Origin of the sequence: Lysinibacillus sp. G4S2 (assembly GCF_030348505.1) — a bacterium.
GTDB lineage: Bacteria > Bacillota > Bacilli > Bacillales_A > Planococcaceae > Lysinibacillus.
On record NZ_JAUCFJ010000002.1, the window covers coordinates 519,043 to 634,385 of the forward strand.

The following is a 115,343-nucleotide window of genomic DNA, read 5'->3' on the forward strand; positions in this document are numbered from 1 at the left end:
GGCAGAAAACGGTTGGAAATACAACTTCGGTAACTTAGACCAATACACAGTAGACGGTAAAAAAATTAATTATGCTGTGAAAGAGCAACCAGTAGCGGGATATGAGTCTAAAGTAGATGGTTATGATATTTTAAATACAAAAATAGAAAAACCAGTAGAACCAACTGAAAAACCAGTGGAACCAACTGAAAAACCAGTGGAACCAACTGAAAAACCAGTGGAACCAACTGAAAAACCAGTGGAACCAAGTGAAAAACCGGTAGAACCAAGTGAAAAACCAGTGGAACCAAGTGAAAAACCGGTAGAACCAAGTGAAAAACCAGTGGAACCGAGTGAAAAACCAGTGGAACCGAGTGAAAAACCAGTGGAACCAAGTGAAAAACCGGTAGAACCAAGTGAAAAACCAGTGGAACCAAGTGAAAAACCAGTGGAACCAAGTGAAAAACCGGTAGAACCAAGTGAAAAACCAGTGGAACCGAGTGAAAAACCAGTGGAACCAAGTGAAAAACCGGTAGAACCAAGTGAAAAACCAGTAGTTCCAACAGAAAAACCAGCGGAGCCAACTGAAAAGCCAGTAGTTCCAACAGAAAAACCAGCGGAGCCAACTGAAAAACCAGTAGTTCCAACAGAAAAACCAGCGGAGCCAACTGAAAAACCAGTAGCCCCAACAGAAAAACCAGCGGAGCCAACTGAAAAACCAGTAGCCCCAACAGAAAAACCAGCGGAGCCAACTGAAAAACCAGTAGCCCCAACAGAAAAACCAGCGGAGCCAACTGAAAAGCCGGTAGCTCCAACAGAAAAGCCAGCGGAGCCAACAGAAAAACCAGTAGTTCCAACAGAAAAACCAGCGGAGCCAACAGAAAAACCGGTAGCTCCAACAGAAAAACCAGCGGAGCCAACAGAAAAACCGGTAGCTCCAACAGAAAAACCAGCGGAGCCAACTGAAAAGCCGGTAGCTCCAACAGAAAAACCAGTGGAGCCAACTGAAAAGCCGGTAGCTCCAACAGAAAAACCAGTAGTTCCAACTGAAAAACCGGTGGAACAGGGTGAAAAAACATATGACCCAAAAAATGCGGGTAATGAAGTAGAGGAACCAAAGCCAGAACAACCGGTGGAACAGAGTGAAACGAAAGACTCTGAAGATGCAGGTAATGTAGAGGAACAAAAAATTCCAGAGAAACAAGAAGAACAACTGGCGGAACCGATTGAAAAAACATATGACCCAAAAGATGAGGGTAATGTAGTAGAGATGCCATCAGTAGAAAAGCATATCGACAAAGCTGTTCAAAATCAAAAAGTCGACCAAGAGGAGCAACAATCTCCAAATAAAGCTGAACGCTTACCTCAAACAGGAGAAAGTAACACAACTTTATACCAAGTATTTGGTTTAGTCTTAGTAGCTTTATCATGCTTGTTATTACGACGTAACAGAAAAGAAATTTAAAATATAACCCCCTTGTTCACAAACGAACAGGGGGTTTATTTTGTCGAAAATGTTTCTTAGTATTACGTTCGTTTGGAATAAAATTTAAATTTTTTAGCAGCGTTTATAATTTCAATAAGAAATAGAATGAAAGCTTACTCTATAAAGTAAAAATATTTGCTCATCGCTATAACATGGAGTTATTTCTGTTAGAGGGATGTTTAGGGCTGAAGCAGAGGGAGATACTGCTTAAAAAAATCTAAATTTTATCCCGCATTAACGAGGCAGTAATTTAGCTGTCCTGAAAGAAAAAAGTAAGGAGGGAGAATAACTGCCGTAAAAGCCCGATTGTGAAGACTAATAATCAGTGGGGAATGAAGAGAACCTCGTTGATTAAAGATTTACTTTAAGTCAGATAGTTTAATTGAATACTATTTTAAATAAAGTAAAAAAGTTGTGAAAGAGGCGTAGTGAGTAGCTTTCGTTGGGATAAGAAGTATAGTAATAAAACAATTTTTACGAATATTACAAGTGAAAGCATTTAAGCTTACACGATTGTAATGTAATTGAAAGCCAATACGATAGAGTGTAATACATTATTTTGCGAGAATGTGTATAGAAGCAAGAACAAGAAGCGGAGGAATACACAATGAATGAAAAATTAGAAGGCGTATATGAGGAATACAATCGCTATATATACCACTTATGTTTAAAACTTACTCGCAATAATGTAGAAGCTGAAGATTTGATGCAAGAAGTATGGGTAAAAGTTGTACGCTATGAGGATAGCGTTGCCGAGGTGGAGCATATTAAAGCTTGGCTTACAACAATTACAATGAATACATTTAGAGATCGCTATCGTAAAAAAGTACGACGTAGTAAATACATGATGAACCAACCTGAAACATTAGACGTACCTATTTTAGATTTGGTTCCCAATAATGATATTTCGACTGAAGAAAAAATTGAAAAAGATATTGTTACTAAATTAGTGCAGGATAAAATGGGTCAATTAGATGCGATTTATCGTAAAACATTATGGTATTTCTACATAGACCAATATTCACTTGCTGAAATCTCTTCAATTATGAAAGTTTCAATTGGTACTGTGAAATCTCGTTTATTCCGTGCAAAAGCACGTTTGAAAGAAATGCTTATGGCCGATGTATCAATAGTAGAGTCTGTGCTACCAGCATGATAACATGCATTGGTCGCACTAAATAATTACTTAGACGGAAGTATTCGTTCGGCCAATCCGATAAAAGATGCACTGCAAATTTACTTTGCGATGCATCTTTTTTTAACGCCGGTAAACTAGAGAACACCGCCGCCGGTAAAAGAGCCAGAAACGCCGGTAACCCATCGAACATCGCCGGTAAAAGAGCCAGAAACGCCGGTAACTCTTCGAACATCGCCGGTAAAAGAGCCAGAAACGCTGGTAACCCTTCGAACATCGCTGATAAAATGCCAAAATCGCTGATAAACTCCCGAACATCGCTGATAAAAGAGGCGGAATCGCTGATAAACCCTGAACATCGCTGATAAAATGCCAGAATCGCTGATAAACCCCCGAACATCGCTGATAAAATGCTGGAATCGCTGATAAACTCCCGAACATCGCTGATAAAAGGGCCGAAATCGCTGATAACCCCCCGAACATCGCTGATAAAATGCCAGAATCGCTGATAAACCCCTGAACATCGCTGATAAAATGCTGGAATCGCTGATAAACCCCTGAACATCGCTGATAAAATGCCCGAATCGCTGATAAAAGAGCCAAAATCGCTGATAACCCACCAAAATCCCCGGTAGAACCTCGAACTTCACTCACTCACTCAAATGCAGGGCTAAATGAATCTCTAAATAATGTGTTGGATTGTGTAAATCACGATCTAATAATTCCTTAATTTTCTCGAGTCGGTGGTAGAGCGTATTTTGATGAATGTGTAAGGTGGAAGCCGTTTTTGAAATAGAACGATTTTGATGAATGTAACAACGAAGTGTTTTAAGTAAAGTTTCATCTTTTTGCTTGTATAACGGAGCTAATATATCATGAACAAATTGTCCAAGCTCTTCTTCGCTTTGCTTGTTGAACAATCGATTGATTCCTAGCTCTTCATAACAAATAATGGTTACTGCTTCTTCTTTTTTTGCTTGGCGCAAAGCTTGTCGGAGTGCTTGGTGACTTTCTTCTGCACTCTGAGCAACATTTAATAAGTGATTCTGTACAGCTCCTATGCCGATTGCCACCTGTTGATGATAAAACTGAATCCAACTAATAATAGCTTGCGTTAATTGTTGTTTTATTTTGTGACGAAATGCTGTATCTCCTTGTAGAATCCAAACGATCGTTTCTCGCTGTGTAAATATAAAATGCTGCCCTTTAAAATATTGCTGTACATGTTGAATGAATTGCATACTATTTTTGTGAGAAAATTGTTTCAGCCTAAATTTTACGACGAATGTTGGTTTCTTAATATCGAGTTCTAATTCATCATAACGAGAATCGATGAGAGGGGCGCGTCCAGAGATAAGCTGTTGGAAAAGCTCAAAACGTTCTTTAAAATTCGTTTGTCCTGTCGCTTGTTTTTGTAGTGATTTTAACGTTAAGCTTATCGCTGCATTTTCGATAATCATACGTTGTTGGCTCGTCAATTTCTCCAACTGCTGAATAATTAAGTAACCGAAAATTTCCCTTTCATTTCGGATGGGGAAAACATAGCCTATATCTATTAATTGTTCCTCTTGAATTGTTGCTAGCTTGTTCATTGTTTCTAACGGTAAAAATGTTTTACGATCGGCTAAATTTACATATTGTATGTCTAATTGTAATAATTCTTTCATTGTTTGAATGATTTTGGTTTCTTGTACATTTTGCAAGGATAGTTTAATAAAGATTTGATGAATTTCATGTTGCTTTACAAAATATGCATTTAACCGTTCTATTTCTTCATATGCCTCCGCATTTCTAATAGCAACTGCCGCCTGCGATGCGAAGCTTTCTAGAAGTCTTAAATCACTTTGATGAAAAGCTCGTTTATTTGTATATTGATGGACAATCATTACACCGAGTTTTCTTTCATTAAAAGTAATCGGAACAGCCATCGATGTATTATTCTCGATTCTTCCTAAATGTACGGCTTCCATTAATGCGTCTAGATTGAATTTTGTAACGTTGCTCATAATCTCTAATGTTTCTTGATAGTTGTAAATGGCTGATACACCTGTTTGGAACGTATAACCTGCCATTCCCTCGCCTAATTGGGGAGCATAATCAAAGATGCGCTCTGTCACACCTGCACTAGCAACTGTATATAAACGTTTCATTTCAGGCTTGAATAGCATTAAAAATCCACGATCAATTACTGGAATAGCAAGAATGGCAAAATCCATGATGGTCTGCAACAGCGTTTTTATTTTCAAAGTTGAATTCATTACGCCCATAAGCTCAATAATTGCTAATTTTTGCTCGCGCTGCTGTATGAGGATTTTCTGATAAAAGGTCTTTTCTAACTGCCAAACTAAAAATTGCTCATCATAGCCAGTAAAGTCCCCAAAGATGATACCTTGTACCATATACTCATTTGGTTCTGGTATGTATAACGTTGCACTAAAGCGTTGCTGTTGTTTATCCCAATGTACTCCTTTAAGATCGGGGTTTATATCACAAGCCCACCCAGAAAATAAAGACCATTCCTTTGTTGCGCTATAAATATAAAAACTACAATTGTCATCATTCAATACAATTTCTTCATGTTCCCCTAGAGACATCGTTATTTCAACTCCATTCTCTGAATTTCGGAATATATTCTAATGAACGTTTAAAAACATTGTAAGATATTCTAATGATTTCGTCTTTTATTTTTCTTAATATTTAGATAATTTAACGAAAGGGGTGGAGTTATGAATGTTGAACTAAAAAAACGCAGTAATTTAATTTTAGGCGTTTTATTCTTCGGATGGATGGTTTCATATATTGACAGAACTGCTATCAGCTTAGCTTTAATTAATATTGGTAATGACCTAGCCTTAACAGCCACTGAACTAGGATTTGTTTTAAGTTCGTTCTTCTTTGGTTATGCTGTGATGCAAATTCCTGGTGGATGGCTAACGGATAAGTACGGAACGATTAAATTATTAGTTGGTGCCGTTATTTTTTGGTCCGTTTTCACTGCATTTACGGGATTGGCTTGGTCACTCACTTCACTACTCTTCATTCGATTTTTATTTGGTATTGGGGAAGGTGGATATCCTGCCGCAAGTACAAAAGCGATATCTATTTATTTTCATAAAGAACAACGTACAAATGCTCAAACGACGATGATGTCATCCAATATGATAGGAGGTGCTATCGCTCCTATTATTTGTGCACCTTTATTATTGGTAATGGATTGGCGCAATGTATTTTTCTTAATTTCTGGTCTAGGACTTATTTTTATAATCGCTCTTTTGTGGAGTACTAAAAATGTACAAACATTTACATCAGAGGAGCGGGAGGAAAAAGAAGAGAAGGGCTCTTTTAGGGAAATATTGAAAAATACTTATTTAATGCGTGTGCTTCTTATTTTCTTCTTTATTAATATTGCAAACTGGGGATTAAATACATGGATGCCAACATATTTAATGAAAGTGCATGGTCTTGATTTAAAAAATGTCGGATTCATCGCCGCTATACCAGCAGTGTTTGGAATGATTGGAATGATTATAAGTGGACGTATCATCTCAAAGCTAGGAGGGCGCTCAAAATATGGTGTGATTTTCGGAGCAGTTGTGCTAGCTGTTTGTTTATTTCTCATGTCTACAGCCGCTTCTGCAGCACTTGCTATTACGTATCAATCAATCGCCTTTATATTTGTCTCTTTTATGGCCTCTTTTATATTTACAACGCCACACCGTGTTGTCAATCAACAAAATGTTGGGACAGCTTTTGGCGTAGTAAATTTTGGTGGTCAAGCGGCCGGGATTATTTCACCAACAATTATGGGCTACTTAATTAATGTATCAGGTGGTTCTTTTAAAACATCATTTATATTTTTAGCCATTATGTGTGTAATCGCTGCTGTGATCGCTGTTACTTTACCAGTTAATCATCAGCGACAAACAAATATAAAATCTGTGGAGGGATACGAACTATGAAACAGCAATTATTTGAGTGGATGCAACTACATGAAGACACTTTCAGTCAGATGGCAAAGCAAATTTGGGACAATCCTCAGCTGGGGTATGAAGAAACATTTGCGTCCTCACTACAACAAGATTTTCTGAAAAAAGAAGGTTTTGATATCGTTACTCCGATTGGCGATGTACAAACGGCCTTTTATGCACAGTGGGGATCTGGTAGTCCAATTATTGGGTTTTTAGGAGAGTTTGACGCGCTTCCAGGTTTATCACAGCAAGTCAGTTCATTATATTCGCCTGTGGAGGAGGGGGCTCCAGGGCATGGCTGTGGTCACAATTTATTAGGAACGGCTGGAGTTGAAGCGGTAGTTGCCTTAAAAGAAGTGATGACGCTTAACAATTTGCAAGGTACGATTCGTTATTATGGGTGTCCAGCAGAGGAATTGTTATCTGGAAAATCGTATATGGCACGCGCCGGTGTTTTTGATGATTTAGATGTAGTTTATACGTGGCATCCATGGACGTTTAACATGACAGCGAACTTCTCTATGCAAGCGCTCGCTGCCATTGAATTTTGTTTTTCAGGTCGGACAGCACATGCTGCTGGTGCGCCACATCTAGGGAGAAGTGCCCTTGACGCTGTTGAATTGACGAATGTCGGAGCCAATTATTTACGAGAGCATGTGCCAGACGGATCTCGAATTCATTATCAAATTACAAATGGCGGCTTAGCACCGAATATTGTTCCAGATAGAGCAAGTGTCTATTATTTCCTACGAGGAGCAAACCGTGACGCTGTCAAAGATTTAGAACGCAGACTGATTAAAGTGGCAAAAGGGGCAGCGATGATGACAGAAACAGAAGTGCATTGGGGGATTAAGGCAGGGTGTTACGATACTTTACCGAATCTCACATTAAATGAGCAAATGTTGGCACAGTGGAACGAACTACCGCCATTATCCTTTACAGAGGATGAGCTTGCTTTTGCAAAGTCGTTACAGGCTTCATTAGATCCTTCTGTTCTTGCAGGTGCTACCCAACAATCTTTTGTACCAAATGAAATAAGTAAGGAAGTATTGGTGGAGCAGGTACTTCATATTCCACAATCTTTTCGCCAATCTATGCAAGGTTCAAGTGATTTAGGGGACGTTTCGTGGATTGTGCCCCTTGGTCAGGTATTTACAACTTGTGCTCCATTTGGGGTCCAAGTGCATACTTGGCAAGCAACTGCTGCCTTTGGATCTTCGCTTGGCATGAAGGGGATGCATTATGCGGCAAAAGTGATGGCAGGAGCTGCGCTTGATTCCTTACTAAAGCCTGCTGTTATTCAAAAAGCGAAAGAAGAATTTGTGAATTTAAGAGCTGGGAAACAGTATGAATGTGGTATTCCGGAAGAAGTGAAAGCACCAAAGCCGGTTTAAAACTAAGCGTCTAGAAACAGCGGGGTGGGGAGAAGTCGGCCAAATGAAAAGCACCTTTAAAAGTTAGATGTATGTCTAACTTTTAAAGGTGTAAAATGGAGTTTTTACTTTTACCGAGTAGATTCATTGTTGAGTAATTTTGCAAAAATATCACGTAATGTTTGTATTTCCTCAGCTGAGAGCATACCAAACATATTGTTGAGAATTTCGCTAACTTGTTGACGAGATTTTTCCAAAATGTCTTCGCCATCAGGTGTAATGATCAATTGAAATGCTCGTCGATCTGTGGCATGTTGTGTTTTTTCAATAAAGCCAGCATTAATGAGCTTACTCGTTAAAACAGTGACACCACCTGTTGTCACCTTTAACCGATCAGCAATGGCAGAAGGGCGCTTTGGTCCCTCCTGCGATAAGTAGTCTAAAATTAAAATATGGGATTTTGAAAAGCCGAGTACATTTTGATTATTCCACTCGTTTGCCCACTTACGCTCAATAGAGGAAACTACTTCAAACAATGAGGTAAGGGTTATTCGTTTTTCTTGATCCATATAAGGTCATCTCCAAAATTGTTTTAACTTTCTTGTGCCAATCTTGTCATAGCATCTAATTCAAAAGCACGAACTTTACGTGGAATAAAACGGCGGATGTCCATCTCGTTGTACCCAACTTGAATACGTTTTTCATCAATTAAGATAGGGCTGCGTAACATTCTAGGATGAGCTTGGATTATTGCAAACAACTCTTGAATAGAAAGCTGATCAATATCAACATTTAGATTTTTAAAATCGTTTGAGTTTGTCGCAATAATTTCATCTGTTCCATCTTCTGTCATGCTTAAAATTTCTTTAAATTCTGCAAGTGTAAGTGGGTGTGAAGTAATACGTTTTTCTTTATATCCGATGTTGTGATCTTTTAACCATTTTAATGCTTTTCTGGATGAAGAACAGCTCGCTTGTGAATAAATTATAACTGTCATTCTTCATTCCCCGCTTTCTTTTTTAGGATTATATTTTACAAATATCTTATTAGTAAGTCAAATAGGTTATACGTATATCTTACTGGTAAGATATATATAAATCAAGAGGTAATTTTAAAATTTTTCAAATCGAAATGATATTTTTTTCTATACTAAAATATACGCACAAAGAAGCAAAAAGTTTCGTAAATTCAGCTTACAATGATGTAAGTTTACTCAATGTTAATAATAGATGCTTAAAGAATATGAGAGCTTTCCTAATATGAGAGAAATAGTTTGTTTTAATAGCAGTAGATATAGTTGTTAATCCACTGATTATTATTATGATTAAATGCAGATTTTTATGCGTAGATAAAAAAAATTTTATTTGAGGTCAAGGAGAAGAGCGTTTTCCAGAAGCTTGAGTGGGTTGGAGAATTGCTCAGGTCCGAGTGAAAACCGCTCGGGTAAGTCGAGAAACCGCTCAGGCCCAAGTGAAAAACGCTCGGGTAAGGTGTGAAACCGCTCAGGCCCAAGTGAAAATCGCTCGGGTATGCCCAAGAATCGCTCAGGTCCCGCGAAAACAGCTCGGGTAAGCCAGAGAACCGCTCAGGTCCCGCGAAAACAGCTCGGGTAAGCCATAAAACCGCTCAGGTCCCGCGAAAAGCGCTCGGGTAAGCCAGAGAACCGTTCAGGTCCCGCAAAAAAACCACTCATGCCCCGCGAACCCCTTAAATTAATGTTCCTCACGCTCAATTTCCAGCCACTAAAAAGAGGGCAGCCCCGAGTGATCCAAGAATCACATTGGTAGCTGCCCACATTAAAATATTTCTAGCTTTGTTGTCCTGAAGTAAACCAGTCTTGGACATTCCAAACTTTTGTTGCTAAACCTTCATAGAAATCAGGTTCATGGCTTACTAGTACGATTGTGCCTTTAAATTCTTTCATGGCACGCTTTAGCTCTTCTTTTGCATCGACATCCAAGTGGTTTGTCGGTTCGTCAAATACTAGCCAGTTTGCTTCTTCCATCATTAATTTACATAAACGTACCTTTGCTTGTTCACCACCGGATAAAGAATTCAGTGGGCGAGTAATATGGTCCGTTTTTAGTCCCGCACGTGCTAATGCTGCGCGTACTTGTGCTTGCTCCATAGAAGGGAAGGCATTCCATACATCATCGATTGGTGTAATTTTGTCTGCCTTTACTTCTTGTTCGAAGTAAGATGGGTAAAGATAGTCACCACGAAAAACTTTTCCGTCCAGTGGGTTTATTTTGCCTAGCATCGTTTTTAATAATGTTGATTTACCGACACCGTTCATACCGACTAGAGCAATTTTTTCCCCGCGTTCAATTTCAAAGGTAAGTGGGGGAAGTAACGGCTTGTCCTTATCATATCCAATGACTAAGTTTTCAGCCTCCACTACATAACGACCTGAAGAGCGTGCTTCTTTAAAGCCGAATTCAGGCTTTACAGCTGTTTCAGGACGATCGATACGCTCTAAACGGTCAAGCTGCTTGGCACGAGATTTTGCACGACCAGTAGTTGAGTAGCGAGCTTTATTTTTCGCGATGAAATCCTCTTGTTTTTTAATGAACTCCTGTTGTTTTTCGTAAGCATCGATATGCTGACGTTTATTGATTTCAGCAAGCTCTAAAAACTTTTCATATGTCGCTGTATAGCGAGTTAATTTTGAAAATTCTAGTTGGAAGATAACATCCACGGTTTCATTCATAAACTCCGTATCATGCGAAATTAATAAGAACGCGTGTGGATAGTTCTTTAAATAGTTTTTCAACCATGTAATATGCTCTTCATCCAGATAGTTTGTCGGCTCATCAAGTAATAATACTTTTGGTTTTTCAAGTAATAGCTTTGCTAATAAAACCTTTGTACGTTGACCACCAGAAAGGGCAGCAACATCACGTTCTAAGCCGATTGCATCGAGCCCAAGACCGCGTGCAACCTCTTCAATTTTCATATCGAGAGTATAGAAATCTCCTGCATCCAGAGCATCTTGCACCTCAGCCATTTGCTCTAGTAAAACCTCTAATTCTTCAGGTGTTGCTTCAGCCATTTTCCCTGTAATTTCATTGAGCTCTTCTTCTTTTTTATATAAAGGAAGAAAGGCATCACGTAATGCATCACGCATCGTACGACCAGCTGTCAATGCTGTATGCTGATCTAAATAGCCGTAATGCGTTCCAGGAAGCCATTCAACCTTCCCAGTATCGTGGATTGTTTGCCCCGTAATGATGCCCATTAATGTGGATTTACCAACACCATTTGCACCAACAAGACCAATATGATCACCTTCAACTAAACGAAAGGATACATCTTTAAAAAGTGTGCGGTCACCGAATGAATGACCTAAATTTTCAACTGTTAATATTGCCATATATGTTCCTCCAAATTCAATCAATACAATTATGTGAAATAATAGCTATCTTCCTACAGAGTGTTTTTATTTCAATAAGCTTTTCATTATTAAAGTTCTGCTAATTGTTTATTTAACTCCGCTAGCGTTGCTTCCATATTCGCAAGGCGTTGCTCTGCTTTTGCCACTTGATCATTATGACCTGTAGATTCAAGTTTTTCGATGTCGCCTTGTAAATTCATATAATCCATTTTTAGCTCTTTAATTTGATATTCAATATCACTTTTTAATGGCACGATGATTGCTCCTTTATGTGTAAATTTGTATAACGAAAGCGTGTAAAAGCGATGGAGGTTTGTTTTATCCCCCACCGCTTATTAGTTAAAATCAATCGGGTACTTATTTGGTTTGAATTTTTCGATACTCCACGTATGGGTGAAAATTCTACTATATTGTATCATATTCACCTTCAAAGAATCACTAAGTAGAAGCGATATTATGTCGATCATAAGCGAAATCTAAAAGCATTGACTGTAGTGCTTCATTGTTACTTGTAAGATTGAGTTGACGTTGTTTTTTTACAGCTCGTTCACTACGAGCCTCGTGTAACAGAAACTCCATAACAGCATTTTGAATTTGCGATTGTTTCATTTTGCGCCCAAGCCCAAGGTGAATAAAGCCATTCTGTTCACGAGGAAAGGCGTGTAATAGTTCAGCCTCTGTTTGGGCAAGTGTAATACAAGGCACACCATAAGAGGCGATTTTATAAGGTGTATAATTTGCATTACAAATAATAACATCCGCTTTTGGTAATAGTTTTAGGAGTGCGTTTTTATCTCGAAGAATGGCAGTGTTACGACGACTGAGCACCATCATTTGCAAGTCATCGGTCGCATGTCGATAGCTATCATCAATCATCACTGTAATTTGTAGTGGAATTTGTAGCTGCGTTAAGTGTCGAAGAGTACGGTAGGTTAGGTTATGCTCGTCCCCATCCTCAAAGGCAACAACTATATGAGGCGGATTTTCAGGTGTTTTATTGACGGGTCTATCATTAAAGTTTTGGTAAGCTTTCGGTAATGCAAAGTTGAAACTACCACCAATATAATGAGATGGTAAATAATCTTTAACTTCTTGATAGAGTGCTAGCAAAACACAGTCACAGGCTTGACCACCCTCACCAAAATCATCAAAATGAATGATTGTTTTGCAGAACGGTCGTAAATTTTGTACTTGCCAGCTTTCAGAGTTACGACCATCTCTTGCAATTAAATCAGGCTGAATATTTTTCATATGCTTCGGTAATTCATCGAAATGTTCAAATAAGATTGGCGAGAGATTTTCATTCATTAAAATTTGAATCCCATCATTTGAAGGGGTCTTTACAAATATGAAAACATTTTCATTTTCAAGTAGCTTTGCCAGCGTTGCAACCCGTTCAAAAGGATACAGCCCTTTATCAATACAGCTTTCAATAATGAAAACAATCGTTTTTTTCGGTTCAGTTGCTTGAGTTTCGTTTTGCAAATGTATCCCATCCTTTCATCTGTCTATTTAAACTATGGTGAATAATGGTCAAGTATGTGTAAAAAATTAGGATTATTAAATTATGACATAATGTAAAAGGTAGGCTCTTTAAATAGGTAGCCACCTCTAAATAGTTTTTTGAAACTCCTAATAAGAGTTCCTTCATTGTCCGATAAATAAAGTAGAGCTATCGGGAATATACATACGATTGTTTTAGTTCATCACCAAAAATAAAATGCGATGTTCTTCCAGCGGTGCGACTTCTGGAACGAACCGAGCTTAGAAAGGGGTACAACCAATGGGAATGCGAGCAGCGATTGTTGTAGGGGCTACTGGATTAACAGGTACCTCTCTTGTCAAACAATTATGTGAAAATGATGAATATATTTCAGTTACGGTAATTGCACGAAGAGAGCTAGCATTTACGGATCCAAAGCTAGAAGTGAAAATTCGTAATTTCGATACTTTAGAAGAAAAAGATATCGAATTTGCACATGAGCTCTATTGTTGTTTAGGAACAACGATTAAAAAAGCTGGATCACGCGAGGAATTTGAGAAAGTTGATTTTGAATATCCGCTAACTATAGCTTCGTTAGCAAAAAAACGAGGAATCCCACATATGCTGGTTATCACAGCAATGGGGGCAAATGAAAATTCTCCATTTTACTATAATCGAGTAAAAGGAAAGCTTGAACATGATCTTACGGAGCTAGGTTTACAGAGACTTTCTATTATTCGGCCATCTTTATTAGTTGGGGAGAGGGAGGAATTTCGCTTAGGTGAAAAGGCGGGAGAGAAAGTTTTAAAACTGGCAAAGCCGCTATTAGTTGGACCATTAAAGCGTTCGAGGTCTATAGAAGCCTCACAGGTTGCGAAAGCGATGATTGTTATTGCACTGAACGGTAATAAACAACCAGTTACCATTTATCCATCTCAGGAACTGGCTAAGTTAGATTTCCCTGAAGTGAAGAATAAGGATGTTTCAAGGGAAAAATTATTTAATTGGGATAAGCACAAAATATCGGGCTATAGCGATGAAGGACATAAAGTAAATAGAGAAGTCGTTATTAATCGTGATAAGTATAAAATAGAGGAAACTGTCGTAGATAAGGAAGTAAATTTTCATCATCGTGAGGATAAATAAGGTTCATCACCAAAGTTGGGGAATATATTTGTTATAACATATTCCATGTATATAAGTTGATCTTCGTTACGACTGGGAGACTCCTTGGGGATTAGCATCACAGTGGAGACCCTGCTGCGAAGCGAAGCTGGACGCCCCCAGGAATCTTTGCTCTGTGCGAAAGCGAAGCGGCAGCGACAAAGCCCCCAGTCGGAATGGAAATCAACCCCACTCTATGGAGATGAGCCAAATAATAAAGAAAGTAACAAGTAATCGACATACCAAGTCCACAATCTGTAGTGATATTTCTTATGTAGACTACGTTCCGCCTAAAGACTGAATTTACGCTTTTGATCACTCCCATTCTTTTCGTGCCTCTTTTCATTTGTTACAATATTATTGTAGAAGATGAATGTGGAGGCAAAATGAAAATGAAAATTTTACTCGTTGATGGCACAATGTTTGGTCGTAAAACTGGTGCTATTTTAGAGCAAGTAGAGCAATATGTTAAAGAATTAGATGCTAGTTTCGAGTTGGAAATTATGCATTTTAGTCAATATAAGCATCAAATTGTAGACGGTTCACCGTTAAACGATGATATGAAGGAAATGATTCAAAAATTTGAGGAAGCGGATGCGTATATTATCGCAACACCGATTTTCCAAGCATCGATCCCAGGTGTTTTGAAAAATGCATTTGATTTCTTACATCCGAAAACAATGCGCTATAAGCCAGTATCTATCGTGGCCAATGGTGGCACATACCAGCACCATTTAGTAGTAGAAAATCAGTTGAAACCAATTTTAGACTACTTCCGTGCACTTGTAACGCCGAACTATGTATACACGCATACATCTCATTTTGATGCAGATAATAATATTGTAGACGAAGATGTGCATAATCGTTTACGTGAATTGGCTCGTGTTTTTGTACAGTATTGTGAAATGAGCAAAACATTGCCAAAAGAAACGATTGATCAACATTAAGAAAAATTTTGATCCCTTGTACAGTGGAAGGAAATCACTGTGCAGGGGATCTTTCTTTTTAACTTCTAGCGGATGTCCAAACACCCGCTGAAATAGAGGAACTCAGTCTAAGAACGCCACGTCCTGTGGCAACGACTGAGTGACCAACATCACGTTGGTTCAAAGCCTCTGGACGCATTTATGCCGAGGCATAATTGATGTATCCTTTTACGATGTGATAAAATTGAACTTTAGTGAATCGGAAGGGAGGGCTGCTCATGCAGGACATAGCTTTACTAGAAAAACAACGCTGTAATCTGATTTTGACAAATAAAGCGAAGGAAGCGGTAGAGGAATGCTCAGCAAATGAGCATGCCTTTTTTGCGTTACAAAAAACTCTCACTGTTTACATCGAAAAACGCAAGGCAAAAACACTTGGTGAAACGTTTTTATCGATTTATTTTAATGCCGAACAAAATGACAAGTTAACCGACGTCCTTGCAGAGAAAACAGCCATTATGGATTGCGTGCTAAAGGTTGAAGGATTGCTAGCTACAAATCTTCGTTTTGTACATATGCGAGGACCGATTAATACAAACCGCCGCCTACCAGCAGCGTTACAATTTGTCACAAAACCTAATAATGGAGCAGGGATTCCGCTTGAACTTCATACAAAAATTAGAGAGTTGCCAATAGCCGAGGAGCGCACAGAATATGTGAAAAAGCGTATCGGGAGCTGGGAAGGCTATTTAAAAATTCAAGAACGTGATGCGACCATTGATGATATTCATACAGAATTCAAGCAAAGCTATTTTAATGAAGATTTTACTCGGCTTACTATTGTCTGCCCTTATATAAAGTCGAAGGAATGGAAGAAACTTGAAGGTCTAAGTGTGAGCATTCAAGGGGTACGCGGTGAAATTGGACAAGTATTAAAGGCTAATGCTGGGAAGCAGACAGTAGAAATTGACTTGAAGCCTTTTGTGCAGAGTTTAGCACGTAAAGATCAGCTTAACCTTCGCTCTAAGCAAGCGAGCTTTAGTAATTTTGCGACATTGAGTCAAATTAGACGATTACGCAATGGCTTTACAAAGCTAGAAAAGGGTGAGGCAGTTAACCCTAATTTAGAGACAATACTTTTTGAAAAACGTCCAACTGTCCGAACAGCAAAGCTCCGAGAGGATATAGTTTTTCACAATAATTTAAATGAATATCAGCGACGAGCTGTTTTAGGCGCATTGTCTGTTGAAGATTTGTATGTAATTCAAGGACCTCCTGGCACAGGGAAGACAACTGTTATTTCTGAAATTTGTCAGCAAAATGTCAAGGCTGGCTTAAAAACACTTGTAGCTTCTCAATCAAATCTAGCCGTCGATAATGCATTAGGACGACTTCTCTCCAATCAAGAAATTCGAATTTTACGCTATGGTAGAACGGAAAGCATTGAAGAAGAGGGTAAAAAATTTATAGAAGAAAATGTTGCGCTTCATTGGCGTGAGCAAACTCTCATAGCGATTGAAGAGGAAATCACGGCCTTTACGGAACGTGAGCAAGAACTGAAATCAAGTATGATCAAGGCTGAGGAAGAGCTAGAAAAGCTTGAGGCATGGCTTGAGGAATTAACAAAAGAAATAGCCGCAAAAGAACAGGCTGCAATAGACGAGCCTATTTTACAGCAGGAAATACAAGCGTTAAAAAAAGAATTAAAGACTGCAAAAGCTGAGCAGCAGGAGTGCGAGGCGCAAAAAGAGCATTACGAAAAACAACTGGCGCAAATCGAGCCTGCTGTAAAGACAATGGAGCAGACCATTGCCGAAAACCCATCAATAGAGCAACTAAAGCTTACTATAGAGGAAACTTCCCGAAAGGTGGAGCAATTGGAAGCGGCTGCTCAATATAAGGAGCTGCAAGAGCAAAAGCAACATCTGACACTGCAGTTCAAAGATATTCAATTGAAATATGAAGAGGAAAGTAACCGTCTTCGATTAATGAAGGAAGCGGAAAAATATATCGGTAATTTAACATCCTATGAGCGAATTCAACGATTTTTACAGCACTATCACATTCGTCCATCCTATGTGCTGTCACAGCAAATTAGTCGTTTACAGCATTTAGAGGATGCCAAAGATTTAGATGCATGGGCAACCATTAATTCACGTCTACAAAAGGCAATCGCAAAGCTTGAAGCATTGGTAGTAGATGAAGAAAAAGAACGTGCCCTTGCTAAAAGTAGATTACAGCAAGTTCAATCGTTTTCATTGCAAAATCTCACAGGTGTTTTTGCGCAGCTTAATAAAGCCTTTGAGAATGATCAAACCCCATCTGCCGAACAAATTGAGAGTTTCTTACTTGGACTATATATGCGTCGTGATTTTGTTTGGCAAAAAGGGGTAGCTCTCAAACAACAACAAGATCATAAAGATCAGGAATTTGAGTCCTTACGTAAAAATGTTGGTGGATTAATACATCAAGAATGTGCAATTACGAGCTTCGACGTCCAAAGCATACAGCGACAATTACAACCATTTTTACAGCATACAGAACGACTTCAGCAGCTAGCTGAGACATTCCAAATCGATGCTGAGCCAGAGGAATCTGTAGAACATTTAAAAATGCTTGTATCGCAATCAAAATCTTCGCTTCAAACTGCACATCAACAACTTGAAGCAGTTGAACAGGCTCATACACAGCTTCTACCAAAGAAAGCGGCCCTTCAAACAGTGCAAACTAGCTTACAAGAGATTGAACAACAGTTAACACAATTAGAAGAAAATATTAAAGAAATTAATATAACTGGATTGAAGAAGGAGAAGCAGCTCACAGCTTGTACAAGTCTCCTACAATCAACACCAGAGCGTACTTTCGAGGAAGTAGAGGAGGCGATTACCTCCTCCAAAACAGCGATTGAGGAATTACAGCGCAAGGAACAGCAGCTACCTCTTCGAAAAAAATTACAAGAGCAATGGCGTGACAAGCTGCAAAACGCTACGGAATATGATTTAGATGAAATTCGTAAATTATATGTGCGTCACGCTAATGTTATCGGTACAACATGTGTTGCTTCAGCAAGTAAGGAATTTATGGAAAACTACCCGACATTTGATGTTGTTATTATCGATGAAGTATCTAAAGCAACACCGCCAGAGCTATTATTACCGATGCTTAAGGGGAAAAAAGTTATTTTAGTGGGCGATCATCATCAGCTACCTCCGTTACTTGGAGATGATACGTTAGAGGAAACGTTAAAGGCGATGTTAGATGAAAATCCGAACTTTGATGGCGCACAGGAATTAAAAAATTTACTGCGTGAATCACTATTTGAACGCTTATTTAATAATTTGCCGCAAACACATAAGCAAATGCTGGCATTGCAATACCGTATGCATGAAAAAATTATGCATAGTATTACACCATTTTACGCAAAAGAGGAAAATGGTCTGCAATGTGGTTTACCAGATTCCGATGCAGCACGAGACCATTGCTTAGAGGGGCAATTTGTGAGCCGTGAAGATCATTTAATGTGGATTGACATTCCTACCGAAAAACCTTATCTAGAGGAGCAGGTAAAGGGAGGAACAAGTCGATTTAATGAGGGTGAATTACAAACAATTCGACGTATTCTAATAGACTTAAACGAGGCTGTTATCGCAGCAAAAGAAGCGGGTCGTATGCCACAGGATGCACAAAAAAGCGTTGGAGTTATTAGCTTCTACGGGGAGCAGGTTAAGAAAATTAATCGCCTTCTGCAGCAGGAATTACAGCTGCCACATCTTCAATTTAGAACAGGGACAGTCGATAAGTTCCAAGGTATGGAGATGGACGTCATTTTAGTCAGTATGGTACGTAATACGCCTAAAGGGGGAGACGTTGGCTTTGCAAGAGATTATCGCCGCTTAAACGTTGCCTTATCTCGTGCCCGAGAGCTATTACTACTTGTCGGAAGTGCTGAGATGTTTGCCAAACGTGCGAAGCATCAAGATACGCGAGAGATGTACAGCGATCTGTTAGATACAGTGAAATCCTATAACGGCTTGCGCAATCATGAAGGTCAGGTGATGTAGAGTGTCAAAATTACAGCAGCGCTTAATGCGTGAACTTCAGCAAAATCGAAATATTAAAATCGTCAAAACCGATGAATGGTGTATTCCGATTCGCACAGTAGAAGTGACCTATGAGCCCGTTCGTCGTTCCACTATGGATGTCTTGATGACGATGTTGTTAATTAGCATACAGGAAGCGGATTTTGCAAGTACACAAGATTTAAGTGAGTTATTGCTAGTCGATCCATTATTTATTGAGGATCTAGTATCTTTAATGTCTCGAGTAAGTCTTATTGAGCAACAGGAAAACTTCTATAGATTAACATTTAAAGGGCAGCAGCAACTGGAACGTGGCATCTTTGAAGAGGAGCTAGATGTTGAAATGGCCAACCTTTACTATAGTCCATGCCATCTTGCATTTCTTGCTGTCGACGAGGACAATATGGAAGAATATGACGATCTACCAAAGCTATATCGCTATGTGGATCAAGAGGCTGAGAAGCAGGAGCAATTCGAAGAGGCGATGTTAATAGACGCATTGCAGCAAGGTGATGACGAAGAAGCTGGAGCTGGAGCGTCTCAAAAAATCATTTCAAAAATTGTGCAAACAGACGCTAAACAAATTAACGATATCCCGTGCCTTGAATTTGTCCTTCACGACAAAGAGCAGGATATTGTCTTTGTTCGTGTATGGAATGCCCTGTTAAATCAATGGGATCCTAATTTAGAACAACAGCTCACAGAAAAAGAACAACTACAATGGCGTGAAAAATATTTATAAGACAAAAAAACGAACGTGTATCGCGTTCGTTTTTTTGTGCTTTTTGAGGTGGCTGTCGATAAAACGGAAAAGTTGGGTGATAAATATAAAAAGTTAGGTGATAAATTCAAAAAGTTGAGCGATAAATTAAAAAATAGGACGATAAAATGGAAAAATGCCTTGATAAATTTTCAAGCTTGCATATATTAATACAAAAAAAGGAGGGGACAGATGCTAACGATTAGTTTATGTATGATTGTCAAAAATGAAGAATGTATTATTGAAAGATGCCTAGATTCTGTTCAACATTTAGTGGATGAAATCAATATTATTGATACAGGCTCAACTGATCGTACAAAAGATATCGTCCAAAACTATACCTCTAGAATTTTTGACTTTACATGGTGTGATGATTTTTCCAAAGCCCGAAACTTTTCCTTCCAGCAAGCAACGAAAGATTATATTTTATGGCTTGATGCAGATGATGTAATCACAACAGAACATCAGCGCAAGTTACTTCAGCTTAAGCAATCTCTCTATCCTAACGTCGATGTTGTTTCAATGGAATATTATGTAACGCTTGATACAGATGGCTGTGTAGAGTCTAGTGAAAAAAGATTTCGTCTTGTCAAACGTGCAAGTAATTTTCAGTGGCAGGGTGCCGTCCATGAGTATTTAGATGTATCAGGCAAGCTCTATCATAGCGATATAGCGGTTACGCATTTGCCAAGAAAAAGCGATGTTCATCGCAATATTCTTATTTATGAGCGTTTAAAGAAAGAAGGGCACCCATTTTCAGCTAGAGAAACATTTCATTTCGCAAATGAGCTCAAAAATCATCAGCGATTTTTAGAAGCTATAAATCACTATCATATTTTCCTAGATTCCAAACTAGGCTCTACTGATGACAATATTCAGGCTTGCTTAAATTTAGCAGATTGCCACCAACAGCTACATGATTCAAAACAAGCAACCCAAGCTATTTTACAATCATTACTATATGATCGACCAAGACCAGAAACATGCTGTCGAATTGGTCATTTTTTTATGGAGCAATTGAAAAATAAAGAAGCGATTTATTGGTATTCACAAGCACTGCAGCAACCTATAGAACAGACAATGGCTATTCACAAGCACGCTTATTCTACATGGCTTCCACATTTACAGCTAAGCCTGTTATACAATCGGTTGCGACTCTATGAAAATGCACACCAACATAATGAGGAAGCACGGAAATATAAGCCAAATGATCAGCGCATACTAGACAACCGAAAATACTTGTTAAGTCAGTTAAAGAAGTAAAGCCGTCATGGAAAGGGAACATCAATAAAATTAATATATATACCGTAACCAATTAACACCGATACAAAAACAACAATCGTCATAAAAATCACATTCCGAGGTCTGAAAGTTCGAGCATCCATTCATCCATCCCCTTTCGAATTTGTGAACATTCTGTTAACTCAACATATGTTTTGACAGTTAGAGTATGCAGTTCATCGTAAACATTTTTTTGAAGCATAGAAAAAGAGCAAATTTACAATTAGCGTGAATTTGCTTTTTAAATTTCGTCTGGCCTGATCAGTTTTCTGGCATACCTGATCAGTTCTATGATGTACCTGATCAGTTTTCGGGCGTACCTGATCAGTTCTTTGGCATACCCGATCATTTTTCCGGTCAACCCGATCAGTTCTTTGGCATACCCGATCATTTTTCCGCTCAACCCGATCAGTTCTCCCACAATGACTATTATGAAGACTAAGTAGTGGCCCTACTCAATTTCCACCCTGAACTTATGGTATATTAGACAGTACATAGTTAGTAAAGGAGTACGAATATATGGTTAAAAGTGTAGTTATTGCTGAAAAACCTTCAGTTGCACGTGATATAGCAAATGTATTGAAATGCAATAAAAAGGGGAACGGATTTTTAGAGGGTGACAAATATATTGTTACTTGGGCATTAGGGCATTTAGTAACATTAGCCGATCCAGAAGCCTACGATAATAAATATAAAACATGGAATTTAGAAGATCTTCCAATGTTGCCAGAACGCATGAAGCTAGTAGTTATGAAGCAAACGGGTAAGCAATTTAATGCAGTCAAATCACAGTTAACTCGTAATGATGTAAATGAAATCATTGTAGCTACTGATGCTGGTCGTGAAGGGGAATTAGTTGCACGTTGGATTATAGAAAAGGCCAATGTGAAAAAGCCGCTTAAACGTTTATGGATTTCATCTGTTACAGATAAAGCTATCAAAGAGGGATTTGCTAATTTAAAACCAGGTAAAAACTACGATAATTTATATGCTGCTGCGGTCGCACGTTCTGAGGCGGACTGGTATATCGGATTAAACGCGACACGTGCATTAACAACAAGATTTAATGCACAGCTGAACTGTGGACGTGTGCAAACTCCAACTGTTGCGATTATTGCTGCACGCGAAGATGAAATTAAAAACTTCAAACCACAAACGTATTACGGAATTGAAGCGCAAACAGATTCTTTAAAGCTGACATGGCAAGATGCAAACGGAAATTCACGTAGCTTTAATAAAGAAAAGACCGACGTTATTGTCAAAGCATTGGGCAACCAAGATGCAAAAATTGTTTCAATTGACCGCAAGCCTAAAAAATCATTTGCCCCAGGTCTTTATGATTTAACAGAATTACAACGTGATGCCAATAAACTATTTGGCTATTCTGCAAAAGAAACATTAAATATTATGCAAAAGCTATATGAATCTCATAAAGTGCTAACATACCCTCGTACGGATTCACGTTATTTATCATCTGATATTGTAGGTACATTGCCTGAGCGCCTAAAAGCATGTGGCATTGGCGAATATCGTACATTAACAAATAAAATCTTAACAAAGCCGATTAAAGCGAATAAATCATTTGTAGATGATAATAAAGTATCCGATCACCATGCGATCATTCCAACTGAAGGCTATGTGAATTTATCTGCATTCAATGATAAAGAGCGTAAAATTTATGATTTAGTAGTAAAACGATTTTTAGCTGTATTATTCCCAGCGCAAGAATATGAGCAATTAACAGTACAAGCTCAAATCGGTAATGAGAAATTTATTGCCAAGGGGAAAACCGTGACAAATGCTGGATGGAAGGAAGTATATCAAAATCATTTTGATGATGAAGAATCAACGGATGATGTAAAAGAGCAACTGCTTCCTCGTTTAGAACAAGGACAAATGTTAAAAACAAAGCTAATTGCTCAAACATCTGGTCAAACAAAACCACCAGCACGTTTTACAGAGGCAACTTTGTTATCAGCTATGGAAAATCCTACGAAGTATATGGAAACGAACGACAAGAAGCTTGTAGATACATTAAAATCAACAGGTGGACTAGGGACAGTCGCAACACGGGCTGATATTATCGAAAAGCTATTTAATTCATTCTTAATTGAAAAACGTAGTGGCGGCAAAGAAATTTATATTACTTCAAAAGGTCGTCAATTACTTGATTTAGTACCTGAAGAATTACGTTCCCCAATGACAACAGCCGAGTGGGAGCAAAAGCTTGAGCTAATTTCAAAAGGTAAGTTGAAAAAAGACGTGTTTATCAATGAAATGAAAAAGCACACGAAAGAAATAGTCGCTGAAATTAAATCGAGCGATAAAAAATATAAACATGACAATATCTCAACAAAGTCTTGTCCAGATTGTGGTAAGCCAATGCTTGAGGTAAACGGTAAAAAAGGCAAAATGCTTGTTTGCCAAGATCGTGAATGTGGTCACCGTAAAAACGTATCACGCGTCACAAATGCACGATGCCCACAATGTAAGAAAAAGCTAGAACTACGTGGTGAAGGTGATGGCCAAATCTTCGTATGTAAATGTGGATATCGTGAAAAATTGTCTGCATTTGAAGCCCGTCGTAAAAAAGAAGGCGGTGGCAAAGTAGATAAGCGTAGTGTACAAAAATACATGAAGCAGCAAGAAAAAGAAGCGGAACCGATGAATAATGCATTTGCGGATTTATTAAAAGGGATGAAGTTTGATGAATAGGAAAAAAATGTGCAAATCTGATTTTAGATTTGCACATTTTTTCGATTTTATAAGCTGTTTGATTTCACTATAAAAGGTTAGGTTGTTTAGCTAACCACCTAATGTAATCCTTTATTTTTCAAATTCCTCGATGACAATGTCGGGACAGTTTATTTCGGAGAACAATTCATCTATATCTGTTATTTCAAAAGGATACACTACACCTTTCACATTTTTTTGTTGAGCTATTTTTGCTAAGGAAGCAGTTGCCATTGCTGTCGTGTGATAATCAGAAAATGTAGATAGGGCTAATATTTTTACCTTTTCTTTATTATCGATTATTCCTTTTACCTCAACGGTAAGAAAAGCATTTTCATTTTTATGAGGTTTATGTTTTACTACCTTTGAAAGAAAATCCTTGTACTTATGAACATTTTTTATGAAGCCAACTTGTCTTAAAAAAGATACCAGCTTATTGAAGGCATTATCATTCCAAGAAGTCCAATAATTTATAGAGTTAATGTCTAACGTTTCTTTTAAGATAGCTTTTTCTGAATGGTCTATACATCTTACCTCTTTTTCTTTAAGGTGATGAAGGAAATCCATTTTTCTTTTATTAGTAAATCCAGATATTACTTTGTTTTCAAACTTTACTGGTTTAGCAATTATATTTAACATATCTAAAATTCCGGAAATCCCAGCTTTAGCATTTGTATTTTGTAATAAACCAACATTTATCTCTGTCACTTCTGAAAAATTTGAAATAGCCTTTTTTACCATTAAGCCTGATAATCCAGGGAAAAATCCAGACATTACAACTGAACCTACATCATTATTTTCTGCATCTTCATTAAGTTCGTTAACTTTCTCTACAAAGTCATAATATGGTGTAACATCTAGACATAATATTTTATTTTTTATACATGCTTTTTGAATATATGGATGTTTTTGTTTCAACACTACAACTACAATATCAATATTTTTTATTACTTGCTTTACATTTTCCTCTTCATTTGCATCTAAATATTGGAATTGAACATCGGTTTTAAAAGAATTCGCTAATGTTTCTCCTCGTTCAGTTTTATAGTCTGTCACTATTAACCTTATTTGATTATCAAATATTCTTAATAATTCACTACAAACTAATTGACCAAGAACTCCAGATGCCCCGACAACCATAATCTTTTTCATTTTAATCACCCGTTTTACACTTTACTGAATATCGTAATATTCTTTCTTTTTATTATACAACCTAGATTATTCATCAACATATAAAAAACCCCACAGAAAAACTGACCTATCAGCTTTTCTGTGGGATTCTCTTTTTCACTTAATAAAAAGAAAGAATCCATTTCTGTTAAGGTTGTTGCGACCAAACAAACACCAAAGAAAGGATTCTTATGATGACTACTTTATCGCAAATTTCCTTACATTAATCGTTCTATCAAATTATCTAATGATGGAGGTGCGCTTTCTTCGGATAGCGGTCATCTTGTTTTTCGTGAATTTGGACGCTCACGGTACTTTAAATTGTCTTCTAGCTTCGTGTATGCATATTTCTTTTGGGACGTACTGACCCAAGTGCAACAATTAGAAATCAAATAACCTTTTTTTAAAATCGACATCGCACAAAGGGTGGAGTTTATCCCAAATCGGATTGTGGGCTTCACTAAAAAACTTATGAAAATCCACAAACTTTAGATTGCTATGAGGGATTCAGGTATAATTTTTTTGCAAACATTATAATAGGAAGTTTTTCAATGAAATGATAAAGTATAAATTTTTTTCAGGAAAAGTGTTGACCTTTTTAAATTAAGGGTGTAGTATTATACAAGTCGTCAAGACAACTACTGAAAAACAATCAAATTTAAATAAATTAGTTGTTGACAGAAAGTTTGAGGCGTGATATTATATAAGAGTTGCTGTTGCGAAACGGTAACGAAATGAACCTTGAAAACTGAACAAGCAAAACGTAATCAATAAAGTTTTTAGTAGCTAACCTTGAGTTGGTGAACGAAACAAAATTTTGGACATCAAACATGATGCCAGCAAAACAATTTGAGCTAATCAAATTTCTTTTTATGGAGAGTTTGATCCTGGCTCAGGACGAACGCTGGCGGCGTGCCTAATACATGCAAGTCGAGCGAACAGAGAAGGAGCTTGCTCCTTTGACGTTAGCGGCGGACGGGTGAGTAACACGTGGGCAACCTACCTTATAGTTTGGGATAACTCCGGGAAACCGGGGCTAATACCGAATAATCTATTTTACCTCATGGTGAAATACTGAAAGACGGTTTCGGCTGTCGCTATAAGATGGGCCCGCGGCGCATTAGCTAGTTGGTGAGGTAACGGCTCACCAAGGCGACGATGCGTAGCCGACCTGAGAGGGTGATCGGCCACACTGGGACTGAGACACGGCCCAGACTCCTACGGGAGGCAGCAGTAGGGAATCTTCCACAATGGGCGAAAGCCTGATGGAGCAACGCCGCGTGAGTGAAGAAGGTTTTCGGATCGTAAAACTCTGTTGTAAGGGAAGAACAAGTACAGTAGTAACTGGCTGTACCTTGACGGTACCTTATTAGAAAGCCACGGCTAACTACGTGCCAGCAGCCGCGGTAATACGTAGGTGGCAAGCGTTGTCCGGAATTATTGGGCGTAAAGCGCGCGCAGGCGGTCCTTTAAGTCTGATGTGAAAGCCCACGGCTCAACCGTGGAGGGTCATTGGAAACTGGGGGACTTGAGTGCAGAAGAGGAAAGTGGAATTCCAAGTGTAGCGGTGAAATGCGTAGAGATTTGGAGGAACACCAGTGGCGAAGGCGACTTTCTGGTCTGTAACTGACGCTGAGGCGCGAAAGCGTGGGGAGCAAACAGGATTAGATACCCTGGTAGTCCACGCCGTAAACGATGAGTGCTAAGTGTTAGGGGGTTTCCGCCCCTTAGTGCTGCAGCTAACGCATTAAGCACTCCGCCTGGGGAGTACGGTCGCAAGACTGAAACTCAAAGGAATTGACGGGGGCCCGCACAAGCGGTGGAGCATGTGGTTTAATTCGAAGCAACGCGAAGAACCTTACCAGGTCTTGACATCCCGTTGACCACTGTAGAGATATGGTTTTCCCTTCGGGGACAACGGTGACAGGTGGTGCATGGTTGTCGTCAGCTCGTGTCGTGAGATGTTGGGTTAAGTCCCGCAACGAGCGCAACCCTTGATCTTAGTTGCCATCATTTAGTTGGGCACTCTAAGGTGACTGCCGGTGACAAACCGGAGGAAGGTGGGGATGACGTCAAATCATCATGCCCCTTATGACCTGGGCTACACACGTGCTACAATGGACGATACAAACGGTTGCCAACTCGCGAGAGGGAGCTAATCCGATAAAGTCGTTCTCAGTTCGGATTGTAGGCTGCAACTCGCCTACATGAAGCCGGAATCGCTAGTAATCGCGGATCAGCATGCCGCGGTGAATACGTTCCCGGGCCTTGTACACACCGCCCGTCACACCACGAGAGTTTGTAACACCCGAAGTCGGTGGGGTAACCTTTTGGAGCCAGCCGCCGAAGGTGGGATAGATGATTGGGGTGAAGTCGTAACAAGGTAGCCGTATCGGAAGGTGCGGCTGGATCACCTCCTTTCTAAGGATATTTTCGGAATACAAACCTAGGGTTTGTAAGATTACGTTTTGCGTTCAGTTTTGAAGGTTCATTCTTACGAATGAAATACTTCAAAACTTGTTCTTTGAAAACTGGATAAAACGACATTGAAATTGTAACAAACACATTTATTTTTTAAGTTTTTTTATAGGCTTAATAACTTGGTTAAGTTATTAAGGGCGCACGGCGAATGCCTTGGCACTAGGAGCCGAAGAAGGACGGCACTAACACCGATATGCTTCGGGGAGCTGTAAGTGAGCTTTGATCCGGAGATTTCCGAATGGGGGAACCCACTACGTTTAATCGCGTAGTATCTTGACGTGAATTCATAGCGTCTTGAAGGCAGACCCAGGGAACTGAAACATCTAAGTACCTGGAGGAAGAGAAAGAAAAATCGATTCCCTGAGTAGCGGCGAGCGAAACGGGAAGAGCCCAAACCAAGAGGCTTGCCTCTTGGGGTTGTAGGACACTCTATACGGAGTTACAAAAGAGCGAGTTAGATGAAGCGACTTGGAAAGGTCCGCCAGAGCAGGTAAAAGCCCTGTAGTCGAAAGTTCGTTCTCTCCTGAGTGGATCCTGAGTACGGCGGAACACGTGAAATTCCGTCGGAATCCGGGAGGACCATCTCCCAAGGCTAAATACTACCTAGTGACCGATAGTGAACCAGTACCGTGAGGGAAAGGTGAAAAGCACCCCGGAAGGGGAGTGAAAGAGATCCTGAAACCGTGTGCCTACAAGTAGTTAGAGCCCGTTAATGGGTGATAGCGTGCCTTTTGTAGAATGAACCGGCGAGTTACGATTACGTGCGAGGTTAAGCTTTAGAAGGCGGAGCCGCAGCGAAAGCGAGTCTGAATAGGGCGAATTAGTACGTGGTCGTAGACCCGAAACCAGGTGATCTACCCATGTCCAGGGTGAAGGTGAGGTAACACTTACTGGAGGCCCGAACCCACGCACGTTGAAAAGTGCGGGGATGAGGTGTGGGTAGCGGAGAAATTCCAATCGAACTTGGAGATAGCTGGTTCTCTCCGAAATAGCTTTAGGGCTAGCCTCGTGATGAGAATACTGGAGGTAGAGCACTGTTTGGACTAGGGGGCCATCCCGGTTTACCGAATTCAGACAAACTCCGAATGCCAGATATTTATACACGGGAGTCAGACTGCGAGTGATAAGATCCGTAGTCAAAAGGGAAACAGCCCAGACCACCAGCTAAGGTCCCAAAGTAATCGTTAAGTGGAAAAGGATGTGGCGTTGCACAGACAACCAGGATGTTGGCTTAGAAGCAGCCATCATTTAAAGAGTGCGTAATAGCTCACTGGTCGAGTGACGCTGCGCCGAAAATGTATCGGGGCTAAACGATTCACCGAAGCTGTGGATTGACATCTATGATGTCAGTGGTAGGAGAGCGTTCTAAGTGCGTTGAAGTCAGATCGGAAGGACTGGTGGAGCGCTTAGAAGTGAGAATGCCGGTATGAGTAGCGAAAGACGGGTGAGAATCCCGTCCACCGTATGACTAAGGTTTCCTGAGGAAGGCTCGTCCGCTCAGGGTTAGTCGGGACCTAAGCCGAGGCCGATAGGCGTAGGCGATGGACAACAGGTTGATATTCCTGTACCACCTCCTCACCGTTTGAGAAATGGGGGGACGCAGTAGGATAGGGTAAGCGCGCCGTTGGTTGTGCGCGTCCAAGCAGTAAGGCGTGTGTGTAGGCAAATCCGCACACTGTAACGTTGAGCTGTGATGGCGAGTCCGTATGGACGAAGTTCCTGATTTCACACTGCCAAGAAAAGCCTCTATCGAGGTGAGAGGTGCCCGTACCGCAAACCGACACAGGTAGTCGAGGAGAGAATCCTAAGGTGTGCGAGAGAACTCTCGTTAAGGAACTCGGCAAAATGACCCCGTAACTTCGGGAGAAGGGGTGCTCTTGAGCGTGCAAGCGCATGAGAGCCGCAGTGAATAGGCCCAGGCGACTGTTTAGCAAAAACACAGGTCTCTGCAAAACCGTAAGGTGACGTATAGGGGCTGACGCCTGCCCGGTGCTGGAAGGTTAAGAGGAGTGGTTAGCGCAAGCGAAGCTGCGAATTGAAGCCCCAGTAAACGGCGGCCGTAACTATAACGGTCCTAAGGTAGCGAAATTCCTTGTCGGGTAAGTTCCGACCCGCACGAAAGGCGTAACGATCTGGGCACTGTCTCAACGAGAGACTCGGTGAAATTATAGTACCTGTGAAGATGCAGGTTACCCGCGACAGGACGGAAAGACCCCGTGGAGCTTTACTGTAGCCTGATATTGAATTTTGGTACAACTTGTACAGGATAGGTAGGAGCCAGAGATCTCGGAGCGCCAGCTTCGAAGGAGGCGTCGGTGGGATACTACCCTGGTTGTATTGAAATTCTAACCCATGCCCCTTAGCGGGGTAGGAGACAGTGTCAGGCGGACAGTTTGACTGGGGCGGTCGCCTCCTAAAAGGTAACGGAGGCGCCCAAAGGTTCCCTCAGAATGGTTGGAAATCATTCGTAGAGTGTAAAGGCACAAGGGAGCTTGACTGCGAGACCTACAAGTCGAGCAGGGTCGAAAGACGGGCTTAGTGATCCGGTGGTTCCGCATGGAAGGGCCATCGCTCAACGGATAAAAGCTACCCCGGGGATAACAGGCTTATCTCCCCCAAGAGTCCACATCGACGGGGAGGTTTGGCACCTCGATGTCGGCTCATCGCATCCTGGGGCTGTAGTCGGTCCCAAGGGTTGGGCTGTTCGCCCATTAAAGCGGTACGCGAGCTGGGTTCAGAACGTCGTGAGACAGTTCGGTCCCTATCCGTCGTGGGCGTAGGAAATTTGAGAGGAGCTGTCCTTAGTACGAGAGGACCGGGATGGACACACCGCTGGTGTACCAGTTGTCTTGCCAAAGGCATCGCTGGGTAGCTATGTGTGGACGGGATAAGTGCTGAAAGCATCTAAGCATGAAGCCCCCCTCAAGATGAGATTTCCCATTACGCAAGTAAGTAAGATCCCTCAAAGACGATGAGGTAGATAGGTTCGAGGTGGAAGTGTGGTGACACATGGAGCTGACGAATACTAATCGATCGAGGACTTAACCACAATGTTTGAAACATTCAATGCACGTTTATCCAGTTTTGAAAGAATAATTTCTTTCATATGTCTAGTGATGATGGCAAAGAGGTCACACCCGTTCCCATACCGAACACGGAAGTTAAGCTCTTTAGCGCCGATGGTAGTTGGGGGCTTCCCCCTGTGAGAGTAGGACGTCGCTAGGCACCTAAAAAGTCGAGGATTTATTCCTTGGCTTTTTTTATGTGCGCCCGGCATGCGTATGAACTATAGGGTGCAAGTCCCGAACCCCGAAGACAGAAGTAGAGGTTAGCCAAGAGCAAGGGTGTCCGTGGCGACGCGGAATCTGAAGGAAGCTGGAGGCAAAACACCGGTCCGAGGAACACGAATCTCATATAAGGCTAGGTATGATTGGATGAGTGTGCATAACAACACAAAGTCCTTTCTGTCGAAGGTCATATCGAGTAAATGAGGCGGATAGATGGTGTGAAAGTGCATGCGCTTACCCGGGGAGGTCTGATGGAAACGCAAAGTACACTTTGTAACCTACTTAGCGATAGGTAGCTGAACCATCAGAAGTCAGCAGAGGTCATAGTACCATTCACTTCTAGAATGAATGGGAAGGACCGAACAATTCGGAGAGAATAGCCCTTGGCATGCAGTTTTCTATGGTAAACACAGAAAATCCAGAAGGACCGACTTAATGGAGGTAATGGTGAATCCCATGAGGGACATTGAGCGGGTGCAGTAGAAACTGTTATAAGAAGACAAGCTATTCACGGAGGAGTCGAACGAGATGCTAATGAATCAAATATTATCACGGGAGAATCTGCTTCTCGCACTCAAACGGGTGGAACGAAACAAAGGGAGTCATGGAGTAGACAAAATGCCCGTAAAATTCCTACGACAGCATGTAGTCGAAAACTGGCTAACGATTAAGAAGCAAATTCTTGAGGGAACCTACCAACCACAACCAGTTCGCAGAATCGAAATCCCGAAACCTGACGGCGGTGTGCGACTATTAGGAATCCCAACCGTGACAGACCGACTCATTCAACAGGCGATTGCCCAAGTGCTATCCAACCTATATGACCCGAACTTCTCGAATCATAGTTACGGATTTCGACCAAAACGAAGTGCTCACGATGCAATCCGAGAAGCCAAAGGTCATATAAAAGAAGGATACCGCTGGGTAGTAGATATGGACTTAGAGAAATTCTTCGACAAAGTAAACCATGACCGTCTAATGAGTACATTAGCGAAGAAAATTTCTGATAAACCTCTACTCAAGCTGATTCGTAGATACTTACAATCGGGTGTCATGATAAATGGTGTCGTTTATGATACAGATGAAGGAACACCCCAAGGGGGCCCACTGAGTCCACTTCTCTCAAATATTGTGCTGGATGAATTAGACAAAGAATTAGAGAAACGTGGTCATAAATTTGTCCGTTACGCCGATGACTGCAATATTTATGTGAAAACAAAACGAGCAGGAGAACGAGTGATGGCAAGTATCAAAACCTTTATTGAGAAGACGCTACGATTGAAAATAAATGAGAAGAAATCCGCAGTGGCTCGTCCTTGGCAACGTAAATTCCTAGGATTTAGCTTTACCTCCCGCAAAGAACCACAAGTTCGAATTGCGAAAGAGAGCATAAAGCGAATGAAGAACAAAATTCGGGAATTAACAGCTAGAAAGAAGCCATTTCCAATGGAGTACCGAATTCAACAATTGAATCAATATTTAATTGGGTGGTGTGGCTACTTTGCATTAGCGGATACGAAATCAATATTTGAATCACTGGATGGATGGATTAGAAGAAGACTTCGCATGTGTTTATGGAAGAATTGGAAAAAGCCTCGTACGAAAGTGTGCAACCTCATTCGTTTAGGAGTTCCAGACTGGAAGGCTTACGAATGGGGCAATACTCGCAAGAGTTACTGGCGTATCTCGAAAAGTCCAATATTACACAGAACCCTTGATAACTCTTATTGGAGTAACCAAGGGCTCAAAAGTCTGCAAGCTCGTTATGAAATCTTGCGTTATTCATCTTAATTGAACCGCCGTATACGGATCCGTACGTACGGTGGTTGGAGAGGTCGGGAGTTAATCACTCCCTCCTACTCGATTTGCATTTTTTTAGTAAGTCGCCCCAAAATAAATCAGGAATCTTATCGTAAAAGCCCTAGATGACGGAGCAAAATATTTACTTGAAGGAGTCTCAACTTTGTAAATAAAATTACAAGAAATGTGGCTTATCACCAAAATCCGGGGATGACAAAATCAATGACCTGTTTCCAAACGTAAACGGAGGAAAAGATGGGCATCATTTCGGTAGCCAAAACCACGTCTTTTGATGAGCTTAATTTTATTATTTGTGCCTTCCATAATGCCGTTGGAGAAAGGTGAGTTTATGGTATCTATCATGGCTTTCTCACGAACAATCACGGTTTTAGCTATCTTTGAAACTACAGCACTTGTGTGAAATTGATACGCAATCGAGCGACCATGACAACGCTTCGTAATTTCACGACGAAACGATTCCGTCGAGGAATGAACAAGCCCTAATCCATAGTCAAATGTGAAGGTAAATCCACAATTTTTACAGCGTTGGCGAGGCACAAATAATTCAATCCAAAGCACACCAATATGCCAGGCATAGCCATGCCGAAAACGGCGTAGGGCACGATCATGACAAACAGTCCGACCTTGGCAATTTGGACAAGCTATTGATTGTGGCGCAATGTCCACGTGAAAAATATTTGGCTCCTCCTCAGATGGCAGAACGATTTCAAAAAAGGATGGCAACGGTAGAATTAATTTGATAAACTTAGAACACAAAGTGAAAACTCCTCTCGTGGTTTGTCTCAGCAACAATTACGATACGTGAGTTTTCACTTTTTTTCTATACTTCAATGGAAATTTATTGAATTTTTTATATAGTCAACCCCAAGTTATGGTGATGAGCCAGAAATGTCTACAATTAATGCTATGCTGGTTCTCGTCTCATTTTCAAATACACTAATTGCAAGTATAACGGCACAAAATCACGACTATTATGAAAATTAGCGCGTAAAATATGGTGATTCCCAAAATAGCTTTTTAGCAAATTGATGGAGTTGAATAAAATGAACCAAGTTTTACAAAACTTACAGTCAAGATTAATGGAGATTTTTACACATCTACATGAGCATCCAGAAATTAGCTGGCAGGAGCAGAAAACAACTCAATACATTGCACATCTATTAAAGGATGCGCATATGAAGCCTCAGTTGTTCGATGATATGACTGGACTTTATGTAGATATTGGGGAGGGAACACCGAGAGTCGGATTTCGTACGGATATAGATGCACTATGGCAGGAAATAGACGGTGAATTTAAGGCTAATCATTCTTGCGGTCATGATGGTCATATGACGATGGCTATAGGGACAGCACTAGTGTTAAAGGATATGGAGCATTTACTTCCTGGTGCAGTGCGTATTCTTTTTCAGCCTGCAGAAGAAAAAGGACAGGGAGCTCTGGCATTCGCTAAGAAGGGGCTGATTGATAATCTAGAGTACTTATTTGGTGTCCATGTACGTCCGTTAATGGAATTACAGGACGGCACATATGCCCCAGCCATATATCATGGTACGGCAAAGCTTTTTACGGGGACAATTATTGGGGAAGAAGCGCATGCCGCACGACCTGAACTCGCTATTAATGCTATTGAGATAGGGGCAGCGATTGTCGAAGGTCTACAAAAAATTTGGACGGACCCGAATGTTTCTGCGTCAGTTAAAATGACGCAATTTAATACAGGAAGTACTTCCACAAATATTATTCCTGGGAAAGCAACATTTAGCATTGATGCACGAGCACAAACAAATGAAGCAATGCAAGCTATTACAGAAGGTATTGAGCGGGTAAAGGCATCGGTAGAAGCGATGTATGGTGCAAAAATTACCTTGCAGGTAGATGCATATGTTGTTGCAGCATTAGTAAATGACGAGGCATTACAGCATATGAATGCGGCGATTGTAGACGTTGTTGGTGAAAAAGCTTGTGCTTCACCAGTCATCACACCTGGTGGAGAGGATTTTCATTTTTATACGTTTGAGCGTCCCAACCTGAAAGCAACAATGCTTGGCTTAGGTTGTGGTGTAACACCTGGATTACATCATCCGAAAATGACGTTTAATCGAGAGAGGCTTATTACAGGTGTGAACATTATTACGAGAGCTATTTTACGAGCTTTATAAAGAATAGCAAGTTTAGTAGAACTCACAACATTTGTTGGAAGAGTATATTCTACAGAGGATATTTAAGATTTAACTTAGTTATTGCTATCATCATCTAGGCTACGAAAAATATTGAGAGCCTTGTAAAAATGTCCTTAGAAATTCCCTCGTGTCATTGCATAACGCTAGGGAATTTTTTTTGTGAATTTTAGTAATGAAAACAAGGTGTAAATCATACAGTAAATGTGTGTTTATTTATTTGTGTTATGAAGTAAATTCTGTTTTATGTAAAATAAATTCTCGTAATTTTGCATAAAATCTTATTTGTTGCTAGACACCAATTTTTGTGAATGCTATATTAATATTGTCATAGTATTTTTATAATTTGGAAAAAACTATTTTTCACAAAGAGTTAGATTAATACTAAGTTGATGATGAATCGAATTAAGTAATAAAGTTTTTTCTTGATTATAAAGAGTGATGGAGTAAAGAGCTATATGAAGGATGATAGATGCCTATGGTAAAGAAAACGTTAAAACAAAGAATTGTAGACGCTTCAGTTGTACTGTTTCAGCAGGATGGCTATCACAATGTAACTGTTGATCGCATTGTTGAATATATTGGTGCATCAAAGGGTGGATTTTATCATAATTTTAAATCGAAAGATGAACTGTTATATGAAATTCATGATGTATTTATTTCTTATGTTATTAAACAGTCACAGGAGGCATATGACAAATACGATACACCGATTACACGTTTATGTGCAATGCTGCAAACACTGACACAAGTATTTGATATGTATCAAGCCCATATAACGGTTTTTTATGAGGAAAGTCGTTCATTGCCGGAAGAATATAGTGAGATTATTCATAAAAAACGCGATCAATATCGGGATATTTTACAAAAAGTCATAGAGGAAGGCCAGCAAACGAAGGATTTTCGTACAGAACTACCTTGTACTATTGTAACGATGGCTATTGTTGGGATGATTAATTGGACATATAAATGGTTTAAACAAACAGGTCCATTGACAATGGAGGAAATTACAGAGGTATTTACGGATATGGTATTGCGTGCGATTGTCACTGAACAGGCAATGGAAGAAGCAGTTCAATTTATGGTAAAGGGGTAGCCAGCAACAATGACTGGTTTTATTAATCGTTCAGACAAACCGACTAGTCGGTATTAATTTCATTCAACGGCGTTAAATGTAGTTAAAGCCTCCGGCGGATGTCATGGAATCGGAAAAGAGTTCTTTGTGCAGGCACAAAGACGATTCCGGACGCAATTATGCCGAGGCAACATTGATTTATTGCAACTGTCATCTGAACGAAATCTGCTATGGCAAATTAGACATTAGGGGGAATTGGGATGAACTTTGAACTAACGAAAGAGCAAATGATGATTCGAGACATGGTGCGTGATTTTGCTGAAAATGAAATTAAACCGTATGCTCGTGAGGTTGACGAGACATCGACAATGAGAATAGAGAGCTTCGAAAAAATGGCAGAGCTAGGCTTATTAGGGATCCCGTTTCCTGAAGAGTACGGCGGTTCAGGCGGAGATACTGTTTCCTACGCGCTCGCTGTTGAAGAAATTGGCCGTGCCTGTGGCGGTACAGGATTAAGCTATGCAGCAGCAGTTAGCTTAGGTGCTTCACCTATTTATAACTTCGGTACAGAGGAGCAAAAGCAGGAATGGCTTGTTCCGTTAGCGAAGGGTGAAACGTTAGGCTCATTTGGCTTAACTGAGCCTAATGCAGGTTCAGATGCTGGTGGGACACGTACAACAGCCGTAATTGATGGTGATGATTACATCATTAATGGTGAAAAATGCTGGATTACAAATGCTGGTCATGCACGCCAAATTATTGTGACAGCAGTGACAGGTAAACGTGAAGATGGTAAAAAGATTATCTCATCTATCATAGTACCAACCAATACTCCTGGCGTAACGATCAACTGCAATTACGACAAAATGGGAGTGCGTGGGTCCAATACGTGTGAGATTGTTTTGCAAAATGTTCGTGTACCAAGAGCCAATCTTTTAGGAGATGAAAAACGAGGATTTAGTCAATTTTTAAACACTTTAGATGGAGGACGTATTTCCATTGCTGCATTATCCGTAGGGATTGCACAAGCTGCCTACGAGAAGGCATTAAAATACGCAAAAGAACGTGAACAATTTGGTGCACCCATATCAAAGCTACAGGCTATACAATTTAAATTAGCCGATATGGCAATGGAAATAGAGCTTGCGCGTACGTTAGTACATAAGGCGGCATGGCTTAAGGATCAAAAGAAACCATTTGGGAAGGAAGCGGCAATGGCAAAATTATTTGCTTCTGAAATGGGCTTCCGTACGTGTAATCAAGCAATTCAAATTCACGGCGGTTCAGGGTATATGAAAGAATACGATGTAGAGCGTCATCTGCGTGACATTAAGTTAATGGAAATCGGTGAGGGAACATCTGAAATTCAACGTCTCGTTATTTCTCGTCTAATTGGCTGTTAAACATCCGCTAGAGACTTCTGTACCTGTCGCTTTGCTTTCGGTACAGAAAACATTTTGCTGAAAGAAGTTAAATAGCGTAAAAATAAGGGGGATATTCATGGCGGAACTTGTGTATCAAACTATTGGTCGATTGCTAGATGAACAATCAACAAAGTATCCACAGCGCGAAGCATTAGTGTATGCAGATAGAGATTTACGTATGACATATGAGGAGCTAAATCGTCAAAGTCGCATAGTAGCGAGGGGATTAATGGCTCTTGGAATAGAGAAGGGTGAACATATTGCAGTATGGACGACAAATGTGCCTGAATGGGTACAGCTGCAATTTGGGACAGGAAAAATGGGTGCCCCAATCGTTACCGTAAATACTAATTATCGTGCAAGTGAGTTGGAATATTTACTAAAGCAATCCGATGCTACAACGATATTTTTAATTGAAAATTATCGCGACCATTCATTTATGAATACACTTCAAGAGTTATGTCCAGAGCTTAAACATTGTGAACCAGGTAATTTGCAATCAGAGCGACTACCTTTATTGAAAAATGTTATTTTAATTGGCGAGACGAAATATCCCGGAGTGCTTAATTGGTCGGATGTTTTATCTGCCGCTGAGCAAGTAACAGAGGAGCAATTAGATCAGAGACAGCAAGCACTTCATTATGATGATGTTATTAATATTCAATATACTTCGGGAACGACAGGTTTTCCGAAAGGGGTTATGTTAACGCATTACAACTTAGTTAATAATGCGATAAATATTGCAGAATGTATGCGTTTAACGTCTGAGGATCGTTTATGTATACCTGTACCATTTTTCCACTGTTTTGGCTGTGTGATTGGAACATTAGCGATTACAACTAGTGGTGGGATGATGGTGCCAGTGCAGGAATTTTCACCTGCCGAGGTGCTACGGACGGTTGAAAAAGAGAAGTGTACCGCATTACACGGTGTGCCAACGATGTTTATTAGTGAGCTTAATTTACCGAATTTTTCGTCTTTCGACCTATCAACATTGCGTACCGGAGTAATGGCTGGTTCTAACTGTCCTATTGAGGTTATGAAGGCTGTTATCGAGCAAATGGGGATGAAGGATATTACGATCTGTTACGGGCAAACAGAATCCTCACCTGTTATTACACAAACGAGAACAGATGACCCGTTATCTTTAAAAGTGGAAACAGTCGGCCGTGCATTGCCAAATCTAGAAGTTAAAATCGTCATTCCTGGTACAAACGAAGAAGCTGCGACGAATGAGCAAGGAGAGCTATGTACGAGAGGCTATCACGTCATGAAAGGTTATTATAAAAATCCTGAAGAAACGCTTCTTGCAATTGATGAGGACGACTGGCTGCATACCGGGGATTTGGCAACGATGGATGAAGCGGGCTATGTGCGTGTCACAGGGCGTTTAAAAGACATGATTATTCGTGGTGGTGAAAATTTATATCCACGAGAGATTGAAGAATTCCTTTACTCCCATCCAAAAATATCAGATGTGCAGGTTGCAGGTGTACCTGATCCTGTTTATGGAGAAGAAGCGGCAGCTTGGATTATTTTACGAGAAGGAGAGCAGGCAACAGAGGTAGAGATTCGGGATTATTGTCGGGATAAAATCTCCAGACATAAAATCCCAAGGCATATTTTCTTTATCGACAACTATCCGATGACTGCATCAGGGAAGGTTCAAAAATATAGATTACGTGAGAATTTTGCAGCAACAGTGAAGTAAGAAGGGGGCCGGTGTTATGTTCAAGAAGGTTTTAATTGCAAATCGTGGAGAGATAGCTAGACGTGTTATAAGAACATGCAAACGACTAAATGTTCAAACAGTTGCGGTGTATTCCGAGGCAGATGCTGGAAGCTTACATGTTAAGGATGCTGATGAGGCGTTCTGTATTGGAAAGCCACCTGTTGCACAAAGCTATTTAAATATTGATCGTATTCTTGAAGTGGCGAAGGAAAGCGGTGCTGACGCTGTTCATCCTGGCTACGGCTTATTATCGGAAAACGCTGAATTTGCTAAACGTTGTACTGAGGCAGGCTTAGTATTTATAGGGCCAAGCGCAGACGTTATTGCTTCGATGGGTAGTAAATTAGAAGCCCGGAAAACAATGAAGGCAGCCGGTGTTCCAATTGTTGAAGGTGTAGAGACATCAGTGAAAGATGTAACAGAAGCTATTGAAATTGCTTCCCATCTAGGCTATCCGATTATGTTAAAAGCCTCTGCTGGCGGTGGGGGTATCGGGATGCAGCTAGTAGAAAATGCAGAGCAACTGGCAAAAGCATTCGAGGGGAATCAAAAGCGTGCACAGTCATTCTTCGGTGATGGCACGATGTATATGGAACGATTTATTGCTAATCCTCATCACGTCGAGGTACAAATTATTGCGGATCATGATGGCAATGTCGTACCACTATTTGAACGTGAATGCTCGATTCAGCGTAGAAATCAAAAAGTGGTTGAGGAAGCACCTTCTCCATTTATTTCTGAAGAAACAAGAACACGTATGCTAGATGCGTCAGTCAAGGCAGTTCAACATATTGGGTATGTTAATGCAGGAACGATTGAGTATTTAGTAGATGAAGAGCAAAACTTTTATTTCTTAGAGATGAATACGCGTCTACAGGTGGAGCATCCAGTGACTGAGGAAATTACGAAGCTGGATCTTGTGGAGGAGCAATTAAAGATTGCTGCAAAACAATCATTAGCATTTACACGTGACAGCATTCAAAGAGATGGGCATGCGATTGAAGTACGCATATATGCTGAAAATCCTTCGACATTTTTCCCTTCTCCAGGCACAATCACGACTTTTGAATTACCTACAGGTGAGGGGATTCGCCATGAATGTGGCGTAGAGGCAGGCACTGCGGTAACACCTTTTTATGATCCGATGATTAGCAAATTAGTAGTGTGGGGAGAAACACGTGCAATTGCGTGTGAAAGACTTATTGAAGCATTGAATGCGTATAAAGTAGAAGGAATTCAAACGAATATTCCAATGCTTTTAAAAACAGTCACACATGAACAATTTTTAAAGGGCTATACAACAACTAAATTTGTGGATGACTATTATCTACCTCAATTAGCAGAGACAAAATAAAGACTCGGGCTGTCCATATAACTTCTGTTTGGAGGAATATTTCAGACAGCCCAGTTACTAAATATGTGGAGGGATTACAATGGCAACAGTTAAAGCGAGCATGGCAGGAACAGTATGGAAAATCGTAGTAGCAGAAGGCGAGAAAGTGACAGCAGGACAAGATGTGGCAATTTTAGAGTCGATGAAAATGGAAATTCCTATTGCAGCAGAAGAAGATGGCGTTGTAACAAAAATCATTGCCAATGAAGGGGATTTCATAAACGTTGATGATGATATTTTAGAAATCGAATAAGGAGGCTTCTTGATGCAGCTACCAAAGCATGTAACGTTAAAGGAAGTAGGTCCCCGTGACGGTTTACAAAATGAGAAGACGCATATGACAACTGCCGATAAAGTACAGCTAGTGAATTTACTTAGTCAAACTGGATTGAATTATATCGAGGTAACGTCCTTTGTGCATCCCAAATGGATTCCGCAGCTGGCAGATGCAGTGGAAGTACTACAAGCCATTAAACGCCAAAAAGATATAACGTATGCAGCACTAGTCCCGAATATGCGTGGCTTAGAACGTGCATTGCAGGCTGATGTAGATGAAGTGAGCGTTTTTATGTCGGCGAGTGAAAGTCATAATGAAAGCAATATTAATAAAACAATTAATGAAACATTTCCTATATTAGAGGAAGTAGTTGTAGGGGCAAAGGCAGCACATAAAAAAGTGCGAGGTTATATCTCAACAGTGATTGGATGCCCGTATGAAGGCTACATACAACCAGAAAAGGTTTTGCGAGTAACAGAAAAATTATTAGAAATGGGCATCGATGAAATTTCACTTGGTGACACGATTGGTGTTGGCGTACCAACACAGGTGGAAAGTCTTTTAGAGGAATTACTAAAAAGATATCCGGCAGAAAATTTTGCGATGCATTTTCATGATACACGTGGCACGGCATTGGCAAATATTGTGAAATCCTTAGAAATGGGGATGACCAAATTTGATAGTGCACTTGGTGGGCTTGGGGGCTGTCCATATGCCAAGGGAGCATCAGGCAATGTAGCCACAGAGGATTTATTGTATTTATTAGATGAAATGGGTATTAAAACAGGTGTAGAACTAAATAAAGTGCTAGAGGCGACTCAATTTATTGAACAGAAACTAGGGAAGACAGTTGCCTCTAAACAAATGGCAATTGCCCGTAATGAAAGGAGTGCCAGTCAATTATGACGCAACTCGTTCGTTTTGAATTATTAGACGGTAGCATTGGGCTTATTACACTTTCAAGACCCGAAGCTGCGAATGCCATGTCTGTACAATTACTCCAAGAACTTAGTGCAGTACTCGACAAAATTAATGGCGATCCGGCAGTGCGAGTTGTTTTACTGACAGGAGCAGGAGAAAAAGCTTTTTGCGCAGGAGCAGATTTAAAAGAACGTAAAGGGATGCCAGACCGACAAGTCAAGCAAATTGTGCAATTAATCGGTGCAACAGTAGCAAAAGTAGAAGCGCTCGCTCAGCCAGTGATTGCTGTATTAAATGGCGTTGCTTTTGGCGGTGGACTCGAACTAGCGTTAGCCTGTGATTTACGTATGGCAGCTACACATGCAAAAATAGGCCTTACGGAAACCTCTCTCGGTATTATTCCTGGAGCAGGGGGAACACAGCGACTTCCTCGGCTCATTGGCATTGGAAAAGCTAAGGAATTAATTTATACAGCACGTCGATTAAATGCACAGGAAGCAAAAGGCTACGGTATTGTCGAGTACGTTTATGAAGGACATGAAGTACTTGAAAAGGCTCAACAGCTTGCACTTGAAATGGCAAAAAATGCACCGCTTTCTTTAGTACAGGCAAAAATCGCTATGAATCAAGGTGTTGAAGTAGATTTAGCTACTGGTTTAAAAATCGAATCACTTGCATATAATGCTCTGATTCCTACAGAAGACCGTTTAGAGGGCTTGCTTGCCTTCCAAGAAAAGCGAGAACCGCAATATGTAGGGAAATAAGAAATGAAAGCAGTAACCTAGCAACAATGGTATGGAATCAAAAATAAAGACTCTGATTGAATATGGTGGATTTTGAATGGTTTTTTATAAAATCCAGGCATGTTGTTAATTCTTGGCACGAAAGAGAAGTGCTAACGCGTAATCGATTGGGCAAAGGGAGGAATTAAATATGAGCAATGTATCGACAGAAAATACGGCTAAAACAATGAAGGAACAAATTTTAGCAGGTGGTCTACCAAAATATCACGATAAAAATGCACAACAAGGAAAACTATTTGTACGTGAACGACTCGAATTATTATTAGATGATGGGCTTCAATCAGAGGATGGTCTGTATGCAAACTGCTTAGCGGGTGACTTACCGGCAGATGGCGTTGTAACAGGAATCGGTAAAATCCATGGTCGCACTGTTTGCATTTTAGCAAACGACTCGACGATTAAAGCTGGCTCTTGGGGTAAACGTACAGTAGAAAAAATGATCCGTATTCAAGAAACAGCAGAAAAGCTAAATTGCCCTTTACTGTATCTAGTCGATTCAGCAGGTGCACGTATTACAGATCAATTAGAAATGTTCCCTGGTCGAAGAGGAGCAGGGCGTATTTTCTATAATCAGGTAAAGCTTTCAGGTAAAATTCCTCAAATATGCTTACTGTTTGGACCTTCGGCAGCAGGAGGTGCATATATCCCTGCATTCTGCGATATCGTAGTGATGGTGGAAGGTAATGCATCGATGTATTTAGGGTCTCCACGTATGGCGGAGATGGTTATCGGTGAGAAGGTAGATTTAGAAACGATGGGTGGAGCGAAAATGCACTGTTCCGTTTCTGGTTGCGGAGATGTGCTCGCAAAAACGGAGCAGGAAGCTATTACTTATGCGCGTAAATATTTAAGCTATTTTCCAAATAACTATGCAGAGCGCAGTAAGGTTGAGACACCGAAGCCACCAGCTTCATTTGATAAGTCTATTGAAGAACTAATACCAACAAATCAAAACGTTCCATTTGATATGTATAAGTTAATTGAACGTGTTATTGATGAAGATTCGTTCTGTGAAGTGAAAAAATTATTCGCTCCAGAATTAATTACAGGGCTTGGGCGCATTAATGGGCAATCGGTTGGAATTATCGCCAATCAACCGCGCGTAAAGGGAGGCGTTTTGTTCCACGATTCGGCTGATAAAGCAGCAAAGTTCATTTCACTTTGCGATGCGTTTAATATTCCTCTTCTTTTCCTTGCAGATGTACCAGGCTTTATGATTGGTACGCAAGTTGAAAAAGCTGGGATTATACGCCATGGAGCAAAAATGATTTTTGCGATGAGCGAGGCGACTGTTCCTAAATTAACGGTTATTGTTCGTAAAGCATATGGTGCTGGGCTATATGCAATGGCTGGTCCTGCTTTTGAGCCAGACTGCTGTATTGCGCTATCCAACGCACAAATTGCTGTAATGGGCCCTGAAGCTGCAGTCAATGCAGTTTACGCAAATAAAATTGCTGAACTTCCAAAAGAAGAGCAGGCAAGCTTTATTGCAGAGAAACGCAAGGAATATCAAGAGGAAATCGATGTCTACCGTCTAGCTTCAGAGCTTATCATTGACGATGTTATTGAGCCAAATGATTTAAGAAAAGCACTTGAATCACGTTTAGAGCTTTATATGTCCAAGTATTTATTATTCTCAGAGCGCAAGCATGGAGTAAATCCAGTATAAAGCCATTTATAAAAAAGCTGTCTCAATTGAGGCAGCTTTTTAGAATGCAAATGGACGTGTTGGAATATAAATATATGGTTAGCTATTGCATGAGGAGGTAGTGCATATTAAAATAGGGGAGGATAAAGGGAAGTAGGTGGTACAGGCATGCAAAAAAATAACATTTCAAATGTGCAAGGTGATGCCAAGCTACCATTACCTTATCGTGCATTGATAGATACATATTATCTACCAATAAAGATAGCAGGTTGGATATTTTTCAGTATCTATTCAACTATAGCTTTTTATAAATTGGTCATTGATCGTCTAGTGAATGTAGTCATTATGTTAGTCAAGGGTGAATACACTTTTGTAGAATTAGGGCTTTTTGATTATAGTGACTGGCGATTAACAACAAATTTTGTTCCCTTTGAAACAATTCTTCGTTATATAAATTACTCCCAGTATTTTAATCTGGACATCATTATTATCAATTTGCTCGGCAATTTATTAATATTTACTCCGATGGGCTTTTTACTACCATTATTATCGAAAAAATACCGAAAAGCTTGGTCAATTATTTTTGTGGGATTTTTATCCAGCCTAGCGGTAGAAACTGTACAATTTATTTTTAGGGTTGGGTCAACAGATATTGATGACTTGATTTTAAATACGCTTGGCGCATGGCTTGGCTATTTAGCCTATAAAAGTATACTTATTAAACCTAAAAAAAATAGATAGAAACAGTCCTTGCAAAAGGGCTGTTTTTTTGTGGCTCAACACCAAAAGTTATGGTGATGAGCCATTCTTATGGTGAATTCCCACTATTTTAAAAGTGATAACAGTAATAATTTTTTATTGAAATTAATAATTGAAGTAATAAACGAATGGGAAAAACGGATTTCAAGAAAGGTCTTTATGCCTATTTTGTGGAAAGTGAATTATTTCTTTAGGAGGTTAGTAGTAATTTGCTCTTGAATTTAATAAAGAAAATTCCGATAATTAGTGTACAGAAACTGTTCAGATTGTCTATGTATAGTAAATAGAAAATAGAATCATATTTTCTATTTAACTTGCATATTAAATTAGAAAGCCGAGGTGAAAATATGAAACTATCAAACCTAATAGAACAAGAAAGAATTTCATCACACTATAATCGTAAAAAGATTTTGCAGCGAAAAGAAGCGGGTGATGCATATCGAAAAAACGCACTGTATTTTCAGCCCAAGAAAAATCCGGTATTGCTTGAGCTAGAAAATTTACTACTAGGGCACACGGATCAAGACCTCTACGAGCAACAAAAAGAGGAATCAAAAGAAGTGACGCCCCAACAGCAAGCAATCATTCAGGATTTGCAGCAAATGAAAAAGGATGTGCTTGCTCGTGAGCAAACGCAAAAGTCAGATACTCTTGAAGCAGAGCATTTAGATAAAGAAGTGCCAACAGTAGACGATGCAAATGCCAATGAGAAGTTACAAATTCTAGAGCAAGTGCGAAATGCAGCACTAGTACCGCTACAACTATCACCACAGGATTTACGTGTAGCGGCAAGTGCAAATGCTCAAATACAGCACATGCAAGCGCAATTAAATGGCCAAGAAGTTGATGAAAGTGAAATAGATGCTAATGAGCCTGTTTTTGTACGTGAAGTGATTGAAGTCAAAGTGCCAGAACGTTTTTCGAATGAATTGAAATTGGATCCATTTGCAGATACAATTTTCGGTAAGAGTTATGAGGAGGCATTCAAGGCACGAACATTTAAATATGCTTCTGAAAAATATGCCGCTCATATTCAAATGGCGAAAAACGGGTATCAACCAGAAATAGATTCTATGTTCTCTATGATAGCCTAATGCTAGAGATAGGAGATTGTTAACATGGCAAAGGCAAAGCATGCAAAGACAAATGCTATCAGATTGTTGGAGCAGCAAAAAATACAATTTGAAGTAATTGAATATGAGACGGGTGACGGCCAAGTTGACGGAATTTCGGTTGCTGAAAAAATTGGTCACCCAGCTTCTCGTGTTTTCAAAACATTAGTAGCAAAGGCAAGTGCCCAAAAGCTTTTTGTCTTTGTTATTCCTGTGGCTGAAGAGCTTGATTTAAAAGCAGCGGCCAAAGTCGTTGGCGAGAAAAAAATCGAAATGCTTGCTGTTAAAGAGCTACTCGGCTATACAGGCTATGTAAGAGGGGGTTGCTCACCAGTAGGAATGAAGAAGCTTTATCCGACAGTTATTGATGCGTCGGCTCAAGTGCAAGAAAATATTATTGTGAGCGCAGGAAAAATCGGCATGCAAATCCATGTCCAACTAGATGATTTAGTAGCTGTGACAAAGGCAAAGCTCGCACCAATTACTACTACCCAAGAATGATAGGTTGGGTAGTTTTTTTATTTGGGATGTCAGGTAGGTGGCAGATACGCTCAGGCTGAATGGAAAGTGATCGGGTAGCCGGAAGAACCGCTCGGGTTGGATGAGAAAGTGATCGGGTAGCGGGAAGAACCGCTCGGGTTGGGTGAGAAAGTGATCGGGTAGCGGGAAGAACCGCTCGGGTTGGGTGTAAAAATGATCGGGTAGGCCTCAGAACCGCTCGGGTTGAATCTCTTTTCAACGGAATCAACCAAAATTCATAATTCGAGATTTTTGTAGAAAATATGGTAAAGTTAGAGCAATATCATACATAGAAAGAGGAACATGAAATGCGAAAAATTACGGGGTGGCGGTGGACATTTTTTATTGGTGGCTTAATGGTGATGTCACTTGGAATTACAATGTCCATTAAAGGGAAAGTCGTAGGAACGAGCCCTTGGGATGTGTTGCATGTAGGTTTATTTCAGAACTTTGGTTTATCAATTGGTGTTTGGTCTATTTTAACTGGGCTTTTAATTGTTGTTTCAACTTCAATTGTTTTGCGAGAATGGCCAAAGGTAGGGACATGGCTTAATATGTTACTGATTGGGTCATTTATAGATGTTTTTAATTGGATATTGCCGTCCACCAATAGCTATGGCTTACAGGTAACATATTTTGTAGTGGGTTTATTTGTTTTAAGCTTTGGTTGTGGGATGTATATTGCACCGAATATGGGAGCGGGGCCGCGGGATACATTAATGATGATTCTTGTTGAAAAGTTTGGTGGGACAATTAAAACAGCACGAATGGGTATCGAGGTGTTTGTCACAATTGTTGGCTGGTTACTTGGTGGTCCCGTTGGCGTTGGTACGGTGGTCATTGCTTTAACATCAGGCTATATTGTGCAATATTCATTACCTTATTGTCGGAAGGTATTAATGAAGTGTATTGGCAATGTCGAGGAAATGAAACCATTCTATTAAATAGGAAGCTACTTTTATCTGTTAAAGATATAAGTAGCTTTTCATTTTTTTTAAAGTAACTTCATATAATGCATGGCATAAGGTAAAGGGGGAACGATATTGAACGGAAATGTGACCTATTATTTTGGACACGCACTGACTGGGCAAGGGATTAAACATTTATATAAAGAAATGATGGCAGAGGCAGAATTAGTTTATATTTTGCAGGGCGCGCCGACGTTTAAAGGATCGGAGCTGCTTAAAGAGCTCGGTTATTTTTATGTCAAGCAGGGCTTATCAGTGGAGTGGTTTAAGCATGCTTTGCTAGAGGATGTTGTGGAGGCTGTGTACGTTCGAGGGTGTAATCGACTATTTGTATGGTCATCGGAATGGGGGATTGAACCAATTTTTCTCGGAACAAAGCATCGTGTAATGTCATTTTACGATTGTTTAGAAGAAAACCAGCTTGAAAAAATTGGTGAACAGCTCTCTGATGCAATGAAGGAACGAGAATTATGGCGTAAGAAATGTATTTGGATGCTTGATAGAGCTATAAAGATTCATGATGATTGGGAAATAGTCACACAGAGCTGTATGAACTGGCAAGCATTAAATGACCAAGTGGATATTTTAAAGACAGATGTTTTCCAAACAATGGTCTTAAATAAAACAGGAATGCGCACACATCGTTTACTTGGAACATTAACACCAAGGGGCGCCGAAAATACAGTAGAAAGCATGACAAAAAATTTAACTAGAAGATTAATGATTAAAGGCAAGCCAGGTACAGGTAAATCTTCTTTAATGAAGGGAATAGCAGATGAAGCAAATGCGAGAGGGTTAGATGCACAAATTGTTTGGTGTGGCTTAGATGCGAGCTCTGTTGACATGGTCATTATCCCGGAATTAAATTTCTGCATCTTTGATAGTACAGAGCCACATGTATTTGATCCACAGGATGGAAGACTAGGAGATGAAATCTTTGATATAGGAAAACATTGTGCGCTTTCACAGGAAGCGGAGGCTAAAATCGAGGATATACGGGCAAAGTATAAAGAAGCCATTCAGGATGCAATGGGTTATTCCAAGCGATATGCCGAAGCAGAGTATACAGTTCGTCGATTATTAGATAATTGTATATCGTCATCTCATTGGCGAGAAAAAACGGCCCCACTTTTCGAAAGATTAACAAAGTAATTTTTCAAATAGCGTGCTTGTGCTACACTAGGAGCTAGAACAGTTTTCCTAGGAAAGGATGATACGCTTGTCGAAAGTATTGAATGCATTTTTAGATGAAAACCTACAAGCCTTACACAATCAAGGCTTATACAATGAAATTGATCCAGTAGAAGGAGCAAACGGACCGATCATTCAGGTGCGTGGCAAAAACCTAATCAATCTATCTTCAAACAATTATCTTGGCTTAGCAACAAATGAAGAATTAAAGCGTATTGCCAAAGAAACAATTGATAAATATGGCGTGGGAGCTGGCGCAGTTCGTACGATTAACGGCACGCTTGATTTACACGTAAAATTGGAGGAAAAGCTTGCTGAATTTAAAGGAACAGAGGCAGCTATTTCTTACCAATCAGGCTTTAACTGTAATATGGCGGCTATTTCAGCTGTAATGGATAAAAATGATGCGATTCTTTCGGACCAATTAAACCATGCATCCATTATTGATGGCTGTCGTTTATCACGTGCGAAAATTATTGCCTATAATCACTCGGATATGGACGATTTACGTACAAAGGCAAAAGAAGCAACAGAATCAGGCTTATACAATAAAATCATGGTTATTACGGATGGCGTATTCTCAATGGATGGTGATATTGCCAAATTACCAGAAATTGTTGAGATTGCGAAAGAGTTTGATTTAATTACGTATGTTGATGATGCACACGGCTCAGGTGTAACTGGTAAAGGGAAGGGTACAGTGAAGCATTTCGGTTTAGAAAAAGAAATCGACTTCCAAATTGGTACACTGTCTAAAGCAATTGGCGTTGTTGGTGGATATGTAGCTGGTAAAAAGAATTTAATTGACTGGCTAAAAGTACGTTCACGTCCATTTTTATTCTCAACAGCATTACCACCAGGCGATGTTGCTGCGATTACAGCGGCAGTGCAAATGCTGATTGACTCAACAGAGCTTCACGATAAGCTTTGGGAAAATGGCAACTATTTAAAAGCGGGTCTTGCTAAGTTAGGCTTTAATATTGGCGAATCTGAAACACCGATTACACCATGTATTATTGGCGATGAAAAGCTTACGCAGGAGTTTTCACATCGTTTATTTGAAGAAGGTGTCTACGCGAAATCAATCGTTTTCCCAACGGTTCCTAAAGGCACAGGACGTGTTCGTAATATGCCTACAGCGGCGCACACAAAAGAAATGCTAGACGATGCGCTAGCAATCTATGAAAAAGTTGGCCGTGAGCTAGGTGTAATTCAATAAAAAATTGGGCTGCCTCAATAGTGAGGTAGCCCTTTTTTGAGGTTGAGACGGATAGAATGGCTAAAGGGACGGATAGCTAGGCTGAGTTGACGGATAGAATGGCTAAAGGGACGGATAGCTAGGCTGAGTTGACGGATAGAATGGCTAAAGGGACGGATAGCTAGGCTGAGTTGACGGATAGAATGGCTAAAGGGACGGATAGCTAGGCTGAGTTGACGGATAGAATGGCTAAAGGGACGGATAGCTAGGCTGAGTTGACGGATAGAACGGTCAAAGCGACGGATAGCTACTCCAAAGTGACGGATAGAAATGCAAAAATGACCGATTGACTTATTGAGGTCAGGCAGGCGAAAGAAGCGTTCATGAACTAAATAAGTTTAATTTTTCAATTCTGCTAATTGCTTCACGTAAGCGTTCTTCACTAACGAGTAAACCAACTCGCACATAACCTTCGCCATATTGACCAAAGCCATTGCCAGCAGCTACGGCGATATTAGCCTTGTCGAGTAATAAATCGGCAAATTGCTCGCTCGTATAACCTAATGGAACAGGGAGCCATGCAAAGAAAGAGCCTTTTGGTGCGGTTACTTGCCAACCAATTCGCTGTGCTTCTTCGATAAGAACGTTTCGACGACGTTCATAAGTTGCTCTTAGCTCATCCGCACAACTCTGGGAAGTAGTAAGCGCAACTGCTGCGGCTTGTTGCACTGCAGGGAATTGACTACAAAATAGATGATCTTGAATAAGGTTGATAGCTGCAATAATATCTGGGTTACCAACTGCAAAACCAATACGCCAGCCTGCCATATTATACGTTTTGGATAATGTATACATTTCAATGCCGACATCTTTTGCACCGTCAGCCTGCAGGAAGCTGATAGGTTTATTGCCATCGAATCCAATCGCCCCGTAGGCAAAATCATGTGATACGATAATATTGTGCTCTTTTGCAAAGCGTACTGTTTCCTCGAAAAATTCAAGGGTTGCAGTACCTCCAGTCGGGTTATTTGGGTAATTCAAGTAAAGAAGCTTTGCCTTTTCTTTCGCTTTATCAGATAAAGCATGATAATCCGGTAGGAAACTATTTTCTGCAAAAAGTGGCATGACTTCAAAATGAACATCACCTAATACGACACCTGATAAGTAGTCTGGATAGCCAGGATCAGGTAATAGTATTGTATCGCCAGGATTTAAAACAGCTAACGGTAGCTCAACAAGACCAATTTTCGTACCACCGAGAATAGCTACCTCAGTCTCGGGATCAATGTCAACATTGTATTCACGTTTGTAAAAATCAGCTGCTGCTTGACGTAACTCTGCTAAACCACGAAATGGAGAGTATTTATGATTTTGAGGATTTTCAACTGCCTCCTGTAGTGCTTTAGTAATGTGTGGAGGAGTGGGTTGATCTGGATTACCTTGACCAAGATTGATAACATCGCGCCCTTCTGCTAGAGCAGCGTTTACTTTTTGCACGAGTGCTGCAAAAAATTGAGTTGGGAGTTGCTGTAGTTTTTTTGAGAATTCCATGCACGTCCACCTTTTTCAGAATATAATAATAATTATTAATGAATACTATTACTTTTTTTATTAATTGTCTAGAGTCTTTTCAGTACTACAGGTGATATGGGGTGAAAAAAATTGAACAAAGTCTCATATTTTATCGTCAATGCTTTTACTACAGAACTTTACAAGGGAAATCCAGCTGCAGTATGTTTACTTGATTCAACAATACCTGAGTTAACTATGCAGAAAATTGCTCAGGAGATTTCCGTACCAACAACAGCTTTTGTCCAAAAGAAGGATAATGATTTTTTTCTTAGATGGTTTACGCCAGCAAAGGAAATACCGATTTGTGGACATGGAACAATTGCCAGTGCTTTTTTACTTTGGCAACAAGGGATTGTGCCCGTCAATTCTTCAATTACATTCCAGACTTTAAGTGGTCCTATGAAAGCAATTTGGTTTAATGAACTAGTTGAAATAACGATTAAGAAGTATCGGTTAGAAGAGATTGACTGTCCTTCGGAGCTTGAAGAATGGCTTGGAATGAAACCGACATATGTAGGGAAAACAGAATTGGATTATATAGTGGAATTAAGTGACGAAGAGTATATTGCAGATTTTAAAGCTGATTTTCCTGCGATGAAACAGTTTCCTGTACGTGGTGTTTGTATAACGAGTGTTGCTAAGGATGAGGGAATTGACATTGTCTCAAGATTTTTTTCCCCAGCACAAGGTATTGATGAAGACCATGTAAATGGTTCCACTCATGGAGCATTAGGACCTTACTGGTGTGAAAAATTATCAAAGGAAAGGATTGTTAGCAAACAGCTTTCAAAACGTGGTGGATTATTATACGTTACACCAAAAATAAAAGATGTTGCAATTGCGGGTTCGGCAGTTCGAATATTAAGTGGTGAACTAGTAATCTAAAACGATAGGTTTTTTATTGTAGTATAATGCAATACAGAAAAGCACAAACAAGAGGAGGAATAGAAATGAAAATTGGTTGTATCCAATTAAATGTAGGCTTTGGCAAAGTAGAAGAAAATTTTGCTCGCGCGGAGGAAAAGATTCGTGAAGCTGCAAACCAAGGTGCAGAAATTATTGTACTACCAGAAATGTGGAATACAGGTTACGCACTTGAAAAATTAACAGAGCTTGCAGATGTGGATGGAGAACGTTCAAAAGCATTTTTATCAAACTTAGCGAAAGAGCTTGGCGTACATATTGTTGGTGGCTCTGTTTCAACGAAGAAAGGCGATAAATTTTACAATACGATGTATACGTTTGATAAATGTGGAGAGCTAGTAGGCGAATATAGCAAGGCACATCTTTTCCGTTTAATGGACGAGCATTTATATTTAGAAGCTGGGGATGAAATGAATCGTTTTGCACTTGGAGACATCGAGGCTGCGGGAGTGATTTGCTATGATATTCGCTTCCCAGAATGGCTACGCGCTCACGCCTTAGAGGGTGCCAAGGTATTATTCGTGCCAGCACAATGGCCGACACCACGTATCGATCATTGGAAAACATTGCTACAAGCACGTGCCATTGAAAATCAATGTTTCGTCATCGCTGTTAATCGTATATCGAAAAAGGTAGAAAACTTCAATGGTCAATCAATGATTATCCAGCCATGGGGTGAAGTGCTGTGGGTTGGCGCAGAGGACGAAGAAGTAGCTGTAATCGACGTGGACTTTTCGATTGTCGATGAAGTACGAGGCAGAATCCCTGTTTACGACGACCGCAGACCTGGATTATATAGTGGAGTAGTTGCTAAAAATTAGCATGGGGGCACGCTCAAGGAGCAAAGCGATCTTGAGCGTGCTAACTGTAAACATCGCTGATAAAAAGGTAAACAACGCCGCTAAATCGATGAATACCGCCGCTAAATCGATGAATACCGCCGCTAAATCGATGAATACCGCCGCTAAATCGATGAATACCACCGCTAAATCGATGAATACCGCCGCTAAATCGATGAATACCACCGCTAAATCGATGAATACCGCCGCTAAATCGATGAATACCGCCGCTAAATCGATGAATACCGCCGCTAAATCGATGAATACCGCCGCTAAATCGATGAATACCGCCGCTAAATCGATGAATACCGCCGCTAAATCGATGAATACCGCCGCTAAATTGATGAATACCGCCGCTAAATCGATGAATACCGCCGCTAAATCGATGAATACCGCCGCTAAATCGATGAATACCGCCGCTAAATCGATGAATACCGCCGCTAAATCGATGAATACCGCCGCTAAATCGATGAATACCGCCGCTAAATCGATGAATACCGCCGCTAAATCGATGAATACCGCCGCTAAATCGATGAATACCGCCGCTAAATCGATGAATACCGCCGCTAAATCGATGAATACCGCCGCTAAATCGATGAATACCGCCGCTAAATCGATGAATACCGCCGCTAAATCGATGAATACCGCCGCTAAATCGATGAATACCGCCGCTAAATCGATGAATACCGCCGCTAAACCGGTGAACAACGTCGCTAAATCGATGAATATCGCCGCTAAACCGATGAACAACGCCGCTAAACCGGTGAACAACGCCGCTAAACCGGTGAGCATCGCCGCTAAACCGATGAACATCGCCGCTAAACCGGTGAACAACGCCGCTAAACCGGTGAGCATCGCCGCTAAACCGGTGAATACCGCCGCTAAACCGATGAATACCGCCGCTAAATCGGTGAACACCGCCGCTAAACCGGTGAACACCGCCGCTAAACCGATGAACATCGCCGCTAAACTCGAAAACTAAGATTTTTCCTCAATTAAAGAATTAGCGAGCAACATGAATTCAAGTGTAATCCGATTATGTCCCTTCATGAAGTTTTCCCCTAAGAGACTCTCAAGCTTTTTTAAACGATGATAGAGTGTTTGGCGAACGATGAACAATTGATTGGCTGTTTGTTGTTTGGAGCCATTTGTTTGTAAGTATACCTGCAGTGTTTCGAGTAGCTTGCTGTTATATTTTCTATCGTAGTCAATAACAGGCTGCAAATAATCTTGAATGACTTCCTGTAAATTTACTTGCATCTGTAATTTATAGATTAAGTGATACAAATGTAAGTCATCGTAAAAATAAGATGTTGTTTGTACTTTGCTGCAAATATATAATGTTTCGAGTGCAGTTTGGTAGCTCTTTGGAATTTCTTCTACGTCTGTAACGACTTTGCCGATTGCTATTTGATAACCTTGGCCCATTTGTTTTTTATAAAAGTCGGTTTTTTGGAGAGAAGACACTAACGTATTTAATAATTCGCGACTCGCTTTACTATCCTTCGTATGGAGCAAAATAAAAATGACATAGCTTTTTCTTTCAAATAAAAATGGGATAAAGCCGTTTTGCTCAAAAAGGTTTCGATAGTAGAGCTTACTATAGATAATATCTTCTTGAACTTTAGTGACTGCATTAGGAGAAGCTAACATAAAAACAGCTCCGCTAGAAAGGTTATAGTTAGAATGATGTGTTACGATAAATTTATAAATTTCTTCTTTCGATAGTTTTTGATCTATCCAATCCGCTAAAATAGAGGCATCCTCGATATCCCTTTTCTCCTCAATATAAAATTCCCGCATTAATAGCTGTGCTAACGCAGTAGCTGTTCGATCTAAAATCAGTAATTCGAATTCTGAGAATCGACCATCTTCCCTAAAGAGAGATAAATCTGCATAATGTTGATCCAAAATAAAGATGGGTTCATTTTTAAATACTGGTGCTGATTTTTTCATCTTTAATAGTTGTTGACGCTTATTGTGCGACATATTTGGAAAGAAGATAGGCTCTCGACCTTTAATTGAAAAGATGATTTGTGTTTTTAATTCATTATACATATTGTGTAAAATATCTTCCGTAGTTTGTCCTAAAAGAGCATTTTTATTTAACGTTTGAGAATAGGATTCTAAAGTGGAAATCATTAAATATTGTTGATTCATAATTTGGCTATGTAAATCTTGTGTAATACGGACAAAAGGAACTGTGTCATGAAAAACGATGATAGGGAAGCTATGACGGTTGGCAAGAGATACGATTACTTCTGGGATAGTTTGTATGGAATTCCCGTATTCAATGCACAATGCCGCGCAATTTTTTTCGATTAGGGATTCTACAAAAAATATAAAATCCTCTATGCTATGCTGAAGACTGATCCCTGTTGTTAAAACTAATTCCTCACCAGCTAGAAAATTATCTACTTGGATAATTTCCATGACGTGAGCCCATTTTACAATTCGTAATAAACCATCCTCACCAGCTACGACCTCAGCACTTTGAAAGTATGTATTTTCTAGTACATCCTTCACTTGAAGCTTAAATTGACTCATTTTATCCACCTTCCTTTTAACATGGACTTATAGTTAGTTTTCTTATTAATGTGTGATTTTCGCTAAAATAAACAAAAATATTATATTTTAGGAATATTGAGTCTATTTTACATTATGTTTAAAACAAAAGGATAGAATTTTACAGTTTGTCTATTACTTCGATTCTGTAGAACATGTAAAATTTTTGTAAGCGGTAATTCAATCGATTTTTTTAAACAAAAACGGTGCACCTGTTAATGCCATATTAACAGCGACATTCTTCTCGTATATTGCCGTTATTATGAACTATGTTTCACCAGATAAAGTGTTTATGTTTTTACTTAGTTCATGTAGTGCAATCACGTTAATTCTTTACTTAATCATTGCATTTTCACAATTAAGAATGCGCCGGAAAATTGAGAAAGAAAATCCCTAGTTATTAAAAGTGAAAATGTAGTTATTCCCGTATTTCACAATATTGGCTACAACGGCATTACTAATCGCCATGTTCTTTATTGAATCAATGCGTTCACAAATTTTATTTACATGTATTGTAGTGGCGATAGTGATGATTTTCTATGTAGTTACACAAAAGAAAAAGTCACCTAACCCAGTAGATGAAGCAAGTTCTATTTTTCAAAAGGAAGAATTGGATTTTGAATAACAATAAACGAGGAGTGGGGAAATTATGACAGTTCAGCAAAAAGTGAAAACATTATCACATTTTATTAATGGTGTTGAAACAGCCGGTACTAGTGGTCGTTACGCAGAAGTTTTTAATCCAACAACAGGAGAGGTTATTGCACAAGTTCCATTAGCGACAAGAGATGAAGTGAAGCAGGCTATCCAGCTAGCAAAGGCAGCATTCCCTGCATGGAAAAAGGCATCGATTGGCAAACGGATCGAGGTTTTACATCGTTTCCGTCAGCTATTAGTAGAAAGACAGGATGAGCTCATTGAAGTCATCTGTGAGGAAAGTGGGAAGACGAAGGAAGATGCAAAAGGCGAAATTGTACGTGGCATTGAATCCGTAGATATGGCCATAAGTGCCCCGCAAATGCTGAAGGGGGAATACTCGGTGAATGTAGGCGGCAATATTAATGCCTTCTCTGCAAAAGCCCCACTTGGAGTTGTTGCGACGATTGCCCCATTTAATTTCCCTGTCATGGTCCCACTTGCGATTACAAGTATGGCGGTTGCGGTAGGAAATGCAGTTATTTTAAAGCCGTCTGAGCGGGTGCCAATCTCAGCATTATATTTAAGTAAATTATGGAAAGAGGCGGGGCTGCCAGATGGAATTTGGACTGTCGTTAATGGTGATAAAGAGGCGGTAAATGAACTGCTAGAAAATAAAGAGATACAAGCAATTTCATTTGTTGGATCCACACCTGTTGCGGAGTATATTTACCAAACGGGGACGAAGCACAATAAGCGTGTCGCTGCATTTGGTGGCGGGAAAAACTTTATGATTGTCATGCCAGATGCAAACCTAGAGCAAACAGCTAATGCCTTTTTAGGTGCAGCATTTGGAGCGGCGTCCCAGCGTTGTATGGCTATTTCAGGAGCGATCGTCGTTGGGAAAGATACTGAACAAAGTTTTACAGAGATATTAAAGGAGAAAGTCTTGAACTTAAAGGTTGGTCCATATACAGATGACGAGGTAGACTTTGGCCCAGTTATTACACAGCAATCGAAAGATACCATTCTTCGATATATCGAAGGTGCTATTGCGGAAGGGGCCAATCTTGTAACGGACGGTCGAAATCCGAAAATATGTGAAACATCAAAAGGCTTTTATCTTGGTCCGACATTGTTAAATAATGTAACGCCAAATATGACCATTTTTAAAGAGGAAGTTTTTGGCCCTGCGCGTATTGTTGTAGGCGTTGAAACCTTACAAGAAGCTATTGATTTAATTAATGACCATGAACTCGGGAATGGTGTCACGATGTTTACAAGGAGCGGTTCGGCAGCACGTAAATTCCAGGAAGAAATTGAAGTAGGTATGGTAGGCGTGAATGTTCCGATTCCAATTCCAGTTGGCTATCACAACTTTGGTGGTTGGAAGCGTTCAAAGTTTGGCGAAGGACATATGTTTGGGCCGGATCAAGCACGATTCTTTACGAAAGCGAAAACGATTTCTGAACGCTGGCCGGATGAAACGGAGGATACGACAAGTTCCTTTGCATTCCCAAGCAATAACGATGTGACTAAATGAAAAAATCATAAAGGGGTGTATAGATGTGGTTCAAGTAAATCTTAACAATGATATTTTAAAGAAAGATGAACAATATGTATGGCATTCAATGAAACCTTACAACCCACAAGCGACATATGTAGTAGAAAAATCAAATGGTGCGAGAATCGTTGATACAGACGGGGTTGAATACATCGATGCTATGGCAGGATTATGGTGTGTAAATGTAGGCTATGGACGCAAGGAATTAGCAGATGTTGCACATGAGCAGATGCTGAAAAACGCCTATGCGCCTTTATCGCAAGGACATTTACCAGCAGTTGAACTGGCTGAAAAAATCAATGAAATGCTTGGTGGAGACTATGTTATTTTCTTCTCTAATAGTGGGTCAGAAGCTAACGAGACAGCGTTTAAAATGGTGCGCCAGTATCATCAGCAAAAAGGAGAAAGCTCCCGTTATAAAATTGTTTCTCGCTACCGTGCGTATCACGGAAGTTCTTTTGGAGCATTGGCTGCGACAGGGCAAGCGGAACGAAAATATAAATATGAACCATTATCTCCTGGCTTTATCCATGTAGCACCACCTGATCAATATCGAGAACACGAAAGTGATACACTTGCTCCAACAGAGTTAGCGAGCGTAAAGGCTGTAGATAAGACGATGACGTGGGAGCTAAGCGAAACAATAGCCGCTATGATTTTAGAGCCTATTATTACAGGTGGGGGCGTCATTATGCCTCCGGAAAACTATTTAAAGGGCATTGAGGAAGTGTGTAAAAAACATGGAGCTCTGATGATTGTAGACGAAGTAATTTGTGGCTTTGGTCGAACAGGTAAGCCATTTGGATTTATGAACTACGGTGTAAAGCCGGATATTATTACAATGGCAAAAGGGATTACAAGTGCCTATTTACCGTTATCAGCGACAGCGGTGAAACGTGAAATTTATGAGGCATTCACTGGATCTGATGCGTACGGTTATTTCCGCCATGTTAATACATTTGGTGGCTCACCTGTATCTTGTGCGGTGGCATTAAAAAATATTGAGATTCTTGAGCAAGAAGCATTGTTTGAAAGATCTAGTGAGGTTGGAGCTACTACTCTGCAGGCACTCCAGCAAGCATTAGGTAAACATCCGAATGTAGGGGATGTTCGAGGTAAGGGTTTATTAATTGGTATAGAACTAGTTGCCGATAAAGCATCTAAGGAGCCTTTACCAGTAGATAAAGTAAATGCTGTTATTGCAAGATGTAAAGAGCGAGGTGTCATCATTGGTAAAAATGGTGCAACTGTTGCAGGCTTTAATAATGTATTAACATTATCGCCACCACTTAATATTGCACAAGAGGATCTTGATACGATAGTAGAAGTTGTAATTGATAGTATTCATAAAGTGCAGGCATAATATAAGATCTAAAAGTAAAGCTGTCTCTAAAGTCGTCGTAAAACTTTTGAGACAGCTTTTTGATTGTCTTATAGCATAAGAAAAGCTAGGAATAACCACTATGCTGTGAATTGATACTGGGATAGCTGTAAAAATGAGTAGTAATTACCTTAAAAGAAAAGCATCGGTAGGTATTTGATGAGGGCTAAAATCACATTACATCGAGGGATATATGCGCCTATTATAGTAGTGAGAATGGGATAAATCTCACAATTCTTTGCGTAATCTTTACAAAAACATAACACTGGCTTTATATCTTCATACTATCATTATTGGTAAGAGTTGGAGAAGGGGCCGAAGATAATGCGTTTTTTTCGATACATAATGGTGAAGGACAAGCTGCTCGTACTAATGATGGTTTGTGTACTATCGAATATATTGCTAGGTGTTTTTAGTGTGGATTATTTACGGAAAATGTCATGGCATGCAAGTGAAAGCTATACAGAAGGACTTGTACCAATCGGATGGTTAAATGAACTAGAGGAATCACAACGTCAATTAGATTATATAGTAGATTCAGCTGGGACTTATCAAGAAATGACAGCAGTTTTAAAAAATGTTGAGCAGCCTTTAGGTCATTTGGAAAATCTAGAAGTCGATAAAAAAATGGATCATCAGATGAAGAAATACAAGGCATTACTAGAACAGCAGATAGAACTAGTCGATAGCTATAAGCAGTTAGAACAAAATGAACGACAACAGTTTTATGTTCAGACATATTTACCTGTAAGCCAGCAAAGTCATACATTATTAGAAGAAACTCAAAGCTATTTGGTCCAGAAATCTGAGGAACAGCAACAGGCATACCAGAAAGATGTGCAATTTGGTTATTGGCTATTGGGAGGAGTGTGTCTATTTGTTGTTCTGTTAGTGATATTTATAGGGTTTATAGCAACAAAAGCTGTAAATATACCAACACGTCAATTGAAGTCATTATTAAAGCGTGCAGAGCAAGGGGATTTTACAGCGAATGCCAGCTATGTGGCGCAGGATGAGCTTGGCGAAGTAATATTGTCTTACAATCAAATGGCAACAGAGGTGAAAAGACTACTTCATACAGTAACAAATAGTGCACATGAGGTTGAAGAAATGTCTGGGAAGCTGCAACAATCCTCGGAGCAGTCGTCTAACACAACCGTCAAGATTGCTAAGGATGTGCAGTCCATTTCAAATTCAACAGCTGCTTCTTCAACAAAATTAGCTTCCAATACAGCTTCTCTAGAGGAAGTGCTGGATGGTGTGCAAGTAATTTTAGAAAAAGTACAGGTTGTTGAAAATTTTGCTCATAAAACTGCACGTGATGCAGAAAGTGGCACGGAAATTGTACAGGCAAATTTAACGCAAATACAGGCAATTAAACATGCGGTTGAAAAATCAAATACAGCCATTTTTAATCTTGTAGAGAGAGCCGCTACAATCGATCAAATGGTCGAGGTAATTGAAAAAATTACGGCACAAACAAATCTCTTAGCCTTAAATGCATCTATTGAGGCTGCTAGAGCAGGGGAGCATGGCAAAGGATTTGCGGTTGTAGCCAATGAAGTACGTAAGCTTGCGGAGCAGACAGTTCAGTCAACGCAAACAATTACGTCCATTGTACAAAACATTCATTTAGATTCTAATTATGCTGTGCAAATGATGGAGGGCGTGTTAGCCGCAACTGAAAAGGGTGTACATGTAACAGGAGATACGGCAACAAGCTTTGATCAAATTTTAGAAAAAGTACATACAATTAAGCCATATATAATGGAAGTATCTGCAACCGTTCAAGAGATTGCAAACCATACGAAAAAGGTTAGTGAGGATGCGGTAATGTTAACATCATTTTCTGATACGAATGCAGCATCAACTAAACATGTAGCTACTTTAACAGCCGATCAGTTAACCGCGCAGCAGCAATTCCATGATTATATTCAAGAGTTACGTAAAGTATCAAAAGTTTTACAAATAGCCGTAAAGCGGTTCTCAATTTAATAAGAATAATTGGAGGACCTTTCTTTGTAAATGTATACAAAAAAGGTTCTTTTTTTGTACTAGTAGGCGCTAAGATTCATTTAATTGACAGGTTAATATGGCTCATCACCAAAATTTGTGGATGACATTTAAATTGATATAAGTTGATTGGAGTGGAGGATGGACGCCCCCTAGGAAGCTTTGCTCTGTATGAAAGCGAAGCGTCAGCAACAAGTGTTTTATCTGTGCAAAAGCGAAGCGTCAGCAACAAGTGTTTTATCTGTGCGAAAGCGAAGCGTCAGCAACAAGTGTTTTATCTGTGCGAAAGCGAAGCGTCAGCAACAACAAATGTTTTATCTGTGCGAAAGCGAAGCGTCAGCAACAAGTGTTTTATCTGTGCGAAAGCGAAGCGTCAGCAACAAATGTTTTATCTGTGCGAAAGCGAAGCGTCAGCAACAAGTGTTTTATCTGTGCGAAAGCGAAGCGACAGCAACAACAAATGTTTTATCTGTGCGAAAGCGAAGCGTCAGCAACAAGTGTTTTATCTGTGCGAAAGCGAAGCGACAGCAACAACAAATGTTTTATCTGTGCGAAAGCGAAGCGTCAGCAACAAAGCGCCCAGGCGGAACTGAGATCAACCCCACGTTATGGTGAGAAGCCATTAATATTGTTGCTATGTGGAAAATGGACATATGTACACTCTAGGTGTACATATGTATTTTATTTGTTTTATCAGCACAATATTTAGTAGGGCTCATATACTGATGATAAAGGATTTTACGTTCTGTTTGTCAAAAATTAAAAATATAAATGTTGTATTTTTAATGTGAACACTTTATAATGAAATTCATCGAAAGTGTTATTAAATCAATGTTTGTTAATATATTATTGTACTTTCCAGAAGTACAATTGTTCATAGGTGGAGGTTTGGAGAAATGAAAAAGATAATGGTTACAGGAGCACTTGGTCAAATCGGTTCTGAACTCGTAGAAAAGCTTCGAGGTATTTATGGAGAGGACAATGTATTAGCGACAGATGTTCGAAAGCTTGAAAATATTAAGGGTCCATTTGAAGTATTGGACGTGACGGATGGACAAAGAATGCATGAATTAGCGAAGGATTTTGGTGCAGATACAATGATGCATTTAGCGGCGTTATTATCAGCAACAGCAGAAAGAAATCCATTGCTGGCATGGAATTTAAATATGGGCGGTTTAATGAATGCGCTTGAGGTTTCGCGTGAGTTAAACTTGCAATTTTTTACGCCGAGCTCAATAGGTGCGTTCGGTCCATCGACACCGAAGGATAATACGCCACAGGATACATTACAACGCCCAACAACAATGTATGGGGTAAATAAAGTAGCTGGCGAGCTATTATGTGATTATTATTTCAATCGTTTTGGTGTAGATACTCGCGGTGTACGCTTCCCAGGGTTAATTTCATACGTAACGCCTCCAGGTGGTGGTACGACAGACTATGCGGTTGAGATCTTCTATGAGGCGATTGAGCAAGGTAAGTATACATCTTATATTCAAGAAGGCACGTACATGGACATGATGTACATGCCAGATGCATTGCAGGCTATTGTAGATTTAATGGAAGCAGATAGTAGCAAACTAATACATCGTAATGCCTTTAATATAACTGCAATGAGCTTTGAGCCATCTGAAATTGCTAAGGAGATTAAAAAACATTTGCCACATTTCCATATGGATTATAATGTGGATCCAGTGCGTCAGGCGATAGCAGATAGTTGGCCAAACTCTATAAATATAGAAGCGGCACAGAAAGAATGGGGCTTTAAAGCACAGTATGACTTAACAAAAATGACAGTTGATATGCTAGAAAAATTAAAAATCAAACTACAAAAAAAGGCCATTTCATAAATAAATACTCCTGAAAATCGGACGAAGAATTTAATTTCTTCGTCTTTTTTATTTTGACTAGGCTCATAAGCATAACGTGGGTTGATTTCCGTTCCGGCTGGGCGCTTTGCCGCTGACGCTACGCTTTCGCTACAGAAAACATTTGTTGCTGACGCTACGCTTTCGCACAGATAAAACATTTGTTGCTGACGCTACGCTTTCGCACTGAGCAAAGCTTCCTGGGGGCGTCCGATGAGCCACTTCACTCGCGCTGCTTTGTTTAAGCAATTCAAAAAAATCGACTTCTTCAAATTCATTTTCTTTTAGGAACTTTACAATAAATAAAGTCAACTTCTGTTCTAAGTCTTCTCTATCTTGAAAATTCGCTTGCAACAGTTCTTTTTTTATTTTTGGCTTTATCATTTCTAAGAATTTTAAAATTTTTTCATCGTTCATTTTGATTGCCATTCACATTTCATCCCTCTCTATTTTTGATAATGCTTGCAATAGCTTTTGATAAGTCTTAAATGGATGAATCAAGGGACTCAATTTTTACCCCGAAAGTGTGAAGTAAGTATATGGTTATAGCAATAGGAAAGCCTACATTACCAATAATCTGAACAACAGCGTTTAGATCCATCTTTAAACTCTCCTTTTTTAGTTAAAACCCCATTTCTTTGTTTATTGATAGATTGTACAGACACACCCAATATTTGAGCTATGTCCTTATCAGACTTGCTTTTTATATAAAACAAATAAAGAATTTTCTTTTGGTTTAAGGTTAATTTTGCGATAACTTCATAGAGGATTTTATTTTCAAAATAATTTTCTACACACTCTACATCAAAAAGAATTTCACAATCTAAAGTTTTATCATCAGGAATATTTTGAAGGCTCTTATAGTCATCTGAATCAACCAAAGTTAGAGACGCTTTTTTATTTCTATCTCGATTCTTCTTATCAATGTTTTGAGCTAAAAAATGTAGGCTTTTGGAAAAATAAGATAACAGTTTTATTTGTAGAAAAAACTCATTAAACTCTGTTTGCAAATGCTCTCTTTTAAAATCAGTTGGGCATGTTAAATATTCTTTCAGTAATCTTTTGTTTTCGTGTTTTTCTAAGAAATTTTCTACTAATTTGTCCATAAATACACCTCACTATATTAGTTCGGAATAGAAACTTATGTTCTATTTCGGACTGAAAAATGGATTTACAATAGTAACATTTTCAGTCACTTTTACATCCAGCCTGTTAAAATATCTACTTATTTAATGGATTTGTGTTGTTCAAAGGTTCTATACTATATAAAGAACAATTCAACACGATTTTATCAACCAATTTGAAAAAATTTCATTTTAAATCCCAATTTGTTACAATGTATAATCTATAATAAATAAAAAAAGATGGGGGTGTGTATTTGAACGTAAAGAAAATTTTTTACACCATTTTGATCGTCATAGTTTGCCTTGTTGGTTTAATAAAAGGGAAAGACTTGTATGATGAATATAGGGATTATTCTTCAAATGAAATATTAGGTTTTGAAAATGGGAAATTAAGTTCAGAAAATACATCCGTAGCAATTAGAACAACGGACCAGACGCCCAAAAGGGAAAATCCATTACCAACAGCTTCAGACATTTTAATTTCAAAAGAAATAGAGCAAGAGCTTATAAATAGTTTTAAAAATGCAACATTTAAAGAGTACAATGGAGCTACCTTTAAATATCAATATTATGTAAGCTTCACTGTTGATTCAGTGAGTTCATTTTGGCTAAATATAGACGATGGCGTAGTTTATGTAAACCACAATACGAAAAACTATGTTTTCGAGGACGATAACAACTTTTTAAACATTTTTAAAGAAGCTGTAAAATAAAGAAAACACCTACTAAAATAGTAGGTGCTTTTTTTATGGCTTAATTACTGAACCATCAGGCATCGTGTAAGATTTAGCTAATACGTCTTGAATAACTGCAATAACTGTTTGATTTGCTGCATCATAATACTCTAAATAAGCAACTTCCATCGTTACTTTACTTGCACCGAATCGATACATATAATCACCAGCAGTTGAAAGTCGATTATAACCATTTTGTGTATTGCTAATAACACTGGCTGAACCTAATGATGCCATAGAAAGAACAAGACTTGAAATCCCTGAAGATACACCTACTTTTGTAAAGAAAACAAGAGCCAGAACGGTTAATGTAAACCCTGCAATTGCTTTACCAATTGAATCAACATCACTGTCCTTAGCTTTTAATTTCTCAAGCCCTGCAAGTTGAGCAAATTTCATTTGTATAAGCGTGTCGTAATCAACCGTTTGATTTTTGTACACAATTCTATTTCGTAAATCTGTTGCCATAATAAATTCCCCCTTTAGTTTTTAGTTTTTGTTAGCTAACACTCTATAAAAGAGAAATTCAACGATTTATCAACCAATTTGTAAAAAAAATTTATACAGTTAATATACAATTGGAGTTGACATAACAGCCAAAGAATGAAGTTGAAATTTCGTGTTCGCTCCAGGGTCTCGGGCCAACAGGATGTTGGTCACGAAGGCGTTATCACAGGATGTGATGCTTTTAGCCTTCGTTCCTCTATTGCTGATCCCCGAGGAGTCGCCCAGCCTTCACTCCAATCAACTTATATACATGGTGACGTTTTAATAAATGTCATCCTCAACTTATTGGCGAGGAGCTATTTTAGAAAATGTTGACAATAAAAAGAAAATTATTGGAATATATAGCGTAATTTATGATTTTCAAATATAATCATATTCAGAATATTAATAGTATTCGAATATATTTCTATTGATATTTCACAAGGGTAATGGAGAGGCAGTTCACAAGACGAAGGGATGGATGGTTTTTTATGATGCAGACGCCGTTAGTATTAACAAGCTTTTTTAATCGAGCAGAAAATTATTTTGCTAGAAAGACTATTGTTTCACGAACGAGCCCACAGAAGATTCACCGTTTAACATATGGAGAGTGGGCGAAAAGGACACGTCGTTTAGCAGATGCGCTAACAAAGCTGGGGATGAAAAGGGGATCAAAGATTGGCTCCTTTGCCTGGAATCAGCATCGCCACTTAGAGGCCTATTTTGCGGTACCATGTTCTGGAGCTGTTTTGCACATGGTGAATATTCGTTTATCTGAAGAGCATTTAACTTATATTATTAATCATGCAGAAGATGAGATTTTAATAATCGATGTTGATTTGCTACCAATCATTGAAAACATTGCGCCTGAGCTTAAGACCGTAAAACATTATATTATTATGACGGATGAGGATACTTTACCAGAAACGACATTACCTAATGCATTATCATATGAGGATTTATTGGCAGCAGCGGATGAAAACTATCAATTCCCAGAGGATTTAGAGGAAGAGGAGCCTGCTGGAATGTGCTATACAAGTGCTACAACAGGAAATCCGAAGGGTGTTGTTTATTCACATCGAGGTCTAGTGTTACACAGTATGATGCTGAATATGTCTGATTCAATGGGCATTTCCGAGCGTGATGTTGTGATGCCAATTGTACCGATGTTTCATGCAAATGCATGGGGTCTACCGTTTGCAAGTGTCAATGTAGGTGCGACACAGGTACTGCCAGGTCCACAATTTACATCGGCAATAATTTTAGATTTAGTGGAGCAGGAGAAAATTACATTAACAGCTGGAGTGCCGACAATTTGGATTGGAGCGTTACAAGAACAAGAGAAGCGTGAACGAGATATAAGTTCGCTGCGTGCCATTTGTTGTGGTGGCTCTTCTTCACCTACTCGACTTATTCGTACATTTGAAGAGCAATATGGCATTCCATATATTGTTGTATATGGGATGACTGAAACAACACCGATTGTAGCGTTATCGAATTATATGTCTTGGATGGATGACTGGCCAATTGAAAAGAAAATCGAATCGCGAGCAATGCAAGGAATGACGATGGCTGGGATTGAATCTAGTATTATTAATGACAATGGAGAAGTGCCGTGGGATGGAGAGACCATGGGTGAATTACGTTTACGAGGTCCATGGATTTCACACGAGTACTATCGTGATGAACGAACAGCTGATGCCTATCGAGATGGCTGGTTATATACAGGGGACATTGCGGTGCGATCAGAGGATGGCTTTATTAAAATATCAGATCGTACAAAGGATTTAATTAAATCAGGTGGGGAGTGGATATCCTCAGTTGATTTAGAAAATGCGTTAATGACGCATGATGCTGTTTTGGAAGCAGCAGTTATCGCAATTCCTCATGCCAAATGGCAAGAACGTCCGCTAGCCTGCGTTGTATTGAAGGAAGGAAAGTCAGCAACCGACGCAGAGCTTCTTGCATTTTTAGAAAATCAATTTGCAAAATGGTGGGTGCCGGATGATGTTGTATTTTTAGAGGAAATTCCTAAAACATCGGTTGGGAAATTCCTGAAAGCTAAGCTTCGAGATAATGTGGCAGAAATTTATCCGAAATTAAGTTCATTAGTATAGTCAAAAGAGCGATTTCCATAAAGGGAAGTCGCTCTTTCATTTTGTTATTTATTTAACATTTGAAAAACTTGTTCTACGTCTTTGTCTCCACGGCCAGAGATATTGATAATAATACTGTCACCAGGAGATAACGTTGGCGCAAGCTTTAATGCATGAGCAACTGCGTGCGAGCTTTCAAGTGCAGGGATAATGCCTTCAACTTTTGAAAGCACTTGGAATGCTTCAAGCACTTCTTCATTTGTTACCGTTACATATTCTCCACGACCAATTGTTTTTAAATAGCTATGCTCCGGACCAGCACCAGGATAATCTAGTCCAGCGGCAATCGAATAAGTTGGTAGTGGATTGCCCTCAGCATCTTGCAGTACTAAACATTTGAAGCCGTGTAATTCACCCGGTGTTCCTTCGTTTAATGTTGCAGCCTTATCTGGTTCAATACCGATGAGGCGTACATTTTCATCTGCAATATATTTTGCAAAAGCCCCAATCGCATTACTACCGCCACCGACACAAGCAAGTACTGCTGCTGGTAGTTTTCCTTCTTTTTCTAAAATTTGTTCGCGACTTTCACGGCTAATGACGGATTGGAAATGCTTCACCATTGAAGGGAATGGGTGAGGTCCAACTGCAGAGCCTAGTAAATAGAAAGTCGTTTCATAGTTTTCTACTAAATCAGCAAATGCTTCATCCACTGCATCTTTTAGTCGTCCTTGACCTTTATCAACGGCTACTACCTTTGCACCAAGAAGCTCCATACGGAACACGTTTAGTGCTTGACGTTTTGTATCTTCTAAGCCCATATAAATTGTGCAATCCATCCCGAACATTGCACAAGCAGTTGCTGTTGCTACACCATGCTGACCTGCACCTGTTTCGGCAATAACACGATTAGCACCCATACGCTTTGCTAATAAAATCTGTCCGAGAACGTTATTAATTTTATGTGAACCTGTATGGTTAAGATCTTCACGCTTTAAATAAATTTTCGCGCCACCTAATTGTTTTGTTAAATTTTCAGCAAAATAAAGTGGAGATTTGCGCCCAACATATTCACGGAAATAATACTCTAGCTCTTTATTAAAGTCTTCATCGTCTTTATATTTTTGGAAGTTTTCATCTAAAATAGTTAAAACATTTTGAAGCTCATCAGGAACAAAGCTACCGCCAAATTCACCGAAATATCCTTTTTTCTCTGCTAATGTATTCATCTGCTCTCGACTCCTCTAATCTAATTTTTTCCATAAAAAAAGTCACTCCAATCCTTCTATAAAAAGGACGAGTAACCGTGGTGCCACCTTCATTCGCAAAAATTGCGCGCTTTCGTACTCCGGTAACGGGGAGTAACTTCGGCCTCACATTTGATGAGGCTGCTCCAAAGTCCATTCACAAGTACGTACTACTGATTTGCACCAACCATCAGCTCTCTAGAAATACTGCTACTTGCTACTAATCTTTTTCTAAGCATTATATTGAAAAGAATTGTAAAATATTTTCAGAATATTGTCAAGATATCTTCCAAGAAATAAAAAAACGAACTGTTCGCAAACAATAAAGCCGTTAAATAAAGTTGGTTTAAAAATAAAGAACAATGTTAGTGTCGCTAACGGGCAAACTAATTTAAGAAGGCTATACTGCATTTACTAACTGATAATAAGCTCTTTAATTCTTTATAAATAAAAGCAAAAATCACTATTGATTCTACCGTTACGTTAGAAACTATAATGAATGTATTAAAAGAAAAGGAGAAATATAGATGTATCCGATTGGTCAATTTTCGAGGAAGACAGGTGTCTCGATCCGAACTCTTCGCTATTATGATGAAATGAATGAATTTGTTAAAGCCATCTTACATTTCGAAAACGGGACGTAGATTTTATGAAAATGAGGATATAATTACACTACAAAAAATTACAGGATTAAAAGCGTTAGGATTTTCGTTAAAAGATATTCAACAGCTAATGAGACAATCACAATGGGACATAACAGAATCTTTAGAGTACCAAAAGGAGAAATTGCTTCATAAATTGGTGGACATTAAAAAGAATATTGAACTACTTGAATATACAATTTCGTTAGCCCAATCAAATCAGGTAATCGAACCAGAGGTATTTGTTGCATTAATTCAAAATAATTTACACATGGAATCTCAGCAGCGATGGTTAAAAGGTTATTTACCAAATGAAATTTATACAGTATCAAATAGTTACAACGTTTGTTATGATGCACATTTAATAAACATTATAAATCAATTGAAAATAGCTTATAAGAACCAATTTACGGATACCGAAGTACATACTATTCTCAAAGAATTTTTTTCTCAACTACCACTTGAACTATTTAATCGGTTACTAACAGAACCAAATCTAATGGAGATACAGTTGGATAGAATGTTATTTTTGTCACCATTTAGTAAACAAGAAGAAGAATGGTTAATTGAAAAAATAGAGAACATGCTAAAGGAGTATAAAACAAAATGAACATACTATTATGGGGATTCATTGGGTTTACTCTTTTATATGAACCAATTATAGGTTATTGGTTATATCAAAGATTTAAAATACGTGTTCTGACTGATCCAGCAAGCAGGATACACTATTATAAGATTGTTATGCTAGGTTTGTGGATACCAACACTTATTATTTTAATAGTAGTGGCAAATTCTGAAATTACATTAGAAGAACTACGTGTAATAATGCCTAGTATTAACACAAAAGAATTAGGAACAATTGTTACATATATTGTTATAGGGGTAGCTCTATTATATAGTGTTTTGCTTTTATATTACGCAATTGGATATTTTATAAGTGATAAAGTTAAAAATAAGATGAAAATAATGAAGCAAAAACAAATGAAGCAAATAGCGTTTACTGAGTTACTACCTGTTACAAAGAAAGACAAAGCCATTTGGAATCAAGTGGCATGGACAGCAGGGGTCACAGAAGAAATTATTTACCGCGGATTGCTTATATTTGCATTTAACACATTATTTCCAGAATGGTCAATTTGGTTCGTTCTATTGTGTACCTCAATAATATTTGGTCTTGCACATACATATCAAAATTTATCTGGTGCCATTAGGACAACCATTTTTGGCTTTGTGTTCGGGATGCTTGCAGTCGCATTGAACTCCATTATACCTCTAATACTTCTTCATGCTTTGATTGATTACGTGGGGAAATTAGGTGATGAGAATGAAGAGGATTAAAATAACATATTATTTTTTTCTAATTGCAACGCTTTTTTTTGGTAGGTATTAAACTTTCTTTACATGAAAAATATTCGAACTTCAATGTGAATACAACAAAAAGGAGGAACGGTGAAACCGTTCCTCCTTTTATTAAACACTGCTCTAATAAGATCCGTCAGTTAAATTAAATCTTTGAAGTTTAAGCGCTTATTCAATACATACATAATCGGCGCACCAATTGCTAATACAACAAACTCACCTGCAGCAACAGTTAGCCATGTCCAGAAGAATGGTACTTCCAAGGCTATGTTCAATTCAAAGGCAATGATAAACATTGTGAATGTAAATAACAATGTATTAATGATTAAACGTGCCCAAATATTTTTGACAAATTTACAAATAAGAATGAACAATCCAAGGGTAATCATCGAATGGCCTACACCGAAAAAAACATCTAGAATGCCGTTTGGTGAAAATAAATTGGAGATAAATACACCAATAATGATCCCAACGGCAAATCGTGGATTAAAGGCGACTAGATGGTTAAAAATTTCCGATACACGGAACTGTACCTCTGTAAAGCCAAATGGAGCGACTAGCAATGTAACAGCAATATAGAGTGCTGCAATAATACCACTCGTTGCTAAAAATTTTATTTTCATATATTAATTTCTCCTTAGTTTTTTTGCGTGGGATGGTTACGAACCACGTAAAGCAAATGCAATCATATCAATGTTTATGCTTGTTTGTAAAGGGTGGTAAATACTTGATGAAACTATTTTTGTACTAATAACGTAAATATAATTGGGAAATATTATTATATTTTCTAAATAATACTTTCATCACCGAAAATTGTGGTTGATTTGTTAAGACGTAAGCCTTGTATATAAGATGATTGGAGTGGCGTCTAGTCGGAACGGAAATCAACCTCGCGTTATAGAGGTGAGCCAAGTTAGGGATTGAAAGATCATCCCGCGTTTATGGTGATGAGGAAAAATAATGGAGGAAGATGAAATGACAGTTACTTATTGGACAGGACAAAGTCTTACACTACGAGCGATACAACCAGAAGATATCGTTATCTTTGAATTTTTAGATGATGAAATTTTACGAAATATGGATTCAATACATTTTCCTCGCTCCGCGGATCAAATGAGGGAATGGGTAGAAGAGCAATTGTCAGAAGAAGATGATGAATTTCGTTTTATTGCAGTAGATAGAGAGAATAATATTGTCGGTATGATTGAAACCTTTGATTGTGATTTGAAAAATGGTGTTTTGGATTATTACTTGGCTGTATTTGAGCCATACAGAGGTAAAGGCTATGCAAAAGAAATGATTCTTATGGTTCTTCGCTTCTTCTTTTCAGAGCGTCCTTATCAAAAAGTAAATACAACCGTTTACTCGTTCAATGAACCATCTATGCGCTTGCATGAAAAATTAGGTTTCATGAAAGAGGGGCAACTAAGAAATATCATTTTCACTAAAGGAGCTTATTACGATGGTATTTGCTACGGTATGACAAGACAAGAGTTTGAGCAGAATCATGGGGCCCTGTCATAAATTTGACCATTGAGACTAGTATAGTTAATTTTCCTTACTCATACGGAAGCTTTTTTTTACAAAAGAAAGGGCTAATCCCGTCATTTGGGATCAGCCCGGAAGCTTTTACTTATTTATGCTGTGTAAGATAAACTTTGCCGTTAATCGTTACTTTAGAAGCTGAGATTAGAATTTCTTTATTTGCTTCATAATATGGATTTAAAATTTTGTCGATAGCAGCCCATTTTTCACTAGATTTTTCAGAGTCACCTTTTTTATCAAGAGCTATTGCTTCTTCATAAAGCTTTTTCAATTGTTTTTTGTCTGTTGCTTTGATTTCGAAATCAAAGTCAGATAAGTATTGTTCAAAGCTAATTGGCTTCGTGTAAAGATTAATCATTTCATTGAAGTCATTCCATAGCTTTTCAGATAATTGATCATTTTTATCTGCATCTGATTTTTGAGCATCTTTATAAATCGCTTTTAGTTTTGGCATTTCTTCAGCTGGAATATCTAATGCCATATCTGAAATGTATTCTTCAAATGTTACTGGTGGATATAGTGCATCTAAATAAGGTTGAAGAATCTTTTGGAATTCATCAAATTTTTCTTGTGCTTTGTCTTCTTTACCAGATTTCGTTAGTTTTATCCACTGTTCATAAATTGCTTTCAGCTGTTTTTTATCATTTTCTTTAATCACTATATTTTTTTCACTAAATCCGTACTCTTCAATGAACTTTTCAAAGGATACAGGTACCCAGCTAGCTAAAATATATGGCTTCGTGATTTTATCCATTTCAACATTGATTTTATCGACTTCTTCATACTTCTCTTCTTTTTCTAACTTCTTCATTTGATTAAATAATTTTTCTAATTTAGCTAGATCTTCTTTTGTAATTTCTTTAGGTAAGTCTTTTTTATAGACGTCAAATGTGTAGAAGTCTGCATAATCTTGTACTAAGCTACCTTCTACAGAGATTTCTTGACCTTCAACTAAGTTCATTTTTGCTATTTGCTCATCTGAAAACTTTTGGATTCCGATATAGTAGTTTTTACCGTCTTTCCCTTTAATCGTGATGCTATCTCCGTAAATGTTTTTAATAGTTCCTTTAATTTGTTGCTCAGCTTTAACAGTCATTTCGTTTGCTGGTTTTGCTGTTGTTGCCTCAGCTTGATGTGGTGTGAAGACAGCTATTCCTATTGTTAGTGCTGATACAATTATCCAAGATTTTTTAGTTGTTTTTTTCATAATTAGGTCTCCCTTTAAATTTAATTGTTTTAATTACTAAAAATTAGACGCCTTTCCAACTATAAAAAGTTAGTTAAAGTTAGAAAAAATTTTAAAAAGTTTTTCACTACCTAACTTCGCAAAATTGTCAAAAAAATTTTTGTTATGTTAGAAAAAGAAATCATTCTGTAAAAACAGCGTAGTTTAGCGGTTTAAAGCGGCGAATTGAATGAAAAACTAAAATATTTTGTCAAATGTAAATGTCAGAACATTCATAATGTTGTTGACGAACCTCAATAATAACTGTAATATAGCGATACGTTCACACTTCGCTTGGATAAAGTGTGATAAATATCAGAGATCAAAATCGGGGGGATTATTTGTGAAAAGCAATTTAAAAAAGCTTTCGTTCCTGTTATTTGGGTTAGTTTTAATGCTTGCTGCTTGTGGTAGCAGTGGCTCTAGTTCATCTGATTCGAAAGGGAACGAAACGAATAATGCAAGTGAGAGCGGCAAAGCAGATGACAAAACATATAAAATCGGGATTACTCAAATTGTGGAGCATCCATCTTTAAATGCTGCAACTGAAGGCTTCAAAAAAGCAATTGAAGAATCTGGCTTAAAAGTTGAGTACGAATCGCAAATAGCGCAAGGGGATAATAGTCTTAATACAACGATTGCAAACAATCTAGTAAGTGCAAACGTAGATTTAATATTTGCTAACTCTACGCCGTCTGCACAAGCAGCAGCGACAGCAACTAGTGATATTCCAATTATTTTTACTTCTGTAACAGATGCTGTTGGAGCACAGCTCATTGAATCTATGGAGAAGCCAGGGAAAAATGTAACAGGTACGATCGATTTACATCCTGATACTATTTCAAAAACAGTGGCATTCTTAAAAGAACTTGGTGCCAAAAACGTTGGTATGGTTTACAACGCTGGTGAGCAAAACTCAGTAGCGCAAGTAAAAGAAGTGAAAAAAGTTATGGGTGAGCAAGGCCTAAAAGTGGTAGAGGCATCTGCGGCAACTTCTGCGGAAGTAAAACAAGCTACTGAATCATTAATCGGTAAAGCAGATGCATTCTATATTATTACTGATAATACAGTAGTTTCTGCTCTAGAATCTGTTATTGATGTAGCGAATGCTAATAAATTACCACTAATTGTAGGAGAGCTTGACTCAGTGGAACGTGGTGGCTTAGCGGCATACGGGTTTGAATATTTCGACATCGGTTATGAAGCAGGTCAAATGGCTGTGAAGATTCTAAAAGGGGAAGCAACACCTGCTGATACACCAGCGCAATACCCACAAAACTTAAAACTATTAATCAACAAAAAAGTAGCGGATAACTTAGGAATTGAAATCAAAGATTCTTGGGGAGCAGAGCTTTTTGAAAAGTAATGGACTGACATAGCCATCTTATGAAGCAAAGCGGGGGAGAACTAAAACTGCCCCCGCTTTATCTTCTTTTAGAGTGAAAAATTAACCTCATGTTTGAGGAAGAAACACCGCTCTGTTTCCTATAGAAAAGAAATGCTGGGGCAAAGTAGCGGATAGGATACATTGAAATTATGGTGATGAGCGGAATTATATTTATTTAAGAAATTATTAGGAGATGATTCAACTATGTTTTTAGCAATGTTTGGCGCAATGGAGCAAGGAATCATCTATGCAATTATGGCACTTGGTGTGTATTTAACATTCCGCGTGTTAGATTTTCCGGATTTAACGGTTGATGGAAGCTTTGTAACAGGGGCAGCTACAGCAGCAACAATGATTCTGCTTGGCTACAACCCAATCTTAGCGACTTTAGTGGCAATTGTTGCTGGATTTATTGCTGGATGTATGACAGGAATTCTTCACACAAAAGGGAAAATTAATCCGCTACTATCGGGTATTTTAATGATGATTGCTTTGTATTCTATTAATCTACGTATTATGGGGTTAACGGCAGAAAATACGATAGGTCGTCCGAATATTCCACTATTGAACTCAGAGACTATATTTTCAAAGTTTCAAGCGTTTTGGAGTAATTTAGGGATAGATGATACATTAAATAGCCTATTAAAAAACATGGGCTTTCAGCAAGTACCATCAACATGGAGTACATTGATTGTAGTATTAATTATCACGATTTTAATTAAGTTAATAGCAGATTGGTTCTTAAAAACAGAGGTCGGACTGGCTATTCGAGCAACTGGTGATAATAAGCGTATGATTCGTAGCTTCTCAGCAAATACGGACACACTTATTATTCTAGGGCTAGGACTATCTAATGCACTTGTCGCCTTTTCTGGCGCTTTAATCGCACAGTATTCGAAATTCTCAGATGTAAGTATGGGGATTGGAATGATTGTTATCGGTCTTGCATCTGTTATTATCGGTGAAGCAATCTTCGGTACAAAAACGATTATGCGCACAACTTTTGCTGTCATTGCGGGAGCTATTATTTACCGCATTATTTTAGCGTTAGCATTACGTGTAGATTTCCTTGATTCAGGGGATATGAAATTAATTACAGCTATTATCGTTATTTTAGCGCTGATCTTACCTCAATTTATCAATAAGAGTAAGGAGCGCAAACGTAAAGTGAAGCGCGCAGCAGAGAAGACGCGAGTAAAGACGGTGGAGCAGGGAGGGAATGGCCTTGCTTAAATTACACGGCATTAATAAGGTTTTTAATGAAGGAACGCCAGATGAGAAAATTGCACTCGCAGAAATTAATTTGCACTTAATGCCAGGTGATTTTGTCACAATTATCGGCAGTAATGGTGCTGGTAAATCGACAATGATGAATATGGTTTCGGGTGCATTAACACCAGACTTCGGCACAGTTTCAATTGATGGGAATGAGGTTACAACTTTACCAGAATACAAGCGCTCCCACTACATTGGTCGCGTGTTCCAGGATCCAATGGCTGGTACAGCACCAACAATGACAATTGAGGAAAACTTAGCGTTAGCTTACTCACGTAATAAGAGTAGAGGTTTGCGTATCGGTGTTGATAAAAAGCGTCGAGAATTTTTCAAGGAATCGTTGGAGATGTTGGGTTTAAATCTGGAAAATCGCCTATCTGCAAAAGTCGGCTTACTTTCTGGTGGGGAACGTCAAGCGCTGTCACTTTTAATGGCGACGTTCACGAAGCCGTCGATTTTATTACTGGACGAGCATACAGCGGCACTTGACCCATCTCGTGCAGAGTTAATCACACGCATTACGAAATATTTAGTTGAGAAAGACAGCTTAACGACATTAATGGTCACGCACAATATGCAACAAGCATTAGACTTAGGGAATCGACTGATTATGATGGATAAAGGTCAAATCATTTTAGAAGTAGGCGAGGATCGCAAGCATGAATTGACCATTCCAGATTTAATGGCAGAGTTCGAACGAATCCGCGGTGAGAAAATGAACTCAGACCGTGCATTACTAGGATAATAAATGATAAAACGCTCATACATAGGTGTGGGCGTTTTTTCGTTGGATGTCGATATTTTTTAAAAGTTGGGTGATAAATTAAAAAAGTTGGTCGATAAATCGAAAAAGGTGGTCGATAAACAATCAAAAGTTCTCGATAAATAAGCAAACAGTTTCGATAAAGTGCATTATAATCTAGCTAAAGGAGGTGAAAATATGCTACTGAAAAAAAAGCGGGAAGTTTCATCGAAGCAACGCGTGTTAGAAATGATTGAAAGGCGGTTACCGAAATCTCACGTTAAGTATGATTATTTTCAAGAAATGCTAGGAAGAACAAAGGCTGGTATTGCTGGCGAGCAAAGAGTAGATCGAGAATGGCGGGAAATCTATTTGGAGCATGCGTATTATTTATTGCATGATGTAGAGCTTAAGGATGAGAGTGCTGGGGGATCGACGCATCAAATGGATACATTATTTATGTCCCAACATTTTGTGCTAATCGTTGAAATTAAAAATATCGTTGGCCATGTAGAGTATATGGAAGATAACCATCAATTTATTCGAATTACTTCTGATGGTAGAGTAGATGGCTTTAGAAATCCCTTTGATCAAGTGAAGCGACATGCTAGATTTTTGCGTCGGCTATTTCAAATGAGTGGACATCATATACCTATTGAATATATAGTCGTTTCTGCAAATCCGAATATGATTATGACGCCCACTTTTTTGTCCCAGCCAATTATTCATGTAAGTGGCTTGGCTGAAAGGATAGGTCAACTGTTCAAGCAGCATCAACAAGTCTGTCTAAGTGAAACAGATTTGAGAGAATTATCAGCGGATATTTTGACGAGGCACAAACCAACTCAATGGACCCTAGATATTAAAGTGGATGAATTGAAGAAAGGTGCACTATGCTCGCATTGTCATTTTGACCATGTCCTACGTTACACCCATGGGAAATGGCGTTGTAGCAATTGCCAATCGATTAATAATCAATCGATGCTAGTCGCATTACATGATTTTCGATTAATGATAAGCAACAATATTACAAATGCTCAATTTCGTAATTTTTTTGATATTGACTCAGAGAAGGCAGTTTATTATTTATTGAAAAAGTTAAAATTTGAAGCGATAGGTGAAAATAAAAATAGAAAATATATAATTCCTGCCAAATTGTTAGATTAAATGTAAGCGACGCAAACTATCGGTGCGGTCAGATAGTGTCGCTTGTAAGGTAGATGTCGATAAAATGCTGAAAAGTTTCGATAAACAAGAGAAAAGTTTCGATAAACTTCAAAAAAGTCTCGATAAACAATCAAAAGTTCTCGATAAATCTCAAAAGTGCCCCGATAAACCTCTCATCCCCACAAAAAAAAGCCACACTCACTCAGAGAAGTGTGACTCTTTATTTTAGACTAGTAAGCCGAATAGTTGAATGTCGTTGTTTACTTCTTTGTATTTGAAGCCAAACTCATTCATGCGTGCTAGTAATCCCTCGTAGTCATCACGATTACCAAGCTCGATTCCGACTAAGGCAGGACCACTTTCTTTGTTGTTTTTCTTTGTATACTCGAAAGTTGTGATGTCGTCATTGGGACCTACAACGCTTGTTAAGAATTGGCGAAGTGCGCCTGCTCGCTGTGGGAAGCTTACGATGAAGTAGTAGAGTAAGCCTTCGTGAATTAAAGATTTTTCTTTAATCTCCTGCATACGTCCGATGTCATTATTACCGCCACTAATGATGATAACGATAGATTTGCCTTTAATTTCTTCCTTATAATAGTCGAGTGCCGCAACTGATAATGCTCCAGCAGGCTCTGCGATAATGGCGTGTTTATTATAAAGATCTAAGATTGTTGTACATACTTTTCCTTCTGGTACTAGTACGATGTCGTCTAAATAGCGGCGACAAACATCATAAGTGTGATTGCCGACGCATTTTACTGCAGCACCATCTACGAACTTGTCAATCCAATCAAGTGCCACTGCACCGCCTTCTGCAAATGCAGCCTTCATACTGCCCGCCCCAGCAGGCTCTACACCGATAATTTTGCTAGTAGGGGAAAGGTTTTTCACGTAGGCAGAAACACCTGACATTAAGCCACCGCCACCGATACTACCAAATATGTAGTCGATCGGTTCCTCCATGTCATTCATAATTTCAACGGCAACCGTTCCTTGGCCTGCGATGACATCAAAATCGTCAAATGGATGGATAAAGATTTTATCGTGTTGTTCACAGTAAGCTAATGCACTTTCTGCAGAATCATCAAACGTATCGCCCGCTAAAATAATTTCTACATAATCACGACCAAACATACGCACTTGATCAATTTTTTGCTTAGGTGTAGTTTGAGGCATAAAAATGCTTGCCTGAATTTTCAGTTGTGCACAGGCGTAAGCAACACCTTGGGCATGATTGCCCGCACTTGCACAAACAACACCAGCTTGGCGAGCATCTTCTTCAATTTTTTTAATCTTATAATAGGCACCTCGAAGTTTAAATGAGCGCACATGCTGTAAATCTTCGCGTTTAAAAAAAATATTAGCTCCGTATTTCTCGGATAAATATTCATTTTTTTGTAGCGGTGTGTGCACCACTACGTCTTTTAAGAAATGATGTGCAATCAAGATATTTTCTACTTGCACGGTTCTAGCGTCAGTAGCTTCCATAGTATTCATCCTCCGTTATCCGTTTAAAACATTTATCTATGATAGCACACTTTATCAGCTTTTTGTCATTAATTTTTAGTAAATTCTAAATTTTCGGTGTCTATTTTAACTTCTTCTTTCGGCGGGGAGCCAAAATTTTTTATAGAAATAAAGGATACGCTTTTTTCTTCATAACGAAAATGGTCCAGCATATACTAGAATACTTTAGGACAAGTAGGAGGGTATGTAATTGGAAATCATTCAAGGAATTCTATCTACATACATTCAATTTTTCGATTGGGAAATGTGGAAAGAAGTTTTAACAGACCCCGTTTCTTGGGGGTTAATATCAACACTCATCATTATTGAAGGTTTACTTTCAGCAGATAATGCACTTGTCTTGGCTGTGTTGGTCAAACATTTACCAAACAAGCAACGTAAACGCGCATTAATGTATGGTATGTTAGGTGCTTACTTTTTCCGATTCTTGTTTATCGGAATAGGCGTTTATTTAGTAGATTTTTGGTTTATTAAATTGCTAGGAGCTTTGTATCTAGGTTGGCTTTGTGTCGCCCATTTTTTACAGATGGGGACAGAGGATAGTGTCAAGGAAGTCAAAAAATCAGGGTTGATGGTTCGTATCTTTGGAACGTTTTGGGCGACTGTTATTTCAGTAGAGTTAATGGATATTGCCTTTTCAATTGATGCGATTTTTGCCGCATTTGCGATTTCTAATCAAATTTGGATATTACTAATCGGGGGGATGCTAGGAATATTAATGATGAGAACCATTGCAGGCCTATTTTTAATCATAATTGAAAAAATACCAGAACTAGAGACGGCGGCATTTATTATTATCGGCATTATTGCGCTGAAAATGCTAGTTAGTATCATTGGTGTTGAAGTTCCACACTATATGTTCTTTGTCGTTCTCATTATTGTATTTTCTCTAACTTTCCTTGTTCATATTTTAAAGAAATTAAAAGTCGCTTAAATAAAAAAGTTCTGTTCTCTTTAAAGAAAGAGGACAGAACCTTTTTTATTTTTATTTTGCATAGTGGTCAGGGTTCACGATATAGAACTTTTCAACATTCAACCAGCTTTCGCTCATTGGCTCACCGTCATCAACGCGTTTTTCAGTTTCTTGCATCATCCAAGCAGTTTGGGACGCATGTGCTTGTAATGCTTTAATTTTATCCGTCTTCATTTCACGAATATCGTAGACAACATGGGGCTCCCCATTTTTTTCAATGGTATCATTTGCAAAGGCACATCCTAACACTTGTGGACGTGCAGCTTTTGGCATACGACGCACAGCTTCTACTACGGCACGTGCTGTTGCCTCATGGTCAGGGTGAACTGCAAAACCAGGTAAGAATGTAATGATAAGAGAAGGCATTAATTCCTCTATTAAACCTTCAACCAGCTTCACCATTTTTTCATCGTCTTCAAATTCAATCGTTTTATCACGGAAACCAAGCATACGTAAATCTTGTATTCCCATAGCCTCTGCTGCCGCGATCAGCTCCTTGCGTCGAATTTCTGGCAAGGATTCACGTGTAGCAAAAGGTGGATTTCCTAAATTACGACCCATTTCCCCTAAAGTTAAACAGGCATATGTAACAGGAGTATTCATTTTCTTTGTATAGTAGGCAATTGTTCCAGATACTGAAAATGCTTCATCATCTGGGTGAGGGTAAACAATTAAAATATGACGTTGTGGTTGTAAATTCAAAAAGTCGTCCCCCTTAATAAGTAAATGGCGTTTCGCTAATTTCTAGTGCTATCGCCAATTTACCAGAGTAGTCAAGCCCAGCCATTAATAAACGGCCTAAATCATCTAATTCAAAATGTGTGATGCCTTGAGCATAAACCCAGCCATGCGCCATTTTTAATCCGACACGATGGGGTGAATCATCTACCACTTTAGCAAGCTCATAGTTGATCTTGGCATTGCGAATAAAAGCACCTGCATTAAAAAATTTCTCATCAAAGTGTGCTGCATAAGAACCGTTCGTCGTCTCAAGATGAATATAAACGTCTTTGTTGGCGAAAGAATTTAATAATTCCTGCAACGTTTTTACTTGTACTTCTTGCACCTTAACACTCCTCTCGATTATTTCTCCTTTAAGTATAGTAAAAAAAATTCACAAAGGGAAATTGAATGCCTCTTTATAATAACTCGGATTTCCTAAAAAAATTTAGAATGCTTGTTCATGTAGAATCTTTAATGAATTTGTTTTAAGGATCGTATTGGATTTTTTAAAAAGTTCTTTAGGATAAAACCTCCATAATCGTTATGTAAGATTTTATAAATGCTGCAGGTAGTAAGAGAGTCCAGAAACGCTGTCAAACCAATTGTGTATAAAATCCTGTATAAACAATAACTAGTGATTCAAACGAAAAGGCAGTAACGACAAGGGTTTATCCTTTATCGTCACGGGCTAATTCTGTTGTTATGTCAAGTCGCAATGAGTAGCGTATGGTTTATAATGTTATATTGTTAGACTGTAATAAATATGGAAGGGGATTTCAAAATAGAAATTCGAATTCTTAAGAGTTGCAGAACGGATTCTTATTCAACTAACGTAAGTAGGATAATTTAATAAGGATTAAATTTAGGAGGTGGATAAATGAGTTTTTGTTCATTTATAGCAACAAATTATGAAATGCCAGAATTAAAAACAAAAGCAAAGTATATTACTGTTAAGGAAGCTATTGGATTAGAAATAAAACCACATGAGTTGGTACCTTGGGAGAAGATGGACCCTAATGCCAAAATATTATTTGTTGGAAATGAAGATGACTTAAATGAATTGGTCATTAAAAAGGACGCTTACTATGATGTAAGTGGATATACAAGTTATCCATTCATTTATGAAGTGAATTTTATCTATTCGGAATTGAGGGCAAAGCAATTACTGGAGTACCTAAAAGAAAATATTAGAGAAGGACAGATATTAGAGCTATGGAGAGTATGGGTTGGTCATGACGATAATGAAATAAATATACCGTATATTAGATGTCACTATGAAGAATTATCTCTAATCCATCTGGTACAAATGTACAATTGGAACCATGAAAAATATAAAGAACAATATTGTATAGTATTAGAAAGATAAAAATATAAGCAATTCTTCTAACGAGGTGTTATGAACAAATTTGTGAAGAAACGTACACTAACTGTAAAGAATGGTTAAATGAAATAGGGAGGGAGATAATGGATAATCAATTTTTTGTAGGTTGGGGTACATTGGCGTTGATAAATGCTGCACTTGCACAAGGGAAGAATAGAACGGGGTTAAATTGGTTTTTACTTTCTCTTTTATTAGGTCCATTGGCAACACTAATTTTGTTATTTGTTGAAAAGAGACAGTAATAATACATATTCACGATAATTGATATAAGTTAATAAAGTGAGAAGTCGATTATAGATTGGTTTATTTTTTACTAAATTGAAAAGGGATGGCTCTTCACCATAACGTGTGGTTGATTTCTTTGCTAGAAAGAGCTTGTTTTTCGATAAAAGCCCAAAAAGTTTCGATAAAATGAGATTTTGTTTCGATAAAAGCTCAAATAGTTTCGATAAAGAGCGATTTTGTTTCGATAAATCCCTGATGTGATGCTCTTAGTCTTCGTTCCTCTACATGCACGCCGCAGGGTCTCATCTGTAACGCTAATCCCTAAGGAGTCGCCCAGTCGGAACGAAGATCAATTAATACATGGCATATGTTTTAACAAATGTCATCCACAACTTTTGGTGATGACCCAAAGAGGTGTTAAAAATGTAATTTATTGGACGATGATTGATATGTATTACAAATGATGTAAAATGTTAGGGGTGTAAATTAAATGGTTTCTATGGAAGATATGAGTATAAGGTTATTAATCCTTCGAGGAGCTTACGGATACAAAGGTTTTACTGAGCAAGTTGGAGAAAATATGTACAAAGTTGATACGAAAGCTTTTAAAGAAACGATAGAAAATGCAAAAGAACCAATTGATGCTAGTAAAGTTTCAAAGTTATCATCCAATCAAATTAAAACGTTACAAGGTGCTCCAAGTGGTAGTTGGTTAGTTCCTTTATTAAATAGAATGGGACAATTGGGAATGATGGATTTACGTGAGGGACTAGTCAACCCTAAATTATTCCAATATACTTCCACAATGAATGCTTATAAAAAATCGATTTAAGCCATAATGAAAATAAAAGGCATTAACGAGAAAGTATAAATCCTTATCGTTAATGCCTTTTTCTAATGTTTGTATGGGAATATATAAGGCAAGAAACACAAAGCCTCCGAACGCAATTATGCCGAGGCATAATTGATCGAATGACTACTTTTAGAGCAATATTCTTGAAAAAATTTTTGTAATGTATCAATATAATGAATGTGAAAGCAATTTTGTACAAAATGTGGTGTTTTGTATTGTATACGGTTTCACAAATAAAAAGATACTGCGACCATGATTTCTTCCTAAACCGACAGTTAGGCAGCGTGTAATGTTGAAGGGAATTATAAACTACGTAATAACTAATTCTATCTTGGTACAATAGATGACGTTCCTTCAACATTGATATGTGTAGCTGTGATAAGGGAAGAAGACGGAAACTCATTATCATAGTATAGTAAAAAAGCCGCGATTCTCTTTTATGACGGAGAATCGCGGCTTTTAATAATTGTTAAAAAAACTATAGATTTTTAATCCAAAGGCAAAGTTTTCGTCTGGGCTAAAGTGCTACATCCTCGAGATAGCTTTGATTCCTCGGACAAAAGTGGTGGAGCGCTTACTTTTATTTCGGACTCCCCAGTGCATTTGATTTTAGTAGATTTCAGGAGTATGTATTTATTAAAATCGGTTAAGCTTGCGTTCTATAGAATCTAGGCGATTGTTGACACTTTGTAGTTGTTTACACATTTGTTTAAATTGTAGATTTTGATCCTGTGTTTTTGCCTTTTTTTCGTGTGCCAATTCCTCTTCCTCCTGCAAGGCTAATATCGTGGCGAGGGTTGATAATGCGTAACCTAACGTTAAAACAATGGAAGAAATTACTTCTACTTTAGAAGAGGTTAATTCTCCTGAGAGTAAATCGGGTTCTTCAATTAATTTTTCATATTTTTGCTTTTTCATTTTTACCCCTCCCATATACAGCTAATATATGGCATAAGAAATGGTAGCGTATCTTGTCCTGTGCTTTTTGCATTTGAAGTACTAATCATCCACTGTTAAGTTAAAATTTGTAATTTTCTAATAATAAAATTGATAATTATGGGGAAATAGAGCATTATAGTAGAAATAAAGGCGTAAGGTTGATTTCCGTTCCAACTACCGCTTGGGCCAAAGGGGATGTTGGTCACGAAGGCGTTATAACAGGGCGTGATGTTTTTAGACTTCGTTCCTCTATGAGCTCGCGCAATCAACTTATAGACAAGGTATACGTCTTTACAAATGTCATTCACAACTTTTGGTGATGAACCGAAATAAAACAGTAGTTTATAGGGGGAATGGATGTGAATAAAGGCTCTAAATATTGTAGAGAATCAAGAGTTATGCGTACAAGTCGAGTTTTTCCGAATGATGTTAACAATCATAATACACTGTTTGGCGGTCGATTAATGAGTGATATCGATCAGGTAGCTTCAATTTCAGCTGCTAAGCATAGTCGTAGAGATTCCGTGACAGCCTCAACGGATTCTGTCGATTTCCTACATCCAATTCGCCCAACTGATTCTGTATACTTCGAGTCTTATGTAACATGGACAGGAACGTCTTCAATGGAGGTTTTCGTAAAGGTCATTGCTGAAAATTTGAAAACAGGAGAACGAAAGGTAGCAGCAACAGCATTTTTAACCTTTGTCGCATTAGATGAAAATAATAAACCAGCCCCAGTTCCACGCGTCATCCCTGAAACAGTAGAGGAGACAAAGCTACATGAAACTGCATCTGAACGAGCAAAGGCGCGTGCAGAGCGTAAAAAAGAAAGTAAGGCATTGGCTCAATTCATTTCGATGAACGATCCATGGGATATTACCGGCTCGAAATGATGGAGAACTATTCTATGTAAAAGAGGCATCTGGTTAGCAAAACGCCTTCTAATCAGATGCCTTTTATGTTTAAATTTCTGTCACTGTTACTTGTGGTGCGCCAAATCGAGATTTTGCACCGTGCGTAACTGGACCGACATAGTCATTTAATGCCCAACCGTGAGCAATTGCAGCTGATACAAATTCTTTTGCTTCGATAACAGCCTCTGGCACTGAAAGACCGTTTGCAAGGTTTGCTGTCACAGAAGCAGCAAATGTACAGCCAGCCCCATGGTTATAAGTAGATTCGATTTTTTCAGATTCTAATAAGTAGAATTTTTCACCGTCGAAGAATAAGTCGGTTGCTTTTTCAGTAGCTAACGCTTTTCCGCCTTTAATGACAACAGCTTTAGCACCTAGCTCATGAATTTTACGAGCTGCTATTTTCATCTCTTCGATTGTTTTTGGAGTTCCAGTTCCTGCTAATTGTCCAGCCTCAAACAGGTTTGGTGTTGTCACTGTAGCCAATGGTAAAAGATGTTGAATCATCGCATCTGTGTTACCAGGGTTTAATACTTCATCGTCCCCTTTACATACCATTACAGGGTCAATAACAACATTTGGTGTACCAGATTTTGAGATAGCATCACCAGCGATACGAATGATTTCTTCAGTTGACAGCATACCAGTTTTTATTGCGTCAATGCCTGTTGAAAGAGCCGTATCGATTTGCTTTTGTAAAAGCTCGGTTGGCAATGGAGTTACATTATGTGCCCAACCGTTTGGATCCATTGTTACGACAACCGTTAATGCCACCATGCCATATGTTCCATGTTCTTGGAATGTTTTAAGATCGGCTTGCATACCTGCGCCGCCTGATGTATCTGAACCAGCAATCGTTAAAGTTTTTTTAAGAGCCATGTGAAAGATCCCCTTTATAAATGAATTCGTTAAAATTACCATCTAGTATAGTCTTATTCTGATTCTATCAAAATAGTCAGAATGAGATATTTTTGTAAGGTCAGTTTTAACACCTTTCAGCCAGTGTTCAAACATCTGTTGAAATAGAGAAGCTCAATTAAGAACGCCACGTCCTGTAGCAATGACTAAGTGATCAACATCATGTTGTTGCTGCCGCTACGCTTTCGCACAAAAAACATTCCGGTAAAGGAGTTCTTTGTACAAGCACAAAGCAGATTCCGGACGCTTTTATGTCGAGGTATAATTGATCTGATGCTTGAATTCAACATTATTTTTTTGTACCGTTGTAAGAAGAGAAAGGGGCTTATATTAGATGAAAGAAGTATTCCCGAATGATTGGCAAGCAATACTTGCAGATGAATTAGAAAAAACATACTATACGAAGCTAAGTCAATTTCTAGCACATGAATATTCAACACAAACAATTTATCCACCAATGAATGATGTAATGAATGCATTTTCTACGTCAGCTTATCAAGATGTAAAGGTCGTGATTTTAGGTCAGGACCCATATCATGGATCCAACCAAGCACATGGATTAAGTTTTTCGGTCATGCCAGGAATTCCACATCCACCAAGCTTGCGAAATATGCTACAAGAATTACAAGATGATCTTGGGTATGCAATCCCTCAAAACGGTACATTAACAAAATGGGCGGAGCAAGGTGTAATGTTATTGAACACTGTATTAACTGTTCGAGCAGGTCAGGCGAATTCTCATAAAAATCAAGGCTGGGAGCAATTTACGGATGCTGTTATCGATAAGTTAGCATCAAGAGAACAACCAATTATTTTTGTGCTTTGGGGCAAACCGGCACAACGAAAAAAACAATTAATTCGTAAATACTCAACGCCACATTTCATTATAGAAGCACCTCATCCGAGTCCACTTAGTGCTTATCGAGGATTTTTTGGCAGTAAGCCGTATTCGAAAATCAATGCACAGTTAGTGGAGTGGGGAGAGCAGCCAATTGATTGGTGTCTAGCTTAGATTGGCACAAATCGTTTACTTTATACACTTAAGGATTCATGTTACAGTTAATAATAGAAGAAAGTGAGGGGCAACAATGAAGGTAAATTGTTTCAAATGTCAATATTTTAAAGTAACATGGGACCCACAAACTCCACGGGCCTGTGTAGCATATGGCTTTAAAACAAAGCAAATACCATCCGTTGTTGTTAAACAATCCTCGGGCACGGACTGTCTAAAATTTGTGCCAAAAGCAGAAAGTGGGAGAATGCAATGATTCCTTATCAAGCCGTTATTCAACAACTTGAAAAACAACTATCTGGTGTCAAAAATGCTGGAAACGAACAGCAAATTCGTGAAGCATTAACAGCAATCCGAGCATTATGTGATGTGGTATTAGACTCACCTGAAGGCATTTCTAAAGTGCAGTCGAAACACTTGCCACAAATGCTGGTGTCAGAGCCGAAGCAATCAAATTTATATACTGCAAAAATTGAAGAAGAAGACGGAGCAAATGGCGATTCAATTTTTGACTTTTAATGATCTTCATTCAGCAAAGACTCCCACCTCTGAAGGTGGCTGGATGAATGCGGATGTGGTTCCTTTTCAGTAGGTGTCCCAACGCCTACTGAATGAAGATAAAGCCTCCGGACACATTGTTTATCTGTAGCGAAAGCGAAGCGACAGCTGCAAATGTTTTCTGTGCGAAAGCGAAGCGACAGCAACAATTACACCAAGGCGAAATTGATAAAAGGTAGGGAAAATGACATGAAAAAATTTATTGTGACAGGTGCACTCCATGGCTTTTTAGCAGTGGCATTAGGTGCATTCGGTGCACATGCTTTAAAAGATGTTCTAGACGATTATGGTCGCGGGATTTGGGAAACAGCAGTGCAGTACCAGATGTTTCAAGCCACTGCTATACTTATCATTGGTATATTGATGAGCTCCAAACTACTAGGTGAAGTCAAGCAGTTAAATTTAGCTGGAATCTTTTTTAACCTAGGTATTGTCTTCTTTTCAGGAAGCTTGTATGTACTGGCAATCAGCGGCATTAAAATTCTAGGTGCAATCACACCAATTGGTGGAGTACTATTTTTAGTTGGATGGATTCTAATTATAGTATCTGCCCTGAAACATGCTCGATAAAAAATAGTGTTCCTACAGAGTTACTCCTTTACATTATGTGTAAGGGAGTTTTTGTTTTTTACAAATCACTCAGAGAATTTACCCTCCTTATCGACAATATAATTTCAATAAGATTATAGTTTTAATTCCTATTTTTTTTGTAAGGATTTATAGTACACTATTATTACCAAATGAGTTCGGCAAAGAGAAAGGGAGGTTTTGTGACATGGAAAAGCTTTTTACTTTACTAGATAATAACTACGAAGAAATGGTAGCGATTCGTCGTCATCTACATGAATATCCAGAGTTGTCCTTTGAGGAAGTGAAAACACCTGCGTATATAGCTGCTTTTCATCGAGCGTTAGGACATGAGGTTCGGGAGCATGTAGGTGAACGTGGTATTGTTGCAACATTACGTGGTGGGAAGCCAGGAAAAACAGTAGCCTTGCGAGCTGATTTTGATGCGTTAGCGATACAGGAAGAAAATGATGTTCCTTATAAATCAAAAATAGATGGCAAAATGCATGCATGTGGACATGATGGTCATACGGCAACATTACTGGGGCTTGCTAAGGCACTCAATGCAATGAAGGATGATATTGCGGGTAATGTAGTATTTATTCATCAACATGCGGAAGAAATTGCACCAGGTGGAGCGAAGCCTATGATTGAAGATGGCTGTCTAGAAGGGGTAGACGTTATTTTCGGTACACATTTATGGGCACCAACGCCACTTGGGAATATATTGGTGAGAGATGGAGCAATTATGGCCGCTGCGGATAAAGTGGAAATTACGATCCAAGGCAAAGGTGGTCATGGTGCGGAGCCACATCATTCTATTGATGCTGTTGCCCTTGCGTCACAGTTTGTTGTCAATGCTCAGCAGCTTGTATCTCGACGCATAGATCCATTAAAATCAGCCGTTTTAACAATTGGTCATTTTGAGGCGATTAATCCTTTCAATGTAATTGCTGAACGAGTAATACTATCAGGGACAGTCCGTACTTTTGAGGAGCAGGTGCGTAAACAGATGGAGCAAGAGCTTGAGGCAGTATTAAATGCCACTTGTCTAGCTTTTGGCGCAAGCTATGAATATCGTTATACTAGAGGCTATCCACCTGTTTATAATCATGTGAAAGAAACAGAATTTATTGCACAGCTTGCAGCAGATGTACCAGGAGTAGAAAATGTTATAACGTGTTCACCATTTATGATAGGTGAGGACTTTGCGTATTATTTAGAGAATGTACCAGGTACATTTTTCTTCACTGGTGCCAAAAAGCCTGAGTGGGAAGTGGCATATCCACATCATCATGCACGCTTTGACTTTGACGAACGCGCAATGTTAATTGCTGCCAAAACATTAGGGAAAGCAACATTACAGTATTTACAAGAAAATCAATAGTATACGTAAAAATCGGCATGCTAGGAGTTATCCTAACATGCCGATTTTTTCCTTGTTCGCGGAAAGCGAAGCGATATGAATTTTTATTTAGTGAACTTTAGATTCTATGGATTTTGATTAAAATAAGCCATTTCCTCATCATATTCAGCATAATCAAAGTAAATCATTGGGAATAGGAAACGATGATTCGATTTGAGTTCACGTAAAATAACATGATCCCGACCTGCAGCTTCTACAACACCTCGCACAATTTTTGTGTTTTGGCCTTGTTCAATGGCGTGCTCGAAAGAAAAATGGAAAGTACCGGGTTTTCCGCGATTCAACCGTAAAATGTTTTCAATATAAGATTGCTCACGTACAGGTAGTGTGCTTGGATTTGCTGCTGGAGGAGGGGGAGTCATTTGTTGTTGCGTTGTCGGTGTCCAATAATAAGGCATCATAAGTTATCAACCTACTTTCTTTTAGATTTGAAGACAATCTTCTTCGCTAGGGGAGAAAAAATGCGATTTGTATCTGCCTGAGTTCCAATGACCCTACCATTGTGCAGGACAATCTCCCTAAGTTCTGAAAAAACATAGCGAATGAGTTGCTGGGTGAAATCTTTCGCCTTGAATAACTCTGCTAATCTAATGTCTTGATCACGTTCTCGTTGATAAAAGTAACTTTTTGTTGTCGCTTCAAAGCCTCCTTTGACGCTGATAAACCATTTAATCATCACCAGACTCTAAATAATCTACTCGTACACGATTGACACCAACAGTGCCGACCTTCAGCATACTTAAGTCTTCATCGCCTTCTGCCTAAGCGCGCATAAGCTTCGCGAGCAGGGCTGTTTGTGCATCATTCGTCTTTATAACGGCGATTTTTATTCCTCCTCGCAGACAGTATATGCATGATGGTATTGTAGACATGTTCAATTTTAACTTTTTTCAGCAGATGTCTTTGGTAGCGAAAGCGAAGCGTCAGCTACAGATGTCTTTTGACCGAAAGCGAAGCGACAGGTGCAGAAGTCTCCCACTTCTATAGGTGGTGAGATGAATGCGGGTTTAAGTTACCTTTTGTCCAAACACCTGCTGAAATAGAGGAACTCAGTCTAACAACGCCACGTCCTATGGCAATTTATCTGTGCGAAAGCGAAGCGACAGCAACACGGTTTTATCTGTGCGAAAGCGAAGCGACAGCAACAACAACAACAACAACACACGACTGAGTGACCAACATCACGGTGGCCTAAAGTCTCCGACGAAGAAATTCACCTTTTAAAATTGCTTAGCATATATTAATAATGACGAGTAGTCTGTAGAGGCCAGGTTATACGTGTGAGGTGATAGGGGATGGAGATTGGTGTTTGGATAGGTATTTTGTTGAGCGCTGTGCTGGCATTTTTGGTAGGGGATTTTTATGGACAGCCACTCCATTGGTATCTCTTTATATTAATAATCGTAGTTGGTTTTTTCATCAATACCGTTATATTAATTTTGAAAGTTAAGGATGAAAAGTCTTAAAGTACAAGTCAATCTATAAGAAAGTGTCATCGTAGTGGGTGGCACTTTTTTTCTTTTGTTAAAATTTTGTGATTGGATAGCTAAAATATTATGTTTTACAAGTATATTGAAATTAAATTGTGACATACTAATGTGGAAAATTATTTTTTGTTTTCATAAAGGAGTGTTACAATGCATATTTTTGGTACGTTTGTAGCAATTATCATAAGTGCATTTATGGCTGTTGGTATTGCAGAATACTATCAGCAACCATACAATTGGTATTTAGTTTTTCTTATGATTCTAACTGGTTTTTTTATTCATACAATTATTTTAATATTGGAATCAGAGAACAGCGAAGAAAATGAATTTTAAAAAATGCGAGCCCGTTAATATGGACTCGCATTTTTTATATTTAAAACCGTTTTCGATTAGACAGTTAAGAATTTCGCTAGTTTTTCATTATCAAGAAGGTTACCAACGAAGAATGCACCAAACTCACCGTAGCGAGCTGAAACTTCATCGAAACGCATTTCATATACTAATTTTTTGAATTGTAATACGTCATCAGCAAATAATGTTACGCCCCATTCGTGATCGTCGAAGCCAACAGAACCAGTAATAATTTGTTTAACTTTACCAGCATAGCCACGACCAATCATACCGTGAGAACGCATTAGAGATTTGCGGTCATCCATTGAAAGCATATACCAGTTATCATTGCCTTGACGACGCTTATCCATTGGATAGAAGCAAACATGCTTAGCACGTGGAAGTTCAGGATATAGACGAGCACGCACATGTGGATTTTGGTATGGATCTTCGTCTGAATCGCCTGCTAAATAGTTAGAAAGCTCTACAACAGATACATATGAATATGTAGGAATTGTAAAATCAGCAATCGCTAATTTATTGAAGTCAGCTTCAAGCTCTTGTAGCTCATCCATTGTTTCACGTAATGTCATAATCATAAAGTCAGCTTTTTGACCAACGATTGCATAAAATGCATGAGCACCAGTTTTAGCGATATCAGCCTCGTTTAATTTTTCTAAATAAGCAATGAATTCTTCTACTGCTGCTTGACGTTCTTCAGCAGAAACTAGTTTCCATGAAGCCCAGTCGATTGAGCGGAAATCATGCAAAGCGTACCAACCATCTAAAGTAATTGCTGCTTCATTCATTATTTAAAACACTCCTTTATAAGTGAATACTATTCGAATTTTAGTTTATCATAGTTTGTACAAAATCCCTAAGTTCATGATTGCATTTCACGAATTTGACACCTTCCATAGATAATGTATTCTAAAGAGAAGAGATGTAAATAGAGGAGCACCAATCATGAAAAGTATATTACAACAGCCGATTTGGCGTTTTTACGATCAATCCATTAGCGCAAAGCAAAGATCGCCACTTGAATCCTTTGCAACAGACGATACTTTATGTCAGCTAGTTGGGCAATTAGCCTCTCCGCCAACTATTCGTACATGGGTACATGATGCATCTGTTGTGCTCGGTATTCAGGATCACCGTTTACCATATGTGCAGCACGGTATGGACTTGCTTAAGACACGTGGTTATCATCCTATAGTACGCAATTCAGGCGGATTAGCAGTTGTCCTTGATGAAGGGGTACTGAATATTTCCGTTGTTTTATCTGAACAAACGGAAACGCTAAGCATTAATGATGGCTATGATGTAATGGTAGCCCTAGTAAAAGGATTATTCCCTGAAGTAGCGGATCAAATTGAAGCCTATGAAATTGTAGGTTCCTATTGTCCGGGCTCCTATGATTTGAGTATTGAAGGAAAGAAATTTGCTGGTATTTCTCAGAGACGCTTACGCCAAGGAGTAGCAGTGCAAATATATTTATGTATTGAAGGAAGCGGTTCAGAACGAGCTGCACTCATTCGCGACTTTTATGAAGAAAGTCTAAGAGGAGAGGAAACCAAATTCACATACCCTAACATTGTCCCTGATGTGATGGCGTCACTATCCGAACTTATTGATGCATCATTAACAGTGGAAGGTGTTGTTATTCGTTTACAGCAACTTCTTCACAATCTGGCCGAAGAAATTCGTTTTGAGTCTTTTGGTGATGAAGAACTGACGTTATATGCATTCTATTTACAACGTGTTTTAGAACGTAATAAGAAAATGCTCGAACCAAAGTGATAGATGGCAACGACAAAAGAAAAAGCGATGCTGCTAACTAAGCGCATCGCCATTTTCTTGAGGGTAAGGGCTACTTACAACAAGATTTCCGTTTTTCTCCATTTTAAAAACAGGTGCAATTCGTTCTTCCTCTTCATCTAGTGTTACTAGTCGTCTAGCACGGTTCATAATTTGAACAAATTGCTCGTAATCTTTTCGAATAGCTCTGTTTTCCTCTTCTAGCTGTGTAATTGTCTTCTCTAGCTTTTTATTTTTCTCAGATGTTACATGCACTAGCTGTCTCCATTTTGAAGACTCATTACCTATTTCACCAGAGTGCTGTAAACGTAGTAAATAGGCTATGACAATATCAAGAGATAATGCAGATAGAGGAATTGATTTACCCTCTGCGGCACTACTATTGACTGTAAACATACTAGAAGCACGGCGTCTTGCTGGAGCACCCAACACTCGCATTCTCTCTTTTCTTTCCTTTTTCGCTTCTGCTAGTTGCTCCTCATACTCCTTACGAACAACAGCATTCCAACGGAAACCACATGCAGCAGCAGTACGATTCAAAGCATCGCCAGCTTCTTCAAAGGCATTTAACTGTGTACTTCCTTCCGTTACATGGCGAATAACCGCCTCTGCTAATAATTCATCATTTTCATCTAACCAAGCATCTTGTCTTACTTTACTCATGTTAAAATCCTCCCACCTTTATTTGGAACTTTTTATTTACAACTAGCATGACCAATCTTTTAACCTTTTATTCATCCATGTGGAAGGAATTATGCTTGAATACAAGGTGAAAAGTGCGATACAATACCCGATGTAGGTTTGTACGTATGCTACATACTTAAATATGTGAAGTTCATACGTTCAATAGAAGCGGTTTTTTGAATCAATTATGGCCTCGGCATAATTGCGTCCGGAATCGGCTTTGTGCTTAGGCCTGCACGATGCAGGTCAGTTAGCCGTTATCGCATGGATGCGATGATTTTAGGCTAACATCCCCTAAGAACTCCATTCTGATTCCGTGACATCCGCCGGAGGTTGTAACTTCTTTCAGCGGATGCTAAAAGAAGTTACAAAAATACTATATAGAAAGGGTTGTTGACAAAATGGCAAACGAATTTAAAGTTTGCGATGAATGTCAGGCCGTTAACTTAAAAACGTTAATTCCAAAATTAAAGGAAATCGATCCTGATGCAACCATCGAAATTGGCTGTCATTCTTACTGTGGCCCAGGACGTAAAAAAACATTTACCTTCGTAAATAGTCGCCCTGTTGCTGCACTAACGGAAGAAGAACTAATGGAAAAGGTTTTAGCAAAGTTAAAGAAATAAGTAAAACAAGCGCTATCTTCACTAGTTGAAGATAGTTTTTGTTTTCTTATGAATCTTTAATATTGATGTAAAGAAGAGTCGAAGTGACGGATAGAAGAGTCAAAGTGACGGATAAAACCATTGAAGTGACGGATAGAAGAGTCAAAGCGACGGATAAAACCATTGAAGTGACGGAAAGAAGGGCCAAAGCGACGGATAGCCATCGAGGTGACGGAAAGAAGAGCCAAAACGACGGATAGCCAAAGAGGTGACGGAAAGAAGAGCCGAAGCGACGGATAAAACCATCGAAACGACGGATGAAAGAAGCCGAGCGACGGAAAGAAGAGCCAAAACGACGGATAGCCATCGAGGTGACGGAAAGAAGAGCCGAAGCGACGGATAAAACCATCGAAGTGACGGAAAGAAGAGTCCGAACGAAGGATAGACCCAACGAAACGACGGATGAAAGAAGCCGAGCGACGGAAAGAAGAGCCAAAGCGACGGATAGCCATCGAAGTGACGGAAAGAAGAGCCGAAGCGACGGATAGAGCCAACGAAACGACGGATGAAAGAAGCCGAGCGACGGAAAGAAGAGCCAAAACGACGGATAGCCAAAGAGGTGACGGAAAGAAGAGTCCGAACGACGGATAGAGCCAACGAAACGACGGATGAAAGAAGCCGAGTGACGGAAAGAAGAGCCAAAACGACGGATAGCCAACAAAGTGGCGGGAAGGTTCACGTTGCGCCTCGCTCCGATATTTGATGTTGAACCTTGCTCATCGCCAAAAGTAGAAACGATATTTATTAAAACGTATACCATGGAAGCTGATTGCAGTGAAAGCGAGTGGATTAGCGTCACAGATGAGACCCTGCAGCACAAGCGAAGCGACTCATCGTACACCAGATAAGCGCCCAGTCTGAACGGAAAACCCCCACATTTTGAGGTGGAACCTGGAAATTAGGTCAATAGAAACCTAAATTAAGACGAGAATACAGTGAGTTAGGTTGATAGTCTCTATAATTAAAGTGAAATATGTATGCTAGTCCTATATTTATCGCATATAATAGTATAAATAGGAAACGGGGGTGCTGTACAATTGACACATTATGCAAAAGCTAAATTGCAAGAGGAAAAAGTATTCAAGGACCCAGTGCATCGTTATGTGCATGTACGGGATCAAGTAATTTGGGATTTAGTTGGTACGAAAGAATTTCAGCGATTACGTCGAATTCGCCAACTAGGTACAACGTTCTTAGTATTCCATGGAGCAGAGCATAGCCGCTTTAGTCACTCACTTGGCGTTTACGAAATTGTACGTCGCATAGTAGATGATATTTTTGAAGGGCGTCCTGAATGGGATGAAGATGAACGACTACTTGTGCTTTGTGCAGCCCTTTTACACGATTTAGGGCACGGACCATTCTCACATGCTTTTGAAAATGTCTTTGAACTTGATCATGAATATTATACAAGACAAATTTTGCTCGGCGATACAGAAGTGAATGCAGTATTAAAAAAAGTATCGGCTGATTTTCCTGAGAAAGTATCGCAGGTAATTGAAAAAACATATCCGAATAAGCAGGTCGTCAGTTTAATATCGAGCCAAATCGATGCTGATCGTATGGACTACCTACAGCGCGATGCTTATTTCACTGGTGTAAGCTATGGTCATTTTGATATGGAACGGATTTTAAGAGTGATGCGCCCACGAAAAAACCAGGTCGTTATTAAGGCGACAGGCATGCATGCGGTAGAGGATTATATTATGAGCCGCTATCAAATGTACTTACAAATTTATTTCCACCCAGTGTCTCGCAGTGCAGAGGTTGTTTTAAATAATATTTTAAAACGCGCTAAGCAATTAAGCTTGGCAGGCTACAAGTTTAAGCACGAGCCTACACACTTTTTAGCATTTTTCCGCAACTCCATAGAGCTTGAGGACTATCTTGCATTGGATGAAAGTATTCTTTTTACATATTTTCAACTGTGGATGCAAGAGGAAGATGCTATATTAAGTGACTTAAGCCGCCGCTTTGTTAACCGAAAGCTATTTCAGTACATCGATTTAGATCCAGGTGTCGAGCTAGTTAAATATCAAAAACTACAAGAGCTCTTCAAACAAGCTGATTTAAATCCAGAATATTATCTTGTTCATGATACGACGGCAGATTTACCTTATGATTTTTATCGACCAGGAGAGGAAGAAGTGCGCGTTCCTATTTTCTTAGAAATGAAAAATGGAGAACTACGAGAACTATCTCGTGAATCTATTATTGTGGATTCCATTTCTGGCCGCATGAAGCGAGATCATAAAATATATTTCCCGCTTGATTTCTTAGAGGACAACAGTACCCATTCCGCTGTGAAAGCACAAATATTAACTTTACTACGAGAACAGAGAAAAAATTAAAAAGTTTTTAATGTATAAATCATGTATGTTGCATGAGAGCAATTTAATAGGATAACAACATATTGATAATGAAAAAACAGTAAAAGTACTCAATGAGAGTAATCTTTTACTGTTTTTTTGCTGTATAAAGATAAATGGAATGGAAAATATATAGAAACTTTTTGAATTATGTAAATAAAAAGTCCAGAATTGTTTAGAATTTGTTCAGTGGTCTTTATTATAATGAGGCTAAAACCCTAAAGGGGGTGAGGTCAATTATTAAAGGCGTCACAAAAGTAGCATGGATACATATAAATTTGTATATCACACATTCATAAGTCATCATGATTACCTATGCCGTGAAGTACTTATAAGAATGTATTCAGTTATGGCGACAAGTGAATTGAAGGAAAGAGGGAGCAACCTATTGTTTGTGGCATACCTTTCCAACGTTACGAAAGGATGCAACGTCGTCAGCAAACACCAACAGGTATCTCTCTGAACTTAGAAAAGGAGAGAAACATGAAAAAGCTTAAACAATTAAACATAGCAATGATCTTATTGCTACTCGTATTCCAAACCGTACTATCACCGATTTCAGTGTTTGCGAGTGAAGTGGTTCCTAATACTGGTGTAACTGAAACGCCTGAAACCACTGGTACAACAAGTCCTGAAGAACCAGCAGCAGATACTGGAACACCTGAACCACCAGTAAAGACTGAAGAAGTAAAAGATACTGTAACACCTCCAACTGAAACTGATAATAGTGGTGGGACAGTAGAAGAAACTCCAAAGGATGAACAAACTCCAGTTCAACCAGATGATTCAACTTCGACTGAGAAAAATGAAAATGGTGATGGGGCAACAGAAGGAGAGAAGTCATCAACAGAAGGTGATAAAGCAGCAACAGATGATACTGACAAAGACAAAGTGTTACCACCTAATACGGAAGATCCAAAAACGCTTGTGCGTGATCCAAAAGAAATCCCTTTGTCAGCAGTAGATTTTGAAATGTTGATTAATGGAGAAAAAGTTACATCTTCTTATAATAAGGAACTCCAACCAAATCAAAAATCAAATATTACATTCACATTTACAGTTAATTTAGAAGAAGCGCATAATGCTGGAGATTTCTTTACATTCGATTTACCAGCATCCATTATTGACTTCGAAAATAACTTTACTGGAAGTAAGAAAGCGGGTCTAAATAATCCTGCTTATTCTTATTCAACTAGTGGTCAAACAGTTACAGTTAAATTAGATGAAACGGTTACTGATCCAAACTTATTGGGTAGCGAAGCAAAGCTTATTGCTTCTTTTGAATCAGGGTTTAATTTGCAAGGCGACAGTTTGGAACAAGATCTTGTTATTCCACAGGGTTTAGCAGGGCAGGAAACAATTACATTGAACTTCTTGCCATCAACAAGCAATGCAAAGATTTCAAAAGAAAATAAAGGCGCTACTTCGAAAAACGGTGAACGCATTATTGATTGGGAAGTATGGGTTAATAAAGCTGGGAAGAACTTAAAAGATGCCACGCTAACAGATGTTACGACTGTTAACAATAGTGCAAGTCATGAAGTTGTACCTGGTTCTGTCCAAGTCACTAAATATGAAATGGGATTAAATGGTTATAAAATTGAGACAGCAGATCCTGACTACCTAATAGATGGGAACTTCAGTGATATTTCATTTAATGGAAGATATGCTTATAAAGTGAACTATCAAACGAAAGTAACTGAAGCTAATCCAGAAGGACTAAAAAATTTCAATAATACCGTTACTTTAACAAATGGTAGAGATACTGAAACATCTGATGTTGCTACACAGCCGATTAAGTATGGTGATGCTCTAGCGAAGAAATTTACTTCAGGGGATAACTACAAATCTTCATGGGAAATAAAGTACAACTATAATGAAGTGAAGGTTGATAACCCTGTTATTACAGATACACTTCCAGGTGCACATAAAATTGACACAAATTCAATTCAAGTATTTGAAGTAACTGTGGATGAAAACGGAAACGAAATTAGTTCTAATAAAATTACTTCTGGTTTCCATTCTGAAGCAATTACAGATGGCTTCAAGCTTACATTCGATAAGCCAGTAACAAAAGCTTATAAGATCACTTATGATGCAAACTATGATCAAGATTTCTACACAGGTTCTACTACAACATTAACAAATATCGTAGAAGCGGGCACGTATAAAAGACCAGCTTCACACACAATTAGCGAAAATATTTTAACAAAATCTCGTTCAGTAAACTTTGATACAAAAGAAATTACTTGGACAATTACAGTGTCAGCTGACAATAATACTACAAATGGTAAAGATATAACTGGCTTAGAAATTGTCGATAATTTTGAAACAAGTAGTAAGAATGGTAAACATACGCTTGTTGGCGGAAAAGATGGTATTACTGTAGACAAAATGACAGGTCATTCGATATCACTTATAGATGAAAATGACTTAAGCAAAGGCTTTAAAATAACAGGTGGTACTGTTAAAAAAGGTGAAACAGCAACTATCACGTATAAAACGTCTTATGAAATTGCAGATGATGGTTCTGTTATTCATAATGGATACGGTAATACAGCAACAGCCAATTGGATGAGTAGTGGTAAAACCTATACTGTAACTAAAACAGCAGACTATACACCAGCAACTACGACTGTCAATAATGGTAGTAAATCAGGGGGCTTTAATCATTTAACGCAAGAATTTACATGGAATGTTAAAGTCAACATTAATAAAAAAGATATTAATGGAGCACTATTAACAGACAATTTGGGTGATGGGCATAAAATCGTAGAAGATTCCTTTACAGTTTATCAGTATAAGCTTGATACAAGCGATGATGATACTAAAGGTACTAAAGGTTATGTTTTAGATCCAAAATATTATGATTTAACGATTGATCCTGATAAAAAAAGCTATACGTTAAAATTCAAAAATTTAGATAGTACAACAACAAATAATCAAGCGTACCTTGTCGAGTATAAATCAAAAGATTCTAATAATATTTTAGGGATTGAATCAGATGATGCTAGCTTAAAAGGTGACACGTATACAAACACGGCAACATTTAAAACTTTAAATGACTCGAAGACATATACTTTAGAAGCGAAAGTTACGGTGGATGAAGCGAATAATTTATTATCAAAAAGTGTTCAACAAAATAGTAGTAAACAAACAATCATATGGACACTAGACGTTAATAAATCGCATTCAACATTAAAAAATGTCAAAGTATCAGATTTTCCATCAGGTTATTTAATGCTAATACCAGATTCTATTCAGATACGACCATATGTGGTGAACGAAACAGGAATCTCCGCTGAGGGTTCATGGGAGAGTCCAGCAAAATTCGGCGTAACTGTAGAGTACGATAAAGCATCAGGTGGCTTTACTTTAAACTTTGGTGATTTAACTAAGAAAGGCTACCAAGTGCGATATGAAACACTTGGATTAGGTAAACAGAATACAGGTTCAGGTAATCCAGAAGAAGAATTTAGCAATAAGGCGACAATGACTTTTGATGATTCTTCTGCTGCAAACCAGGGTACTGGATCACAAGTAGATAGGAAGTTTAATTTCAGTAGCTCAGATACGGATTTCCAATTAACAAAAGGAAACCTTAAGCTAAAGAAAATTGGCGTTAATCCAGCAACAGGTGACAAACAGGCACTTGCTGGCGTAGAGTTTGAATTAATCAAAAAAATTGGAAGCAATGTATATGTAATTGCTAAAGCAACTTCTAGTGATAAAGGTTACTTTGAATTTAACGCCATTAACTACGGCACATACTATGTGAGAGAGGTTAAGGCGCCGGACGATTATGCTAAAATGGATGATCAATTATTAAAACTAGATGCAACTACTGACTCCAATGTAGTACCTGAAAAAGTAACTGAAGTGGAAAATGTGAAAAAGATTACTTCTGGAGCTATGTGTCCTAACTTCACACTAACAATTAAAGATATTGATGGTGAGCTTGTTGTAAATAAAAAAATTACATTACAAGATGATAAGGGCAACATTAAATTTACAGGTACAACAAATAACGAGGGAAAAGTAATCATCCCACGAGAAGGTTCTGAGGCAGTTAAAGCAGGATCGTATAAAGTATTCGAGGGTGCTGAAGAACTTGGAACTGTGACTGTAAAATACAGTAAAGGTGAATGTCATGCTGAATTGCAGCCGCCTATAGCGTGTAAGCAATTTACAATCACGTTAAAAGACAAAGATAATAATCCACGTCCTCATGTTGCAGTAACATTAAAGGATAAGGATGGCAAAGTAATTATCTCGTCAAAAACTGATGAGAATGGTAAGTTGATTGTTCCTTCAAACCCTCCAGCAGGTAAGTATGATCTTTACGAAGGAAAACAATTCCTAAGTGAAGTGAATATAAGTTATAAAAAAGGCTGTGAAATTGAAGTACAACAAGCACCTTCTTGCCCTTCGTTTACATTAACTGTAAAAGATGTTGATGGAAAACCACGTGAAGGTGTAACCGTTACAATCAAAAATGAAGATACAAATGAAATTATTAAACAAACAATCGCCCCAACTGATAGTGAAGGGAAAGTAAAAATTAAAAATCTAGAACCAGGAAAATATGTGGTTTATGATGGAGCAAATGAAATTGGGAAGTTTACAGTAAATACAGACTGTGAAGCAACAGTTCAACCAATCCCAGCATGTCCACAATTTACACTAACGGTAAAAGATGAAAATGGCAAAGTGCGCCCTAATGTTGACAACATCACTATCAAAGATAAAACAGGCGCAATTATTGCTACAAACAAAACAACAAATGAATTAGGTCAGATTACTATTCCATCTGAAAACATTCCTTCAGGTGTGTACGATGTATATCAAGGTGATCTATACATTGGTCAAATAACGGTTCAATATTCAGTTAAATGTGAAGCAGAAATATCAGCAGCGCCTGCATGTCCTGCGTTTACATTAACTGTACAAACTGAGTTTGGAACGCCTCTTGCAAATGCTAAAATAACAGTGAAAGATGCAAAAGGTAATGTAATTAAAGGTGCGGATGGTAATGAAATTCTAACAACAAGTGTTATGGGAACAATTGTTTTACCAGACAAAGCTATTAAGCAAGGTACGTACTATGTGTATGAAGGAAGTCGTTTAATCGGCTCATTCACAGTAAAAGATACATGTTCTGCTATCGTAAAACCTTCATCAACAGGTGGAGGCGGTAGCAATGGCGGCGGTGGAGGCGGCGGTGGCTGGACTCCTGACCCAGAAAAACCAGTTGATCCAAACAAGCCAAATCCAGATCCAGGGAAACCAGTTGATCCAAACAAACCGAACCCAGATCCAGGGAAACCAGTTGATCCAAACAAACCGAACCCAGATCCAGGGAAACCGGTTGATCCAAACAAACCGAACCCAGATCCGGAGAAACCAGTTGATCCAAACAAACCGAACCCAGATCCAGGGAAACCGGTTGATCCAAACAAACCAAATCCAGATCCGGAGAAGCCGGTTGATCCAGAAAAACCAACAACAGAGTCAGAGAAGCCAGTTGATCCAAAAAATCCAGGTAACTCAGCAACAGATACAAAAAATCCATCAAACCCTGGAAAACCATCTGTAACAGATGTCATTGATCAAGGTAAAAACTTACCGCCATACAATCCTTCTACAGCGAATAAAGACACACTAGATTCGTATAAGGATTTCCTTAATAAATACGATAATTTATCTAAAAAGGAACAGGCAGAAGTAGCAAGATCTCTTGATATTGACAAAATCAAAGCAGATGCTGAAAAAATGGAAGCTCAATTAAAGGCAGAAGGCAAACTGCCACAAACAAATGGAGCAAATCAAACAGCTCTTACACTAGTTGGTGTAGCTCTCGTTCTAGGAGCATTGTTCTTATTGCGTCGTCGCAAAACAGAAGTGAAATAATATTTAATCGAGTAGGAGGGAGTGATTAACTCCCGACCTCTCCAACCACCGTACGTACGGATCCGTATACGGCGGTTCAATTAAGATGAATAACGCAAGATTTCATAACGAGCTTGCAGACTTTTGAGCCCTTGGTTACTCCAATAAGAGTTATCAAGGGTTCTGTGTAATATTGGACTTTTCGAGATACGCCAGTAACTCTTGCGAGTATTGCCCCATTCGTAAGCCTTCCAGTCTGGAACTCCTAAACGAATGAGGTTGCACACTTTCGTACGAGGCTTTTTCCAATTCTTCCATAAACACATGCGAAGTCTTCTTCTAATCCATCCATCCAGTGATTCAAATATTGATTTCGTATCCGCTAATGCAAAGTAGCCACACCACCCAATTAAATATTGATTCAATTGTTGAATTCGGTACTCCATTGGAAATGGCTTCTTTCTAGCTGTTAATTCCCGAATTTTGTTCTTCATTCGCTTTATGCTCTCTTTCGCAATTCGAACTTGTGGTTCTTTGCGGGAGGTAAAGCTAAATCCTAGGAATTTACGTTGCCAAGGACGAGCCACTGCGGATTTCTTCTCATTTATTTTCAATCGTAGCGTCTTCTCAATAAAGGTTTTGATACTTGCCATCACTCGTTCTCCTGCTCGTTTTGTTTTCACATAAATATTGCAGTCATCGGCGTAACGGACAAATTTATGACCACGTTTCTCTAATTCTTTGTCTAATTCATCCAGCACAATATTTGAGAGAAGTGGACTCAGTGGGCCCCCTTGGGGTGTTCCTTCATCTGTATCATAAACGACACCATTTATCATGACACCCGATTGTAAGTATCTACGAATCAGCTTGAGTAGAGGTTTATCAGAAATTTTCTTCGCTAATGTACTCATTAGACGGTCATGGTTTACTTTGTCGAAGAATTTCTCTAAGTCCATATCTACTACCCAGCGGTATCCTTCTTTTATATGACCTTTGGCTTCTCGGATTGCATCGTGAGCACTTCGTTTTGGTCGAAATCCGTAACTATGATTCGAGAAGTTCGGGTCATATAGGTTGGATAGCACTTGGGCAATCGCCTGTTGAATGAGTCGGTCTGTCACGGTTGGGATTCCTAATAGTCGCACACCGCCGTCAGGTTTCGGGATTTCGATTCTGCGAACTGGTTGTGGTTGGTAGGTTCCCTCAAGAATTTGCTTCTTAATCGTTAGCCAGTTTTCGACTACATGCTGTCGTAGGAATTTTACGGGCATTTTGTCTACTCCATGACTCCCTTTGTTTCGTTCCACCCGTTTGAGTGCGAGAAGCAGATTCTCCCGTGATAATATTTGATTCATTAGCATCTCGTTCGACTCCTCCGTGAATAGCTTGTCTTCTTATAACAGTTTCTACTGCACCCGCTCAATGTCCCTCATGGGATTCACCATTACCTCCATTAAGTCGGTCCTTCTGGATTTTCTGTGTTTACCATAGAAAACTGCATGCCAAGGGCTATTCTCTCCGAATTGTTCGGTCCTTCCCATTCATTCTAGAAGTGAATGGTACTATGACCTCTGCTGACTTCTGATGGTTCAGCTACCTATCGCTAAGTAGGTTACAAAGTGTACTTTGCGTTTCCATCAGACCTCCCCGGGTAAGCGCATGCACTTTCACACCATCTATCCGCCTCATTTACTCGATATGACCTTCGACAGAAAGGACTTTGTGTTGTTATGCACACTCATCCAATCATACCTAGCCTTATATGAGATTCGTGTTCCTCGGACCGGTGTTTTGCCTCCAGCTTCCTTCAGATTCCGCGTCGCCACGGACACCCTTGCTCTTGGCTAACCTCTACTTCTGTCTTCGGGGTTCGGGACTTGCACCCTATAGTTCATACGCATGCCGGGCGCACATAAGAAAACCCCAAGATCATAAAAATCTTGGGGTTTTTCGTATACTAAAAAGTTTCTGATAGCTTTGCAGGTGCTTTGTCAAACGGATATTGCGCAACAAAATCTGCTTGAATGGCAAGTCTTTTCGTCCCTTTATCAGCGCATGTAACGAGGGTCAAAACGGTTTTATCAGGGATATCATCAATAACATAAACATCCGTGGCAGCGATGATTTCCTTAGTCGTTAATTTGTACTCATAAATATTCGTTAAGTCTGTTACATAAATCGTATCTCCTATATTTGCTTTGTATAAGGGGCTAAATAAAACATCTGTTTCTTCAAAGTAATGACCCGCTAATGCGTAGTTTCCTTGTCCCAGTTTTTGATTAGGCTTCATGGTGCCCGCTCCAACGGCTAGAGAGGCATTACCAACTCCTTTGACGATAGGAAGTTGCATATCAACACTAGGAACAGCGATACTACCAATGACAGGCATTTTATTAGCTGTTGTTTGAGCTTTTAAAACTTCTGCAATAGATAGTGATTGCACTGCTTCAAATTCAAAATCGGCATCCGCATTATTGTTCTTTTCAATATCCTCTGCACTGTAATCAGTTGTATTTAATTGCTTACTTAAATGAGTGATAATGGCATTTTGAATAGGATTAATAAAAATAAGTAAGAGGCCAATGATGAGCATACAAATGAGTAGTGTTAGTTTAAGTTTTTTCATTTCATAAATCACATCCTAGTATTGAAATTACGAATCGCTGGTAAAGGTGAAAACATCGCCGCTAAAGTGTTGATTTTCGCCGGTAAAAGTGAAAGAATCGCCGTTAAAGAGTCGAGTTCCGCCGGTAAAAGTGAAAGAATCGCTGGTAACAGTTCGATTTCCGCCGGTAAAAGTGAAAGAATCGCCGGTAAAGGTTCGATTTCCGCCGGTAAAAGTAAAAACATCGCCGCTAAAGGTTCGAGTTCCGCCGGTAAAGGTGAAAACATCGCCGGTAAAGGTTCGATTTCCGCCGGTAAAGGTGAAAACATCGCCGCAAAAGAGTCGAGTTCCGCCGCTAACAGATCAAACTCCGCCGCTAAAACTAAAAAAATCGGCAATTATAGCCCGGCCTTCGGAAAACGGTATGTATCGTCAATAACTCACCATACGTAAAAAGAGTAGAGCTTTTTTATAATGCTCTACCCGTTAACTCATTATTTATCGCTGTGGAGCACGCCTGCAACGCCGTAATGGTTTTTAGGCATTTCTTCGATGAAAACTGTTACGTTTTCTGCTGGTGCGTTAACTGTACGAGAAACGGCTTCTGTTACTTCTTTTACTAGTGCGCGTTTTTGTTCGTCTGTACGACCTTCAAGCATTTTCACTGTTACGTATGGCATAATATTGTCTCCTTTATTGAATAATGTTGTATAGTAAGTTTATCTCCATTCAGTAGAAGACTTCAACCTCTGAAGGTGGTAAGATGAATGCAGGTGTGGTTCTTTTTCCAAGAATGTCCAAACACCTACTGAATGAAGATAAAGCCTCCGGCGGATGTCACGGATTTTGAAAGGAATGAATAAAGGATGTTAGCCTAAAACCTTCGCATCCTGCGAAAACGGCTAACTGACCTGCAGCGTGCAGGCCTGAGCACAATTCAAAATCTGGACGCAATTACGCCAAGGCGAAATTGATAAGAAAGTATATAAACTTCTTACTCGTATTTAGGCATTTGCGCAATGCTAGTGTCGCTTTCGTTACGGCACTAATGCGCTAACTATGCTTTACTTTATAATAGCAGAATGGAGGTAATTAAAGTATGGCAAATGAAGAAAAATCAAAACAAAAAATGGGCTTTACTATTATTAAAAATGACCCGACAGATGGACATAAGGGATTTGGGATTGGTTCGCTTTCACTTGAAAACGTATCGCCAGTTATTATCGATACAGAAGAGGGGACGGCATCAGTTGAAATCGGTGCTATGCATGCTCGTAGTGATGTGGAACGTGGTATTAAATTTACGACAGATCGTGCTGATTCAGAGGGTGGAAAATCGTATTGGTTAGTATGGGTGACGATTGACCATAAAGAGGATGGACCTTATTATGCAGGTGTAACTGCGTGTGAAATGGTAGTCAATCGAGAAAAACGTCGAGGCTATAAAATTTTAGCTGATCATGTTAATAAAATGGATAAATCTATGAAGCGTCATATTATGGTAGAGCATATGGATGCACCATCTAAAAAAGTGTTAGCTTCTTTTCTAGAGGAGCTCAATCCAGAGCTGTGGGCACGTAGTGAGGACCAATTGCGTCAAGACTTAATTGCAGAATAGACTTGCAATGATTGAACAATCTGTGACAATTTGCAATCGCTTTCGATATAAGGTTGAAAGTGGGTTTGAAACAAAGTAAACTTGAGGCAGAGCTTACATTTTAGTAAGCTAGGACACTTGGTTTTCGCGAATGTGATGAGCACTATGTGGCATTTGAACAACCCAAACCCAAGCCAAATGCCCCATGATGCTCATCTACTTCGCGAACCATAAATAAGAAAAGCTTTCTGTTCCCACGGACACGGCTCCGGGGAAGAGAAAGCTTTTCTTTCTTTTTTTATATGTCTATTACTTTGTCGAGAGCCTTCGTTATTTAGAACGTGATTAACTAATAAAGGTTCCACATTATAAATTAATCTTTAAAAATTGAGAATGGGAGCATATTCCAAATTTCTCCCCACGTATCTCGATCGAGAATATCAAAGCTTTTTGAACATTTTTCAGTCGGTACATCCTTTTCGTCTACATAGACCAGACGTTGTTTAGGGCAGGCATCTGTTGCGAGCTTACCTGTTTCCACATCGACGACCACACCTTTTACACCTTTAGGCTTTGTGAAATCCTCGTTCTTTGTTCCTTTATTGACAGCCTCCATATAGTCGATCCATATTTTCTTTGTCGCTGCAGTATCTTCTTTTGCTTCTATATTTTTTCCTTGGTCATAGCCGTTCCACACGCCAGCAGTTAAACTAGGTGTAAATCCAATTAACCATTGATCACTATTTGTAGAGCCAGATTTTGCTGCATACGTATGCGTCATACGATTGCGAATGCTAATCCCTGTAGCTGGAGAATAATCGCTAAATACAGGATCGAAAATACCTGTCATCATTTCTGTTAAGATAAACGTATCTTCTTTTGAGAGAACCGTCTCAGCTTCTTTAGTAGCTTCTTTACTTTCGTAGATGATATCACCATTAGCATCTTTAATAGAAATAATAGTAGTAGGAGCGGTTTCTTGACCTTGTGATGCTAAAATATTATAGGCATTCGTCATTTCATATAAAGTAGTTTCAGCTGTTCCTAGCGCGATCGATAAATTGTCCTTATCACCGATATTTACATTGAAGCGATCAGCCATCTCGTGAAATGTTTTAAATCCAATTTCCTCTAAAGTTTTAACTGCGTAAATATTATCAGAAATAGCGATAGCTTGTGCCATAGACATATCATGCGTTGCAAATTGACCGTTAACATTTTTAGGAGAATATGTTGAACGTCCTTTATCATAAGTGAAAGTTGTCTCACCTACATCTAAAAAAGTTAATGGCGTATAACCATTCTCTAAAGCTGCGGCATATAAAATAGGTTTAATGGTTGAACCTGGCTGACGTTTTGCCTGTGTAACCCTGTTAAATGAACTTGCAGCATAGTCACGACCTCCGACTAGTGCTGTAACGGCACCTGTTTTGGATTCCATACTCACAAATGCGGCTTGGAGATCGTTAGCAGGCATATTTTTGGCTACAGCTTCTTCTGCTGCCTTTTGGTGTCCTTGATTAAGGGTTGTTTGGATAGTCCAGCCACCTTCACTAATGTCGAGATTTTTTGACTTCAAAATGTCACTAGCCTCTTGCCATGCTACGTCCAGGAAGTATGGTGCGACAGATTTTGTTGCCACCCAACTATCATTCTTTAAAACAAGCTTTTCACTTTCTGCACGTGTTTTTTCATCTTGCGTAATGACACCTTGATCGGCCATCAGCTTTAAAATAACGTGCTGGCGATCAGTTGCCTTATCTAGATTGGCGATAGGGGAGTAAATACTTGGTCCTTTTGGAATTCCAGTTAACATTGCTGCTTCCGCTAGCGTTAAATCACTGGCAGATTTTCCGAAATAAAATCGACTAGCTGCTTCTACACCGTACATACCATGTCCGTAGTAAACAGTATTTAAGTAGCCTTCCAGTATTTCATCCTTATCATAAAAAACTTCTATTCTATAAGCATACAGTGCTTCATTTAATTTTCGTGTCCAAGACTTTTCATGTGAAAGATATAGATTTCGAGCATATTGTTGTGTAATAGTACTTGCTCCTTGAACCTTACTTCCAGCCTTAAGGTCGACTAATAACGCACCAGCAATACGTGAAAAATCAAATCCTTTATGCTTATAAAAGTCTTTATCCTCAACAGCGACCACTGCTGTTTTTAAATAGGGGGACATCTCATCAAGACTAACCCAATAACGTCGTTCATTCGTAAAGTGATCCCCAATCTGGTTCTCATTTTCATCTAAGAAAATAGAGGCTTTAGGTACGGTTAGAGGCGGGGCACCAGCCACTTGAACATAGACGCGTAGAGCTATAAACGCTACTATAATAGCAGATGCAAAGGCGACAAAAAGGGTAAGTGCTTTGCGTGTCCGCTTTGTCCGTTTTTGCTTACGTTGATAGCTTTTTCTCTTCATCCGACTTCACCTCGTTTTCTCACACTTGCATATAGTATGTGTCTGAACATTCATCTTTAATCGAAATTCTAGGTAAAAACTATTGCACTTTATTCAAAAACATCTATACTTTTTTTGTACTGTTTGAAATGCTAGTGTTCGACAAAAGAAAGACACTTTGTAAATTTTAATCGAATTTTGCTAGACATTCCAATAATGTATACGAGGATTCAAGGATAGAGGTTTCATTACAATCCTGTAAGTCCTTACTAGAGTAATGGTAATAATGAAATTAAATAGGATTAATTCCTAATAAAAGTGGAGGTCGAGCAATGAGATTTGATGAAGCTTATTCAGGAAATGTTTTTATAAAAAGTCATCCAACATATGAGGATGCTCAGGCAGTCATTTACGGTATGCCAATGGATTGGACAGTTAGTTATCGTCCGGGCTCACGATTTGGTCCGCAACGTATTCGCGAAGTATCGATTGGTCTAGAAGAATACAGCCCATATTTAGACCGTGAGCTAGAAGAAGTGAAATATTTTGATGCAGGAGATATACCGTTACCATTCGGGAATGCACAGCGTTCTTTAGATGAAATTGAAAAGTATATCGAGCAGCTTTTAGCGGATGACAAGATTCCAGTTGGCATGGGTGGCGAACATTTAGTATCTTGGCCTGTAATGAAGGCTGTATCAGCAAAGTATGATGACCTAGCAATTATCCACTTCGATGCACATACAGACTTACGTGTTGAATATGAAGGGGAGCCACTTTCTCACTCAACTCCTATTCGTAAAATTGCTGAACATATCGGACCAAAAAATGTGTATTCATTTGGTATTCGTTCAGGTATGAAGGAAGAATTCGAATGGGCGAAGGAAAATGGCATGCACATTTCAAAATTCGAAGTGCTAGAGCCATTAAAAGAGGTATTACCTACTTTAGCAGGACGTAATGTATACGTGACGATTGATATTGATGTACTCGATCCTGCACATGCACCAGGCACAGGAACAGTAGATTGCGGAGGAATTACATCAAAAGAATTACTAGCATCAATCCATGCAATCGCAGCAAGTAATGTTAATGTAGTTGGCTTTGACCTAGTTGAAGTAGCACCAATCTACGACACATCAGAAATGACAGCAAACACAGCGAGTAAATTGTTAAGAGAAATGATTTTAGGCTGGGTAAAATAAAGCTAGAAACATTAACTAGTGCATTCTGCGACGAAAGTGAAACGTCAGTCGCAAACACAGTTTCTAAATTGCTAAGAGAAATGATTTTGGGCTGGGTAAGAGACTTCAAAATGTTAATATGAAGCGGTTGGAGTGGGGTTTAGCTATTAGCTAGCCCCACTTTTAGCCCCAATTGCCTTTAAACTCTCGCTAAATACAGTTACCGTTTGCGCCTCCATCTCCTGAAATTATCAAGAGTATTGCATCCGATAAGGGTGCTTTTATTTTGCCCTGAAAAGTAAGTATCGAGCAGAGTTTCCTCCCCTTTGATTCATCTGTCTTGCTTTTGAGAGCAAAAAGTCATTACATATATTTCATTTATTGGTTTATTATTAAAATAAAGGAGATGATAATATGAGTTTTATTTCAGTGGTTGCTATGGAGAATTTTGTTACGGTAGTGGCTGATAGTAGACAAATTAATTCAGAAACGAAAGAAGTAATAAGTGAAGATTTCTTAAAAGTAAGAGGAATTAACGATAAACAATTTATCGCTTGTACTGGTAATGTAGGGGTTGCCGAAGCTCTTTTTAGTAAGTTTTCAGGCGATTTATTTTATGATTTAAAAAATAACGCTGAGTTAATTCGTGATGAACTTGTTAAAAAAATAGATTTAAAAATTGCGAAATGCCAAGTAGTGTTAGGAGGCAGAAGCCATCTAAACGAAATTGTGCTTTACACATTTTCTAACGATCCGACTCTCAGGGTTGTTGAATATAAGCCTAAAGCAAGTGATTTATCATATATCACGTTATCTAGTGATGAATTGATGAATAAAGGTTTTGATGCAAACGATACATTTGAAAAGATCTATCGGGATAGAAATATACAATCTATAGAAGATGTAATCATGGTTCAAACGGAGTTAAATGATATTGTATCGGATCTAGATATATCAGTTAACAAAGAAAAAAATATTTTGAAAATAACGTAAACCACATTTTTGTATGTGGTTTTTTATTTTGATTAAAATAAGCAACTAGCATAATGGGGTGATGCCATTGATTGAAAAGAAATTAACAGCGAAACAACAAGCATTTGCAGACTTTTATATCGAATTAGGCAATGTAGAACAAGTTGCGATAAAGGCTGGATACAGTAAAGCTATGCAAGAGGTAATGCTCATAAAAAAGTTGCAAATGTGAGCATAAAAAACTATATAGACAATCGCATGGAAGAATTAAAATCTGAGCGTGTAGCTACTCAACAAAAAGTGATAGAATTTCTAACAGCTATTTTGGCAAGAGGATTATTCTATTGATCAACTGAAATCACTTTGTTTTTCAGTTAATTACAAGTTGTTAGATAAAAAATTAAGTAATTCAATATTTTTTTAATTTTATGATTGGATTATCTTTCAACATTAGTTATATTAGTCCTGTATAATGAATCAATATTTGGCATTTAATTAAGTATTTGGATTAACAACTATCTGAAATGGAAAGGGAATAATAATGTTAAGTAATATATTAGGTAAAAAGAAACTAAAAGTTGAAAATGAAAATTTAAAGCTTGAATTAGAGGAAATGAATAATAGTTATAAAAATGTTTTGGGGACAAAATCAGAATATGAAAAAGAAATAGAGAAATATCGAAAACTAGTTCTTAAATATAAACAGGACTTCATAAAAATCACAGAGGAGAATAATGACTATGAAGTAAAAATTATTAATAAAGATTTAGAATTAGAAAAGTATAAACAAGGTTTTAAAGAAATATTTGAAAAGAGTATTGCTTATGAAACGGAAATTAAAAATAAAGATTTAGAGTTAGAAAGGTATAAAGAGTTATATGGAAACCCATCTTTTACCGAATCATCTACTATTGATCAAGTAAATATTTATGATAATGACAAAAGTTTCTTTGATTACATAATTGATATTACAGGTAATCCATTCAATGAACAACAAATAGCTTCAATCCGATATAACATGGAAAAGCATCTTAGGATCATAGCTGGTGCTGGAAGCGGAAAAACAGAAACTATTTGTGCAAAAGCAGCGTATTTAAAGTTTGTAAAAAAAATAGACGAAAAAGAAATTGCAATGATTACTTTCACGAGAAAAGCAGCGAAAGAAATGAGGGAAAGAGTAAACAAATTTTTAGGAGTAGAAAAATCCCTAATAAAAGTTGGGACCTTTCATAACATTTTTATACAAATATATAATCAAATTATACAAAAGCAACCCGAATTAAAAAAGATTGGTGTTCAAGGTGATGATCCAATAGAGGGAGCAAAAAAATATAATGATTTGTTAAAACGCTTAATTAATAAATATAAGCTATATGCCTTTGATAAAGAAGGGGAACAAACCATATCTGAACGACTATCGTATTGGACTAGTATGGGATACTCCAATACAGAAATAAAAAATTTTATACATCAACACTTTGATGAAAAATTTAAGAAGGAAGGCTATTGTCTTAGCGAAGTGTTTTATCGAATGATAGAAGAGTTCCAAAAGATTAGGAAAAACGAAAACATAGTTGTTTTTGATGACTTTTTACTTAATCTTTATTATGTGTTGAAGGATAGTATAGACGCTAGAGATATAGCACAAAGTATGTACAAATTTATTTTTATTGATGAGTTTCAAGATACAAATCCGCTGCAAATGAAAATAATCGAACTTATCTGTCCTAGAGATATAATTAACACTTCAAATAATAAAACTAAATTAATTATAGTTGGTGATGATGATCAGTCCATCTATGCTTTTAGAGCATCTGATCCATCATATATAAAGGATTTTTCTAATGTATACAATACTCATACTATAGAACTTATGACAAACTATCGTTCTATTGAAGAAATTGTTAAAGCAGGTAATAGAGTAATTGCATTCAATAAACATGATAGAATTAGTAAATCTATGATTCCTTTTCATAAGAAAAAAGGAGAAAACTATGTGATATTTACAAAAAATCAAAAACATGAAGCTAAAATAATAATAGAAAAATGTATTAGTCTAGGAATAAAAGAAGAATCTTTTAAATACGGAAATAAATTGGAAAAAATAAATTATACAAAAAGTGTTGTTTTATACCGTTCCAAGAGCCAACTAACAGATTTTATAGCAGTATTAACTGAAAATGGGGTTCCTTTTGTTATTGAGAAAACAGATGATTTATTAGGTATTTTTAATTACCCATTCTTTGTTCAATTTTTCAATTCTTGGATAGATTTGGTGACGAAAAAAAGATGGTCGTCTATATATAATACTATTGCGTCTAGTTACTATATTCCTTTCAGTAAAATAAGGGATTTTACGGGTGAAATTTGTGATAATTCTCTTGATACTTTTTTAGAATTTTTGAATGGTAATTCTAGAAGTAATGTAGATTCGACAATGATTAAAAGATACTTAAAATTTATGTTGGAATTAACCGGAAATAAGGAAATAAATATTAATAATTTTATCCAAATGGTATTTGAATTTCCAAAAGTGAAAAAAGAAATGGATCAAGTACAAAAAGAAGAAATTTTGTCCATTTGTAAAAATCTAAATAGTTGGGATGAATTATATAGATATTATTGCAAACTGAAAAAACAACAGGATGAAATGAAGGAAAAAGTTGAGCTATATCACCAAAAAAAATATAATGCATTATATCTTTTAACCATACATTCCAGTAAAGGTTTAGCTTTTTCTAATGTTTTTATAATTGGGGCTTATGATAGTGGTATACCATCATCTAAAGCTATTTCTGTTCAGAATATAGATGCAAATATAGCAAGAGAAAAGGCAGAGCCAATTACAACTATTGAGGAAGAGCGAAGATTAATGTATGTCGCTGTAACTAGGGCAAGAAACAATTTATATATAACCTATCCTAAAAATATAAATAATAGACCTATAGAATGCTCACCTTTTTTAAAAGAACTTAATTTACCTGCAATCGATTTCACTAAACAATAAACAAAACTAGTTTAAAATATAAAAAAGACCCAAAGTTTTATTTCGTGAATATCGGTATTGATTTGAATTGACCATTTTTTATAAGTGTGAGTTTATTGTTTGTCCGCATAAAAGGCAGATTTAATATAATATTTGCTTAAGAAAAGCATCTACTCATGATGAGTGATGCTTTTTGTGTTGCTATTAGATTTTGTCACCAT

At 38.6% G+C, this 115,343-nt stretch carries 100 protein-coding genes, 3 rRNA genes, 3 pseudogenes, 1 riboswitch and 1 other annotated feature (1 of these 108 running past the window's edge); of the genes and pseudogenes, 72 read left to right on the forward strand and 34 right to left on the reverse strand.

Features of this window, described 5'->3' with window-relative positions; translation table 11 throughout:
- Positions 1-1,444 carry the 3' portion of a Cna B-type domain-containing protein gene (locus QUF91_RS02910; protein ID WP_289416797.1) on the forward strand. It extends 1,364 nt beyond the left edge of the window, so only the last 1,444 of its 2,808 coding nucleotides appear in the window; the start codon falls outside the window, past its left edge; the stop codon is at positions 1,442-1,444.
- Between the two features lie 628 nt (positions 1,445-2,072).
- Entirely contained in the window at positions 2,073-2,621 is a 549-nt protein-coding gene (locus QUF91_RS02915) for an RNA polymerase sigma factor (protein WP_285397497.1), read from the forward strand.
- Here the strand turns inward: QUF91_RS02915 and QUF91_RS02920 are convergent.
- Together QUF91_RS02920 and QUF91_RS02925 are read right to left on the reverse strand one after the other, a co-directional pair.
- On the reverse strand, positions 2,578-3,165 hold the full coding sequence (locus tag QUF91_RS02920; protein ID WP_289416798.1) for a hypothetical protein: 588 nt from the start codon (positions 3,163-3,165) through the stop codon (positions 2,578-2,580). The two genes, QUF91_RS02915 and QUF91_RS02920, sit on opposite strands and share 44 nt — an antisense overlap.
- A gap of 85 nt (positions 3,166-3,250) precedes the next feature.
- Entirely contained in the window at positions 3,251-5,194 is a 1,944-nt protein-coding gene (locus tag QUF91_RS02925) for a helix-turn-helix domain-containing protein (RefSeq protein WP_289416799.1), read from the reverse strand.
- Between the two features lie 132 nt (positions 5,195-5,326).
- Here QUF91_RS02925 and QUF91_RS02930 point away from each other — a divergent pair, with 132 nt between their 5' ends.
- Together QUF91_RS02930 and QUF91_RS02935 are read left to right on the forward strand one after the other, a co-directional pair.
- A complete protein-coding gene (locus tag QUF91_RS02930; RefSeq protein ID WP_289416800.1) occupies positions 5,327-6,559 on the forward strand; it encodes an MFS transporter in 1,233 nt (410 codons plus the stop codon).
- The gene (locus QUF91_RS02935; protein ID WP_289416801.1) at positions 6,556-7,962 is read left to right on the forward strand and encodes an amidohydrolase; all 1,407 of its coding nucleotides are present in this window, start codon (positions 6,556-6,558) and stop codon (positions 7,960-7,962) included. Before QUF91_RS02930 ends, QUF91_RS02935 begins: the two co-directional genes overlap by 4 nt.
- Positions 7,963-8,072: 110 nt before the next feature.
- Here the strand turns inward: QUF91_RS02935 and QUF91_RS02940 are convergent, their stop codons facing one another.
- The 5 genes from QUF91_RS02940 to QUF91_RS02960 form a co-directional block, all read right to left on the reverse strand.
- Positions 8,073-8,510 (reverse strand): MarR family winged helix-turn-helix transcriptional regulator, encoded by a 438-nt coding sequence (locus tag QUF91_RS02940; protein ID WP_285397491.1) that lies wholly within the window; start codon positions 8,508-8,510, stop codon positions 8,073-8,075.
- Between the two features lie 23 nt (positions 8,511-8,533).
- A complete protein-coding gene (spx, locus tag QUF91_RS02945) occupies positions 8,534-8,938 on the reverse strand; it encodes a transcriptional regulator Spx (protein WP_285397490.1) in 405 nt (134 codons plus the stop codon).
- An 810-nt stretch (positions 8,939-9,748) separates the two neighbouring features.
- Complete coding sequence (locus tag QUF91_RS02950; protein WP_289416802.1) at positions 9,749-11,314, reverse strand: ABC-F family ATP-binding cassette domain-containing protein; 1,566 nt, start codon at positions 11,312-11,314, stop codon at positions 9,749-9,751.
- 89 nt (positions 11,315-11,403) lie between these two features.
- On the reverse strand, positions 11,404-11,589 hold the full coding sequence (locus tag QUF91_RS02955) for an SE1832 family protein (RefSeq protein WP_289416803.1): 186 nt from the start codon (positions 11,587-11,589) through the stop codon (positions 11,404-11,406).
- 184 nt (positions 11,590-11,773) lie between these two features.
- Complete coding sequence (locus QUF91_RS02960; protein WP_285397487.1) at positions 11,774-12,820, reverse strand: PseG/SpsG family protein; 1,047 nt, start codon at positions 12,818-12,820, stop codon at positions 11,774-11,776.
- Between the two features lie 298 nt (positions 12,821-13,118).
- On the opposite strand from QUF91_RS02960, the gene QUF91_RS02965 reads away from it, so the two are divergent.
- The 7 genes from QUF91_RS02965 (at position 13,119) to QUF91_RS02995 (ending at position 23,743) form a co-directional block, all read left to right on the forward strand.
- Entirely contained in the window at positions 13,119-13,964 is an 846-nt protein-coding gene (locus QUF91_RS02965) for an oxidoreductase (RefSeq protein WP_285397486.1), read from the forward strand.
- An 84-nt stretch (positions 13,965-14,048) separates the two neighbouring features.
- The gene (locus QUF91_RS02970) at positions 14,049-14,216 is read left to right on the forward strand and encodes a hypothetical protein (protein WP_285397485.1); all 168 of its coding nucleotides are present in this window, start codon (positions 14,049-14,051) and stop codon (positions 14,214-14,216) included.
- Between the two features lie 158 nt (positions 14,217-14,374).
- Positions 14,375-14,929, forward strand: coding sequence for an NADPH-dependent FMN reductase (locus QUF91_RS02975; RefSeq protein WP_285397484.1), 555 nt, complete (start codon positions 14,375-14,377; stop codon positions 14,927-14,929).
- 257 nt (positions 14,930-15,186) lie between these two features.
- The gene (locus tag QUF91_RS02980) at positions 15,187-18,969 is read left to right on the forward strand and encodes a DEAD/DEAH box helicase (RefSeq protein ID WP_289416804.1); all 3,783 of its coding nucleotides are present in this window, start codon (positions 15,187-15,189) and stop codon (positions 18,967-18,969) included.
- A gap of 1 nt (position 18,970) precedes the next feature.
- On the forward strand, positions 18,971-19,729 hold the full coding sequence (locus QUF91_RS02985) for a hypothetical protein (RefSeq protein WP_289416805.1): 759 nt from the start codon (positions 18,971-18,973) through the stop codon (positions 19,727-19,729).
- A gap of 210 nt (positions 19,730-19,939) precedes the next feature.
- Positions 19,940-21,010, forward strand: coding sequence for a glycosyltransferase (locus tag QUF91_RS02990; RefSeq protein ID WP_289416806.1), 1,071 nt, complete (start codon positions 19,940-19,942; stop codon positions 21,008-21,010).
- 537 nt (positions 21,011-21,547) lie between these two features.
- Positions 21,548-23,743, forward strand: coding sequence for a DNA topoisomerase III (locus tag QUF91_RS02995; protein WP_285397480.1), 2,196 nt, complete (start codon positions 21,548-21,550; stop codon positions 23,741-23,743).
- A 111-nt stretch (positions 23,744-23,854) separates the two neighbouring features.
- Here QUF91_RS02995 and QUF91_RS03000 read toward each other — a convergent pair whose 3' ends face one another.
- Positions 23,855-24,913, reverse strand: coding sequence for a saccharopine dehydrogenase family protein (locus QUF91_RS03000; RefSeq protein WP_289416807.1), 1,059 nt, complete (start codon positions 24,911-24,913; stop codon positions 23,855-23,857).
- A gap of 212 nt (positions 24,914-25,125) precedes the next feature.
- On the opposite strand from QUF91_RS03000, the pseudogene QUF91_RS28265 reads away from it, so the two are divergent.
- The 5 genes and pseudogenes from QUF91_RS28265 to ltrA (QUF91_RS03020) form a co-directional block, all read left to right on the forward strand.
- A pseudogene (locus tag QUF91_RS28265) lies at positions 25,126-25,273 on the forward strand (IS1380 family transposase); the annotation flags it as partial.
- Positions 25,274-25,800: 527 nt separating this feature from the next.
- Positions 25,801-27,352: ribosomal RNA gene (locus QUF91_RS03005) — 16S ribosomal RNA — on the forward strand.
- A gap of 181 nt (positions 27,353-27,533) precedes the next feature.
- A 23S ribosomal RNA gene (locus QUF91_RS03010) occupies positions 27,534-30,461 on the forward strand.
- 60 nt (positions 30,462-30,521) lie between these two features.
- A 5S ribosomal RNA gene (rrf, locus tag QUF91_RS03015) occupies positions 30,522-30,637 on the forward strand.
- Together the 16S, 23S and 5S rRNA genes form the textbook arrangement of a ribosomal RNA operon.
- 590 nt (positions 30,638-31,227) lie before the next feature.
- Complete coding sequence (gene ltrA, locus QUF91_RS03020; RefSeq protein ID WP_289416808.1) at positions 31,228-32,490, forward strand: group II intron reverse transcriptase/maturase; 1,263 nt, start codon at positions 31,228-31,230, stop codon at positions 32,488-32,490.
- A gap of 228 nt (positions 32,491-32,718) precedes the next feature.
- On the opposite strand, the gene QUF91_RS03025 is transcribed toward ltrA (QUF91_RS03020), so the two are convergent.
- Positions 32,719-33,276 carry a transposase gene (locus QUF91_RS03025; protein WP_483308075.1) on the reverse strand — a complete coding sequence of 186 codons (558 nt, stop codon included), beginning with the start codon at positions 33,274-33,276 and terminating at the stop codon, positions 32,719-32,721.
- A 287-nt stretch (positions 33,277-33,563) separates the two neighbouring features.
- Between QUF91_RS03025 and QUF91_RS03030 the strand changes: the two genes are divergently transcribed.
- The 15 genes from QUF91_RS03030 (at position 33,564) to QUF91_RS03100 (ending at position 49,738) form a co-directional block, all read left to right on the forward strand.
- Positions 33,564-34,679, forward strand: coding sequence for a M20 peptidase aminoacylase family protein (locus QUF91_RS03030; RefSeq protein ID WP_289416809.1), 1,116 nt, complete (start codon positions 33,564-33,566; stop codon positions 34,677-34,679).
- A 496-nt stretch (positions 34,680-35,175) separates the two neighbouring features.
- On the forward strand, positions 35,176-35,793 hold the full coding sequence (locus QUF91_RS03035) for a TetR/AcrR family transcriptional regulator (protein WP_289416810.1): 618 nt from the start codon (positions 35,176-35,178) through the stop codon (positions 35,791-35,793).
- 239 nt (positions 35,794-36,032) lie between these two features.
- Entirely contained in the window at positions 36,033-37,175 is a 1,143-nt protein-coding gene (locus QUF91_RS03040; RefSeq protein WP_053484555.1) for an acyl-CoA dehydrogenase, read from the forward strand.
- Between the two features lie 97 nt (positions 37,176-37,272).
- On the forward strand, positions 37,273-38,907 hold the full coding sequence (locus tag QUF91_RS03045; protein ID WP_289416811.1) for an AMP-binding protein: 1,635 nt from the start codon (positions 37,273-37,275) through the stop codon (positions 38,905-38,907).
- Between the two features lie 16 nt (positions 38,908-38,923).
- Entirely contained in the window at positions 38,924-40,282 is a 1,359-nt protein-coding gene (locus QUF91_RS03050) for an acetyl-CoA carboxylase biotin carboxylase subunit (RefSeq protein ID WP_289416812.1), read from the forward strand.
- A 79-nt stretch (positions 40,283-40,361) separates the two neighbouring features.
- A complete protein-coding gene (locus QUF91_RS03055; protein WP_031418413.1) occupies positions 40,362-40,574 on the forward strand; it encodes an acetyl-CoA carboxylase biotin carboxyl carrier protein subunit in 213 nt (70 codons plus the stop codon).
- 12 nt (positions 40,575-40,586) lie between these two features.
- Complete coding sequence (locus QUF91_RS03060) at positions 40,587-41,504, forward strand: hydroxymethylglutaryl-CoA lyase (protein WP_289416813.1); 918 nt, start codon at positions 40,587-40,589, stop codon at positions 41,502-41,504.
- Positions 41,501-42,283 carry an enoyl-CoA hydratase gene (locus QUF91_RS03065; RefSeq protein ID WP_289416814.1) on the forward strand — a complete coding sequence of 261 codons (783 nt, stop codon included), beginning with the start codon at positions 41,501-41,503 and terminating at the stop codon, positions 42,281-42,283. The genes QUF91_RS03060 and QUF91_RS03065 overlap by 4 nt, the downstream gene beginning before the upstream one ends.
- A 169-nt stretch (positions 42,284-42,452) precedes the next feature.
- Positions 42,453-43,991 (forward strand): acyl-CoA carboxylase subunit beta, encoded by a 1,539-nt coding sequence (locus tag QUF91_RS03070; RefSeq protein WP_285398301.1) that lies wholly within the window; start codon positions 42,453-42,455, stop codon positions 43,989-43,991.
- A gap of 147 nt (positions 43,992-44,138) precedes the next feature.
- Positions 44,139-44,711 (forward strand): VanZ family protein, encoded by a 573-nt coding sequence (locus QUF91_RS03075; protein WP_285398300.1) that lies wholly within the window; start codon positions 44,139-44,141, stop codon positions 44,709-44,711.
- A gap of 365 nt (positions 44,712-45,076) precedes the next feature.
- On the forward strand, positions 45,077-45,823 hold the full coding sequence (locus QUF91_RS03080) for a hypothetical protein (RefSeq protein ID WP_289416815.1): 747 nt from the start codon (positions 45,077-45,079) through the stop codon (positions 45,821-45,823).
- Between the two features lie 24 nt (positions 45,824-45,847).
- Positions 45,848-46,342, forward strand: coding sequence for a Cys-tRNA(Pro) deacylase (gene ybaK, locus QUF91_RS03085; RefSeq protein WP_285398298.1), 495 nt, complete (start codon positions 45,848-45,850; stop codon positions 46,340-46,342).
- A 326-nt stretch (positions 46,343-46,668) separates the two neighbouring features.
- Complete coding sequence (locus tag QUF91_RS03090) at positions 46,669-47,304, forward strand: YczE/YyaS/YitT family protein (RefSeq protein ID WP_285398297.1); 636 nt, start codon at positions 46,669-46,671, stop codon at positions 47,302-47,304.
- Between the two features lie 99 nt (positions 47,305-47,403).
- Positions 47,404-48,480 carry a nucleotide kinase gene (locus QUF91_RS03095; RefSeq protein ID WP_289416816.1) on the forward strand — a complete coding sequence of 359 codons (1,077 nt, stop codon included), beginning with the start codon at positions 47,404-47,406 and terminating at the stop codon, positions 48,478-48,480.
- 58 nt (positions 48,481-48,538) lie between these two features.
- Positions 48,539-49,738 (forward strand): glycine C-acetyltransferase, encoded by a 1,200-nt coding sequence (locus QUF91_RS03100; RefSeq protein ID WP_289416817.1) that lies wholly within the window; start codon positions 48,539-48,541, stop codon positions 49,736-49,738.
- Positions 49,739-50,098: 360 nt separating this feature from the next.
- On the opposite strand, the gene QUF91_RS03105 is transcribed toward QUF91_RS03100, so the two are convergent.
- Positions 50,099-51,268, reverse strand: a complete 1,170-nt coding sequence (locus QUF91_RS03105) for a pyridoxal phosphate-dependent aminotransferase (RefSeq protein ID WP_289416818.1) — start codon at positions 51,266-51,268, stop codon at positions 50,099-50,101.
- Positions 51,269-51,379: 111 nt separating this feature from the next.
- On the opposite strand from QUF91_RS03105, the gene QUF91_RS03110 reads away from it, so the two are divergent.
- Both QUF91_RS03110 and QUF91_RS03115 read left to right on the forward strand, forming a co-directional pair.
- A complete protein-coding gene (locus QUF91_RS03110; RefSeq protein ID WP_285398293.1) occupies positions 51,380-52,174 on the forward strand; it encodes a PhzF family phenazine biosynthesis protein in 795 nt (264 codons plus the stop codon).
- A 65-nt stretch (positions 52,175-52,239) separates the two neighbouring features.
- Positions 52,240-53,034 carry a carbon-nitrogen family hydrolase gene (locus tag QUF91_RS03115; RefSeq protein WP_285398292.1) on the forward strand — a complete coding sequence of 265 codons (795 nt, stop codon included), beginning with the start codon at positions 52,240-52,242 and terminating at the stop codon, positions 53,032-53,034.
- Here QUF91_RS03115 and QUF91_RS03120 read toward each other — a convergent pair.
- Positions 53,005-53,802 (reverse strand): hypothetical protein, encoded by a 798-nt coding sequence (locus QUF91_RS03120; protein ID WP_289416819.1) that lies wholly within the window; start codon positions 53,800-53,802, stop codon positions 53,005-53,007. The two genes, QUF91_RS03115 and QUF91_RS03120, sit on opposite strands and share 30 nt — an antisense overlap.
- On the opposite strand from QUF91_RS03120, the gene QUF91_RS03125 reads away from it, so the two are divergent.
- Positions 53,774-54,034 carry a ribosomal eL19 family protein gene (locus QUF91_RS03125; RefSeq protein ID WP_289416820.1) on the forward strand — a complete coding sequence of 87 codons (261 nt, stop codon included), beginning with the start codon at positions 53,774-53,776 and terminating at the stop codon, positions 54,032-54,034. The genes QUF91_RS03120 and QUF91_RS03125 overlap by 29 nt on opposite strands.
- Here QUF91_RS03125 and QUF91_RS03130 read toward each other — a convergent pair.
- Positions 54,031-55,599 (reverse strand): PucR family transcriptional regulator, encoded by a 1,569-nt coding sequence (locus tag QUF91_RS03130; RefSeq protein WP_289416821.1) that lies wholly within the window; start codon positions 55,597-55,599, stop codon positions 54,031-54,033. The two genes, QUF91_RS03125 and QUF91_RS03130, sit on opposite strands and share 4 nt — an antisense overlap.
- A gap of 205 nt (positions 55,600-55,804) precedes the next feature.
- Here QUF91_RS03130 and QUF91_RS03135 point away from each other — a divergent pair, with 205 nt between their 5' ends.
- The 7 genes from QUF91_RS03135 to QUF91_RS03165 all read left to right on the forward strand — a co-directional run bounded on the left by QUF91_RS03135 (position 55,805) and on the right by QUF91_RS03165 (position 63,061).
- Positions 55,805-56,014 (forward strand): hypothetical protein, encoded by a 210-nt coding sequence (locus tag QUF91_RS03135; protein ID WP_289420019.1) that lies wholly within the window; start codon positions 55,805-55,807, stop codon positions 56,012-56,014.
- Between the two features lie 42 nt (positions 56,015-56,056).
- Positions 56,057-56,242, forward strand: coding sequence for a hypothetical protein (locus tag QUF91_RS03140; protein ID WP_285399174.1), 186 nt, complete (start codon positions 56,057-56,059; stop codon positions 56,240-56,242).
- 24 nt (positions 56,243-56,266) lie between these two features.
- Positions 56,267-57,796 carry a CoA-acylating methylmalonate-semialdehyde dehydrogenase gene (locus tag QUF91_RS03145; protein ID WP_289416822.1) on the forward strand — a complete coding sequence of 510 codons (1,530 nt, stop codon included), beginning with the start codon at positions 56,267-56,269 and terminating at the stop codon, positions 57,794-57,796.
- A 25-nt stretch (positions 57,797-57,821) separates the two neighbouring features.
- The gene (locus QUF91_RS03150) at positions 57,822-59,180 is read left to right on the forward strand and encodes an aspartate aminotransferase family protein (RefSeq protein WP_289416823.1); all 1,359 of its coding nucleotides are present in this window, start codon (positions 57,822-57,824) and stop codon (positions 59,178-59,180) included.
- A 342-nt stretch (positions 59,181-59,522) separates the two neighbouring features.
- Positions 59,523-61,193 (forward strand): methyl-accepting chemotaxis protein, encoded by a 1,671-nt coding sequence (locus QUF91_RS03155; protein WP_289416824.1) that lies wholly within the window; start codon positions 59,523-59,525, stop codon positions 61,191-61,193.
- 189 nt (positions 61,194-61,382) lie between these two features.
- Positions 61,383-61,826, forward strand: coding sequence for a hypothetical protein (locus QUF91_RS03160; protein ID WP_289416825.1), 444 nt, complete (start codon positions 61,383-61,385; stop codon positions 61,824-61,826).
- 281 nt (positions 61,827-62,107) lie between these two features.
- The gene (locus QUF91_RS03165; RefSeq protein ID WP_289416826.1) at positions 62,108-63,061 is read left to right on the forward strand and encodes an L-threonine 3-dehydrogenase; all 954 of its coding nucleotides are present in this window, start codon (positions 62,108-62,110) and stop codon (positions 63,059-63,061) included.
- Positions 63,062-63,190: 129 nt separating this feature from the next.
- On the opposite strand, the gene QUF91_RS03170 is transcribed toward QUF91_RS03165, so the two are convergent.
- The 3 genes from QUF91_RS03170 to QUF91_RS03180 are packed head-to-tail and all read right to left on the reverse strand — an operon-like array spanning position 63,191 to position 64,185.
- On the reverse strand, positions 63,191-63,508 hold the full coding sequence (locus QUF91_RS03170) for a hypothetical protein (RefSeq protein WP_289416827.1): 318 nt from the start codon (positions 63,506-63,508) through the stop codon (positions 63,191-63,193).
- Between the two features lie 55 nt (positions 63,509-63,563).
- Positions 63,564-63,680, reverse strand: coding sequence for a YvrJ family protein (locus tag QUF91_RS03175; RefSeq protein ID WP_285398425.1), 117 nt, complete (start codon positions 63,678-63,680; stop codon positions 63,564-63,566).
- Positions 63,646-64,185: a sigma factor-like helix-turn-helix DNA-binding protein gene (locus tag QUF91_RS03180; RefSeq protein WP_285398424.1), complete on the reverse strand. Its 540-nt coding sequence runs from the start codon at positions 64,183-64,185 to the stop codon at positions 63,646-63,648. The genes QUF91_RS03175 and QUF91_RS03180 overlap by 35 nt, the downstream gene beginning before the upstream one ends.
- Before the next feature lie 272 nt (positions 64,186-64,457).
- On the opposite strand from QUF91_RS03180, the gene QUF91_RS03185 reads away from it, so the two are divergent.
- Positions 64,458-64,916, forward strand: a complete 459-nt coding sequence (locus QUF91_RS03185; protein WP_289416828.1) for a hypothetical protein — start codon at positions 64,458-64,460, stop codon at positions 64,914-64,916.
- 33 nt (positions 64,917-64,949) lie between these two features.
- On the opposite strand, the gene QUF91_RS03190 is transcribed toward QUF91_RS03185, so the two are convergent.
- Entirely contained in the window at positions 64,950-65,405 is a 456-nt protein-coding gene (locus QUF91_RS03190; RefSeq protein WP_289416829.1) for a hypothetical protein, read from the reverse strand.
- A gap of 509 nt (positions 65,406-65,914) precedes the next feature.
- On the opposite strand from QUF91_RS03190, the gene QUF91_RS03195 reads away from it, so the two are divergent.
- Positions 65,915-67,540: a long-chain fatty acid--CoA ligase gene (locus tag QUF91_RS03195; protein ID WP_285398421.1), complete on the forward strand. Its 1,626-nt coding sequence runs from the start codon at positions 65,915-65,917 to the stop codon at positions 67,538-67,540.
- A 44-nt stretch (positions 67,541-67,584) separates the two neighbouring features.
- On the opposite strand, the gene trpB is transcribed toward QUF91_RS03195, so the two are convergent.
- Positions 67,585-68,748, reverse strand: coding sequence for a tryptophan synthase subunit beta (trpB, locus tag QUF91_RS03200; RefSeq protein WP_289416830.1), 1,164 nt, complete (start codon positions 68,746-68,748; stop codon positions 67,585-67,587).
- 60 nt (positions 68,749-68,808) lie between these two features.
- Positions 68,809-69,009 (reverse strand) — a binding site (T-box leader).
- 284 nt (positions 69,010-69,293) lie between these two features.
- Here trpB and QUF91_RS28040 point away from each other — a divergent pair.
- From QUF91_RS28040 to QUF91_RS03210, 3 genes are read left to right on the forward strand one after another with little or no spacing between them, the layout of a single operon-like run.
- On the forward strand, positions 69,294-69,410 hold the full coding sequence (locus tag QUF91_RS28040; RefSeq protein WP_353957835.1) for a MerR family DNA-binding transcriptional regulator: 117 nt from the start codon (positions 69,294-69,296) through the stop codon (positions 69,408-69,410).
- On the forward strand, positions 69,367-70,017 hold the full coding sequence (locus QUF91_RS03205) for a MerR family transcriptional regulator (protein WP_289416831.1): 651 nt from the start codon (positions 69,367-69,369) through the stop codon (positions 70,015-70,017). Before QUF91_RS28040 ends, QUF91_RS03205 begins: the two co-directional genes overlap by 44 nt.
- A complete protein-coding gene (locus tag QUF91_RS03210; protein ID WP_289416832.1) occupies positions 70,014-70,745 on the forward strand; it encodes a CPBP family intramembrane glutamic endopeptidase in 732 nt (243 codons plus the stop codon). Before QUF91_RS03205 ends, QUF91_RS03210 begins: the two co-directional genes overlap by 4 nt.
- 161 nt (positions 70,746-70,906) lie before the next feature.
- Here the strand turns inward: QUF91_RS03210 and QUF91_RS03215 are convergent, their stop codons facing one another.
- The gene (locus tag QUF91_RS03215; protein ID WP_285398417.1) at positions 70,907-71,389 is read right to left on the reverse strand and encodes a QueT transporter family protein; all 483 of its coding nucleotides are present in this window, start codon (positions 71,387-71,389) and stop codon (positions 70,907-70,909) included.
- Between the two features lie 8 nt (positions 71,390-71,397).
- Positions 71,398-71,442, reverse strand: a riboswitch (PreQ1 riboswitch).
- A gap of 299 nt (positions 71,443-71,741) precedes the next feature.
- Here QUF91_RS03215 and QUF91_RS03220 point away from each other — a divergent pair.
- Entirely contained in the window at positions 71,742-72,290 is a 549-nt protein-coding gene (locus QUF91_RS03220; RefSeq protein ID WP_285398416.1) for a GNAT family N-acetyltransferase, read from the forward strand.
- Between the two features lie 109 nt (positions 72,291-72,399).
- Here the strand turns inward: QUF91_RS03220 and QUF91_RS03225 are convergent, their stop codons facing one another.
- Positions 72,400-73,518, reverse strand: coding sequence for a hypothetical protein (locus QUF91_RS03225; protein ID WP_289416833.1), 1,119 nt, complete (start codon positions 73,516-73,518; stop codon positions 72,400-72,402).
- A gap of 361 nt (positions 73,519-73,879) precedes the next feature.
- Here QUF91_RS03225 and QUF91_RS03230 point away from each other — a divergent pair, with 361 nt between their 5' ends.
- From QUF91_RS03230 to QUF91_RS03245, 4 genes are all read left to right on the forward strand, one after another.
- Complete coding sequence (locus tag QUF91_RS03230) at positions 73,880-74,902, forward strand: ABC transporter substrate-binding protein (protein WP_285398414.1); 1,023 nt, start codon at positions 73,880-73,882, stop codon at positions 74,900-74,902.
- Between the two features lie 225 nt (positions 74,903-75,127).
- On the forward strand, positions 75,128-76,156 hold the full coding sequence (locus QUF91_RS03235; RefSeq protein WP_289416834.1) for an ABC transporter permease: 1,029 nt from the start codon (positions 75,128-75,130) through the stop codon (positions 76,154-76,156).
- Positions 76,149-76,943, forward strand: coding sequence for an ABC transporter ATP-binding protein (locus QUF91_RS03240; RefSeq protein ID WP_285398412.1), 795 nt, complete (start codon positions 76,149-76,151; stop codon positions 76,941-76,943). Before QUF91_RS03235 ends, QUF91_RS03240 begins: the two co-directional genes overlap by 8 nt.
- Positions 76,944-77,138: 195 nt before the next feature.
- Complete coding sequence (locus tag QUF91_RS03245; RefSeq protein WP_289416835.1) at positions 77,139-78,107, forward strand: nuclease-related domain-containing protein; 969 nt, start codon at positions 77,139-77,141, stop codon at positions 78,105-78,107.
- A gap of 225 nt (positions 78,108-78,332) precedes the next feature.
- Here the strand turns inward: QUF91_RS03245 and ilvA are convergent, their stop codons facing one another.
- Complete coding sequence (gene ilvA / locus QUF91_RS03250) at positions 78,333-79,595, reverse strand: threonine ammonia-lyase IlvA (RefSeq protein ID WP_289416836.1); 1,263 nt, start codon at positions 79,593-79,595, stop codon at positions 78,333-78,335.
- A 229-nt stretch (positions 79,596-79,824) separates the two neighbouring features.
- Between ilvA and QUF91_RS03255 the strand changes: the two genes are divergently transcribed.
- Positions 79,825-80,568, forward strand: coding sequence for a TerC family protein (locus QUF91_RS03255; protein ID WP_285398930.1), 744 nt, complete (start codon positions 79,825-79,827; stop codon positions 80,566-80,568).
- 51 nt (positions 80,569-80,619) lie between these two features.
- On the opposite strand, the gene bshB2 is transcribed toward QUF91_RS03255, so the two are convergent.
- Together bshB2 and QUF91_RS03265 are read right to left on the reverse strand one after the other, a co-directional pair.
- On the reverse strand, positions 80,620-81,309 hold the full coding sequence (bshB2, locus tag QUF91_RS03260; RefSeq protein WP_285398931.1) for a bacillithiol biosynthesis deacetylase BshB2: 690 nt from the start codon (positions 81,307-81,309) through the stop codon (positions 80,620-80,622).
- A 13-nt stretch (positions 81,310-81,322) separates the two neighbouring features.
- Complete coding sequence (locus QUF91_RS03265) at positions 81,323-81,673, reverse strand: YojF family protein (RefSeq protein WP_053484519.1); 351 nt, start codon at positions 81,671-81,673, stop codon at positions 81,323-81,325.
- A gap of 534 nt (positions 81,674-82,207) precedes the next feature.
- Here QUF91_RS03265 and QUF91_RS03270 point away from each other — a divergent pair.
- The 3 genes from QUF91_RS03270 (at position 82,208) to QUF91_RS03280 (ending at position 83,768) form a co-directional block, all read left to right on the forward strand.
- Entirely contained in the window at positions 82,208-82,696 is a 489-nt protein-coding gene (locus tag QUF91_RS03270; protein WP_289416837.1) for a magnesium transporter, read from the forward strand.
- Positions 82,697-82,794: 98 nt separating this feature from the next.
- A complete protein-coding gene (locus QUF91_RS03275) occupies positions 82,795-82,953 on the forward strand; it encodes a hypothetical protein (RefSeq protein ID WP_285398933.1) in 159 nt (52 codons plus the stop codon).
- Between the two features lie 473 nt (positions 82,954-83,426).
- Positions 83,427-83,768: a hypothetical protein gene (locus QUF91_RS03280; protein WP_285398934.1), complete on the forward strand. Its 342-nt coding sequence runs from the start codon at positions 83,427-83,429 to the stop codon at positions 83,766-83,768.
- Positions 83,769-84,425: 657 nt separating this feature from the next.
- Here the strand turns inward: QUF91_RS03280 and QUF91_RS03285 are convergent.
- Positions 84,426-84,707, reverse strand: coding sequence for a hypothetical protein (locus QUF91_RS03285; protein WP_285398935.1), 282 nt, complete (start codon positions 84,705-84,707; stop codon positions 84,426-84,428).
- Between the two features lie 419 nt (positions 84,708-85,126).
- Between QUF91_RS03285 and QUF91_RS03290 the strand changes: the two genes are divergently transcribed.
- Entirely contained in the window at positions 85,127-85,621 is a 495-nt protein-coding gene (locus QUF91_RS03290; protein WP_481817478.1) for an acyl-CoA thioesterase, read from the forward strand.
- Positions 85,622-85,690: 69 nt separating this feature from the next.
- Here the strand turns inward: QUF91_RS03290 and thiD are convergent, their stop codons facing one another.
- Entirely contained in the window at positions 85,691-86,521 is an 831-nt protein-coding gene (gene thiD / locus QUF91_RS03295; protein ID WP_289416838.1) for a bifunctional hydroxymethylpyrimidine kinase/phosphomethylpyrimidine kinase, read from the reverse strand.
- Between the two features lie 373 nt (positions 86,522-86,894).
- Here thiD and QUF91_RS03300 point away from each other — a divergent pair, with 373 nt between their 5' ends.
- The 5 genes from QUF91_RS03300 to QUF91_RS03320 all read left to right on the forward strand — a co-directional run bounded on the left by QUF91_RS03300 (position 86,895) and on the right by QUF91_RS03320 (position 90,084).
- A complete protein-coding gene (locus QUF91_RS03300; protein WP_289416839.1) occupies positions 86,895-87,572 on the forward strand; it encodes a uracil-DNA glycosylase in 678 nt (225 codons plus the stop codon).
- 76 nt (positions 87,573-87,648) lie between these two features.
- The gene (locus QUF91_RS03305; RefSeq protein ID WP_068985233.1) at positions 87,649-87,828 is read left to right on the forward strand and encodes a uracil-DNA glycosylase; all 180 of its coding nucleotides are present in this window, start codon (positions 87,649-87,651) and stop codon (positions 87,826-87,828) included.
- A complete protein-coding gene (locus QUF91_RS03310; protein ID WP_289416840.1) occupies positions 87,825-88,091 on the forward strand; it encodes a YwdI family protein in 267 nt (88 codons plus the stop codon). The genes QUF91_RS03305 and QUF91_RS03310 overlap by 4 nt, the downstream gene beginning before the upstream one ends.
- Positions 88,092-88,319: 228 nt before the next feature.
- The gene (locus QUF91_RS03315) at positions 88,320-88,700 is read left to right on the forward strand and encodes a DUF423 domain-containing protein (RefSeq protein WP_285398990.1); all 381 of its coding nucleotides are present in this window, start codon (positions 88,320-88,322) and stop codon (positions 88,698-88,700) included.
- Between the two features lie 205 nt (positions 88,701-88,905).
- Entirely contained in the window at positions 88,906-90,084 is a 1,179-nt protein-coding gene (locus tag QUF91_RS03320) for a M20 family metallopeptidase (RefSeq protein ID WP_289416841.1), read from the forward strand.
- Positions 90,085-90,188: 104 nt separating this feature from the next.
- On the opposite strand, the gene gerQ is transcribed toward QUF91_RS03320, so the two are convergent.
- On the reverse strand, positions 90,189-90,524 hold the full coding sequence (gene gerQ / locus QUF91_RS03325; protein WP_285398943.1) for a spore coat protein GerQ: 336 nt from the start codon (positions 90,522-90,524) through the stop codon (positions 90,189-90,191).
- 21 nt (positions 90,525-90,545) lie between these two features.
- Positions 90,546-90,860: pseudogene (locus tag QUF91_RS03330) on the reverse strand (cell wall hydrolase).
- A gap of 558 nt (positions 90,861-91,418) precedes the next feature.
- Between QUF91_RS03330 and QUF91_RS03335 the strand changes: the two are divergent.
- Positions 91,419-91,589: a hypothetical protein gene (locus QUF91_RS03335; RefSeq protein WP_289416842.1), complete on the forward strand. Its 171-nt coding sequence runs from the start codon at positions 91,419-91,421 to the stop codon at positions 91,587-91,589.
- A 171-nt stretch (positions 91,590-91,760) separates the two neighbouring features.
- The gene (locus QUF91_RS03340; protein ID WP_285398944.1) at positions 91,761-91,943 is read left to right on the forward strand and encodes a hypothetical protein; all 183 of its coding nucleotides are present in this window, start codon (positions 91,761-91,763) and stop codon (positions 91,941-91,943) included.
- A gap of 56 nt (positions 91,944-91,999) precedes the next feature.
- Here the strand turns inward: QUF91_RS03340 and hemQ are convergent, their stop codons facing one another.
- Entirely contained in the window at positions 92,000-92,749 is a 750-nt protein-coding gene (gene hemQ / locus QUF91_RS03345) for a hydrogen peroxide-dependent heme synthase (protein ID WP_285398945.1), read from the reverse strand.
- 157 nt (positions 92,750-92,906) lie between these two features.
- On the opposite strand from hemQ, the gene lipL reads away from it, so the two are divergent.
- Positions 92,907-93,740 (forward strand): octanoyl-[GcvH]:protein N-octanoyltransferase, encoded by an 834-nt coding sequence (gene lipL / locus QUF91_RS03350; protein ID WP_285398946.1) that lies wholly within the window; start codon positions 92,907-92,909, stop codon positions 93,738-93,740.
- Between the two features lie 33 nt (positions 93,741-93,773).
- Here the strand turns inward: lipL and QUF91_RS03355 are convergent, their stop codons facing one another.
- Positions 93,774-94,421 carry an RsfA family transcriptional regulator gene (locus QUF91_RS03355; RefSeq protein WP_285398947.1) on the reverse strand — a complete coding sequence of 216 codons (648 nt, stop codon included), beginning with the start codon at positions 94,419-94,421 and terminating at the stop codon, positions 93,774-93,776.
- A gap of 422 nt (positions 94,422-94,843) precedes the next feature.
- Between QUF91_RS03355 and QUF91_RS03360 the strand changes: the two genes are divergently transcribed.
- Positions 94,844-95,068, forward strand: coding sequence for a YuzB family protein (locus tag QUF91_RS03360; protein ID WP_049667962.1), 225 nt, complete (start codon positions 94,844-94,846; stop codon positions 95,066-95,068).
- A gap of 46 nt (positions 95,069-95,114) precedes the next feature.
- On the opposite strand, the gene QUF91_RS03365 is transcribed toward QUF91_RS03360, so the two are convergent.
- Complete coding sequence (locus QUF91_RS03365; RefSeq protein WP_289416843.1) at positions 95,115-95,906, reverse strand: hypothetical protein; 792 nt, start codon at positions 95,904-95,906, stop codon at positions 95,115-95,117.
- A 238-nt stretch (positions 95,907-96,144) separates the two neighbouring features.
- Here QUF91_RS03365 and QUF91_RS03370 point away from each other — a divergent pair, with 238 nt between their 5' ends.
- A complete protein-coding gene (locus tag QUF91_RS03370; protein WP_289416844.1) occupies positions 96,145-97,458 on the forward strand; it encodes an HD domain-containing protein in 1,314 nt (437 codons plus the stop codon).
- A 501-nt stretch (positions 97,459-97,959) separates the two neighbouring features.
- Positions 97,960-103,386 (forward strand): collagen binding domain-containing protein, encoded by a 5,427-nt coding sequence (locus QUF91_RS03375; protein ID WP_289416845.1) that lies wholly within the window; start codon positions 97,960-97,962, stop codon positions 103,384-103,386.
- An 80-nt stretch (positions 103,387-103,466) separates the two neighbouring features.
- On the opposite strand, the gene ltrA (QUF91_RS03380) is transcribed toward QUF91_RS03375, so the two are convergent.
- The 4 genes from ltrA (QUF91_RS03380) to QUF91_RS03395 all read right to left on the reverse strand — a co-directional run bounded on the left by ltrA (QUF91_RS03380) (position 103,467) and on the right by QUF91_RS03395 (position 106,653).
- Positions 103,467-104,729, reverse strand: a complete 1,263-nt coding sequence (gene ltrA, locus QUF91_RS03380; RefSeq protein WP_289416808.1) for a group II intron reverse transcriptase/maturase — start codon at positions 104,727-104,729, stop codon at positions 103,467-103,469.
- Between the two features lie 596 nt (positions 104,730-105,325).
- Entirely contained in the window at positions 105,326-105,994 is a 669-nt protein-coding gene (locus QUF91_RS03385) for a class A sortase (protein ID WP_285398951.1), read from the reverse strand.
- Positions 105,995-106,002: 8 nt separating this feature from the next.
- Positions 106,003-106,371: a hypothetical protein gene (locus QUF91_RS03390; protein WP_289416846.1), complete on the reverse strand. Its 369-nt coding sequence runs from the start codon at positions 106,369-106,371 to the stop codon at positions 106,003-106,005.
- A 96-nt stretch (positions 106,372-106,467) separates the two neighbouring features.
- Entirely contained in the window at positions 106,468-106,653 is a 186-nt protein-coding gene (locus QUF91_RS03395; RefSeq protein WP_068985249.1) for a 2-hydroxymuconate tautomerase, read from the reverse strand.
- Positions 106,654-107,072: 419 nt separating this feature from the next.
- On the opposite strand from QUF91_RS03395, the gene QUF91_RS03400 reads away from it, so the two are divergent.
- Positions 107,073-107,591, forward strand: coding sequence for a YwhD family protein (locus tag QUF91_RS03400; RefSeq protein WP_285398954.1), 519 nt, complete (start codon positions 107,073-107,075; stop codon positions 107,589-107,591).
- A 352-nt stretch (positions 107,592-107,943) separates the two neighbouring features.
- Here QUF91_RS03400 and QUF91_RS03405 read toward each other — a convergent pair whose 3' ends face one another.
- The gene (locus QUF91_RS03405; protein WP_289416847.1) at positions 107,944-110,001 is read right to left on the reverse strand and encodes a transglycosylase domain-containing protein; all 2,058 of its coding nucleotides are present in this window, start codon (positions 109,999-110,001) and stop codon (positions 107,944-107,946) included.
- Between the two features lie 311 nt (positions 110,002-110,312).
- Here QUF91_RS03405 and speB point away from each other — a divergent pair, with 311 nt between their 5' ends.
- The 4 genes and pseudogenes from speB to QUF91_RS03425 all read left to right on the forward strand — a co-directional run bounded on the left by speB (position 110,313) and on the right by QUF91_RS03425 (position 115,143).
- On the forward strand, positions 110,313-111,185 hold the full coding sequence (gene speB, locus QUF91_RS03410) for an agmatinase (protein WP_289416848.1): 873 nt from the start codon (positions 110,313-110,315) through the stop codon (positions 111,183-111,185).
- A gap of 393 nt (positions 111,186-111,578) precedes the next feature.
- Positions 111,579-112,157 (forward strand): hypothetical protein, encoded by a 579-nt coding sequence (locus tag QUF91_RS03415; protein ID WP_289416849.1) that lies wholly within the window; start codon positions 111,579-111,581, stop codon positions 112,155-112,157.
- Between the two features lie 61 nt (positions 112,158-112,218).
- A pseudogene (locus QUF91_RS03420) lies at positions 112,219-112,484 on the forward strand (terminase small subunit).
- Between the two features lie 193 nt (positions 112,485-112,677).
- On the forward strand, positions 112,678-115,143 hold the full coding sequence (locus QUF91_RS03425) for an ATP-dependent helicase (RefSeq protein WP_289416850.1): 2,466 nt from the start codon (positions 112,678-112,680) through the stop codon (positions 115,141-115,143).
- The last annotated feature ends 200 nt before the right edge of the window (positions 115,144-115,343 follow it).

Coding starts and splice junctions, on each gene's coding strand:
- QUF91_RS02975 (WP_285397484.1), top strand. CDS start 14,375: ATGAAAATTTTACTCGTTGATGGCACAATGTTTGGTCGTAAAACTGGT.
- QUF91_RS03115 (WP_285398292.1), top strand. CDS start 52,240: ATGAAAATTGGTTGTATCCAATTAAATGTAGGCTTTGGCAAAGTAGAA.
- ltrA (WP_289416808.1), bottom strand. CDS start 104,729: ATGCTAATGAATCAAATATTATCACGGGAGAATCTGCTTCTCGCACTC.
- QUF91_RS03065 (WP_289416814.1), top strand. CDS start 41,501: ATGACGCAACTCGTTCGTTTTGAATTATTAGACGGTAGCATTGGGCTT.
- QUF91_RS03160 (WP_289416825.1), top strand. CDS start 61,383: ATGAAAGCGAAGCGTCAGCAACAAGTGTTTTATCTGTGCAAAAGCGAA.
- QUF91_RS03235 (WP_289416834.1), top strand. CDS start 75,128: ATGTTTTTAGCAATGTTTGGCGCAATGGAGCAAGGAATCATCTATGCA.
- QUF91_RS03315 (WP_285398990.1), top strand. CDS start 88,320: ATGAAAAAATTTATTGTGACAGGTGCACTCCATGGCTTTTTAGCAGTG.
- QUF91_RS03405 (WP_289416847.1), bottom strand. CDS start 110,001: ATGAAGAGAAAAAGCTATCAACGTAAGCAAAAACGGACAAAGCGGACA.
- QUF91_RS03175 (WP_285398425.1), bottom strand. CDS start 63,680: ATGGATCTAAACGCTGTTGTTCAGATTATTGGTAATGTAGGCTTTCCT.
- QUF91_RS03280 (WP_285398934.1), top strand. CDS start 83,427: ATGGTTTCTATGGAAGATATGAGTATAAGGTTATTAATCCTTCGAGGA.
- lipL (WP_285398946.1), top strand. CDS start 92,907: ATGAAAAGTATATTACAACAGCCGATTTGGCGTTTTTACGATCAATCC.
- QUF91_RS03055 (WP_031418413.1), top strand. CDS start 40,362: ATGGCAACAGTTAAAGCGAGCATGGCAGGAACAGTATGGAAAATCGTA.
- QUF91_RS03290 (WP_481817478.1), top strand. CDS start 85,127: ATGCGTACAAGTCGAGTTTTTCCGAATGATGTTAACAATCATAATACA.
- QUF91_RS03205 (WP_289416831.1), top strand. CDS start 69,367: ATGAATTTGTTAAAGCCATCTTACATTTCGAAAACGGGACGTAGATTT.
- QUF91_RS02930 (WP_289416800.1), top strand. CDS start 5,327: ATGAATGTTGAACTAAAAAAACGCAGTAATTTAATTTTAGGCGTTTTA.
- QUF91_RS03225 (WP_289416833.1), bottom strand. CDS start 73,518: ATGAAAAAAACAACTAAAAAATCTTGGATAATTGTATCAGCACTAACA.
- QUF91_RS03285 (WP_285398935.1), bottom strand. CDS start 84,707: ATGAAAAAGCAAAAATATGAAAAATTAATTGAAGAACCCGATTTACTC.
- QUF91_RS03305 (WP_068985233.1), top strand. CDS start 87,649: ATGAAGGTAAATTGTTTCAAATGTCAATATTTTAAAGTAACATGGGAC.
- QUF91_RS03035 (WP_289416810.1), top strand. CDS start 35,176: ATGGTAAAGAAAACGTTAAAACAAAGAATTGTAGACGCTTCAGTTGTA.
- QUF91_RS03360 (WP_049667962.1), top strand. CDS start 94,844: ATGGCAAACGAATTTAAAGTTTGCGATGAATGTCAGGCCGTTAACTTA.
- QUF91_RS03165 (WP_289416826.1), top strand. CDS start 62,108: ATGAAAAAGATAATGGTTACAGGAGCACTTGGTCAAATCGGTTCTGAA.
- QUF91_RS02925 (WP_289416799.1), bottom strand. CDS start 5,194: ATGTCTCTAGGGGAACATGAAGAAATTGTATTGAATGATGACAATTGT.
- QUF91_RS03030 (WP_289416809.1), top strand. CDS start 33,564: ATGAACCAAGTTTTACAAAACTTACAGTCAAGATTAATGGAGATTTTT.
- trpB (WP_289416830.1), bottom strand. CDS start 68,748: ATGAATACATTAGCAGAGAAAAAAGGATATTTCGGTGAATTTGGCGGT.
- ltrA (WP_289416808.1), top strand. CDS start 31,228: ATGCTAATGAATCAAATATTATCACGGGAGAATCTGCTTCTCGCACTC.
- QUF91_RS03155 (WP_289416824.1), top strand. CDS start 59,523: ATGCGTTTTTTTCGATACATAATGGTGAAGGACAAGCTGCTCGTACTA.
- ybaK (WP_285398298.1), top strand. CDS start 45,848: ATGGCAAAGGCAAAGCATGCAAAGACAAATGCTATCAGATTGTTGGAG.
- speB (WP_289416848.1), top strand. CDS start 110,313: ATGAGATTTGATGAAGCTTATTCAGGAAATGTTTTTATAAAAAGTCAT.
- QUF91_RS03080 (WP_289416815.1), top strand. CDS start 45,077: ATGAAACTATCAAACCTAATAGAACAAGAAAGAATTTCATCACACTAT.
- QUF91_RS03100 (WP_289416817.1), top strand. CDS start 48,539: ATGATACGCTTGTCGAAAGTATTGAATGCATTTTTAGATGAAAACCTA.
- QUF91_RS03105 (WP_289416818.1), bottom strand. CDS start 51,268: ATGGAATTCTCAAAAAAACTACAGCAACTCCCAACTCAATTTTTTGCA.
- QUF91_RS02980 (WP_289416804.1), top strand. CDS start 15,187: ATGCAGGACATAGCTTTACTAGAAAAACAACGCTGTAATCTGATTTTG.
- QUF91_RS03300 (WP_289416839.1), top strand. CDS start 86,895: ATGAAAGAAGTATTCCCGAATGATTGGCAAGCAATACTTGCAGATGAA.
- QUF91_RS03425 (WP_289416850.1), top strand. CDS start 112,678: ATGTTAAGTAATATATTAGGTAAAAAGAAACTAAAAGTTGAAAATGAA.
- QUF91_RS02995 (WP_285397480.1), top strand. CDS start 21,548: ATGGTTAAAAGTGTAGTTATTGCTGAAAAACCTTCAGTTGCACGTGAT.
- QUF91_RS02920 (WP_289416798.1), bottom strand. CDS start 3,165: ATGTTCAGGGGTTTATCAGCGATTCCAGCATTTTATCAGCGATGTTCA.
- QUF91_RS03400 (WP_285398954.1), top strand. CDS start 107,073: ATGGCAAATGAAGAAAAATCAAAACAAAAAATGGGCTTTACTATTATT.
- QUF91_RS03220 (WP_285398416.1), top strand. CDS start 71,742: ATGACAGTTACTTATTGGACAGGACAAAGTCTTACACTACGAGCGATA.
- QUF91_RS28040 (WP_353957835.1), top strand. CDS start 69,294: ATGTATCCGATTGGTCAATTTTCGAGGAAGACAGGTGTCTCGATCCGA.
- QUF91_RS03050 (WP_289416812.1), top strand. CDS start 38,924: ATGTTCAAGAAGGTTTTAATTGCAAATCGTGGAGAGATAGCTAGACGT.
- QUF91_RS03215 (WP_285398417.1), bottom strand. CDS start 71,389: ATGAAAATAAAATTTTTAGCAACGAGTGGTATTATTGCAGCACTCTAT.
- QUF91_RS03270 (WP_289416837.1), top strand. CDS start 82,208: ATGAGTTTTTGTTCATTTATAGCAACAAATTATGAAATGCCAGAATTA.
- QUF91_RS02935 (WP_289416801.1), top strand. CDS start 6,556: ATGAAACAGCAATTATTTGAGTGGATGCAACTACATGAAGACACTTTC.
- QUF91_RS03130 (WP_289416821.1), bottom strand. CDS start 55,599: ATGAGTCAATTTAAGCTTCAAGTGAAGGATGTACTAGAAAATACATAC.
- QUF91_RS03335 (WP_289416842.1), top strand. CDS start 91,419: ATGGAGATTGGTGTTTGGATAGGTATTTTGTTGAGCGCTGTGCTGGCA.
- QUF91_RS03170 (WP_289416827.1), bottom strand. CDS start 63,508: ATGGCAATCAAAATGAACGATGAAAAAATTTTAAAATTCTTAGAAATG.
- QUF91_RS03340 (WP_285398944.1), top strand. CDS start 91,761: ATGCATATTTTTGGTACGTTTGTAGCAATTATCATAAGTGCATTTATG.
- hemQ (WP_285398945.1), bottom strand. CDS start 92,749: ATGAATGAAGCAGCAATTACTTTAGATGGTTGGTACGCTTTGCATGAT.
- QUF91_RS02950 (WP_289416802.1), bottom strand. CDS start 11,314: ATGGCAATATTAACAGTTGAAAATTTAGGTCATTCATTCGGTGACCGC.
- QUF91_RS03275 (WP_285398933.1), top strand. CDS start 82,795: ATGGATAATCAATTTTTTGTAGGTTGGGGTACATTGGCGTTGATAAAT.
- QUF91_RS03415 (WP_289416849.1), top strand. CDS start 111,579: ATGAGTTTTATTTCAGTGGTTGCTATGGAGAATTTTGTTACGGTAGTG.
- QUF91_RS03210 (WP_289416832.1), top strand. CDS start 70,014: ATGAACATACTATTATGGGGATTCATTGGGTTTACTCTTTTATATGAA.
- gerQ (WP_285398943.1), bottom strand. CDS start 90,524: ATGATGCCTTATTATTGGACACCGACAACGCAACAACAAATGACTCCC.
- QUF91_RS03375 (WP_289416845.1), top strand. CDS start 97,960: ATGAAAAAGCTTAAACAATTAAACATAGCAATGATCTTATTGCTACTC.
- QUF91_RS02990 (WP_289416806.1), top strand. CDS start 19,940: ATGCTAACGATTAGTTTATGTATGATTGTCAAAAATGAAGAATGTATT.
- QUF91_RS03070 (WP_285398301.1), top strand. CDS start 42,453: ATGAGCAATGTATCGACAGAAAATACGGCTAAAACAATGAAGGAACAA.
- thiD (WP_289416838.1), bottom strand. CDS start 86,521: ATGGCTCTTAAAAAAACTTTAACGATTGCTGGTTCAGATACATCAGGC.
- QUF91_RS03245 (WP_289416835.1), top strand. CDS start 77,139: ATGCTACTGAAAAAAAAGCGGGAAGTTTCATCGAAGCAACGCGTGTTA.
- QUF91_RS03385 (WP_285398951.1), bottom strand. CDS start 105,994: ATGAAAAAACTTAAACTAACACTACTCATTTGTATGCTCATCATTGGC.
- QUF91_RS03355 (WP_285398947.1), bottom strand. CDS start 94,421: ATGAGTAAAGTAAGACAAGATGCTTGGTTAGATGAAAATGATGAATTA.
- QUF91_RS03190 (WP_289416829.1), bottom strand. CDS start 65,405: ATGGCAACAGATTTACGAAATAGAATTGTGTACAAAAATCAAACGGTT.
- QUF91_RS03075 (WP_285398300.1), top strand. CDS start 44,139: ATGCAAAAAAATAACATTTCAAATGTGCAAGGTGATGCCAAGCTACCA.
- QUF91_RS03060 (WP_289416813.1), top strand. CDS start 40,587: ATGCAGCTACCAAAGCATGTAACGTTAAAGGAAGTAGGTCCCCGTGAC.
- QUF91_RS03195 (WP_285398421.1), top strand. CDS start 65,915: ATGATGCAGACGCCGTTAGTATTAACAAGCTTTTTTAATCGAGCAGAA.
- QUF91_RS02965 (WP_285397486.1), top strand. CDS start 13,119: ATGGGAATGCGAGCAGCGATTGTTGTAGGGGCTACTGGATTAACAGGT.
- QUF91_RS03310 (WP_289416840.1), top strand. CDS start 87,825: ATGATTCCTTATCAAGCCGTTATTCAACAACTTGAAAAACAACTATCT.
- QUF91_RS03145 (WP_289416822.1), top strand. CDS start 56,267: ATGACAGTTCAGCAAAAAGTGAAAACATTATCACATTTTATTAATGGT.
- ilvA (WP_289416836.1), bottom strand. CDS start 79,595: ATGGAAGCTACTGACGCTAGAACCGTGCAAGTAGAAAATATCTTGATT.
- QUF91_RS02915 (WP_285397497.1), top strand. CDS start 2,073: ATGAATGAAAAATTAGAAGGCGTATATGAGGAATACAATCGCTATATA.
- QUF91_RS03125 (WP_289416820.1), top strand. CDS start 53,774: ATGAATATCGCCGCTAAACCGATGAACAACGCCGCTAAACCGGTGAAC.
- QUF91_RS03000 (WP_289416807.1), bottom strand. CDS start 24,913: ATGAAAAAGATTATGGTTGTCGGGGCATCTGGAGTTCTTGGTCAATTA.
- QUF91_RS03320 (WP_289416841.1), top strand. CDS start 88,906: ATGGAAAAGCTTTTTACTTTACTAGATAATAACTACGAAGAAATGGTA.
- QUF91_RS03040 (WP_053484555.1), top strand. CDS start 36,033: ATGAACTTTGAACTAACGAAAGAGCAAATGATGATTCGAGACATGGTG.
- QUF91_RS03090 (WP_285398297.1), top strand. CDS start 46,669: ATGCGAAAAATTACGGGGTGGCGGTGGACATTTTTTATTGGTGGCTTA.
- QUF91_RS03395 (WP_068985249.1), bottom strand. CDS start 106,653: ATGCCATACGTAACAGTGAAAATGCTTGAAGGTCGTACAGACGAACAA.
- QUF91_RS03045 (WP_289416811.1), top strand. CDS start 37,273: ATGGCGGAACTTGTGTATCAAACTATTGGTCGATTGCTAGATGAACAA.
- spx (WP_285397490.1), bottom strand. CDS start 8,938: ATGACAGTTATAATTTATTCACAAGCGAGCTGTTCTTCATCCAGAAAA.
- QUF91_RS02940 (WP_285397491.1), bottom strand. CDS start 8,510: ATGGATCAAGAAAAACGAATAACCCTTACCTCATTGTTTGAAGTAGTT.
- QUF91_RS03180 (WP_285398424.1), bottom strand. CDS start 64,185: ATGGACAAATTAGTAGAAAATTTCTTAGAAAAACACGAAAACAAAAGA.